Genomic DNA, 115,343 nt, shown 5'->3' with positions numbered 1-115,343 from the left:
ACTCATTTTTCATATTTAGGGCTTTATATGCCAAAAAATGCGCAATTCTACCTGCTTTCCGATGCCTCTCCCGCACAGACGAATTTGTCTGCGGTGGAAAGCCTTGCCTGCAATTTGGCGGCGTCCGCCTGGCGTTTGGGAAAACGGGTTCTGTTGGCGTGTGAAAATGAAGCGCAGGCGCTCAATATTGATGAAGCCCTTTGGCAACGGGAACCGGACGAATTCGTCCCGCACAACCTTTCCGGCGAAGCCACCACGTATGCCACGCCCATCGAAATCAGCTGGACGGGCAAACGCAACGCACAAAGCCGCGATTTGCTGATTAATTTACAACCGCAGCTGCCGGAATTCATCAACAGCTTTAACCAAATTATCGATTTCGTACCCGCCGAAGAACAACAAAAAGCTTTAGCGCGGGAACGTTATAAACAATTGAGGCAGTTGGGCTGGGAATTGAGTACGGAGCAGGCGGGGTAGAAGGTCGTAAAAACTCTGAAAAAAATGACCGCACTTTTATGAACGACATCACTTTTTATCAATGTTTCCAAGATGATATTCTCGCCGGACGAAAAACCATCACCATTCGGGATAAATCCGAAAGCCACTTTAAAGCCGGTGATATTTTACGTGTCGGGCGGTTTTAAGATGATGAATATTTCTGCACAATTGAAGTGTTAAGTGTTTCACCGATTACCCTTGATGAACTGACGGAACAACACGCGAAACAAGAAAATATGACGTTGGCGGAGTTGAAAGAGGTGATTAGTGAGATTTATCTGAGTAAAAAAAGTTTTTCATAATTACATTTAATCAAATATAAGGTTCAAAAATGAAAGTTGTTATTCTAATTTTGGCTATATTTCTTTCATTTATTTTTTAAAGTAAAAGAAACAAGAAGAAAAATAAAATTTTCACTACTTATCAACCGCAAGAATTTTCAGAGAAAGAGAAGGAAAATATACGACAAAAACTAATTCTATCTACAGATTTCAAAACAATACCAATAATGAATAAAAGTGAGTTTAATATATTCAAATCACTAACAGATCTATTGAATGATGAAAAGTATAAGGGAAAAAATTTTAGACTATTCTCTCAAGTTGGACTTGGTGGCATTATAAATACAAAGACACCTTATAAATCAGCTTCTCAAAATGAGAAAAATGCTTTTTTGGCAATAAATTCATTAAGAGCTGATTTTATTATTCTAGATTGTTTGGGTTATCCTGTAGTACTAATTGAATATAATGGTTACGGACATAATATAGAAAATCCTGCTTATCGAGATATTCGCAAACAATATGCTTGTCAACAGGTTAATTTACCTTTAGTTATCTTTTATTTTAAAGATGATAAGAACGCAGCGATTGAAGAGAATAATAGAAAATTAGAAGAAGTTTCAAGAATTTTGCTTTCTCATACTGTTAGAAAATAATTCCATAAAGTGCAACTTGCTGCACTGTTCTCATTTTAATCAAAAGGTGCACCAAATTGCACCCTACCAAAGAGAAAATATAAATGACACAAAAATTCGAAATGGCAGACCGTTTTAATCCGTCTGCGGTAGAGCAAGCCCTTTATCAACACTGGGAAGAAAGCGGTTATTTTAAACCGTCGGAAGAGGCGAATGCGCCGAGTTATTCTATTGCCATTCCGCCGCCGAATGTGACGGGGAGTCTGCACATGGGGCACGCGTTCCAGCAAACCTTGATGGATACCTTAATTCGTTTTAACCGCATGGAAGGACATAATACCCTCTGGCAAGCGGGAACCGACCATGCGGGCATTGCAACCCAGATGGTGGTGGAGCGCAAAATTGCCGCGGAAGAAAATAAAACCCGTCATGATTATGGTCGTGAGGCCTTTATCGACAAAATTTGGGAATGGAAAGCGCAATCCGGCGGCACCATTAGTCAACAGATTCGCCGCTTGGGTAACTCCGTGGACTGGACGCGTGAGCGCTTCACGATGGATGACGGTCTTTCCGACGCGGTGAAGGAAGTGTTTGTGCGTTTACACGAAGAAGGCTTGATTTATCGCGGCAAGCGTTTAGTGAACTGGGATCCGAAACTGCACACCGCCATTTCTGATCTGGAAGTGGAAAACAAAGAATCCAAAGGCAGCCTGTGGCATTTCCGTTATCCGCTGGCGAACGGTGCGAAAACCGCAGACGGAAAAGATTATTTAGTGGTGGCGACCACCCGTCCGGAAACCATGTTGGGCGATACTGCCGTTGCCGTTCACCCGGAAGATGAACGTTATCAGTCTTTAATCGGCAAAACCGTTGTACTGCCGCTGGCAAATCGTGAAGTTCCTATTATTGCCGATGATTATGTGGATCGTGAGTTCGGTACGGGCGTGGTGAAAATTACCCCGGCGCACGATTTCAATGACTACGAGGTGGGTAAGCGCCATCAGTTGCCGATGGTCAATGTATTGACGCTGAACGCGGATATTCGTGATGAAGCGGAAATTATCGGCACCGATGGTAAGCCTATGGCGGGCTATGAAGCGCTTATTCCGGCAGATTATCGTGGCTTGGAACGTTTCGCCGCGCGGAAGAAAATCGTGGCGGATTTTGAAGCCCTTGGTCTTCTTGATGAAATCAAACCGCACGATTTGAAGGTGCCTTACGGCGATCGCGGCGGCGTGCCGATTGAGCCGATGCTGACCGACCAATGGTATGTGAGCGTGAAACCGCTCGCCGAAGTAGCGATTAAAGCGGTGGAAGACGGCGAAATTCAATTTGTGCCGAAACAATACGAAAACCTGTATTTCTCTTGGATGCGTGACATTCAGGATTGGTGTATTTCCCGCCAACTTTGGTGGGGACACCGCATTCCGGCGTGGTATGACGCGGAAGGCAACATTTATGTGGCGCGCAGTGAAGCGGAAGTGCGGTCAAAATATCAGTTAAATCCTGATGTGGCACTTAAACAAGATGAAGACGTGCTGGACACTTGGTTCTCCTCCGGTTTATGGACGTTCTCCACGCTCGGCTGGCCGCAACAAACCAAAGAATTGAAAATGTTTCATTCAACGGATGTGCTGATTACCGGTTTTGACATTATTTTCTTCTGGGTGGCGCGCATGATTATGTTCACCATGCACTTCATCAAAGACGAAAACGGCAAGCCGCAAGTGCCGTTCAAAACCGTGTATGTGACGGGCTTGATTCGTGACGAAAACGGGAAAAAAATGTCGAAATCCAAAGGCAACGTGATTGACCCGTTAGACATGATTGACGGCATCAGCCTTGAAGATTTGGTGGCAAAACGCACCGGCAACATGATGCAACCGCAATTAGCGGAGAAAATCGCCAAATCCACCCGCAAAGAATTCCCGGAAGGCATTGTGGCGCACGGCACCGACGCCTTACGTTTCACCCTCGCCGCCCTTGCAACGAACGGTCGCGACATTAACTGGGATATGAAACGTTTGGAAGGCTACCGCAACTTCTGCAACAAATTGTGGAACGCCAGCCGCTTCGTGCTTACCAATGAAAAGCTGGATTTAAGCCAAGGCGAAATTGAATTTTCCGTTGCCGATCGTTGGATCCAATCGGAATTCAACCGCACTGTGGAAACCTTCCGCAACGCATTAAGCCAATTCCGTTTTGACTTATGTGCCACCGCGCTTTATGAATTCACTTGGAACCAATTCTGTGACTGGTATTTGGAACTCACCAAGCCGGTATTCGCAAACGGCAACCAAGCGCAAATTCGCGCGACAAGCCAGACCTTGGTGCATGTGTTAGAGAAATTACTGCGTTTAGCGCACCCGGTTATTCCATTCATTACCGAAGAAATCTGGCAGAAAGTGAAAGGTTTCGTCGGCATTGACGCCGACAGCATTATGTTGCAGCCGTTCCCGCAAGTGGACATGACGGCGTTTGATGTGGACGCGGAAGCCGAAATCGCATGGTTGAAAGAGGTCATCGTCGCCGTACGTAATATTCGCGCCGAATGCAACATTGCGCCGAGCAAAGGTTTGGATTTGTTATTCCGTAATATTCCGGCGGACGAGCAAAAAATACTGGAAAAACAGACCGCACTTTTAACAGCCATGGCGAAGTTGGATAACGTTAGTGTGCTTAAGGAAGGCGAACAAGCCCCGTTAGCGGTGGCAAAACTAGTCGGCAACACCGAGCTTCTCGTGCCGCTGGTGGGCTTCATCAACAAAGATGCCGAGCTTGCCCGTTTGACCAAAGAGATTGAAAAATACCAAAACGAAGTCAAACGCATCGAAAGCAAACTCAGCAACGACGCCTTCGTCGCCAAAGCCCCGGAAGCCGTCATCGCCAAAGAACGCGAAAAAATGGCCGAATACCAATCCGGATTGGAAAAAATCCGTGAGCAGTATAAGGTGATTGAGGCGTTGTAGTTGAAGAATTATGTCCCTTCTGTTTATTTTCAGAAGGGATATTTTTTATTGTGAAGGATGAGAATAATGAAAGATATTTATTTTGGAAAAATATACCCTTTAGAAAAACATATATCTTTAACAAATAAACCTTCGTTATGTAAACAACAAATTAAATTTTTGAATCCTCTTTTATTACAAACTACGTTTACGGAAGACAATTTTGAACAATATGATCTTAAAGTAACTTTTTTCCAAGGAAATCGATTTGCTCAAACCTTGCATTTCTGTTCTTACTCTCCGAATAAACTATTTGATACTAAAGCAGAATTAAATGCAGTACTTTTTGATAAATTAGATAGAAAAGAAAGTTTAGGAAGTGTTGTTATTGCATCAGGTGTAATTCCTTCGGAAGAAAGCTTAGTCATAAAAAATTCTTCTTGGTTTATCCGTAGTTCTGATACGTTAGATAAAAATGAATTTTTCCATTTGAGCAATGAGTGGCGTGCGATAGATGGCCGAGGTATGGCTATTTTTGAATCTTTTGGTACGGTGACAAATGCTTATAGGCAAGTGTTTTTAATTATGTTGGCTTTAGCATATTACAGCGCGTTACATAAAATTAGCGAAGAGTTAGCAAATGTTTTGGCTAAGCCGAATAATATTCAAGAGTTGGATAAGTTGTATACTGAAGCAGCAATTTTTAATGCGCGTTATTATTTTGATAATCCAATTGAGTTTTCTCGTTATCCGACATTTCGTGCTTGGGAACATATACGAGAGGCATATCATCTTAGAGATAAAAACAATGAGGTTACTTCTCAGTTGGCACAGGTCCACCAAATATTGAGTTATACTCAACAAAAAGCAGAACAGTGTATTAATGAAAAACGTAATTGGAGGTTAGGATTAATCGGGGTTATTTTAGCCGGTGCAGGACTGATTGAGGTTATAGATATACTTATTCAATGGTTGTCTTAGCCGAACTTCAGGCAAAGCCATTCGTTCTCGCAATTATGGGAAAGATTAAGTTGCTCCTGTCCGACGATACCGATAGGTAATTTAAAAATATGGCTGGTAGCGGGGAATGTAGGGGACATTACCATTGATTTTGATAGTAGAGTAGAGCCGTTTTTTCCTGTGTGCCGACAAGCGAAATGAGAAAATCATCGGTTTCTTCCATGCCTAACGGAAAAGTGCGGTAGTTTTTCAACACGTTTTACACTTCTTATCATTTAACGGCTCCGCATAAATTTGCCGAACAGAGCGACTTTCACCGTGATAAAGTTGAATCGCCCCAACGCAATCCTGCTCAATAGCCGAAAGCAAATCAAAGGGGGATTTGGTCGAGGTCTGGAAACGTTGCTGAATGCGTGAACGAATTTGTTCATTGTCGGGCAAAAGATTATCGAAGAAATTGTAAACCGAATCCTCTCGGTAAACTTTATGGGATAAAGGCAATGATAATGAAATTGGACGGGAGCGCGCAGAATCAAGCCATTTTGGGGGATATTGAAATTCCGTCGGCCATTTGTGAGCTTTCGCCATTCGCCGACCAGCAAGCCGTTCATTGCGACTTTCAAGATAGCGTTATTCATTACCACGCCTCATCGTCATCGGAAAATGCAGGTGTTGGTTCGCTGATTAAATTTTCCGTAACCGCGGATTTTTTGCGCGGTTGTACGATAAGTTCTAACTCTAATCCTGCCAAAATTTTAAATAACGTTTCTAATTTCGTGCGTTCCGGCTCATTTTCAAAAACCGATATTCTGGCTTGGGTGGTGCTAGCAAGCTTGGCGACATCTGTTTGTGAGAGGTTGCCTTGATAACGAAATTCCCGAATAACATGAGAAAGCATTTTTGCGGTGGTAATAACCATTTTTGCTCCTTATACGCCATAGCATATAGATTTTATTTTATACGCTATGAAGTATAGAATTGTGTTTATATCTTGTAAAGTATAAATTATGGTTTATATCTTATGCGATATAAAATAAAATGATTAAAATTCCTACCGCACTTTTAATGGCGACCGCTAAAAGGGGGTTTAGCAAACCAGACTAAGATGAACAAAATAAGGAACATAATCGCAGATAGCCAAAAGATTTCGTTGGCACCGATAATAAAGCCTTGTGAAGTAATATTGCGGGCAAGTATAGAAGAGGTTTGTTCTTCACTCATGCCGAAACGCTCCATCATGTAATAATACTGTTGTGCGATAAGGTTGTACGGTGTAATGGCTTCGGTGAGTTGAGTATGATGCACGACTTCACGATTATACCATAAAAACGTAGTGAACGAGGTTCCCACGGAACCGGCAAGCGTGCGCAAAAAGTTGAACAGACTTGAAGCCGATGCCATTTTATGTGCCGGCAAGTCCGATAACGTAATGGTTGTCAACGGCATAAAGAAACAGGCAACCGCCAAGCCCTGCACCGTTTGCGGTAATATCACATTAATGAACGTCATATTCGGCTCAAAGGTAACGGCACGCCAATAAAAGGTGACGGCGTACACCACGAAACTGATAGTGACCAAAATACGCATATCGATTTTGTAACCGAATTTGCCGATAAGTGGCGATAGCAAAATCGGAAATAAACCCACAGGTGCGGAAGCCAAGCCTGCCCAAGTGGCAGTATAGCCGAACACTTGTTGAAGCAATAATGGGATCAGCACGACGGATCCAAGGTAGATCAAAAATGCCAGGCTGGTGGATAAGCAACCGACGGTAAAATTGCGTTGCTTAAACAAAGAAATATCCACCACAGGGTTGTCATCAGTTAGTTCCCAAATCACCAACGCGGTTAAGGTAACGGCAGAAACCACGGCAAGAATAATGATTTCGTTGGAACTGAACCAGTCCTGTTCGCGCCCTTGATCCAACATTAATTGCAAACAGCCGACACCTAATACCAATAAGATCAAGCCGACGGTATCAATGGGTTGGTGCTGAATTTCACTTTCCCGTGGTGCCAAAATTTTCCAGCTGAAACCGATGACGATTAAGCCGATGGGGACGTTAATAAAGAAAATCCAGCCCCAGTGCAGGTTGTCGCTAATCCAGCCACCGAGAATCGGGCCGAAAATCGGCGCCACAACCACCGTCATCGCCCAAAATGCCAGCGCCATTCCGCGTTTTTCCGGCGGGTAATTATTGAGTAGTAAACTTTGGGATAAAGGAATAATCGGACCTGCCGCCAACCCTTGGAATATTCGGCATAAAATCAACATTTCCAAACTGTGGGAAATGCCGCATAGCCAAGAGGCGAAGACAAAAAGTGCGGTCGAAATTAAGAATAATTTTACCTCGCCGAAGCGTTTGGCGAGCCAGCCGGTGATAGGAATGGAAATGGCGTTCGCCACCCCGAAAGATGTGATGACCCAAGTGCCTTGGCTGAATGACGCGCCGAGATCGCCTGCAATGGTGGGAATCGCCACATTGGCAATGGTAGAATCCAACACTTGCATGAATGTGGCGAGGGATAACGCCAGCGTAATTATGCCAAGGGCGACGCCTTCAATCGGTTTTTGCATCATTCCAAAACTCTAGTTGGTATTGTCGCTGATAATTTTTTCAATCAAATTTTCCAGCGCACTTTGGTCGTAATCTAGGGTGTTGGTGGAGTAGAGCGGTGTCGTGCGTTTCTTCTGCGATAAGATTTCACCGCTCGTGTCGGCAATATTCACTTCAACCAAGGTAGATAAGCCGATTCGCAAGGGGTAACGGGCAAGTTGTTGCGCGTCTAAGCTAACGCGCACCGGCACCCGTTGTATCACTTTGATCCAGTTGCCGGTGGCATTTTGTGCAGGCAATAAAGAAAATGCACTGCCGGTGCCCATTTCAATGCCTTCTACTTTGCCATCGAATTTCACATCATGACCATATAAATCAAAAGACAGTTTTACCGGTTGTCCGATTCGCATATCTTTCAGTTGGGTTTCTTTGAAATTGGCATCCACCCACATTTTGTCGTTGGAAATAACAGCCATTAATGTACTGCCAACAGCGACTTTTTGCCCGATTTGTGTGCTGCGACGTGCCACATAACCGTCCACCGGGCTGACAATTTTGGTGCGTTGTAAATTTAACCAAGCCTGTTTTAGCGAACTAATGGCTTTTTGAATTTCCGGTTGTTCCTTAAGCGGCACATTCAGAAGTAAGGATTGATTGGCGGCAAGCTGATTTTTAACCGCTTTCAGATTCGCCTCTGCGATCACTACGGCTTCTCTGGCATGTTGCAGCGATTCTTTATCAATTGCGCCGCTTTTCCCCAGCATTTCACGACGCGCTAAGTCACCCTGTACTTTATTCAGTGCAATTTGATTGGCTTGAACGGTAGCTTCAAGCTGTTTGACTGTATAACCCAGTTGTGAAATTTGACGTACGGCGCTTGCCAAAGTATTTTGTGCTTGGCTGAAACTCAGTTGATAATCGGCATCATCAAGCTCCAGTAATACATCGCCGGCGTGAACTAAATCCATATTTTCCGCGTTAATTTGGCGCACATTACCGGCAATTTGTGCGGAAATCATCACTTGATTGCCACTTACATAGGCATCTTCGGTAGTTTGATAGGTTTTTACAAAAAAGAACCAGTACAGTCCGCTCAAGAAGCTAATAAGAATCAAAATAAAAAAGAAAATACCTAATGCTTTTCGGCGTGTGTTTTTTGATTTTTCAACTTGTGGTTGGCTTACTTCGCTCATTTATTATCCTTAACTTTAATACTTTGAAAATTATTATTTGTTATTTGATTTTTAAAGTCTATCAATTCTATTTAATGTAACAACTTGCTCTATTATGAACTTTTTTCTATACTCAAGCGAATAAAATGCTCGGTCTTGTAGTTTAGATCGTTTATCTTTTTTATTAAATTAGTAAGATGCACAAACCATAAAGTAGAGGAGAAATATTATGTCAAAAACATTTATTGGTTTAGATACTGCTCAATCAGAAATGTTGGCTTCAAAGTTAAATGAATTATTAGCGACTTACCAAGTTTTTTACACCAACGTGCGTGGCTATCACTGGAATATTAAAGATGTCAATTTCTTTGAATTACATGCAAAATTTGAGGAAGTTTATACTGACCTTGTGGAAAAAGTAGATGGGGTTGCAGAACGCATTTTAACTTTGGGTTATACACCAAATAACGCATTCAGTCAGTATTTAACTCTCGCACGTATTAAAGAAGATATTGCTGTAAGCAACGCAATTACTTGTTTAAAAGGCACGCTAGAAGGCTTTAAAGTGTTGCTTGCCCAACAGCGGGAGATTTTAGCCCTTGCCGGCGAAGCCGGTGATGAAGGCACTGTTTCACAAATGAGTGATTACATAAAAGAGCAAGAAAAACTGGTTTGGATGTTCCAGGCAGCTTGTCAAGCTTGTGCAAGCTAATTAATTAGCTAAAAAAATAATCCTGCTTAAATAAATCGTTAAGCAGGATTTTTTTGGTCAAAAGTGCGGTGATTTTTTCGAGCGTTTTGAAAACATCTTTAAGATTCACCGCACTTTTTTACTTGATGACCATCCCCATAATACTATGTGTTGCTTCCTTCACTTCCGTGAGTTGCACGCGTAAAATATCTCCGATCTTGTAAAGACGCTGATCTTTGACATAGAAGGCGATTTCGTCGGTATTGATAACAATTTCCTCTTTGTTGTCGTGCAAGGTTGAGGCAGGAATAAATATGGACGCGCCGTTTGCCAACAATAAAACACGTAAACCTCCACGGGTAATATCTTGTACTTCTGCTTCAAATTCCACTTTTTCGGCAACTTTATCGGCAAGATAGCGACAATATAGCCAATCGGCAATGTCACGTTCCACCAGGCGATTTTGGCGGCGGGCTTCTTGCAAGCGCACCAGCACGCTTTCTTCCGGTTTTTCATAAGGGCGATGGGCTAAATAAGCTTTAATCAGGCGATGATTCACCATGTCGGAATATTTCCGAATCGGTGACGTCCAAGTAGCGTAACCGTTCAATCCCAGCCCAAAGTGCGGTGCCAATTCCGCTTTAAATTCTGCAAAAGTTAAGAATCGACGCAGGCGGAATTCCAAATAATCCCCTTCAATCGGTTCAATATCGTGACGCATTTGGCAGTAGCCGTTTAGCGTCGCTAAATGCTCTACGGTATAGCGGGCTTGTAGTTCCGCTTTGTTTTCTTCGTTTGCTAAACTGGCTAACAGAAAATGATGGGCGTTTTCCAGGAATTTTTTGTCGAATCCGCTGTGCGTATTGAAAATACCGCATTGCAGGTTTTTCTGTAAAAATTGAGCGGCGCAGATATTGGCGATAATCATGGATTCTTCCACGATTTGGTTGGCAATACGGCGATATTCCGCCTTAATTTCCTGCACCTTGCCGTTTTCTCCCAACACGAAAGAATAATCCGGTTTTTCTTTAAACAATAGGGCATGGGTTTTGCGCCATTGTGTTCTGGCAAGGCTAAATTGATGCAGCCAATGAATTTGCTGTGCCATGTCTTGGTTTTCCGGCTGCCAGGCATTTTCTTTGCCTTCTAAATAATCGGACACCCGACTATAAGTCAATTTAGCTTTCGATTGTACATTCGCTAACACAAATTTTGCCGGCGCGATGATATTGCCCTGTAAATCCGTTTGAATATAACAAACCAGTGCGGGACGGGTTTCGTTAGGTTTTAAGGAACAAAGCTCGTCGGAGAGTTCGCGTGGTAACATTGGGATGTTGAAGCCCGGCAGATAATTGGTGAAACAGCGTTGCTTAGCATCTTTCTCGATTTGCGAATCCAAGCTGATATAAGCCGTCGGATCGGCAATCGCCACAAGCAATTGCCAGCCGGTTTGCTCATTATTTGAGGTTAACGGCTCAATATATAAGGCGTCATCCATGTCCTGCGTGGTTTCCGAGTCGATGGTGACGAAGTGAAGTGCGGTCAGATTTTCGCGCGTTTCTTTATCCTGCATTTCATATTGATCTTGCCCCTGAACAGGCTCACGTGGTTGCTCGTGACGGGCAAGGGTGACCCACCAAGGCGCCAATTCATCATCGGCGTGGCAAATGAATTGGGTAATTTGCGCATAGAAAAAACGATCATCACGCAGCGGATGAGTTTTAAGTGATGCCACCACCCAATCGCCTTCCTGTAACTCTTTTTTTACGGATTTGTTTTGCGCGGCGCCAATGGGTTGATTGATATTCGGGTGATCGACCAATACCTGTAATTTCTTGTCTTTATTGAACCGCACTTTGGCGATAAAACGGGTGAGTATTGGTTCGATCAGGGCTTCCGGTTCCGCTTGTTCTTTGTCGCCCTGTTTTTCAATAGTGGCGCTGATTTTGTCGCCGTGCATCACTTTTTTCATTGCCGGCGGTGCAATAAAATAGCTTTTTTTGTCACATTCTAAAAAACCGTAAGCTTTATCAGTGCTTTTTACCGTGCCTTCCACACGTTCTTTGCTGTCGTGAATTTGTTGTTTTAATTGGGCGAGTAGGGGATTATCTTGAAACATAACGTCTAATAATTGGTATAAAAACTAAAAAGGCAGGTTAAAAAACCTGCCGATAAGTGAAGGAAGAAAAAATTATTCTTCGCCTAATTCTCCCATGGCGGTGATGCTGAAACCGGCATCCACGTGCACGATTTCACCGGTGATGCCGGAAGCTAAACCAGAACATAGGAATGCGGCGGAGTTGCCCACATCTTCAATGGTTACGGTGCGGCGTAATGCCGCAGTTTTCTCAAAAGCAGAAAGCATTTTCTTGAAGTTTTTGATGCCGGATGCCGCCAAGGTACGAATCGGGCCGGCAGAAATGGCGTTCACACGAATGCCGTCTTTGCCTAAATCCGCTGCCATTACGCGGGTTGCCGCTTCAAGAGAAGCTTTGGCTAAACACATGACGTTGTAGTTAGGAATAGCACGTTCTGCGCCCAAGTAAGAAAGGGTAAGTAAGGCGGCGTTTGGATTCAAATACGGGCGTGCCGCTTGCGCCATTGCCACGAAGCTGTAAGCACTGATGTCGTGGGCGATGCGATAGCCTTCACGGGTCGCCGCGTTCACGTAATCGCCATCGAGTTGATCGCCCGGTGCGAATGCAATGGCGTGCACGAAACCGTCAAATTTATCCCAGTGTTTGCTTAATTCCGCAAAACAGTTTTGAATGCTTTCATCAGTGGCAACGTCCAACGGAAGCACGATGTTCACACCGAATTCTTTGGCAAATTCTTCTACGCGCGGTTGTAATTTTTCATTTAAATAAGTGAAAGCCAGTTCCGCACCTTGTTCTTTCATCGCTTTCGCAATGCCGTAGGCGATGGAACGATTGCTGGCGAGACCTGTGACTAAAATACGTTTACCTGTTAAGAAACCCATAGTTATTCCTATTTGTTTTAGTGAAAAAATTGGCGAGATTATACTTGTTTTGCCGACCTTGAGCAATGTAACGATTTTTGGTTTAACCAGTTACGCCGGATTATCCATATCCTTAAATTCCACCTCAAAACCATATTCGTTTGCCAGCCATTCGCCTAATGCTTTCACCCCGTAACGTTCGGTGGCGTGATGACCGGAGGAAAAGAAATGAACCCCTTGTTCTCTGGCGGAATGAATGGTTTGTTCCGAAACTTCACCGGTGATAAAGGCGTCACAACCTTGTGCGGCGGCAAGATCTATATAACCCTGTCCGCCGCCGGTACAAATACCGACTTTGCGAATAAAGTGCGGTCCGTTTTCCGTGCAAATTAACGGTTTGCGGGCGAGTGTTTGCTCAATGCGTTGGGCAAATTGTTCGGCGCTAAGCGGTTCTTTTAAAGTGCCCCAAACCGGGATGCTGAAGCTGCCTTGTTCCAATGGTTGAAGGTTTTCAATGCCTAATAATTGGGCTAATTGGGCGTTGTTGCCCAGTTCGGGGTGGACGTCCAGTGGCAGATGATAGCCGTATAAATTGATGTCATTTACCAGCAACGCCTTGATACGTCTGCCTTTCATGCCGCGAATACAAGGGTTCTCACTTTTCCAAAAATAACCGTGATGAACGAGTAGCGCGTCGGCTTTTTGTGCAACGGCATAGTCAATTAAGGCTTGGCTGGCGGTCACGCCGGTGATGATTTTTTTAACTTCAGGTTTGCCTTCTACCTGTAATCCGTTCGGCGCGTAATCATTGATAAGATGGCTGCTGAGCTTTTGATTAAGTAGATTTTCCAGGGCTAAATTTTGCATAACTATTCTCTGAATAAAGAAAGGAATGGCGTAATGATAATGGCTTTGGGGAGGAATAAGAAGAAAAAAATGACCGGTGCGAAGATCTTTTGGTAAAGACATGGGGGAGTTGTTTGCACCGGCCACTGTGTTTAAGAATGACGACCACCTTAAATAAAAACAGCTTCATTATACAATTTAATATATAGCGATCAAGTAAAATCTGCTTATTTCGTTAAAAAAATTTATTCAATGCCAATTAATTTATGTGTTTGTACACTTAATAACCATTTTGGTCTGTTTACACGTTGATTTAATTGCCCAAGTTGGGTGATGGTTTCCAGCAAATTCATTTTGCCGTTAATTTCACAAGGAGAAAGGTAATAGCGCTCGGCGCGGATTTTGTCTTCAATAAGTTCACAAAATGCCATAACGTTTTCATCTGCAACGATACGAACTTCATGGGCAAAATCAATACAACGTCGTTCATATTTGTGTGGATACAAGCGTTTCGGACTGGTCGCGATGTAATCAATTTGTGGTGGGATCGGTTTCAGCCCATTGGTTTCAATGGCGAGGAAATAACCTTCCGATTTCATTTGTTCAAGCAGGATTTCAATATTTGGAACAATCGTCGGTTCGCCGCCGGTGATGATAATATTCTTTGAAGAAAATGACCGCACTTCTTCCATCACTTGCGCCAGCGTCATGCGTTCGAATTGATTATAATTAGTATCACACCAAGGACAGGCGAGATTGCATTTGCCGAAGCGCACGAAAATGCACGGCATACCGGTGTTAAAACCTTCGCCTTGCAGGCTTTCAAAAATCTCAACGATGTTGTAAGAAGGCATAAAAACACTGCTATTTTGCACCGCACTTATTCCCCATATTCGCAAAATGATGTGGGCGTTTCCCATAGACGAATGGCGGAAACGGGAAGGTTTTTCTGATATTTCAACTGATTAAAAATAAATTGAGCCAATTGTTCCGCCGTAGTGCGAAAAGGGACACCGAAGGTTTTAGAATCAAGCTGTTGCAATAGAGATGCGATTTTGCTCTCACGTTCACTGGTTTGATCGTAAATAAATGCGTGATCCATCGGTTCCAATATGGCGTGATTGACGATTTTCTTCAAATCGCTGAAATCAATAACCATGCCTTGTTTCGCACCTTCCTGATACAAATCTCCACGCACTTCCACCTGCAATTTATAGGTGTGCCCGTGTAAATTCTGACACTTCCCATCATGCCCATCCAACAGATGCGCCATATCAAAGCTAAATTCTTTAGAAACTTTAAACATACTAAGCCTATTAATTCGGTTAATCGTTATTTAGGCATTGCCGCCCGAATAAAATTCAATCGGTGATCACAAATGTGTTTTGAAAGGAGAAGTTGAAATGTCATGTGATACCTAGTTTTTTTATGTAGGAGGTTTGCGAACTACAGAAAAAGCGATGACCTTTTCAGATCATCACTTTTTTCAAGGTTATTACCTCTGCCGCATTGCCGGGAATAAAATCACATCACGGATAGATGGCGCGTTGGCGTAGAGCATTGCCAGGCGGTCGATGCCTAAGCCCTCGCCAGCTGTTGGTGGTAAGCCGTGTTCGAGTGCGATCACGAAGTCTTCATCTTTAAACATCGCTTCGTCATCACCGGCTTCTTTGGCGGCGACTTGTGCGTCGAAACGGTCGTTTTGGTCTTCGGCGTCGTTTAATTCTGAGAAGCCGTTACCGATTTCACGTCCGCCGATGAAGAGTTCAAAACGGTCTGTGACTTCCGGATTTTCATCGTTACGACGGGCGAGCGGTGAAATTTCAGCAGGGTGAGCCATTAAAAAAGTCGGCTGAATTAAGTGATGTTCTGCCACTTCTTCAAAGGTGGCGTTCACAATGCTGCCTAAGCCCCAGGATTTTTGTACTTCAATGCCTAAGCGTTCTGCGGTAGCTTTGGCACGGTCGAAGTCGTATAAATCTTCTTTTACGATGCCTTTTTCGGCGCCGTATTTAATGGTGGCGTCGTGTAAGGTGATACGCTCGAACGGTTTGCCGAAATCAAATTCTAAGTCGCCATATTTCACGATGGTGGTGCCTAAAATATCAATCGCCAATTTGCGCAATAATTCTTCGGTGTTGTCCATTAAATCATGGTAATCGGCGTAGGCTTGGTAGTATTCCAGCATGGTGAATTCGGGATTGTGACGCACGGAAACACCTTCGTTGCGGAAATTGCGGTTCAATTCGAATACGCGTTCAAAGCCGCCCACCACTAAACGTTTTAAGTAAAGTTCCGGTGCGATACGCAAATACATATCCACGTCTAAGGCATTGTGATGTGTGACAAACGGACGAGCCGCTGCACCACCCGGAATCACTTGCAACATTGGGGTTTCCACTTCCATGAAGCCTTTGGAAAGGAAATATTCACGAATGCCGGCGACGACTTTAGAACGAATGATGAAAGTGCGGCGGGATTCTTCGTTAGAAATTAAATCCAAATAACGTTGACGATAACGCACTTCTTGGTCGGTTAAACCGTGGAATTTGTCCGGCAGCGGGCGAAGGGCTTTGGTTAATAACTGAACTTTGGTGGCTTTCACGGTGAGTTCGTCGGTTTTGGTTTTGAATAGCGAACCTTTAATACCGACAATGTCACCCAAATCCCAGTGACCTACATCATCTTTATAAACGCCTTCAGGCAAGTTATCGCGCGCCACATAAAGCTGAATTTTGCCGCTCATATCTTGAATGGTGATAAAGGTGGCTTTACCCATGGCGCGACGAGTCATGATACGTCCGGCAACGGTAACTTCAATGTGTTTTTCTTTTAATGCTTCGCCCTCTTCGGCATCATATTTATCGTGCAAATCCTGTGCAAGCGCATCGCGACGGAATTGGTTCGGGAAGGCATTGCCTTTGGCGCGCAAGGCGGCTAATTTTTCACGACGCACCAACATTTCGCCGTTCAGGTCTAATTCTTTGACTTCTTGTTCTGACATTTTTGTTTACCTTTCATTTTTAACTTTAAAAAACGTTCTTAAAAACGACCGCACTTTTACAAGCCGGCCTTTAAACTCGCTTCAATAAAACGATCCAAATCGCCGTCTAACACCGCTTGCGTATTGCGGTTTTCAATGCCGGTGCGTAAATCTTTAATGCGGGAATCGTCCAACACATAAGAACGAATTTGACTGCCCCAGCCGATGTCGGATTTATTGTCTTCCATGGCTTGTTTGTCGGCGTTTTTCTTTTGCAATTCCAGCTCGTACAACTTCGCTTTTAACTGCTTCATTGCCTGGTCTTTATTCTTGTGCTGGGAACGGTCATTTTGACATTGCACTACAATGCCGCTTGGTATGTGGGTAATTCGCACCGCACTTTCGGTTTTGTTTACGTGCTGACCGCCTGCGCCGGACGCGCGATAGACATCGATACGCAAGTCTGCCGGATTGATTTCGATGTCAATGTCGTCGTCAATTTCAGGATACACAAATGCGGCACTGAAAGAGGTATGGCGACGGTTATTGGAATCGAACGGGCTTTTGCGCACCAAACGGTGAATGCCGGTTTCGGTGCGTAACCAACCGAAGGCGTATTCGCCGCTCACTTTGATGGTGGCGGATTTCAACCCTGCCACATCGCCGTCGGAAACTTCCATTAATTCGGTTTTGAAGCCTTTGCTTTCCGCCCAACGCAAATACATCCGTAATAACATTTCCGTCCAGTCCTGCGCTTCCGTACCGCCTGAACCCGCTTGTAAATCCACATAGCAATCGCAGGCATCGTGTTCACCGCTGAACATACGGCGGAATTCTAATTTTTCGAGTTGTTGTTCAAGCGCATTTAATTCGGTGATGGCTTCGTTGAAGGTGTCTTCATCACCCGCTTCCACGGCAAGTTCCAACAGTCCGTCCACATCTTCCAAGCCTTGTTCCAGATTTTTAATGGTGTTGACCACCAGTTCTAAAGAAACGCGTTCTTTGCCGAGCGCCTGCGCTTTCTCTGCATCGTTCCATACGTCAGGCTGTTCCAGTTCGGCGTTGACTTCTTCTAAACGCTCCAGTTTGGCGTCGAAGTCAAAGATACCCCCGAAGCACGGAAGTGCGGTCGGTTAAATCGGCGATTTTATTTTTGATAGGATTAATTTCAAACATGATAATGAATTTCGTAAAAAGGTAAATTAAGTGCGGGATTATAAGGGATTTTGCGGGAATTGGGTAGAGCGAACGAAACTCCAACTGTGAAATTCTGTGAATTTTGCATAACGCGTCAATTACTTTTATAATTCACGCTCAATTTCACTTATTTAGGAACAACAGAAATGAAAAAAATTATTACTACGCTTTCTCTTTTGGCTATATCTATGAGTGTAACGGCAAATGATGTTGCACTGAAAAGTAAATTGGAAAAGCTTGGTGTGAAAGATATTGATATTCAAACTTCACCGATTAAAGGCTTGAAAACTGTCGTAAGCGACCAAGGCATTTTTTACGCAAGTGAAGACGGCGAATATTTATTACAAGGTAAAATCTACAAATTAACCGATAAAGGCATTAGCAACGTCACTAATAAAGTGTTGCTGGATAAATTAAATGCGCTGAAAAATGAAATGATTGTGTATCCGGCAAAAAATGAAAAACACGTCATTACTGTATTTATGGATATTACCTGCCATTACTGCCATTTGTTACATCAACAAGTGAAAGAATATAACGACTTAGGCATTACCGTACGTTATTTGGCGTTCCCGCGTGCAGGTATGGAGAGTCAAACTGCAGGGCAAATGGAAGCGATTTTTACCGCAAAAGACCCAACATTCGCTTTAAACGAAGCGGAAAAAGGCAATCTTCCAAAAGAATTGAAGACCCCGAATGTGGTGAGAAAACATTATTTGCTTGGCGCTCAATTTGGTGTAAACGGAACGCCGACTATCATTACCAGTGAAGGCGAAGTTATTGGTGGTTATCTAAAACCTGCTGATTTACTTGCGGCGTTAGAAGGATAATACAGGTCAGCTGTGCAAAAACAAATCTTACGCCGTGAAGTGCCGGCAGGTAATAAACTCTGTGACGATCCGCTCTTGGATCGTCTCTATCGCTCGCGGCACATTAAAAACGCTTGCCAGTTAGACCGCACTTTAGCCGCCATTCACAACCCGAATCTGATGTCCGGTTTGGATGATGCTGTAGCGCTTTTGCTGGAAGCCTACGAAAAACAGCAAAAAATCGTTATCGTCGGCGATTTCGATGCGGACGGTGCGACAAGCACGGCATTGGCGGTGTTGGCGTTGCGCCAGCTTGGTTTTGTCAACGTCGCTTATTTGGTACCGAATCGCTTCGAGCAAGGTTACGGTTTAAGTGTTGCAGTGGCGCAAGAGGCATTGGCGCTGGATGTTGAACTGCTTATCACGGTGGATAATGGTGTGTCTTCTCATGAGGGCGTAGCGTTTCTAAAAGAACGGGGCGTGAATGTTATCGTCACCGACCATCATTTGCCGCCGGAAAGCTTGCCGAGTGCCGATGCCATCATCAATCCGAATCTTGCCCATTGCGGTTTTCCGTCGAAAAATCTTGCCGGTGTGGGCGTGGCGTTTTATCTTATGCTTGCTTTGCGGGCGAAATTTCGTGAATTGGGCATGTTTGACGCCAAAAATCAGCCGAATTTCACCGAACTGCTGGATTTGGTGGCGTTAGGTACGGTGTCTGATGTAGTGCCGTTGGATCAAAACAATCGCATTCTGGTGTATCAGGGCTTGGCGCGTATTAAAGCGCAGCGTTGCCGTTTTGGTATTCGAGCTTTGGCAGAAGTGGCAAAACGGGATTTAGCGGGATTTTCCGCATCGGATTTGGGTTTTTCTATTGCACCGCGATTAAATGCGGCGGGACGTTTGGATAATATGTCCGTAGGCGTTGAATTATTGCTAGCAGAAGACATGGAAAGCGCCCGTGCCTTGGCGTTAGAATTAGACGGCTTAAATCAAGTGCGCAAAGAAATCGAGCAGGGCATGAAGCTGGAAGCTTTAAAAATATGCCAAAATCTCACCGCACTTGAAAACCAATTGCCACATTCCATCGTGCTGTATCAGGCGGATTGGCATCAAGGTGTACTGGGCATTGTGGCATCGCGTATTAAAGACCAATTTCACCGCCCGGTGATTGCCTTTGCACAGGAGCAAGATGGCATTTTAAAAGGTTCCGCACGCTCCATTCCGGGTTTACATATTCGTGATGCGCTGGAACGGGTTTATTCGCAGCACCCGGATTTAATTTTAAAATTCGGCGGTCATGCAATGGCGGCGGGCTTAAGCATTAATGAAAACTATTTTGCCGATTTTCAACGCATTTTTAACGAGACGGTCAGTGAGTTGTTGGCTCAGGAACAATTACAAGGCAGCATTTGGACGGATGGCGAACTGAGCGTGAATGAGCTGAATCTGAATACGGCGGAACGTTTAAAATCTGCCGGCCCTTGGGGGCAAGCCTTCCCCGAACCTTTATTTGACGGCGAGTTTAAAATCCTACAACAGCGCTTGGTAGGGGAAAAACATTTAAAAATGATGGTGGAATCCAAACTGGGCGGACCATTGATGGATGCTATCGCATTTAATGTGGATACGCGCTATTATCCTGATTTATCAATAAAAACAGCAAAACTGGTATATAAGTTAGACATTAATGAATTTCGCGGCAATCGGGATATTCAGTTATTAATTGATTATATTGAACCTTTAGAGAATTAGAGTCAGTCATGTTGCGGGTCGGATTGTTTATCATGCTATTATGCGTAGGCGGATTCGCTGCGGCACAAGCCGGTGATGAATCCGTTGCGCCTGATCCTGCTGTTTTGCTTGATGAAGAAAGTCCGGAATTTGAAGATGGCAAAGATTATTTCTCTTACGAATATCCTATCGCCATGCCTGCCCGTAATGATCACCGCGTTATTATTCAGTTCTTTTTTGATTATGACTGCCGTGTTTGTTCCTCCGCACAGGATATTTTAGAACTTTACACGCAAATCAACCGTGATCGTGTAGTATTGGAAGAATTCCCCGTCGCTACCAACAAAGCGCGCTTCACTGCCGGTGTTTTCTTCAGTTTACAAGCTTTAAATGTGGAGCATCTGTCTTCCGCATTACTGTTTGAAACCTCGGAACGGCAGCGTTATATCAAATTATCCCGCATTGAAAATCTGGTACATTGGCTGCAAAAACAAGGCATTGAGCGCGATAGTTTCTTGGAAATGTATCATTCCGATCAGATTCACCAAAAAGTGAATAACGCCGTGCTGATGACGGAAGAGTATGGTGTGTTCACCTTTCCTTATGTGATCATCAACGGCAAATACGTTTTGACCGCCAGCACGCTGTATAACGATGATTATGCGCTCGCCGTGTTGGATTTTTTAGTAAATAGAAAATAATAACGCAAGGATAAATATGAAAATTGGTATTGTCGGCGCCATGGCGCAGGAAGTGGAAATTTTGGTTGGGTTAATGACGGATAAAAACGTCACAAAATTGGTTTCCGGTACGATTTATGAAGGTAAAATTCATGGCAAAAATATTGCCTTGTTGCAATCGGGTATTGGCAAAGTCGCTGCTGCCATGGGCACCACCGCTTTATTGCAACTTGCTAAGCCGAACCTGGTGATTAACACAGGTTCCGCCGGTGGGGTGGCAGAGGGATTGCACGTCGGTGATGTGATTGTATCCACCGAAACCCAATACCACGACGCCGATGTGACCGCCTTCGGTTATGCCAAAGGACAGCTACCCGCATGCCCTGTCACTTTTGTTTCTGATGCCCGTTTGGTCGAATTGGCGGAACGTACTGCAAAACAACTTGGGCAACGGGTAAAACGCGGTTTAATTTGTTCCGGCGATAGCTTTATTCAAGGCGGAGAACGTTTGGCGCAGATTAAGCAGGATTTCCCAAATGTCATCGCGGTGGAAATGGAAGCCACAGCTATTGCGCAAGTTTGCCATGCGTTTAACGTGCCTTTCGTGGTGGTGCGCGCCATTTCCGATGCGGGCGATGGCAAAGCTAATATGTCTTTTGAAGAATTTCTACCGCTCGCTGCCAAACAATCGTCCGACATGGTTGTCGCCATGTTGGCGGAGTTGAATTAACGGTTTATTTTCCCTCTGCATTCCCGCCGCGTACGCGTTTGCCGTACGCGGAAACCTAATTATCCACACACTTATCTCTCTCATTTTTCCCGTATTTTTCTCAAAAAAACACTTGATTCTAAAGTTACTTCATATTTTATTATGGTATCAAATTTTAATTGATAAAAGGAGAGATCACATGAAATTCGAAAAAACAACCGCTATTTTGACCGCACTTTTCGCGGCATCCGTTGCTAACGCTCACAACGTATGGCTGGAACCCGTCAAGGAGGCGAATTCTACCGGGCAATATGTAGTGAAATTCGGGCATGAACAAACGGAAATTTATCCGGAACACAAGCTAAAAACCGTTAAATTGCTGGATAACAACGGCAACCTCACTAACGCAACCCATCAATTTAAACAAGGCGAAGCCTATCTCAATGCTGAAAATGCGTCACAAGTTTTTATCCGTTTTGATAACGGCGTCTGGTCAAAGCTGCCAAGCGGCAAATATGTAGAAAAAAGCAAACAACAAGAGCCCACTGCGGAATTTGCCGTGAACCCGGTGAAGTTCGGCAAAGCGTTGTTGCGTTGGGACGCGCAGGCGTTGAAAGCCCATGGCATGGAATATGAACTGGTGCCGCAAGAGAAAGCGCAAGCGGGTAAACCGCTACCGATTTTGGTGTTACACAACGGCAAGCCGGTGAAAGATATTAAAGTGGGATTGGGTGAAGACGCGCCGTTCAATCTGACTAATGAAAAAGGCATAGCCGAATTTACACCGCAAAAAGGCAACAACAAAGTTTGGGCAGAATTTTCGGAAAACGTGAAAGGCAACCCCGATTACGATCGCCGTTCGGTGGAATATATGCTGACCTTTGAGGCGGAGTAGGGCGCAATGAAAAAAACGCCGTATTTTTTGACCGCACTTTTGGGCTTATGTGTTGCACCTCACGCTTGGACGCACGCCCTTTATGTATTTGCCCAGTATGACGGGCAAACCGTGACGGGAAAATCCTATTATTCCGACATGACCCCCGCCGTCGAAACCTATGTAGAGGTGTTACGCCAAGGGGAAAATCAGCCGTTGCTGACGGGCAAAACCGACAATGGCGGTTATTTTCACCTGCCGTTAAAAGCGGATCCGAATATGGCGTTGAAAGTGGTGGTGGAAGGTGAGGAAGGGCATCGGGCGACGGTCGTGGCGGACAGAATTACGGCGAATGCCGGCGCAACAACTCGGGCGGGCGATGAAAGTCTGCTGTTGTTACGCGGTGATATTGCGCAGTTGCGCGATAAAATTTATCTGCACGATATTTTAGGCGGAATCGGTTACATTGTGGGAATTGCGGGCATTGCCGCTTGGCTGAAGGCCCGTAAGTTAAGAAAGGGACATCAATAATGCATTTATCGGAAGGCGTGTTGCATACACCGGTGTTGTTAGCCGGAGTGGCTTTGGCAGTGGTCGGTGTAGCGGTAGGGTTGCGTCGCCTGGATAACGAACGTTTGCCGTTAACGGCACTGTTTGCCGCCGCTTTTTTTGTTGCCGGCACCATCCATGTGCCGGTTGGCATCGGTAGCGTACACTTGATTTTAAACGGCATAGCGGGATTATTTCTTGGTTGGGCGGTGTTTCCCGCCTTTTTTATCGCCTTGTTGTTACAGGTGTTGTTTTTTTCCTTCGGTGGGTTTGCCGTGTTAGGCGTGAATTTGTGCGTGATGGCGTTGCCGGCGGTGGCGGCGCATTATTTATTACGCGGTTATTTGCATCCTGACATGGGAAAAATGGCGAAATTGTTCGCCGGTGTGGGTGTCGGCGTGATTGGTGTAGGTGGCGCGGGCGCGTTGGCGTCTTTGGTTTTAGCCTTGGACGGCGGTAAACATTATCAGGATTTAATCGCCCTGTTGTTGCTGTCCCATTTGCCGGTATTTGTGCTGGACGGCATTATCAGCTACGGCGTGATTTCTTTGCTCGGCAAAATGTATCCCGTCGCACTGCAACCTGTCGCCACCTCACAAAAAGCCGTCGGTTACAGCAAACGGTGTGCGCAATGAGTTCTGTTTTTCGTCTTTTTTTTGCACCGCACTTTTTCGCGCCTCATCTACGCCTGATCTATTTGTTTCTTTGGGGCTTAGTCATCAGTGCGTTGCACCAATCGTCTTTGCTATTCTGCTTGAACGGTGCGGCGTTGGTGTTGTTGGCGGCATTCATTTACGGCAATGCAGAACCTTATTCCCCCTATATAAAACGTTGGCTGTGGTTAAATGGATTCACGTTTTTGCTTTGGCTAACATTGAGCTGGCGGATCGGTGCCGAGGGCATGGAGCTTAATCCCGAAGGCATGGAAACGGCGCTGCTCATCACGTTACGTATGAATCTGTTGTTGTTTTCCTTGTGGTTGTTCTTGTGGAAAATGAACGACGCGGTGCTGGTGCAGGCAATAGGTAAATTGCCGTTACCGCCTAAGCTCATTTGGCTTTTTGTGTTGACTGTGCGTTACATTGCATTATTGGGCGAGTTGCGGCAGAAAATGGATCTGGCAATGCGCGCGCGCGGGTATCGCGCGGGACTGAATCGCCGCACGTTATATATCACTGCGCAACGGGTGGCGTTATTGCTTGTTCATGCCTTGTTAAAAGCGGAAACGGCGCAGATTGCGTTGAAATGTCGCAGCTTTCGATTCGGCAATCAACAAACGCTAGGCGGGGAAAATGACGGTTTTACAAGTCAAAGGATTGCAAATTAAGCGGGGAGAACGGCGGATTATTGATAATCTGTCCTTTCAACTTGACGCGGGGCAACGTTTTTTTATCCGGGGCGAAATCGGCACAGGAAAAACCACCTTACTTACTGGCGTTGCTCGGTTTTGTTCCTATTGCGGGGGGAGAAATTCGCCTGTTCGGGCAGCTTTGTCGGGAAGAACGGGATTTTGCTCCTTTTCGTGGCAGTGTGGGTTTTTGTTTTCAGCACGCCGACGATCAACTGTTCGGTCCGACGGTGTTGGACGATGTGGCGTTCGGTCCGTTAAATCAAGGCTTGCCGCGTCAACAGGCGTATGCCATCGCTTTGCAACAGTTGGAACGGCTGGGAATTGCCCATTTGCAAGACCGCACGGTGCATACCCTGTCCGGCGGCGAAAAAAATTTTACCGCACTGGCGGGCGTGTTGGCGATGCAGCCGAAAATGTTACTGTTAGATGAGCCGACTAACGGCTTGGATAGCAAAAATACCGAAAAACTGACCGCACTTTTGCGCGAATTGTCGTTGCCCATGTTGGTGGCGTCCCATCACCACGGCTTTACTGCACAATTGGCGGACGAAGTTTTGACTTTATGATCTCAATCAAAACCCTGCGCAGGCGTTGTGCTATCCTTAATACATACTTATTTTATCGCGATAAATCAGGGGGATAATATGTGTACGACTTGTGGTTGCGGGTATCCCGAACAAGTAAGAATCGGCGAAGTGGCACATTCTCATCATGACAGCCACGACGGCACGCAAAGTGCAGTCAAAAATCCGGACTTTTCTCATTTCAAATTTCACTCGGCGCAGCAGCCGTCCGACACATCCGAGACGCAAAAACGCTTGTTGAAAGTGGAGCAGGACGTATTAGGTAAAAATAATCAAATTGCGGCGCACAACCGTTTTCTTTTCCAACAACAGCACATTCTTGCATTGAATTTGGTGTCTAGCCCGGGTTCCGGCAAAACCACCTTGCTTACTACCACGCTAAACGCGCTGAAAAATGACCGCACTTGTTATGTGATTGAAGGCGATCAACAAACGGAAAACGACGCCGATCGCATTCGCGCCACCGGTGTATCTGCGATTCAGGTGAACACCGGTAAAGGTTGCCATTTGGATGCGCAGATGATCAACGACGCCTTGTTCAAACTGGAACCGAAACAACACAGCCTCTTATTCATTGAAAATGTCGGCAATTTGGTTTGCCCGTCGGAATTTGATTTGGGCGAAAAAGCCAAAGTGGTGATTTTGTCCGTCACCGAGGGCGAAGACAAACCGCTGAAATACCCACATATGTTTGCTGCCTCCAAACTCATGATTTTAAACAAAATCGACTTGCTGCCTTACCTTAATTTCGACGTGGAAAAATGTATCGCCTACGCCAAACAGGTGAACCCGCAAATTGAGGTGATTCAACTTTCCGCTACCACGGGCGAAGGCTTAAAAGACTGGTTAAATTGGTTACAAAACGCCTAGCATTTTTGCGGAGTAAGGGGACTGTTATGCAATTCATTGATGAATTTCGTGATCCCAAACTGGCGAAAAGTTTGGTGGAGCGTTTGCAAAAACTCATGGAAAAACTACCGCACTTTACGCCGGAAAATCCGTTGTATCTTATGGAAGTCTGCGGCGGTCATACCCATACGATTTTTAAATTCGGCTTGGATCGCCTGTTGCCGAAAAGCATTGAGTTTATTCACGGTCCGGGCTGTCCGGTGTGTGTGTTGCCCATGGGGCGCATTGATGTGTGTATTGAAATCGCGCAAAAGCCCAATGTGATTTTCTGCACCTTCGGTGACGCCATGCGGGTGAAAGGACGGTGCGGTTCCTTGCTGGAGGCAAAAGCCAAAGGCGCCGATGTGCGAATCGTTTATTCGCCGTTGGACGCGCTGAATATCGCCGTGAACAATCCCGAAAAAAACGTGGTTTTCTTTTCCCTCGGTTTTGAAACTACTATGCCGAGCGCGGCGGTGACCCTTCAACAGGCGAACAAGCTGAATCTGCAAAATTTCTGGGTGGTATGTCAAAACATCACCATTATCCCCACTTTACACAGCCTGCTTTCGCAAGATTATGTGAAAATTGACGGCTTCATTGCGCCCGGCCATGTGAGCATGGTGATTGGCGCCTCGCCTTATCAATCCATTGTGGATAAATACCATAAGCCTTTTGTGGTTACGGGCTTTGAGCCGTTGGATATTCTGCAAGCCATCGTGATGTTGGTGCAACAATTCGTGGACGGGCGTTGTGAAATCGAAAACCAATATAAACGCATCGTGCATTCCCAAGGCAACCTGCTGGCGCAACAAGCCATGCGTGAAGTGTTCCAATTGAAGAAATCCAGCGAATGGCGCGGTTTGGGCGAAATCGAAGAGTCAGGCGTGGAACTCACCGACGCGTACAAACGTTTTGACGCGGAAATCTATTTCCACAGCCACCCGCAACAAGTGGCGGACGACCCCAATTCCCGCTGCGGCGATGTGCTCACCGGCAAATGTAAACCTTGCGATTGCCCGTTATTCGGCAGCCAATGCAACCCGGATGATGCCTACGGCGCCTTAATGGTGTCTTCAGAAGGGGCGTGCGCCGCCTATTATCAATACCGGAGAGAATAATGACAGATTTTATTACCATGGCGCACGGCAACGGCGGCGCGGCAATGCAAAAATTAATTCAGTATTATTTCGTCGAAGCCTTTGACAACCCGATTCTCGCCCAAGGAGAAGATCAAGCCCGTTTGCCGTTGGCGGAATTGATGGCGCAGGGCGAACAGCTTTCTTTCAGCACCGACAGTTTCGTCATTGACCCGATTTTCTTCCCTGGTGGCAACATCGGCAAGCTCGCCGTATGCGGCACGTTAAATGATGTGGCGGTATGCGGCGCTATTCCCAAATACCTTTCCTGCGGCTTTATTTTGGAAGAAGGTTTACCATTAACCGAATTAAAAGAAATCATTCAAGCTATGGCGCAAGCCTGCAAAGCTGCCGGCGTGCAGGTGGTGACGGGCGATACCAAAGTAGTGCAAAAAGGCGCGGTAGATAAAATCTTCATCAACACCAGCGGCATCGGCGTGATCCCGCGTGGTATCGATTGGGGAATGCACCGTATTACAGCGGGCGATAACATCATTGTCAGCGGCACCATCGGCGAACACGGTGCTACTATTTTGAACCTGCGCGAAAACCTTGGCATTCAGACTGATCTGAAAAGCGACTGCGCCGTTCTTGCCCCGCTCATTGATTTATTGCGCCCCATTGACGGCGTGAAAGCCGTCCGCGACGCTACCCGTGGCGGGGTAAACGCGGTGCTGCACGAATTTGCCGCCACCCAACAACTGGGTATGCAAATCAACGAAGAAGACCTGCCGCTTCGTCCTGAAGTGCGCGGCATTTGCGAACTGCTCGGCTTAGAAGCGCTGAATTTTGCTAACGAAGGCAAACTGGTCATCATCGCCGCCCCTGAAAAAACACCTGAAATTCTGACCGCACTTCACTCGCACGAACTGGGAAAAAATGCCGCAGTCATCGGCGAAGTGACGACGGATAAAAAAGTGAGATTGTTGGGCAGCTTCGGGCAGTCACGGCTGTTGGATTTGCCGGTGAATGAGCCGTTACCAAGGATTTGTTGATTTTTTATCGGGTTTCGCCCGATGGGCGCCTTACTTTCTTTTACTTGCATAAAAGAAAGTAAGCAAAGAAAAGTGCACCCCAGCTTCACCGCTTATCCTCGCTCACTTGCAATTTTCTTAACGAAAATTTTCGAACTCGCCATTTCATGGCTCAAACAGGCGAAAATTTCCTAAAAATTGCAAATCGCTCAGGCGGCTCAGATGGGGGCCCCCTGTTTTGTCGGAGCATCAAAAAAGTGCGGTACATTTTGAAATCGTTTTCTATCGTTGAAAACGCTTAAAAATACTGTTTTTTATGACTGCACTTCTGTTCCCTAAATTCCCCAAAGGGGAATGACTATGCCTAATCTAGGGTAACTTGTTACCCTAGGCAAAAAACACCAAGTCTATCTAGGAGATAATAACAAATGACTATAGTGAACCATATTATTCAAGTGATCGGGAAAGGGCGTTTTATGATGGTGAGTCTTTGCTGTATCCTAGTCACCGCCTGCGCCACCCCGCGCGAGCCCTTACCCGAGCCTTATGTTGCCGTTAAAGGGCAGCCCTATTATTGGGAGATCGGGAGAGAGCATGTTTTTAACTGCTTCATCATCGGTGCCACCAAGGGGCACGGATACCAAACAAGAAATGACCCGTGCAGGTTTACGCACGACGGCAATTTCAATGAAACCGATTTGAAAGGCGTCGCATTTCATTTGGATGGCTCGATCATTGTAGAATCCGCAGTCCCGATGTTAGGTCCTTTCGGTCCGATTTCTTCATACGATAAACGGATAGCTTCCCCGTCGTCATTCAGGTGATGGAACAAGACGACCCTGTATTGAAAACATGTAGCCGTGTGGATTATCGGCAAATAGACATAAGTGGCGATTATCCGAAAAACGCCGTGGCTTACGATTGTAGTAAAAATCATCCATCTGCTGCTCGGTTCATGTAATTTGTGTGCCGTACAGTATCTCGCCGCACCATGATAGCGCACGCTTCCCATCGTGCGCTGTAACTTTCAAATATTTCGGGCACAGGTTATGAAATATGCGTCGGCAAGAGGGCTTGGATACTGGTGCTATCAGAGTGAAGTGCGGTGAGTTTTAGGATTGTTTTTTTAGCGTTGAAAACGTTTGAAATTTTGACCGCACATTTTTTGTTTTTGTGATAGTTCAAGCGTCCACGCTTGGACAAAAGGATAGCACCAGCGTGGACGCTGGTGCTATCAAAATGATGGGTGTTTACCATTTATTTATATGCAAAGAATTACCTTTTGTGTCATTACACATTGTAGAAGAACCAAGTGACATACAACTTATAACATTTGTTTTCGGTTGAAACATTCCCCATGCTTTTGAGAAATTATTATTTTCACTAGATGGTTCATTCACCCAATTATTTTGTTCACGCGCTCTATTGTACTCCTGTACATACTGTTTTGTATTGCAATCAATACCCAAAGTTTTTTGTACTGACAGCATATCTTGCAAGGTAATATAATGCCCAAAACTAGTCATTTTTGCACTGTCACCTGATACATATCCGCGATTGAAATCAGAACAAAAAGAATCTACTCCACCAGCTTTGGAAACTGCATAACTGGAGCATTGCTCTGGTGTAATATTTCTTTTAGTTATCTCATTAATTATATTTTGTTGAATTTTAGATTTTGGTAGTTTTACTTCAGAAGTGAATGCAGAAAGGCATAAAATTTCGTCAGATACAGATGTATCACTAACAGATAGATCTCCACTAAGAATATTATCAGAAGTAAAAGACGAGCATGATGTAATAGTTAATATACTACTAATCAAAAAAATTTTTTTCATAAATAAAAACTCCTATAACTAGACTTTTCTAATTATAGGAGTTTCTTAATTTTTTGTCTGTGATCTAACTCAACTATTTGAAATAGTTAATCCCTTCGCTAGCAATAATTATTAATGTTGTAAAAACACTTCCAAAATCCACCGCACTTTACGCATTCTTTCTTGCATATTCCGCGGCTTCGGCGATGAGTTCCTCGCTTGGTCGTTTGCCGGTGTAGAGTTCAAATTGTTCGACGGCTTGTAAGACGATGACTTCGGCACCGGAGATGGTTTGTTTGCCGAGGGCTTGGGCGGCTTTGATTAACGGGGTGTCGGCGGGGTGGGCGACGACGTCAAAAGCGGTTTTGGCGTGGCGGATCATGGTTTCGGGGAAGGCGAGATCGAATGCTTCTTTGCCTCCTTTCATGCCGATGGGGGTGACATTAATGAGAATGTCGGCGTTTTGGTTGTTGAGGGAATTGATGTAGCCGTAGCCATAAAGTGCGGCTAAATAATTGCCTGTTTTTTCGTTACGGGCAAAGATTTTGACATTCTCAAAACCGGAATTTTTAAAGGCGGCAACCACCGCTTTTGCCATGCCGCCACTGCCGTGCACGATCACGGAATCGTTTTTATCCAGTTGATATCTTTCGATAAGTTTCACGATGGCGATGTAATCGGTGTTATAGGCACGTAAAAATCCGTTGTCGTTGACGATGGTATTTACCGATTTGATGGCTTGTGCGGAAGGGGAGATTTCATCTAAAAACGGCATACAGCTTTCTTTAAACGGCATGGACACCGCACAACCGCGAATCCCTAACGCCCGCACGCCTTTCACTGCGTGTTCGATGTCGTTGGTGGTAAAGGCTTTATAAATGAAATTCAAACCAAGTTTTTGATAAAGGTAATTGTGAAATTGTGTACCGAAATTGCCGGGACGACCGGACAGGGACATACAGAGTTGGGTGTCTTTGTTGAGCATAGTCAGCCTTTTCGTTGGTGTGGATGGAAAATAATACGGTGAGTATAGCAGTTCCTGATGGCGCGCGCCTTGCGAGGCGTGTGAGCAAGTTGATAAAAAATATTCGGGATATAGATCAAAGTGCGGTCATTTCTTTTTATGTTTTTAACTTACAAACTCGGACGAATGCCTAACGTGTGGCAAATAGCATAGGTGAGTTCACTGCGATTCAGGGTGTAGAAATGAAAGTCTTTTACCCCTTCGCGGGACAGTACACGCACCATGTCCATGGCGATGCTTGCCGCCACCAGATTGCGGGTGGTTTGGTCATCATCCAAGCCTTCATACATTTTGCTCATCCAAGCTGGAATTTTCACATTAGTGATTGCTGCCATTTTTTGTAATTGTTTGAAGTTGGTCACCGGCAGAATCCCCGGCACGATTTCTGCATCAATACCGATAGACGCGCAGCGATCGCGGAACCGCAGATAGCTGTCAATATCGAAAAAGAATTGTGTGATCACATGATTGGCACCGGCATCAATTTTACGTTTTAAATTAATTAAATCCGCTTGCGCCGATTTGGCTTCCGGATGAACCTCAGGGTATGCCGCCACGGAAATATCAAAATCTGATACGTCACGTAATAATGCTACTAAATCGGCGGCATAAAATGGTTTTTTCTCGTAGCCTTTCGGCTCGTCACCGCGCAGTGCCACAATGCGACGAATGCCGCTATCCCAATAACCTTTGGCAATGCGACGCAATTCGTCCGAGGTAGCGTCAATACCGGTTAAATGCGGCGCAGCTTCCAGACCGGTTTCCTGCTTAATGCGTTTCACCACCCCGTGAGTGCGTTCACGCTCGCCGGAATTGGCGCCGTAAGTCACGGATACAAATTTCGGTTTTAGCACTTTTAAGCGATGGATGGATTCCCACAGAAGATTTTCCATTTTTTCACTTTTCGGCGGGAAAAATTCAAAAGAGACATTAATTTTGCCGTTTAAATCAGCTAAATGTTGATTTAGATTATCAATTTCTTTTGCGTAACTCATAAAGTTGCCTCGTGTTTTCATCAGTCGGATACGTTGGTTCAAATTAAAGCGAAAAGGAATATGTGTCAATTTCAAATATTTCATTTATTTTATGAATTGAATTAATGTGCGAAACAAAAGCCCGCGATGTATCACGGGCTTTAAAAACAGCATTTTTTATGACCGCACTTTTGCCTAATTACGTCGTCGTGCCAACAACCACCAAGTGATGATTAGGAACAGCACACTCGGCATCAGCGCGCCGATAAGCGGCGTGGTGTTATAAACTAAACTGAATTTACCAAATAATTCATTCACCATATAGAACAGGAAGCCGAAGCAAATCCCGATAAGGATACGGGCGCCTGCAGTCACGCTGCGCAACGGTCCGAAAATAAAGGACAGCGCCAACATCATCATGACTCCAACCGAAATCGGCTGGAATAATTTACGCCAATAGGTTAGCTCGAAATTTTTGGAATCCTGTCCCGTCTCCCTTAAGAAAGTAATGTAATTGGATAAACCGGAAATAGATAAAGAAGTTGGTCGTAACGACGCCACACCAAGTTTATCGGGTGTTAAATTGGTTTGCCATTCTTCGTTTAAACGATTGGTGGTTTGAATGTTCTCCGGCTGAATACGTGATTCGTTGACTTGCTGCAACGTCCATTTGCCGCTGTTAAAGGTTGCCCGGTTGGCGTGTTTGAGTTTCTCTAACTGACGCTGTTCATTAAAGGTGTAAATATAAATATCATTTAATTCCACGTCATCGGTAATGCGACGCACATACACGAAATTATTGCCGTCTTTCGCCCAAATACCGTTTTTCACCGATAGCATTGAACCGCCGGAAATAGCTTTGGAACGCATATCACGGGCGAATTGTTCCGTTTGCGGAATGCCCCACTCACCGATCACCATGGTCAGCAACACTAAAGGGAGCGTGGTTTTCATCACCGCAAAACCAATACGCATACGGGAAAAGCCGGAAGATTGCATCACCACCAGTTCACTGCGGCTGGCAAGATTACCTAAAGCAATCAGTGCGCCGAGTAGTGCCGCCATCGGGAAAAAGGTTTCCACGTCTTTCGGCATGGTCAGCACGGTATAAGCGATGGCTTGTAAAATATCATAAGTGCCTTTGCCCACACTGCGGAACTGTTCCACGAATTTAATGATAGCGGACAACCCCACCAACATTAACAAGGTGGCGAAGATCGTACCTAAAATACTTTTACCGATATATCGTTCTAATGTATTCATCGAGTTATCCCTGTGTTACCGCTTTTTTATTGAACGAATAACGAATGCGATACATAAATGCGCTATCCCAGCTATTCAGGAGAATTGCCAGTAAGAAAAAGACAATATTGACTAACGGCATGAATAACCCGGCATCCAATTTGCCTGCCCCGCCGGCGGATTTTAACGAGCTTTGCAATAAGAAATAAATTAAATACAACAACAATGCCGGCAACACTTTAGCAAAACGCCCCTGGCGCGGATTCACACGGCTTAGCGGCACGGCAAGTAACGCCATAATCGGCACGGCGAGAATTAAGGTTAGGCGCCAGTGAAACTCGGTTTTCGCCGCCGGTGTTTTGGTGTTTAACAACTGACTTAAACTTAATTCTTCCGTCTCGGCAGAATCATCATTCACTGCTTTATGCCCTAAATACGCCTGATATTCATCAAAATGGGTGATGCGAAAATCCGGCAGTGCCGCCGTGCCTTCAAAGCGTTCGCTGTTTTGTAGATTCAGCACCTGATCGCCGTTCGGTAACGCTTTTAATTCGCCTTTTTCCGCTACGATCACCGACGGCTTGCTTTGTCCGCGTGGTTGCGTTTGGAACACATAAACATTATTGATTTGATTATTTTGAATGTCATCGATGAACAGCACGAAATCGCTGTTGTTGGCGCTAACGAATTGCCCGGCGGACAATGCACCTACATTCGGATTGGCTTTGGCATCTTCCACAATTTCTGTCTGTTTGTGAATCGCCCAAGGTGTCAACCAAAGTGCGTTGTAAGCCGCCACACCTGACGTTAATAAGGAAAGTAGCAGTACAACTTTGACTAAAATCGGCTGTCCCACACCGCAGGCACGCATCACGGTAATTTCACTTTCTGCATACAAACGCCCCAGCGTCAGTAAAATGGCGATGAACAAACAGAGCGGCAACATGAGCTGCGCCATGGTTGGCATACCTAAGCCGAGTAAAGAAAAGACTAAATCCGCCGGTACTTTACCGTTTGCGGCAGAGCCCAGTACGCGTACTAATTGCTGACAGAAAAAGATCAGCAGCAAAATAAACAAAATCGCAATCTGGCTTTTAAAAATTTCTTTGGTTAAATATCGGGTTAAAATCACTTTATCGTCCATTTTTCTCTTGCAATTTGAGCAAAAGAGATTAAATTCGTTGTAATTAAAATAGGTGAATCACTTGATTTGCCTAAATAATAAGTAAGGTATGATACCCTAATTTAGCATTTAAAACAGCAAAATAAGCGAGGAAAAAATGAAGTATAGTGCTCAACAATGTGCCATTAATCAGCCTGCGGACTGCCTGATTGTGGGCATTTTTGAAGAGAAAATCCTATCCAAAAGTGCGGTGGAAATTGACAATCTTTCCGGCAATTATCTAAGCGATTTGGTGGAAAACGGCGAAATCAGCGGCAAATTAGGGCAAACCGCCTTGTTACGCCATTTGTCAAATATCGCTGCCAAGCGCGTATTGGTGGTGGGTTGCGGCAAAGCCGGAGAGCTTAGCGAACGTCAATATAAACAACTTATTCAAAAATCCGTACAGGCATTAAAAGAAACCCAAGCCAAAAGTGCGGTCAGTTTTTTAACTGAAATTCAGCTCAACCAACGCGATCTTTATTGGAATATTCGCTTCGCGGTGGAAACCGTCGAACAGGATTTATACCAATTCACCCAATTCAAAAGCCAAAAAACAGCGGAAAAATCCACCGCACTTTGTGAAGTGATTTTTAATGTGGATGCCAAGGATCAAACCACCGCTGAGCAGGCAATTCAGCACGCTTCCGCCATTGCATTGGGCGTGCGCTTTACTAAAGATGTCGCAAATTGCCCGCCAAATGTGTGTACCCCAAACTACCTGGCGGATAAAGCCTTAGACTTGGCAAAACACTCACCTCTCATCAAAACCACAATTATCAACGAAGCCGACATGGAAAAATTAGGCATGGGCGCTTATTTGGCGGTGTCTCGCGGTTCCCGTAATGAAGCAAAACTTTCCATTATGGAATACCGTAATGCGCCGAATCCGAACGCGAAACCTATCGTACTGGTGGGCAAAGGCTTAACCTTTGACGCAGGCGGGATTTCTCTCAAACCCGCCGCCGACATGGATGAAATGAAATATGATATGTGCGGTGCGGCATCTGTTTACGGCGTAATGAGCGCATTGGCGCAATTACAGCTGCCGCTAAACGTTATCGGCGTGATGGCGGGCTGCGAAAATCTGCCTGATGGCAATGCTTATCGCCCGGGCGATATTCTCACCACCATGAACGGCTTAACGGTGGAAGTGTTGAACACCGATGCAGAAGGACGTTTAGTGTTGTGCGATACGTTAACTTATGTGGAACGCTTTGATCCGCAAGTCGTTATTGATATTGCTACCTTAACCGGCGCGTGTGTGGTGGCATTAGGTCAACACAACAGCGGCTTGGTTTCCACTCATGATGACATTGCTGCGGCCATTGAAAAAGCGGCGCAACAAAGTGCCGACAAGGCGTGGCGTTTGCCGTTAAGTGAAGAATATCAAGAACAGCTTAAATCTAACTTTGCCGATTTAGCTAACCTTGGCGGACGCTGGGGCGGTACGATCACCGCTGCTGCATTTCTTGCCAATTTCACCAAGAAATACCCATGGGCACACCTAGACATCGCCGGTACCGCGTGGTTACAAGGCGCCAATAAAGGTGCCACCGGCAGACCGGTTTCCTTGCTGGTGCAATTCCTGTTGAATCAAGTGAAATAAAATACCGAAGAAAATGACCGCACTTTGCTCTGTACCTTAAAACTTAGGTTTGTTATCTGTCTAAGTTTTGGGGGAGAGGGTAGAGTGCTTTTCTTTTCAGAAAAAATGCACCTCTATCTAACCTACTAAATAGGGGCGCTCAAACTATGCAGACAGCACGGAAATGGCTTTAATCTGCGCATAAACCAGTTGTCCCGGTTGCAATGCCAAATCATGAAACGACCATTTGCTGATACTCGCCCAAATATGCTTTCCGCCAATATCCAGTTTGAGATCGACATGGTTTTCCTGTTCCTGAATTTTCACAATGCGCCCGTGTAAAATGTTTCGAATGCTGGATTTTTCCGCTTTATGCAGACTGATGGACACATCGGAGCTATGAACGCAAATACGGACATTTTCATTCATTTCCGACGCCACTTGGTTAATCCAAATGTTCTGATCGCCGATAGAAAGTGCGGTCATTTTATAAGACGGATTATGCATAAAAACAGGCAGAGAAAGCACCGCACTTTGTTCGTTTTCCTGTTTCCAAGGTAAGAACAGTGGGCTTTCCCAAATGTTCTCCAACATATCATAGGCTTCCACCTTTCCGTCGGTTAATAAGACAACCCGTTCCGGCAGGCGCAAAAGTTCATCAATGCTGTGCGTCACGTACAAAATCGGAATATTAATTTCTTTGGATAATCGTTCCAGATAATTCAATAATTCCCGCTTGCGTGGTAGATCTAGGGCGGAAAGCGGTTCGTCCATTAATAAAATTTCCGGGTCTGTTAATAGTGCCCGCCCGATTGCCACACGTTGTTTTTCACCGCCGGATAAAGTGATCGGATAACGTTTTAATAAATGCCCGATCCCCAGCAATTCCACAATGTAGTCAAATTCATCCTTGCTGGTATTTTTCATGCCGTAGCGCAAATTGCCTTTCACCGTGTAATGCGGAAATAAGCGTGCGTCCTGAAAAACATAACCAATATTGCGCCGATTGGCGGGAACACAAATTCCCTCTTCCGCTTCAAATAACACACGATCATTTAACGCAATTACGCCCTCATCCGGATTAATTAACCCGCTTATCAAATTGATCAGAGAAGATTTCCCCGAACCGGATAAGCCGAAAAGTGCGGTCACGCCTTGCGATGGAATTTCAAGCTTCGCCTGTAGGGATAAATTGCCTAATTGTTTTTTTACATCAATGTACAGCATCGCTTTGTCCTAATCTTTTCTGCATCCGTTTTGCCAGCCACTCCGATAACAACAGGGAAACCAGGGATAAAATTATAGCAAAAACACATAAACGGGCGGCTTGTTCTTCCGCGCCGGGCGTTTGAATGAAAGAATACATTGCTAAAGGAATAGTTTGTGTTTCACCGGCGATATTGGAAACGAAAGTAATGGTTGCGCCGAATTCACCCAAGGAGCGGGCAAATCCCAATACGATGCCCGCTAAAATTCCCGGCAAAGATAGGGGCAAGGTGATGGTAAAAAATACCCGCCAAGGGGAAGCTCCCAAGGTTCTGGCGGCTTGTTCCAATTTTAAGTCGATACTTTCCAGCGAAAGACGAATTGCCCGAACCACTAATGGAAATGCCACCACGGCAGCGGCTAATACCGCCCCGCGCCAGCTGAAGCCGAAAGTCAGCCCGAACCATTGGTATAAATATTTGCCGATGAAACCGTTGCGTCCCATTGCCACCAACAACAGGTAACCAATCACCACAGGGGGCAATACCAAAGGCAAATGGATGATGCCGCTGACGATGGATTTTCCATAAAATTCTTTACGCGCTAACAGCCACGCCACAAAAATCGCAAAAGGCAGGCTCCAAATCATCGCACTGACAGACACTTCCAGGCTCAACCGAATGGCGTCGATTTCTAATTGGCTTAAACCTAATAACGTCAGAAATTGTGTAAGCAAAATCCCGATTCCCTTTATAAATAGCCCATAAACAAAGCGTAGCACAATGGCTACGCTTCAGACGTCAATTGAGTGCGGTTATTTTACCGAGAAACCGTAATCCGCAAAGACTTTTTTCGCTTCAGGCGATTCTAAATATTTTAAGAAGGCTTGCGTTTCCGCATTATTGTGATCTTTTAAAATGGCAACCGGATAATTTGCCGGTTTATAAGAATCTTGTGGGAAGACACCGACCGTTTTGACTTCTTTACTCACTTTCGCATCGGTTGCATATACGATACCCAACGGAGACTCACCACGTTCAACCAAAGCTAATGCGGCACGCACATCTTTGCCACGGGCTAATTTATCTTTCACTTTGTCCCATAAGTTTAATTTGGTTAAGGCTTCTTCGGCATATTGACCGGCAGGCACGTGCGCCGGGTCGCCAACGGATAAATAAGCATTATTTAATTGGTTAATCCATTCGCCTTTAGCAATATCGACATTTTCTAATTTGCTGTTTTTTTGTGAAATAAGTACCAGTTCGTTACCTACTAATAATTTTTCACTTTCTTTCACGGTTAATTCTTTATCGGAAAGGTATTTCATCCATTTGCCGCTGGCGGAAATAAATAAATCGGCAGGCGCACCTTCTTCAATTTGTTTGGCTAATGTGGAAGAGGAGGCGAAAGAAAATACAACTTCTTCCTTCGGGTTCATTTTGTAATAATCGGCGGCGACCTGCTTCAAGGAATCGGTCATGGACGCAGCGGCAAAAACAGTGACTTTAGCTTGAGCGGAAAGTGAAAAGGCAAAATAAGCGGCGGCTAAACCTGCGGCAATTTTTGAATATTTAGACATAATACAAACTCCGTTTTTGGTTAGTAAATAAATTATATATCGCGCAGATTATACAACGATGAGCGCAATATAAAAATATTTTTGAACAAGAAAAGATCACAAGATTGCGTATGTGCCAAACGATTTATCGGCGTTCTTATTTAGAACAAAATATAGTATGATGTGCAACCGATAAACCATGTCATAAAACGATATATTCCACAGCGAATTTTGAGGGGAAAACCACATGCGAAGTACCGAAATTTTACTCACCATCAAATTGAAACAACAACTCTTCGCAGATCCGAAGCGGATCCGTTTATTAAAAGAAATTGAAAAATGCGGCTCCATTAACCAAGCGGCAAAAAATGCCAAAGTCAGTTACAAAAGCGCCTGGGATCACCTTGAAGCCATGAATAAAATCAGCCCGAAACCGTTACTGGAACGCAATATCGGCGGCAAAAACGGCGGCGGCACGGCGCTTACCGTTTATGCGCAACGGTTGCTGCAACTTTATGATTTACTTGAACAAACACAAGAAAAGGCCTTTAGCATTTTGAAAGACGAAAAGGTTCCGCTCAACAGTTTGCTTTCCGCTACCGCGCGGTTTTCGCTGCAAAGTAGCGCACGCAATCAGTTTTTCGGCATCGTTCAGGCATTACGTTTTGAAGATGTACATTGTTTTGTGGATATCGAGCTGGAAGGCTTTTCCGAGCCATTAACCGTGTCGATTACAGAAAAAAGTGCGGTGCGTTTAAAACTTGAATTAAATAAGGAAGTTATGTTGATGTTTAAAGCACCTTGGGTAAAAATCCGCGCCAAACAGGCAAGAAATATGCCGAATCAATTCCGTGCAACGGTAAAATCCATTATTGACAAAGGGGAGGCAGGAGAAGCAATTTTAGTCTTAGAAGATTTAAAAATTGAGTTCTGTGCTACACTCACCAAAACTCAACATATTGAGCTTGAGCAACAGGTTTGGATTTCCGTCGATCCGGAGCAAATCATTCTTGCTACCCTTTATTAGTCTTTTTTTCCATGAAGAGCAGCTACGATGAATTATCATTTGGAGCACTTTTGCCATACATGGCATAAAAGTCGCATTTTGTTGACGTAGCGCATAGTCTCTCAGGTATATTCCTGTTGTGACATATTATTTTATGATTTTTGTCTTTCTATTTTTAGGGTGATTTATGATTACACCACTTTTTACTCCATCACAGAAAAGCAAAATAAACAAGAAAAGTATGATTTTCGTTATTGATGTCATTCTTTTTGTCATTCTTCTTAATGTGCTTCCCTTTGATGAACAAGCCAATCGCGGTTTGGCATTATTGGCGTTTGTCGGCATTTTATGGTTAACCGAGGCCATAAATGTTAGCGTAACCGCCCTTTTTGTACCGATTTTATCCGTAGGACTTGGCTTGGTAAACAGCCGAGAGGCGCTGGTAGCATTTGCCGATCCGACGATTTTTCTGTTCTTTGGCGGTTTTGCATTGGCAACAGCGTTAAATGTACAGAAAATCGATAAAATGATTGCCAATAAAATCATGCATTTGGCAAGAGGCCGTTTATTTATCGCTGTTATGTATATTTTCTTCGCCACCGCCTTTTTATCCATGTGGATGAGTAATACAGCTACCGCCGCCATGATGATCCCGCTTTCCATGAGTATTCTGAGTCAAATGGATCGCCAAAAAGAGCATAATACTTATGTCTTCGTATTGCTCGGTATTGCTTACAGCGCCAGTATCGGCGGCATGGGTACCTTGGTAGGTAGTCCACCAAACGCTATAGCCGCCTCCCAATTACACCTCAGTTTTGCCGATTGGTTAAAATATGGCTTACCTATGATGTTATTACTGTTTCCAATCATTATCGGCTGGCTTTACATTATTTTCCGCCCACGTTTGAATTTACGTTTTGATGTTCAATTTGAACAAATGAAAATGGATAACAAACGCTGGTTAACCTTAGTGATTTTTGCCCTTGTCGCTTCACTATGGATTTTCAGTAAACAATTGAATTCTGCGCTGACTGTATTACTCGGATTACCGAAAGCTATCGAAAGTATAGACAGCATGATTGCTCTGTGTGCCGCCGTGGTTATTTGTGTTAGCGGTATTGCTACTTGGAAAGAAATTCAATCGAACACCGAATGGGGCGTGCTGTTTTTATTCGGCGGCGGTTTAACCCTGAGTTCTGTCTTGGAAAACTCCGGTGCAAGTAAAATTATGGCAGATGGCATTGTCTATTTAATCAACGGCGGACACACTTATGTTATGGCACTGATTATCGCTGCCTTTATCGTTTGCTTAACCGAATTTACTTCTAACACTGCCAGCGCGGCGCTGCTAGTGCCGATTTTCATCTCTATTGCACACGCACTAAATATGTCACCGCTCGGGTTTGCCATGATTATCGGTTTGGGTGCATCCTGTGCTTTTATGTTGCCGGTAGGTACACCACCGAATGCCATTGTATACGGTACGGGTAACGTAAAACAAAGTGATATGATTCGGGTCGGCAAATATATTGACATCACTTGTATACTTGTCATTGCCACCATCGCGTGTATTTTCTGGATGTAGCATCATTTCTCGATGATAAAAAATTTCCTGCCGTTTTCACCGCAGGAGATTTTTTATAAATTTAACTTACAAGGTAATTTCATCAATAGACTTACCAAAACTCGGCACAAACACCTGTAAAAAATAATCCATTTCCGGGCTTCGCCACTGATCCATCAGATTTTCTAACCGCACTTTTGCCGATCTAAATTCCTGATTACCATTTCCCAGTTCAAATTTCACCTTGATATAAGCACAGATTAAATCTGCCTGTTTCACAATATGTTTTTCATCATCCGAAAAATAGTGACTATCCAGATAGGGTAAAAAATCTGCCTGCAATTCTTCCGGCAACAAACTGATCAAATGCAACTCGGCAGCGGTCTCAATTTGTTTGTAAGCATGGGTAATCTCTTCATTGAAATATTTGATTGGTGTCGGCAGATCGCCGGTAAAAATTTCCGATGTGTCGTGATACATCGCCATCACCGCAATGCGCTCTGCATTCAGTTGTGCACCGTAAAAACGATTTTTAATTAAGGCTAAGGCGTGCCCGACAAATGCCACCTGTAAGCTATGTTCCGCCAGATTTTCCCGTTCAATATTACGCATAAGCGACCAGCGCTGAATCAATCTCAAGCGATCCAAACAGGCAAAAAAATGGCTGGTTTTTATTCGATCCATTTAACAACCTATTGATTAAATGTATATTCTTCAATAATTACCGGAAGTTTATAAGTTTTACCTAAGCGGGATATTTCCACTTCAACTTTCGTATTCGGGCGCACATCGGCAATCAGTTTCATCATTTCTGTCGGTGAATGGGCCTCTACCTTATTGATTTTCAAAATAATATCGCCGGCTTGTAATCCGGCTTTCGCCGCCGGGCTGTTTTCAATGACGCCGGTAATTAAAATCCCGCGTTCGGAAGAACCTTGTCCGTTGCTAAACAAAATATCCGTTTGCACGCCGAAATAGCCGCGAATCACTCGTCCGTCACGAATAATTTTTTTCATCACATCATTTGCCAAGTCAATAGGAATGGCAAAATTAAGACCTTCGGCAATTTCATTGGAGGTTTTACCGATACTCAACGTGCTGATGCCCACCAGTTCGCCGGCGGAATTAATCAACGCGCCACCGGAATTCCCACGGTTAATAGAGGCGTCTGTTTGAATGAAGTTTTGTCGCCCGAGCGCCTCACCCACCGCGCTACGTCCCACCGCACTGATAATCCCCTGTGACACGCTTTGCCCCAGGTTATACGGATTGCCGATTGCCAGCCCCACATCTCCCACATGCACCGGACGGCTGAGATTTTGCGGAATCGTGGATAAATTATCCGCTTTAATTTTTAATACTGCCAAATCCGTTAAAGAATCGGAACCAATGAGCGCCGCATCAAAAATATGCCCGTTTTGCAACGCTACTACAATTTGATCGGCATTTTGAATAACGTGTTTGTTCGTCAGAATATAACCGTCTTTTGACATGATCACGCCCGAACCGAGGTTATTCACCTGCAATTGCGCGGACGAAGAAGTAAACGCCTGATTATAAACGTTCACAACCGCCGGCGAAGCAATACGCACTGCATCTTTATAAGAGGCGATTTCTTGCTCCGGTAACACGGATTTCCCGGTGATTTTCGGTAGCACAAACAAAATCACACCTGCCGTAACCAAACCGATGAGTGCGGAATGTAAGATTTTTTTTAACATTGTGTTCCTTATTTTCTTATATAAATTAATTTAAGATCGTCGCCGGTAGGTTCACAAGATTGCAATTGCCATAAAGGCGCGTCGGCGAGTCGGGTTAAATGGGGCAAATGACATAAATCTTTGGCGTGATCGCCTAACAGTTTTGGCGCCATATAGATGATTAATTCATCTACCAGGTTTTCGGCAATTAGCGCGCCGGCTAAGGTGGCACCCGCTTCGACCCAAAGCGTATTGATCTGACGTTTGCCCAATTCTGTCATCAGTGCCTGTAAACGGCTTTCGCCATGGCTTCGGTCTAATTTTAAATATTCCGTTGACGCCGGAAAACCCGTTAGTTGAAAGTCATCCTCACCTGCCAGCCAAACAGGAGCATCCGTTAAAAACACCTTAAAATCCGACCGCACTTTATGAGTGGAATCCAAAATAACGCGTACCGGCTGGCGTAAATTTTCCTGTATGTAGCGGGCTTGTGTTTCATTTGGCAATTCAGCCCAACGCACATTTAAACTCGGATCGTCCGCCAGTACCGTTTGTGAGGTAGATAACATCGCCGAAGCTTTGGCACGATATTGTTGCACATCCATTCTTGCCTGTGCGCCGGTGATCCATTTGCTTTCGCCGCTCGCCATGGCGGTTTTGCCATCAATGCTCATAGCCAATTTTAACTGCACGAAAGGCTTGCCCGTACGCATCCGTTTTAAGAAACCTTTGTTAAGCTGTTCCGCTTTTTCTTCTAATAAACCTACCGCACTTTGAATGCCGGCATCCGCTAAAATCTGTAATCCTTTGCCCGCTACCTGCGGATTCGGATCGCACATGGCGGCAATCACCTTACTTACGCCGGCTTCCACCAGCCCTTTGGCGCAAGGCGGTGTACGTCCGAAATGGGAACAGGGCTCAAGGGTCACATACGCCGTGGCGCCACGGGCATTTTCACCGGCTTCACGCAATGCCATCACTTCGGCATGGGGTTCGCCCGCTTTAAAATGGAAACCTTTGCCCACAATTTTGCCGTTTTTTACCAACACGCATCCCACCGAAGGATTCGGTGTGGTGGTAAATTCGCCCTGTTTGGCTAAATCCAGGGCGAGTTGCATAAAAGCGACATCTTGCGGGCTAAATTGTGCGTCCATTATTGATCCTTGAGGTTTTCGATTTCTTGGCTAAATTCATTAATGTTATCAAAGCTCAAATACACGGACGCAAAACGGATATACGCCACTTTATCCAGATTTTTTAACTCGTCCATCACAAGCGTACCCACCAATTTACTTGGCACTTCACGCTCGCCGGTGGCGCGTAATTGGTGAATAATACGGCTAATTGCCTTTTCCACGTCGTCGGAGCTAACCGGGCGTTTTTCCAGCGCGTGCTGAATGCCGCGACGTAATTTGTCTTCGTTAAACGGCTCGCGATTACCGTTATTTTTAATAATTTTCGGCACGATTAATTCCGCCGTTTCAAAGGTGGTAAAACGCTCGTGACACTGACCGCACTCTCTGCGCCGACGCACCTGAAAACCATCGGAAACCAAACGACTGTCAATGACTTTGGTTTCTTCCGTTGAACAAAAAGGACAACGCATATTGCCTCCAATAAAAACACTGAAAAAAACAACCGCACTTTAGGTCATCTGTGGGCGGTTATTTTACAAGTAATTTGTGTAAAGTGCGGTATAAAAAATAAAAATTTTACCGCCTCTTACAACAATCGAAGATAAACGGTAATTTCTTCACGATCATGATACAAATGTTTTGCCTGTAACCGATATTTTAAGCCTTGTTGCGACAATTTATCCGCAATCAGTTGCAGGCATTGTTGTACTTGGGCATAGCGTTTTTTCATCGGCAGTTTTAGGTTGAAAATCATGCTGTGGCACCAGCCGTTGAGCAGCCATTTGGTCATCAGTTCCGCAATTCGGCTCGGTTGCTCCACCATATCGCACACCAGCCAATCGATTTTACGTCGCTTCGGCGGCTGAAATTTAAACCCGTCTTCCGCACAATGTTCAATGCGCCCCGTCTCGTGCAGACTTGCCGCCATTTTGCCGTGATCCACCGCATACACAAATAAACCGCGCTTCACCAATTGATAGGTCCAGCCACCCGGGCAAGCGCCGAGATCCACGGCATACATCGTCTCATTAAGCAATTCCGGTTCTTGGTGGCGCGAAATGAAGGTTAAAATCGCCTCTTCCAGTTTCAGCGTAGAACGACTTGGCACCTCGGCGGGAAATTTTAAGCGCTGAATGCCCATCAAATGCGCGGAATGGTTGTGATTATAGGAATAGCCCACATAGCAGGCGTTATTGCGTAAGAAAAAAAGATGTAATGTCAGACCGCACTTTTGATTAGGTTTGGCATTCAGCCAGCCTTGCTTTTTCAACGCTTGACGCAACGGCACGGTAAATTTGCGACAAAATCCGAGTAATTCCTTTGCTTCGTTGGTATCGGCGGTTTCCACCCATAATTCACTGCTGTTTTTCAACGCAATGGTATCGGCAATTTGTTGATATTGGTGAACAATCGGCGTGATGCGATCCTGTTGCGGTAAATCCGTTAATAAATCGGACACCACCAACATTTGACGGGCGAAAATCAGCTGTTGAAAAGGCAACTCACGCGCCAATAAATCGGCATCGCCGGGCTGATAGCATTCAAATATCACATAGCCGCTGTTTTCCGCCATGCGGGCAAATCCAAACACGCCCTTTTCCGCCGCTTTATCGGTGATTTCTGCCGCCAGCTCGCGCTCAAAGCCCATTCGACAATATAATGCCAACTTATTCATTTTCTTGTTTATTTTCTTCTTGATTGATAGTTTGAATAATCCAGGAACGGAACGCGACGATTCGTTCATCTTTGTTGTTATCCAAATGATTGACGACATAAAAGGATTTCGGATCGCGTAAATTCGTGTCAAAAACCGGCTGTAAATTGCCGTTATCCAGCTCTTGCTGCGCTAAAATTCGATTGGCAAGCACAATGCCCTGCTCGTGAATCGCCGCCTGTAACGCCATAAACGTGTGGCTGAAAATCGGACCTTGCTGAATATTTAAATCTTCCAGTTCCAGATAATTCGCCATGTGTTGCCAATTGTCACGGGCGTGAATATGCAGCAGCGTATGATGTTTTAAATCGTCTCGATGATGAATCGGTTTTTGCGCCAATAATTTCGGCGAAGCAAGAATCAATAAATCCTCCTCCACCAGACGATCCAGCTGTAAGTTATCCCAATTGCCCTTGCCGTAATAAATGGCAATATCAATATCCTGGCTAAGTAAACCCTCATCCTGATCCACGCCTTTTAAACGCACTTCAATATCGGGATGTAGCCTATTAAAATCACTCAAACGCGGCACTAACCATTGAATCCCAAAGGTTTGCGGCACACTGATGGTTAAGTGTTTATCGGTTTTTAAAGCAAGCAGTTTATCGGTGGCTTCCACTAAACGGAAAAGGATTTTCGTAATATCGGCATAATAGGCTTTGCCGAAATCCGTGAGTTCCAGGGCGCGGTTTTTTCGTTTAAAGAGTTCCACGCCTAAAAAATCTTCCAGCAGTTTAATTTGGTGGCTAATCGCCGCTTGGGTAACAAAAAGCTCATCCGCCGCTTTGGTGAAACTTAAAAATCTGGCAGCGGCCTCAAAGGCTTTAAGCGAGTTTAACGGTGGCAAACGCTTATACATGATAATTCCTAAATGGTTTATTTACAAATGCGGTTAATCAGATTATTTTTTTTTATAAATCCAATAAAAAAATCTCTTTTGCCCAATATTTCCATTTTGCATACAATACAACAATACTTAGTGTTTGGTACTTTCTTACTGGTTAAAGAGTTTCCAATTAAGTATGATGTTGTGTTTGCATATTGTTTGGTTGTTCCAAACGAAGTAACAAAAGTTACTATTTTATTTCCTGTATATTAGGCTTATTCGCCGGACACCGCTCCCTAAAAAGAGCGGTGTTTTTTATGGCTGAATTCTAACATAGTTATCTGCCGATTTCCTGCTCCCGCTCACAAATCCGAGTGCGCTTCGCTTCTTCGCCCAAAATTTCATTTGTTTTTGTGATTAAAATATTTTAAATCCTTATGGAATAAGGTAGATTAAAAATAACCTAAATAACAATATACACATAAGGAAAAACTATGTCAGACTTACTTGATTGGAAAAATCTCGGCTTCAGTTATATCAAAACGGATTATCGTTTCATCGCCCGCTGGAAAGAGGGCAAATGGAACAACGGTGAATTAAGCACCGACAGCACACTCCATATTCACGAAGGATCTACCGCACTTCACTACGGTCAACAATGTTTTGAAGGCTTAAAAGCTTACCGCTGTAAAGACGGTTCAATTAACCTTTTTCGCCCCGACCAAAATGCCAAACGTATGCAAAATACCTGCGATCGTTTATTAATGTCGCAAGTGCCTACCGAATTATTTATCCGCGCCTGTAAAGAAGTGGTGAAAGCTAATGAACGCTGGGTGGCACCTTACGGTACCGGAGCGACCTTATATTTGCGTCCGTTCGTGATCGGCGTGGGTGAAAACATCGGCGTGCGCCCGGCACCGGAATATATTTTCTGCGTATTCTGCTGCCCGGTCGGTGCTTATTTCAAAGGCGGCATGAAACCGTCCAATTTCCTGGTGACCGATTATGACCGCGCTGCACCGCACGGTACCGGTGGCGTGAAAGTGGGTGGAAACTACGCGGCAAGTTTGTTACCGCATGAACTTGCCGCCGAACGCAAATTCGCCGATGCCATCTATCTTGATCCGAAAACCCATACCAAAATTGAAGAAGTGGGCGCGGCAAACTTTTTCGGTATTACCCGCGATAACAAATTCATCACTCCGCTTTCTCCGTCTATTTTGCCAAGTATCACCAAATACTCGCTACTTTATTTAGCCAAAGAACGCTTAGGTATGGAAACTATTGAAGGCGATGTGTATATCAACGAACTCGGTCAATTTACCGAAGCCGGTGCTTGCGGAACTGCCGCCGTTATCTCCCCAATCGGCGGAATCCAATACGGCGATGATTTCCACGTTTTCTATTCCGAAACCGAAGTGGGTCCAGTCACCAAACGCCTTTACGACGAACTCACCGGCATCCAATTCGGTGACGTGGAAGCGCCGGAAGGTTGGATTGTAAAAGTGAATTAATTCCCGGCTACTACAGAACACAAAAGTGCGGCGGAAAAACACGGTATTTTTCTACCGCACTTTTGTGTCAGTTTAAATTGATCATACTAGATAACATACGAATTAAAAATCAATTTAAAATCCTCCTTATGCTTTTGCATTCACAAACCCAACAACTTACTTTATAGAAAATAGTTACCCTAAAATTTTATTTATCCTTATCTATTATTCTGGGAGTTTTATAGGCTTCCTGATAAAAAATCCCAATGAGTAAATAGGTAACATGTGAATAAATTCTGTTCAAACAGACCCGTAAAACTTGAACTAAGATAATTTTTTCATAAAATGATTTTCACTCTTATTTTACCAACAATAAATTAAAGTCTTTATGTTAAAAACCTTAAGTAAACTTATCTCATCTTCGATTTCTATGGCTTTTTTAGTCGTTTTGGGTTGGTCAGTAGCTTACGGCTATGGCTGGGGACAATCTTATTTTTATGGCTTCCCATGGTGGTATGTAGATGTGGGCACCGGTAATGTAGCACGTAGTTTCGGGTATGTAATTTGGGTAAGTATTATCCTCTTGGCAACTTATTTAGTTGGCTTGTTTGGGTTAAAAAAAGCCAGACCATTCATGACCGATTACTGCATGAATCTGTTGCGGACTTATATTCTGTGTAATGTCTTCTTTATTCCGGTTATTCTTGGTTACATCCTGACAGTTGGAAAAGTTAATTATCTTTTCGCAATCTTCTATATTGGCATTACTTTTATCTTTACTCTTTTGTTTAAAAATTATATTCACAAGCACATCGATACGATTTCTATCAACACGACTCTCGCGTTTTTATATAAAAATAAAATTTATGTGATGTTGGCTACCTATTGTTATTTTGTAATATGTGCGTTTATCGTCGGATATTCCCGCCCACATTTCAAAACAGTATTTGACTCATTAGAAATTGAAGGCAAAGCCTATTACGTATTAGCAAAATACAGTGACACTTTTATCTTAGCGAAAAGTACTCGTGCTACTAATGACAGTTTTTATCTTTATAAAATGAATATTAATTTTTTATGTCGTGTCAGAGTGGTTAATACACATAATGCTTTAATACAACCTGACTAAAATAGTAGCTTGTGCATTTTAGCCATTTCTCATATTCTACGTATTCCCAGATAGAGAAAATCCCCGTTCAAGCGGGGATTTTCTCGATAGGGAACGAAAGCAATAAAAACGCAGAAAATATTCACCGCACTTTTTATGCTATGCCCGAGGTCAGCCTATGGATTAATAAACTTCTCACCTAATTCAATATCTGCACGCAATGTCGGTAACATGGTTTCTAAAGCCTGTTGTTCCAAGGCGCTGAGTTTACCGATTGGTAGAATTTCTTCCACACCTTCCTTGCCGAAGCGAACCGGTTGTGCGAAGAAGCGGGCGTATTTGCCGTCGCCTTCCACATAGCTGCATTCTACGACGGTTTCACCTTGTAAACCGCGGACTACAGCATTAGCAAAACGGGCTGCCGCCTGCGCCATGGATAAGGTTGCGGAACCGCCGCCGGCTTTCGCGTTTACTACTTCGGTGCCGGCATTTTGAATGCGTTTGGTTAACGGTTCAATTTCGTCCTCTTTCCATTCAACGTATTGCACTTGAGATAATAACGGAAGAATAGTCACACCGGAGTGTCCGCCGATGACAGGCACGGTGGTGCGATAAGCATTTAAGCCTTTTAATTCGGAAACGAAAGTTTCGGAACGAAGCACATCCAAGGTGGTCACGCCGAATAATTTACGCTTGTCATAAACACCGGCTTTTTTCAACACTTCCGCCGCGATAGCAACTGTGGTATTGACCGGGTTGGTGATGATACCGATACAGGCTTTCGGACAAGTTATTGCCACTTTTTCGATTAAATTACGCACGATACCTGCATTAATGTTGAATAAATCGGAGCGATCCATACCCGGTTTACGCGCCACACCGGCAGAAATTAACACCACATCCGCGCCTTTAAGCGCAGGTGTCGGATCTTCACCGCCAAAGCCTTCAATTTTCACCGCCGTAGGAATGTGGCTCACATCCACCGCAACACCCGGAGTAACCGGCGCAATATCATAAAGTGACAATTCGGAACCTGCCGGCAGTTGTAACTTCAGTAATAATGCCAATGCTTGACCGATACCGCCTGCGGCACCTAAAACAGCAACTTTCATTTCATTCTCCTCATGTAGTAAAAAATAGGTGGTTAAAAAATCTGAAAAAATTGTACGCTGATCAATTTTTAAATTCAAACAGGCAGGTGCAAATGTGCGATCTAACTCAAATTTTTTATTTTCTATTGAACATAAAAATCACAAAAAACATAATTTTTTATGACCGCACTTTTCCGTTTTAATTAAATATTTATTTGCTAAAGTCACTGCTTTTATGCAAAATTCAGCCACTTATGTTCCACAAGAGACAAACCTATGTTGAATAAAAATCCGGACAATCTGGTCAAAGCATTTAAAACTTTATTACGCGAAGAAAAATACGGTTCACAAACGGAAATTGCCGCCGAGCTTCAAAAACTTGGTTTTCGTAGCGTAAACCAATCGAAAGTATCCCGTATGCTCAGCAAATTCGGCGCCGTGCGCACCCGTAACACGCGTATGGAAATGGTGTATTGCCTACCGAGCGAACTCAGCGTGCCGAATACTCAAACGTCATTAAGAGATTTAGTGCTGGACATTGACCATAACGGCATATTAATCGTCATTCGAACTTCCCCCGGTGCGGCACAGCTGATCGCCCGCCTGCTTGATTCAATCAGTAAAGTGGAAGGCATTTTAGGCAATATTGCGGGCGACGATACGATTTTTGTCACACCAACCAAAAACACCGACATCAATAACTTAATGTTACGCATTCAGGATTTATTCGAAAACGCCTTTTAATTCATCAACCACGGAGGAAGCGCATGAAAATTCTTATGACAGGTGGCACCGGTTTTATCGGAAGTGCACTAATTCCTTCGTTACTGGCACAACATCATCAAATCACCGCCTTGGCACGCCACCCCGCCAAGGCGCAAAAACAACTTCCCAAAAATATTGAATTGATTAATACATTGGATTATTTTCAGCATTTCAATCAATTTGACGCCATTATTAATTTGGCGGGCGAGCCGATTTTTGCCCGCCGTTGGACGGAAATCCAAAAAGTGCGGTTGGAATCCAGCCGCGTTTCTTTAACGGAAAAACTGGCGCAACTCATTAACCGCAGCGATGATCCGCCGCAATGTTTTATTTCCGGTTCGGCGACGGGGTATTACGGCGATTGCGGCGAACAGATCATTGACGAACATAGCCCACCCGTAGGCAACTTCGCCGCCCGTTTGTGTCGGCGTTGGGAAGCGGCAGCGCTGAAAGCCAATACACGGGTTTGTTTGGTGCGCACGGGCATTGTGCTCGGCACACAAGGTGGCGCGCTGGCGCAAATGCTGCCGTTATATCGTTGCGGATTGGGTGTAAAATTAAGCACAGGCAAGCAATATTGGGGCTGGATCTCGCTGGCGGACATGGTGCGTGGGATTTTATTTTTACTGGAAAATCCCGATTGTCGCGGCGCCTTTAATTTTGTTGCACCGCACGCCGTACGTAATGCCGAATTTAATGCCCTATTAGGCAAAACCCTGCGCCGACCGCACTTTGCAACAGTGCCGGCATTTATCCTGAAACTCATGCTCGGCGAACGCGCCGGTTTGTTGCTGGACAGCCAAAATCTCGTGCCGCAACATTTGTTGGCACAAGGCTTTCAATTTGAGTATCCGGATCTCGGCGAATTTCTTGCGCAAGAAATCCCATAATTTATTCCTTCCTGCCCAAAGGCTTTCGGCGTGTAAAATTCACCAAAATTTTTGACCGCACTTTTCTAAAACACGCTTTTCAGTGTATAAAAAAGTGCGATCGTTTTTGCTAGAATTTATCCCAATTTTTTATTGTTCTTAAGCCCGTAAATAGCGATAATACACCGCTTACACGAACGAATCGAACTCTATGACACATTATATTTTACTGATCATCGGCACGGCATTAATTAATAACTTCGTGCTGGTGAAATTCCTTGGGCTTTGCCCTTTTATGGGCGTTTCAAAAAAAATCGAGACCGCCATCGGCATGGGCTTGGCAACAACCTTCGTGCTGACGGTGGCGGCGTTGTGTTCTTATTTGATCGATAATTATATTCTCGCGCCTTTAAACGCCACGTTCTTACGTACCCTAGTGTTTATTTTAGTGATCGCCGTGGTGGTGCAATTTACCGAAATGGTCATCAATAAAACCAGCCCGACTCTATATCGTTTATTGGGCATTTTCCTGCCACTGATTACCACCAACTGTGCGGTGCTTGGCGTGGCGTTATTGAACGTCAATCTTGCTCATAATTTAACGGAATCCGTGGCTTATGGCTTCGGCGCATCCGCTGGTTTCGCTTTGGTTTTAGTCTTATTCGCCGCCTTGCGTGAACGTCTGGTTGCCGCCGATGTGCCCATGCCGTTTCGTGGCGCGTCCATCGCCCTGATTACGGCAGGCTTAATGTCGCTTGCCTTTATGGGCTTCACCGGATTAGTGAAACTATAATGACTACCTTCCACTACGTACTCATTGCCATAGCTGTGTTGGCGCTGATTTTTGGCGCCATTTTGGGCTTTGCGTCGGTTAAACTGAAGGTGGAAGCCGATCCCATCGTGGAAAAAATTGATGCTATTTTGCCGCAGAGCCAATGCGGGCAATGCGGTTATCCCGGTTGTAAACCTTACGCAGAAGCCATTGCTAACGGTGATGTGATTACCAAATGTATTCCGGGTGGCCGCCCGACAGTGATTAAAATTGCCGAGTTGCTGGGGGTTGATGCGCCGGAAACGGATTTAGCAGAAGATCCCGAACCGAAAGTGGCATTTATTGATGAAAATATGTGTATCGGCTGCACCAAATGTATCCAAGCCTGCCCGGTGGATGCCATTATCGGCACCAACAAATCCATGCACACCATTATTCCCGATTTGTGTACAGGCTGCGAACTTTGCGTTGCTCCCTGCCCGACTAGTTGTATTTCGATGATTAAAGTGGAAAAAAATATTGATAGCTGGGATTGGAAATTCGATCCTAATTTAGTCATTCCGATTATTGACACCACATCGGCCGAAAAGAAAATCATTGTGGGGAAATAAATGGCTGATGTATTAACCCGTTTCAACAGTGGCAAGCTTTGGGAATTCGATGGCGGCATTCATCCGCCCGACATGAAATCCCAATCCAACCGCGCGCCTATTCGTACCTTGCCGTTGCCCGATAATTTCTACGTTCCTCTGAAACAACACGCCGGCACAGCGGGCAATTTATTGGTAAAATGCGGCGATCATGTTTTGAAAGGTCAACCGCTCACCCAGGGGGACGGTTTGCGTTCGCTGCCGGTTCATGCGCCTACTTCAGGCACGGTCATTGATGTGATGCCTTATGTCACCGCCCATCCTTCCGGTCTACCGGAAACCTGTGTGCATATTAAAGCGGATGGATTAGATCAATGGCGCGAGCAAACCCCGTTGGAGGATTTCCTTAGCCAAACGCCGGAACAGTTAATCGAAAAAATTTATCAGGCGGGCATTGCCGGTCTGGGTGGCGCGGTATTCCCGACCGCGGCAAAAATTCATTCCGCCGAGAAACAGGTGAAATTACTGATTATTAACGGCGCGGAATGTGAACCTTACATTACCTGCGACGATCGCTTAATGCGTGATTATGCTGATGAAATTATCGAAGGCGTGCGTATTTTGCGCTACATTTTACGCCCTGAGAAAGTGGTGATCGCCGTTGAAGATAATAAACCAAAAGCGGTGAAATCCTTGGAACGCGCCTTACACGGCGCCAACGATATTGAAATCCGAGTGATTCCGACCAAATACCCTTCCGGCGCGGCAAAACAGTTAATTCAAGTGCTGACCGGCATGGAGGTACCTAGCGGTCAACGCTCCTCCGGTATCGGCGTGCTGATGCAAAACATCGGCACCGCTTTTGCTATTAAACGCGCAGTGATGGATGATGAACCGCTGATTGAGCGCGTCGTCACCCTCACCGGTGATAAAATCGCCGATAAAGGCAACTATTGGGCGCGTTTTGGAACGCCGATTTATCACTTGTTGCGCGAAACGGGCTATCAATACGACGATCGTTTCCCGGTCTTCATGGGCGGTCCGATGATGGGCTTTATTCTGCCCGATTTAAATGCGCCGATGACCAAAGTGACCAACTGCCTGTTGGCGCCGGATCATTTTGAATACGCCCCGCCGGAAGAAGAAAAAAATTGTATTCGCTGTTCTGCCTGTTCCGATGCCTGCCCGGTGAAACTCATGCCGCAGCAATTGTATTGGTTTGCACGCAGCGAAGATCACGAAAAATCGGAAGAATATTCCCTCAAAGATTGTATTGAATGCGGCGTGTGCGCTTATGTTTGCCCAAGTCACATTCCGTTAATTCAATATTTCCGCCGGGAAAAAGCTAAAATCTGGGAAATCAAACACAAAGCCAAATTGGCGGAAGAAGCTAAAATACGTTTTGAACAACGCCAAGCCCGTTTGGAACGGGAAGAACAGGAACGCAAAGATCGCTCACAACGTGCTGCAGCCGCCCGTCGTGAAGAATTGGCGCAACAAAAAGGCGTGGATCCAGTGGCTGCCGCCTTAGCGCGCTTAAAAGCGAAAAAAGCCGAAACGACGGAAGCTACGCAGGCAGAACAGAAAACCATTGTTGACGAAAAAGGTCATATCCTGCCTGACAACAGCGACATCATGGCACAACGCAAAGCCCGTCGTTTAGCCCGTCAGGCGGAAGCGGCACACTCGCCGTCGCAGAAAACAGAAAAAACGCTAGAAAAAACGCTAGAAAAAACCACCGCACTTGAGGATAAAAAATCTACCGTTGCCGCCGCTATTGCCCGTGCGAAAGCCAAGAAAGCGGCGCAGCAAACGGAAGCCGTCGAAGCAAACGAACCTGAAACGGCAAAAAGTGCGGTCAATATTTCCGGTGAAAATGGCGCAGAGAACGATCCGCGCAAAGCCGCTGTTGCCGCCGCTATTGCCCGTGCGAAAGCGAAGAAAGCCCAACGTGAAAACACGCAACAAGATTAAGGAACGATAAATGTTTAAGATGATAAGTTCACCCCATACCCATTCCGGCAAGCTCACGGCGCGCGTGATGTTTTGGGTGATTTTTGCCATGATTCCGGCAATCGTTTTGCAAGTTCATTATTTCGGCTTTGGTGTGTTGATTCAATCGGCGTTGGCAATTATGTTTGCATTATTGCTGGAATTGGCGGTAACGCGGTTACGCAAAAAAAGGATGTTAAGTTACATTTCCGATTTTAGCGTGATTTTGACCGCACTTATTCTCGCCGTTGCCATCCCACCTTACGCACCTTACTGGGTTATTCTGATTGGTACGTTTTGTGCAGTGATTCTCGGCAAGCACGTTTATGGCGGCTTGGGGCAAAATCCGTTTAATCCTGCCATGGTGGGTTATGTGGTGCTGCTCGTGTCGTTCCCGTTACAAATGACTACTTGGATGCCACCTATCGCATTATTAGCGGAACCGCCGACCTTTCATGATGCGGCATTGTTGATTTTTTCAGGGCTGACCTCCGACGGTTTTAGTCTGCACCAATTAACGGCATCCATTGACGGCATTACACAGGCAACTCCGCTCGACAGCGCACGAACTTTCTATTCAGCCCTTTGTTCCGATTGCAGCGCCGATGTGGCATTTTACGATTTGGTGAAATTACCAATTTTTACGCAAAATGGCTGGGACCTTGCGCAAGGGTGGTGGCAAATTAACGTGGCGTTTCTTATCGGTGGTGTATTCTTAATTCTAAAAAAAATCATTCACTGGCAAATCCCTACAGCCATGTTAGGCAGTTTTGCGTTGTTAGATTTACTGACCGAATTATTCGGCAACGGCGCGCAATTAAGCTTACCGGCGCAGTTAATGAGCGGCGCCATGATGTTCGGCGCATTCTTTATCGCCACCGATCCGGTCACAGCTTCCATCACGCCGCGCGGCAAATTGGTGTTCGGTGCGTTGGTAGGAAGCTTGTTGTATTTAATCCGTTTTTATGGCAACTATCCTGACGGTGTCGCCTTCGCGATTTTACTCAGCAACATTTGCGTGCCGTTAATTGATCACTATACCCGCCCGCGGGTTGCCGGTCATCGGAGGTAAGAGAGTATGCAAACCATTAAAGTCACTTCTAAATCCGCTATATTGTTGGCGTTTGTTGCGTTTTGCTGCACAATAATTTCCGGTGGCATTTACTTTTTAACCAAAGATAAAATCAAGCAGGCAATACAGGCACAGCAACAGGAACTGTTACTACAAGTGATCCCGCAGGATTACTTCAATAATGATCTGACGCAGGCTTGTTATGCACCGCAAGCGGGGACATTACAAGTCGTGGAGATAAGCAAAATATGCACGGCAAAGAAAGACGGCGTGACTACTGCCTATGCCTTTGAAAGCACGGCGCATGATGGCTATTCCGGCGATATTCATATTTTGGTGGGCATGAAACCTGATGGCGAAGTGCTTGGCGTGCGCATTACGGAACACCACGAAACCCCGGGATTAGGCGATAAAATTGAAACCCGCATTTCCAACTGGGTTTTAAGTTTTGATCATCAGGTTATCAGCAACGAAAATGCCGCAGAATGGGCGGTGAAAAAAGACGGCGGTAAATTCGATCAATTCGCCGGTGCCACCATCACGCCCCGCGCTGTGGTTAACCAAGTGAAACGGGCGGCATTGGCTATGCTGGATAATCTGCCGAAAGAGAGAGAAAGTGATGGATAAATTAGACGAAACACAAGAACTGCAACAAACCGAAGCCAAAAGTGCGGTTGACAAAAAACAACATTTTTTGAACGTTGGTTCTGCCAACGGCCCCGAAGGGGTGAATAAGCGAACAAGTGAGCTTATGAATAATATTTCAAATGAAAAAAGCATTTGGAAAACGATTTTCATTCAGGGCATCTGGACCAACAACTCCACCGTGGTGCAACTGCTTGGGTTGTGTCCGCTGCTGGCGGTGTCCAACTCCGTGACCAACGCCCTCGGGCTGGGTTTAGCCACCATGCTTGTGCTGACGTGTACGAACACGGTAGTTTCTCTTTTCCGTAAGCACATCCCCAATGAAATCCGCATTCCGATTTATGTGATGATCATCGCAACCACGGTAACCGCTGTGCAATTATTGATGAATGCCTATACCTACGCGCTTTATCAATCTCTCGGGATTTTTATTCCGCTCATCGTCACCAACTGTATTGTGATCGGTCGCGCCGAAGCCTTTGCTTCCAAGAACAGCATTTCCCATTCCTCCTTTGACGGTTTTTCCATGGGATTAGGGATGTTATTCAGTTTAGTAGCGCTCGGCGGCATCCGCGAAATCATCGGCAACGGTACTTTATTTGACGGCATCGAAAATTTGCTGGGCGATTGGGCTAAATTCATGCGGATTGAATTTTTCCACAATGACAGTAATCTGTTACTTGCGATTTTGCCTCCCGGCGCATTTATTGGTTTAGCTTTGTTGTTAGCCTTAAAAAATGTAATAGATACAAAAAAGTAGTTTAAAAGAAATAATGCTCAGATAATTTATCCTCATATAATTTGTCTGAGCGACTTTGAATTCTTAGGAAAATTCTAACCAAGCTCAGATAAGCAAATTAGCTTGGTGTGTATTTTTTGCACAAGCAAAAAAGTAAAAGGAAGTTTATGAATAAAGAAAAAAGAATTGAAATCCTAAAACGCCTACGCGCTGCTAATCCGCACCCAACGACGGAACTGAATTTCAGTTCCCCTTTTGAATTGTTAATTGCGGTGATTCTATCGGCACAAGCCACCGACAAAGGCGTGAACAAGGCGACGGACAAACTGTTTCCCGTCGCCAATACCCCACAAACGATTTTGGCGTTAGGTGTGGATGGTTTGAAGGAGTACATTAAAACCATCGGTTTGTTTAACAGCAAAGCGGAAAATATCATCAAAACCTGCCGTGATTTAATTGAAAAACACAACGGCGACGTGCCGGAAGATCGCGCCGCCTTAGAAGCCCTTGCCGGTGTCGGCAGAAAAACCGCTAATGTGGTGCTAAACACCGCCTTCGGACATCCCACTATCGCTGTGGACACCCACATTTTCCGCGTGTGTAATCGTACCGGCTTTGCACCCGGCAAAGATGTGGTGAAAGTGGAAGAAAAATTGATTAAAGTGGTGCCCGCCGAATTTAAAGTGGATGTGCACCATTGGCTGATTCTGCACGGGCGTTATACCTGCGTGGCGCGCAAACCCCGTTGCGGGGCGTGCATTATTGAAGATTTATGTGAATATAAAGATAAAACGGAATATTAAAATTTAAGAGATACAGGAAAACTTATGACAACAACGAAACCGGAACGACAAACCTGGTCCAGTCGCTTAACTTATGTGCTTACTGTCGCCGGTGCAACCGTAGGCTTTGGTGCAACATGGCGCTTTCCTTATTTGGTAGGCGAACACGGCGGCGGTGCCTATGTGTTGTTATTCTGTTTAGCCATGATTTTAATCGGGATCCCGATGATCTTAGTGGAAAACGTCATCGGTCGCCGTTTGCGGGTGAACTCTATTGATGCCTTCGGCGACAAAATTCTCGATAAAGGCATTTCCAAATATTGGAAAATCATCGGTTATATGGGCTTGCTCGGCGCCTTCGGTATCATGGCGTATTACATGGTGCTTGGCGGCTGGGTAATCACCTACATCATCAACTTAATCACCGGCACGCTGGATATTTCCACTACTATCACAAAAGAAGTCGCCCAAGATTTCTACGAAGTACACATCAGCAACAGTCCCTTAGAAATCATTATTTACACCGCACTTTTTGCGTTAGTGAATTACATCATTTTGGCAAAAGGCATTATCGGCGGCATTGAACGCGCTGTGAGGTACCTTATGCCGTTGCTCTTTATTTTCTTAATCGGCATGGTGATTCGCAATATCACTTTACCGGGCGCCATGGAAGGGATCACCTTTTACCTAAAACCCGATTTCTCCAAAATCACAGCCGAATTATTTATTTTCGTATTAGGACAGGTTTTCTTCGCGTTAAGTCTTGGTTTTGGTGTATTAATCACCCTTTCCAGTTACCTAAATAAAGAAGAAAATCTTATTCAAACCGCCGTCATCACCGGTTTCACCAACACCATTATTGCAGTGCTGGCGGGATTCATGATTTTCCCTTCGCTATTCACCTTCGGCATTGAACCGAACGCCGGACCAACCTTGGTATTCCAAAGCCTACCGATTGTGTTCTCCCATTTATGGGCGGGTAAATTCTTCGCCATTGTTTTCTTCAGTTTACTGTTGATCGCCGCGCTGACTACTTCCATCACCATTTACGAGGTCATCATCACCGCTTTACAGGAAAAACTCAGAATGCGTCGAAGCAAAGCCATTATTTTGACCCTCGGCGGGATTTTCTTATTAGGCAACGTGCCGGCGATTCTCGGCGATAATGTATGGAAAAACGTCACTTTCTTCGGCAAAAGTATTTTTGATGCCTTTGATTTCGTCAGCGGCAACATTCTGTTTATGCTCACCGCACTGGGTTGCGCTATTTTCGTCGGTTTCGTATTAAAAGAGGAAGCGAAAAAAGAACTCTCCCCGGCCCTGAATTCCACCTTTATCAAGGTTTGGTTTAATTATGTGAAATTTGTCGTTCCGTTTATTATTTTGGTGATTTTTATCAGTAACCTGATTTAACCAAAAAATGCGCTGTATCTTAAAAGTAGGACATCTACAACCCATGATTGTTGGTTGTAGATGTGGCTGACTTTCGGCTGAGTCTCGTTAATGCCGAAAAATATACCGGTCCAATTAAACAAAACGGATTTATCGGTTATTCATACTGATCTAGTCTGCCTTCATGGGTTTACCTGTTGGCGTGAGATGATAGTTCACAATGACAGTTTGCCTTATGCTATACAGAGCATGAACTAATACAGAAATTGAATGCGGTAATAGAGCGTTTTTTCAGCATGTTAACATCAGATGTTTTATTCCCGACAATTTAAAGGTATTGATGAATCAGAATAGGCAATACATGAATATTTTCGTTATTAGGGAGATAAAGTGCGGTTATTTTTTTCGGCAAATTTTAACCCTGCTGTTTTTTTAATAAAGAACAAAGAAACAGGAATGTAGAGCAGATAACCACGGAAGGACCGGCGGCGGTGTCGTAGTATGCGGATAAGGTCAAACCGAGGGAGACAGCGATCATACTGATGAAGACGGCGATAATGGCCATAGTTTCCGGCGTGCGGGCGAAGCGTCGGGCGGTGGCGGCAGGAATAATCAGTAGTGAAGTGATGATCAATGCACCGACGAATTTCATGCTTAAGGCGATGGTTAAAGCGGTTAAGATCATCAGAATAAAACGCATTTTTTTCACGTTAATGCCTTCCACTTGCGCCAGTTCCGGGCTGATGGTCGCGGAAATTAACGGCTTCCAGAAATAGCATAGTGCCGCTAACACAATAATTGCGCCAATGCCGATATACCATAAATCCTGATAGTTAATTGCCAGTAAATCGCCGAACAAATAAGACATTAAATCCACCCGCACATTTTTCAGCAAGCCGACCGTAACCACGCCGATGGAAAGGCAACTGTGGGCGATAATGCCGAGCAGGGTATCGATGGAAAACTGAGTGTTATTTTCCAGCCATACCAGCGCGATGGAAAGCAACAAGGTGAGTGCTAAAATAGCAATGTAAGGATTGATTTGCAGAAAAATTCCTAATGCTACACCGAGGAGTGCCGAGTGAGAAAGGGTGTCGCCGAAATACGCCATTTTGCGCCACACGACAAAAGCCCCTAATGGTGCGGTAATCAGTGAAAGAATGATGCCTGTCAGCCAGGCGGGAAAGAGAATATCAAACATAATGTCAGTCGTTATTGAGATTGTTTTGGTTCCACACGGTGAATGTTACCGTGCATATCGTGCCGGTGATTGTGATGGTGTGTATAAACAGCAATATTTTTGGAAAATTGATCTCCGAAAAAGTGAATAAAGGTCGGATCGTTGGAGACGGTTTCCGGCGTGCCGGCGCAGCAAATATGCTGATTAATGCACAACACTTCGTTGGTGTCTGCCATTACAATATGTAAATCATGCGACACCATGAGAATCGCGCAATTCAGGTTTTCGCGGGTTTGGTGAATGAGCTGATACAGCTCAGCCTGTCCGGCGATGTCCACACCCTGAGTGGGCTCATCTAATACCAATAAACTTGGTTTATTTAAAATAGCACGTGCTAACAATACGCGCTGCATTTCGCCGCCGGACAGCTTTTGCATACTGTTATGGATGAGGTGGCTAATAGATAGTAGTGCCATTGCTTGCCGGATATCCTGTGGGCGGATGCCTTTTTTCAGGGATAAAAATTTCTCCACGGTGATCGGCAGATTGGGATCCAGATAGATTTTTTGCGGCACATAACCAATACGAATATTTTTATTGTAAATCACGTTGCCGGAAGTAGGCTGTTGCAGTTTTAGCAGCACTTTCAATAAGGTGGATTTGCCGCCACCGTTTGGCCCGACAATAGTGATGATCGAATTGGGGTAAACAGTCAGGTTAATGTTTTGCAAAGCGGCTTGTTGTCCGAATTTCACATTGATGTTTTTTAACTCGACTAAAGGCAGTCTGATTGCACTAATTTGCATTTTTAGGTTCTTTTGAAGAAAAATTGCGCTAAAAATAACTTATTTTTTATCATTTAACAAGTTACCAGCCGATTTATGTGTATAATTACGCTGTTTATTTGGCATTTAATATTTTTTGCTGAATTTTTTAATATTTGCTTGGTCATAAATACACTTAAACCACAATATGCAGTCAAGGAATCAACGTCGTGCAACATATAAAACTGGCAAGAGATCGCCGCAAAAGAAAATCGCGTATTAAAGCGATTGTTTTTTTTATTGCGCTTTTTTCTATTTTTGCCGGTTTTTTTTTGCATTTAAATGATTCTGCCTCCAAAAAAATCGACACTGTCAATAATCCGACTTACTCCTATTTCTCCTCAAAAGGTAACGGTTTTGCCAATGGCAGTGATCAATTTCAAGATATTTTATCCGACGATCTTTACCCGGCTTCTGCTTACACTATGTCGTTCGCCAACGAAGTTTCCCATGAATTACGGATTCTGGCAGATACTCTGGGTATCAGCACAATTGATAATAACGCCACCTCTTATGACGATGATGTCGGCAAAGATGATGAAGTGGAAGAAGTCAAAACTCACGACGAATTTGATGATTTGGATAAATTGCCGGACGATGCGAAAAATGCGATCACCAATATTTTAGATGTTGCCGATCAGGCGATTCGGATTAAAGATCAGTTCAGTCACACCGTTGTCAAAGGAGATGCCTTAAAAGACGTATTGGAGTTGTCCGGTTTGGAAGATGACACCAGTAAACAGCTTATCGCTTCTTATCCGGAATTGAAACATTTACAGGCAGGGCAACAATTTTACTGGATTTTAAATAATGACGGAGAGCTGGAATATTTGAACTGGCTGGTTTCCCAGAAAAAAGAACACATTTATGAACTTCAGACAGATGGCAAATTTAAACGCCAAATTGTGGAGAAAAAAAGTGTTTGGAAACGTGAAGTGTTGCGTGGCGAAATGGAAGGATCTTTCGTCAGCAGCCTGAAGAAACTCGGTTTGGATAATCGTCAGATTTATCAATTATTCTCTGCGTTACAATGGCAGGTCAGCCTGAAACAACTGAAAAAAGGCACGAAGATTTCTATTTTGGTTTCCCGTGAATATCTGGAAGACAAACGGACCGGGCAGGGTAATGTGGAAGCCATTCATATTGTGAGCAGCGGCAAAAGTTATTATGCGATCCAAGCCAGCAACGGTCGTTATTACAACCGCCAGGGGGAAACCTTAGGTAAAGGCTTTGCCCGTTACCCGTTGCAACGTCAGGCGCGCGTTTCATCTCCGTTTAATCCGCGTCGCCGCCATCCGATTACGGGACGCATTGCACCACATAAAGGGGTGGATTTTGCGATGCCGACAGGGACACCGGTTATTGCGCCGGCAGACGGCACGGTAGAGAAAATCGCCTATCAGGCTTACGGTGCCGGTCGTTATGTGGTGCTACGCCACTCCCGTGAATACCAAACCGTGTATATGCACCTCAGCAGACCGCTAGTAAAAGTAGGGCAAACAGTGAAAAAAGGGGAGCGTATCGCGTTGTCCGGCAACACCGGCGGTTCTACCGGCCCGCATTTGCACTACGAATTCCATATTAACGGGCGTCCGGTCAATCCGCTTACCGTTAAACTTCCGGGGGGAAGCAGCGGCATAGGTACGGCGGAACGTAAACAATTCCTTGTTAAAGCCAACGAAGTAGAACGCTTGTTGCGCTGATTTCAAACCCGTTTCTAAAAAGTGCGGTGGATTTTTTAAGTGTTTTTAAAAACACCTGAGAAAACCACCGCACTTTTCTTTGTAATAAATAAAGAAAGTAGCAAATACTACATATGATGCACCACTAAACGCTTTTCTTGATGTTCCAGCACTTCCGCGTCCAGATTAAATATCGTTTTTAAATTCGCTTTGGTGATGATGTCTTCCGGGGTGCCTATCATGGCAATTTCGCCGTTTTTCATGGCAACGATGATGTCCGCATAGGCAGCGGCCATGTTGATGTCGTGGACTACCATCACGGTGGTGAGTGCCAGTTCGTTGGTGAGTTGGCGTAACAGGCGCATGAGTTCGCGGGCGTGGAATATATCCAGATTATTGAGCGGTTCATCCAACAGAACGTGATCGGTCTTTTGGCAGAACGTCATGGCAATCAGCGCCCGTTGCCGTTGCCCGCCGGAAAGTTCGCTTAAAAAACGGTAGGCGAGTGCATCCAAATCGAAACGTTTTAATGCCGCCTGAATAATGTTTTTATCTTCTTCCGTCGGTCTGCCTTGGTGATGCGGGTAGCGCCCGAAAAAGAGCAGATCCTGCACGGTAATACGGCTATGAATCACGTTATCTTGGGTTAAAATCGCCAGATTCTGCGCGATGATGCGCGATGGCGTGGTGGCAATATCCATTTCATTTAACCAAATCTTTCCCTGCTGAATGGGATTGAGACGGGCGATTAAAGACAACAAGGTCGATTTCCCCGCGCCGTTAGCGCCGATGAGGGCGGTAATCCCGCCATTGGGAATGGTGAGATTGATGTTATTTAAAATGGTGGCATGACCGATCTTATAGGTGATATTTTCGATTTTAATCACAATGCATTCCTTTATTTTGCCCGTCTTAACATTAAATAGATGAACACCAAACCGCCGACGAATTCAATGACCACACTGAGCACGCCCTGCATTTTCATCACTTGCTCAAATAAGGCTTGCCCGCTTACAAGGGTGATAGCGGATACCATAAATGTCATAGGGATACGTTGACTGTGGTGCATGGTTGGGCTGATGGCGTTGACGATAGCGCATACCAATAAGCCTAAAAACAGAATCGGGCCGACAAGTGCGGTGGAAACGGAGACCAAAAATGCGCAGCAAATCAAAAGTTTTCGGCTAAATTGGTGGTATTCCAAACCGAGCCCGATGGCGCGATCACGTCCGAGTAATAACACGTCTAATTTAAACCGTTGCTGCCAAATCCAGACGGCGCTGATAAGTGTGATCGCCGTGCCGATCCAAAGTAAGATTGGATTCACCGTATTAAAACTGGCGAAGGAAGAGCCTTGCGCCACGGCAAATTCGTTCGGGTCGATCATGCGTTGCAGTAAATTATTCAGACTGCGGAACAGTACGCCGAAAATAATCCCTACCAAAATCATGCGCGCCAAATCGCTGTTATTTTTGGTTAAGGTGCGAAATAATAATAAAGCCCCGAACAGTATTAACAGGGTTTCAAAGGCAAATTTGCCGGCGATATTTAATTGCGTGAAGCCGATGCCGCCAAAGGAGAAAACTAAAATGCTTTGCACCAATAAATATAAGGAATCGAAGCCCAAAATGCTCGGGGTGAGAATTGGGTTGTTGGTCAGGGTTTGGAACAATAGCGTGGAAATCCCGATGGTGTAAGCCATGATAAGCAATAATAAAAGTTTTTTTCCACGGAACGGTAACACGAAATCCCAGTTGCCGTTGGCGTTGTAACTCATGAAAAATACACAGGCGAACGTGAGCAACAGGCAAAGGAAGGGCATTCTGCGATTATTTCCCATGGGCGTTCCCCTTAAATAATAAATAGAGGAAAATCAAGGTGCCGACAATGCCGAACACCGTTGAAATCGGCACTTCATAAGGCGCATTGATAACCCGCCCCGCAATGTCGCACATTAACACCAAATTTGCGCCGAGCAACACCACGGAAGGCAAATTTTGTCGCAGGCGATCGCCGGAAAGGCGGGAAATAATGTTCGGTACAACCAGCCCGATAAAAGGAATTTGCCCGACGGTTACCACCACAACCGCCGTAATCATCGCCACCACGATTAAGGCAAACCACGTCATTTGACGATAATTAATGCCTAACGCGGTGCTGATATTGCGCCCCAAGCCGGTGATGCTTAGTTGATCCGCCATAATATAAACCACGACAGCAAGAATGGCGGTAAGCCACAGAAGTTCGTAACGCCCCGCCAGAACAGCGGAGAAATCCCCGGCAAACCAGATAGAAAGCAGTTGTATGCTGTCCGTTTCGTAAGCAATAAAGGTGGTGATCGCTTCAATGATGTTACCGAATACAATCCCCACCAACGGCACCATCAGGCTTTGATGCGGAGGCAGACGTTGGAGCAATAACATAAAGATTCCCATGCCGATGAGTGCGCTCAGCGTGGCTATCGACATTTTGAGAAGGAGCGCCGTACTTGGAAAGAGCAGACTCACCAATAACACACCCACTGCCGCACTTTGACTGGCACCGATCATGCTGGGTTCAATAAAGCGGTTTTTCAGTACGATTTGCAACACCATGCCCGCCACGCCAAGTGTGGCGCCTACTAAAATCACGGCGGCGGTTCTCGGCAAGCGGCTGATAAGCAATACCTGCATTTGCTCCGGTTGGGTAAAAAATTGTGCCCAATGAAAATCCGCAACACCGACGGTAATGCTGCCCACGGTGAGTAAAAGGAGAAGGACAAAATTAATTCGGTTCAGGGTGAAAATGTTCGGCATGGTATTAACATAAAAAAGGTTCTCTCCCGCAGGAGAAAACCGTTAAAAGATTCGGTGGATTATTTTTTCTCAAAGGCGGCTTTGATGTTATTCAAATCCATTTTTAATTGTTCCGCACCACCCGGCGCAAGGTAAGAGGCGCTGCTTAAATACACGATATTGCCGTTTTTCCAGGCTTTGGTGTGACGAATTAATTCGTTATCCAATACTTCTTTGGCGCCTTTCCCTTCCTGCCCGATAGCGGAAATGCGATCTAACACAAACAACCAATCCGGATTGGTTTTCTCAATAAATTCAAAACTGATCGGTTGACCATGACCGCTGACGTTTATGCTTGGATCTGCCATCGGCACGCCGAGATCCTCGTGAATAAAACTTAAACGATAGCCTTTACCGAAGGCGGAAATCTTGCCGCCGTTGACTAAAATAATTAAACCGTTACCCTTGCCTTTTACTGCGTCTTTGGTTTGTTTAAACAAGGTTTCGAGCTCCGCTTTTAATTTATCCGCTTCCGCTTGTTTATTAAATAATTTGCCGAAGCTATCAATGCGTTGAATACCGCTTTTAATCAATTTGTCGCCGTTATCCGTCAAATCCACGGTTTTGGCAATGGCACTCACATCATCAAATTTTTTCGCCGTACGGGTACCGACAATAATTAAATCCGGTTTTAATTCATTTAAGGCTTCCAGATTCGGTTCAAAAATCGTCCCGACATTTTTGGCTTGTTCCAAGGTCGGTTTTAAATAAGGGAGAACCTTGCTCACATCTGCCGCGCCATCCACTTTTATGCCCAAGGCTTGCAGGGTGTCCAAACTGCCGGTATCAAACACCGCAATTTTTGCCGGTGGCGCATCCAACGTCACTTCACCGCGCGCAGTGGGAATCGTGACTTCTTTTGCCAAAGCGGATGTCGCCAACGCGAGACAGCTTAATGCCAATAATGTCTTTTTCAACATCTTAAATCTCCTCATTTCTGTGATTGAAAATTATTCTCATGTATTCTAGCGGAATTTGGCGGAAGGTAAATGTTAATTTTGCGGGAAATTGATTTGTTTTCTGTCGTTATAAAGAATTAAAGTGCGGTCAAAAAATCCGATGAATTTTATGACCGCACTTTTCCTTTCAAAGCCCCGCCCATTTGCCTTACAATAACGCCGTCTTTCCCTAAAACTAAGGATCTTATTATGATGAATCGAAGACGTTTTATTCAAATTGGTGCGAGCAGTGTTTTGGCGCTGAGTTGCCATCCGATGGCGTTTGCCAAAAACGGGAATCAGGTGGATTTGCGCATTATCGGCACCACCGATATTCACAGCTTTTTGACGGATTTTGATTATTACAAAGACGCGCCGACGGAGAAATTCGGCTTTACCCGCGCGGCAAGTTTGATCCGCCAAGCCCGTGCGGAAGTGAAAAACAGCGTGCTGGTGGATAACGGCGATTTGATTCAGGGCAACCCGATTGCCGATTATCAGGCGGCAGTAGGCTATAAAGAAGGTGAGCCGAACCCGGCAATCGCCTGTTTGAACGCCTTGCATTATGAGGTAGGCACCTTGGGCAATCATGAATTTAATTATGGTTTGGATTATTTAGCTGACGCCATCAAACAGGCGAATTTCCCCATTGTGAACGCCAATGTGGTGAAAGCGGGAACCGATGATCCTTATTACACGCCCTATGTGATTCAGGAAAAAACGGTGGTGGACAACAACGGCAAATCCCATCCGTTAAAAATCGGTTACATCGGTTTTGTGCCGCAGCAAATTATGGTGTGGGATAAAGCCAATTTAACCGACAGAGTGGAAACCCGCGATATTGTCAAAACCGCACAAAAATATGTGCCGGAAATGAAGCAAAAAGGTGCGGATATTATCGTTGCCTTGGCGCATACCGGGCCATCCGATGAGCCGTATCACGAAGGGGCGGAAAATTCCGCTTTCTATCTCGCCGATGTGCCGCATATTGATGCGGTGATTTTTGGCCATTCCCACCGTTTGTTCCCGAATAAAGAATTTGCCAAATCGCCGAATGCGGACATTGCCAAGGGCACGGTGAAAGGTGTGCCGGAAAGCATGGCGGGCTACTGGGCGAACAATATCAGCGTAGTAGATTTGGTATTGAGCGAACATAATGGCAAATGGATTGTGACCGACGGGAAAGCCGTATTGCGCCCGATTTATGATGTGGAAAACAAAAAGCCGTTAGCGGAAAATGACGCAGAAATGACCGCACTTTTGAAAGAAACGCATGACGCCACCCGTAAATTCGTGGCGCAGCCAATCGGTAAAGCCACCGATAATATGTACAGCTATTTGGCGCTGGTGCAGGATGACCCGACCATTCAAATCGTTAACCAAGCGCAAAAAGCCTATGTGGAAAACGTGGCGCCAAGCGTGCCGGCAATGGCGGGCTTGCCGATTTTAAGTGCGGGCGCGCCGTTTAAAGCGGGCGGTCGGAAAAACGATCCGACGGGGTACACTGAAGTGAACAAAGGCGAATTAACTTTCCGTAATGCGGCGGATTTGTATTTGTATCCGAACACCTTGGTTGTCGTGAAAGTCAATGGCGAGCAATTGAAAGAATGGTTGGAATGCAGTGCGGGAATGTTTAAACAAATTGATCCGGGCAGTGACAAACCGCAACCTTTATTGGATTGGGAAGGCTTTCGCACCTATAATTTCGATGTCATCGATGGCGTCAATTACGAATATGATTTAACCCAACCGCCGCGTTATGACGGCGAATGTAAGCTTATCAATCCGAACGCCCACCGCGTGGTGAATTTGACCTATCAAGGCAAAGCGGTGGATCCGAAAGCGGAATTTTTAATCGCCACCAACAATTATCGTGCTTATGGCGAAAAATTCCCCGGCACCGGCGATAAACACATTGTTTATGCGTCGCCGGATGAAAATCGTCAGGTGTTGGCGGATTACATCAAAGCCACCAGCGAGAAAGAAGGCAGCGTAAACCCAAGTGCCGATAAAAACTGGCGTTTTGTGCCGATCAAAGGCAACGCGAAATTAGATGTACGCGTTGAAACTTCACCAAGTGCGCAGGCAACGCAATTCATCAAGGAAAACGCGCAGTATCCGATGAAACAGGTGGGCACCGATGAAGTAGGATTTGCCGTACATCAAATTGATTTATCGGGCAAATAATCCAAAAGCAAAAGGCATCCGTTGGATGCCTTTTTTGTCGCGAAAGTGCGGTCATTTTTATGAATGTTTTTTATTATTCCGGCGGGAACACAAACGGGTTCAAGCCGCTTTTCATAAAGCCTTTTTTCTCCATTTCCATATCCAGAAAGATGGACGCCAAATCGTCGGCGATGACTTCCATTTTCGGATCTTTCTCTTGATATAGAGCTTTCAAATAGCTATGGCAGTTCCCACAGCTCTCACTTCGGATCGCCGCCAGGTATTCGTCAAAAGACCAATAATCCAAGTCGCTGCTTTGTCCGCAGTTGGTGCATTGGTTGCGCACCATGTTCCATTCGCTTTCGCACAAGGAGCAGTGCAGGTAACGCAAGCCTTGCTTCGCGCCGAAATGAATCATGCTGGCGGTCGGCGCAGAGCTGCAAACAGGGCAGATGTGCAGGTTTTCGGTGCTTTCCTGTTTGGCGTTGTAGGGAATCTGTTGGACTAATTGCAACCAATATAAAGAAAGCGCCGCCCACACGAACACCGCTTTGTCGCTGGAAATCACCGCAAATTCCTGTGCTAAAACCTTATCGGCAAGATTTTCCAATTCGCTGTCTGCCGCTTTTTCCAGCCATTCGATGGTGGCGAGCATTTGATCGTTGGCGGAAGGTTTTAATTTCGCCAAAAGTGCGGTCAATAATTCGCGCCAAATGGGATCCCGTTGCCGGCTTTTAACGTCTAAAGGCTTATTTCCCAATTGTTCGGCAGAGAGTGCCTGTAAACGCGGATCCTGCGGAATCGGCATGGTTTCCAAGAGTTCCAGCTGCGCATCTGCGATAGCGGCGGCGAACAGCAAATAATTGGCGAGCGGGTGATCTTGCGCCAATTCTCTTAGACGCGCGGCGCGGCGCTGATATAAATTTTTCGGATTGGAGAAAAGCAGCGGCGGGGTGACATAAGAGGCTGCCGCCTGTTTAATTTCATTTTCGGGAAGAATTCGGATGCTCATAGTTGTGTTGTTAATAGAAAGTGAAAATTCGTGCTTATTATAGGCGCATAAATTTGCCGTTCAATGACCCTAACGGGTATTTTATTTGTTCGCCAGCCATTGCTTAATGCGATTTACGCCTTCCTACAAATGCTCGATATTGCGGGTGTAGGTCGTAGTTTGGCGAATTTATAGCTGCCGTCGGTACATTTCGCCGCTTCCCGTACAATATCCATCACAATGAAGGCAGACATTTGGTCATAACGCATAATTTTTCCTTTTTTATAAAAAAGTGTTGGACTTAATACTTTCTTAACTTTTGTTTCGTTTAATAGCTCGCAACAAAGCAAGGCTTTGTTACTTATAAGATGAATTTAATTGAGGAGATTTCACATGAAGAAACGCAGTTTAGCAACAATTTTAGTATTATCAACCATCGCTGCTACCGGCGTGTTTGCACAAGGCGGTTTTCAAGACCCGAATGCGCCGAAAATGGAACACCACAAAAAAGGTGATTTCAAACGTGGCGGTTTTGTGAATACCGATCAAACGGTGAGCAAAGCTTCTGAAGCCGGTTCCTGGCAAGATGATCAATACATCATTTTACAGGGTAACATCGTGAAACAAGTGGGCAAAGATGACTTTATCTTTAAAGATGCCAGCGGCGAAATCCAAGTGGAAATCGAACGCAAAGCCTGGCGCGGACAGGATGTTTCCCCAAGCGATGAAGTGAAACTTTACGGCGAAGTGGATAAATCCTGGAATAAGACCGAAGTGGATATTGAACGCGTAGAAAAAATTGTAAAATAATCCAAACCGAAAAAACAGAAAGTGGCGCTATGCCGCTTTTTGTTTGTTTTTGTATTTTTATTCTTAAAAGCAAGACGTTCCTTCCCCATATACGCTTTACGATACCGATTGCAAAGTCAAGCCCGGCAACTTTGTGGTGGCGGGGCTTACAATCAGCGCGATGGACGGGGCGTCCATCACCGTAAATCTGCCGGCAAACCTGCCGCAAGGCTGGTTTAATGCGGGTTTTATCGAGTGGCAGGATGACGGCGTGCGCGAGGTGCGCGCGGTCACCGTGCATCAAAATAACAAGCTGACATTAATGGGTGGCACGCAAAAGCTTTCAATCGGCACGGTCATTAAAGTCTATCCCGGTTGTGACGGACGGGCACAAACCTGTCTTAAAAAATTTAACAATATGCTTAATTTCGGCGGTATTCCACATATGCCGACCAAATCGCCGTATGACGGTTCACGCGTGTTTTAGAGGGATTTGATTATGTTTGCATCAATTGCCTGGGCAATCGTTAAAATCGTCGCCTATGCCGTTGCCAGTTATTACATCAATCGGGCGTTCGGTAAGCGCGGCAGTAACGGACCGGAGGCAGCCAGCGCCAAGGATTTTAATTTTCCGCAAATCGACGAGGGTACGCCGCAGTGTGTGTTTTTCGGCGATTGCTGGACCGAGGATTGGCAGGTGCTGGCTTACGGCAACTACCGCACGAGCGAGATTAAAAAGGGTTAATTTATGGATAGCATTATTATCACAATGCAAGACATGCGCCGGGTGGATTTTTGCCCTTACGGCGTCGAGGCGTTTTTTATGCGCGAAGGGTTAGATTATGCCGATTTTTTACAACATGGCATTGATTCGCGCGTGCTTTTAAACACCGGCAGTGTATTTGCGCGCAAATGTGTTGCTGCGGCCTTAGAGGCCAACGAAGGAGATAAATAATGGGCGGTAAAAAAGGCAAGTCGGTGACCGTTGGTTATCGTTACTATTGGGATATTCAAAGCGGGCTGGGACGCGGTCCGGTAGATGAGATTGTAGAGCTTCGGGTCGATGATAAAACAGCATATGTGGGCAAGCCGGGCGAGCTTACCCACTCACAAGCGATTTATGTTGATAAACCCAACTTATTCGGCGGTGATAACACCGGAGGTGAGGGAGGCATCCAGGGGCGAATGGAAATCCTGATGGGTGAGCCGGACCAAAAGCCGACCCAAATGCTGATTAATCTGCTTAAAGGTGTGTATAACCCGTCGGCGGCAAATAATCAAACCGGGCGCGGGCGCAAGCGCTTTAAAAAAGACGGGCAGCACAATAAGTTTTTCCGACCCGGCAATGTCAGCCCCGGTAATGTGGCAACAGATGAGACTATCCCGGGCTTTCGCGGCATTGTCACTACCGTGTTTTCGGGCCTTATCAGCTGCTATAACGCATACCCTAAAAAGCACAGCTACCGGGTGCGCCGTGCCCACAAAGGCTGGCACAATGGCGTGGTATGGTACGCCGAAAAAGCCAAAATCCTGCTGCGCAATGACAATCTTAAAATTAAAGGTTTGACAGCCGAACAAGAACAAAATGTACGCCAAATCCACGCCATGAACCCGGCACATATCCTGGTTGAATGCGCCACTAATAAAAGCTGGGGCGGCAAAAAAGACTTATCAGAGCTGGATTTAGACAGCTATAAAAAAGCGGCAGATACGCTTTTCGATGAGGGATTTGGCCTCTGTATCCGCTACAACCGGCAAACCTCCATTAAAGATTTTATTAAGCAAATTGTTGATCATATCGGGGCGGCGCAATACGACAATGTGGAGACCGGTAAACAGGCGATTAAATTGATTCGGCAAGACTACAATGTAGCGGATTTACCGCTGTTTAGCTATGACAAAGGGATTGTTGCGGTGCTTGATGATGACAGCGCCGCAACCGACAAGCAGGCAAATCAGGTTATCGTTAAATACCGTGAGCCGGTGACAAATCGCGAAGACCAGGCGATTGCCAACAATATTGCTGCGGTGCAAATGCACGGCGTCATTAGCAAAACCGTTGAATACAAAGGCGTGCCGACGTTTGACTTAGCAGCGCGGTTAGCGCAGCGCGATTTGGAGATGATTGCAAGCGGGCTTACACGGCTCAAAATCACGTTTGATATGCGAGACTCGGAGTTGCGCCCGGGTGATGTTATCCAGGTTAATCTGCCCGACCGCGATATTGTTGACGTGGTGTTCCGAGTTGGGGAGCTTAAAAACGGCAACGAGGGCGAGATTGTGGCGACGTGCTTGCAGGATGTTTACGGCATGCCCGCCGCTAACTACTCAACACAAAAAGGCGAGTCGCTTTACGTGCCGCCCGATTACACCGCCAAACCGATTGATTCCGCGCGCTTGTTTGAGGTGCCATATCACGTACTCCCGCTTGTGCTATCGGACGCGGAGCGCGCATTTATCAAGCCGACCGACTGTTTTGTCTGGAGCTTGGGCGCGCAACCGACTGCACTTTCTGTCGGCTATGACTTGATAGTTGATGCGGGCGCGGGATTTGAGCATGCTACCGAAGGTTCGTTCACACCGTCTGTCGTGTTAGATGAAGATATTGCACCTTATCAAACCCAAGTAAGATTTGTTACCGACGGGGATTACTCAGGTCTTAGTGGTGCCGAAGCATTAATGATAGACGATGAAATCGTGAAAATTGACTCTGTGAATTTTACAAAATCAATACTGACTATTGGGCGAGGTTGTGCGGACACCATACCGCAATCACACAAACGTGGTGCGAGAGCGTGGTGTTATTTAATCGCGGCAGGTACAAACGAAACTAAATATACCGTCAATGAAAAAATCAAAGCCAAATTACTGACCCGCACACAACAAGAAACATTATCGGAAGATAAAGCACAAGAACTTGTTATCGTAACCCGGAAACGCCAAGCCCGCCCGTACCCGCCGGGTAAAGTACAGGCTGATGGCATATATAGTGATACGATTGCCGATGGGAGCAAATTTAAATTAACTTGGGCACATCGTGATAGAGACATTCAAGCCGATAAACTTATCGCACATACCGAAGATAGCACGATTCTCGGTGACGGCGTCAGTTATCAGATTGCTTTGCTTGACGGTTCCAACATTGTTCGCACTATAACAACCACCGATACCGAGTTTTTATATCCGGATGAAGCTAAAAAGGAAGGAGAGCAGTTTAATCGGATTACATTAAGCGCAGTTAAAAACGGCTTATCCAGCTTATTTAATTATCAGTTTAACGTTGCCGGTGCAATGCAGCTACTTTATGACTGGGATTATAAAGCTAAATTCACACAGGGTGATAACTATCTTAACCGCTACGATGATGGTTATTTCGGTGGTCTGCCGTATTTTATGTTATCAAGTAGCTTATCACCGACTAGTGAACTTTACCGGGATTTTGCCGTTACACCTGGCGAGTTTGGGCGCTTTGCGCTTAACTATAAGATTTTGAGTTACAGTCAACGGCGCGGTAAATGTAAGGTTATTGTGCAGTTGCTAAATAGCGATAATCTAGTTAAATCTATTGATTCGGGGCTGCTCGGTGATTACCCGACCGATGACTGGCATCCGCAACAAGTCACGGACATATTACCGCCACAAGTCACAAGCATCCGATTTAAGATTGTCGTGCAAGATAGTATCGCTAATAATGCATTGGCATTTAGGGATATAACAATTCGTGTAGGCAAATAGGAGGTAAATAAAAAATAACACAAACACGGGTAGTCGGTGAGCTTTGCGCAGCCTGCCGACCTTATCACCCACAGTTCTGACCTGTGAGCAATAACTATTGCTAGACCCGCGGTCTTAGCCAAGACGAGGTAAGTCTAGCGTATTTTTTCAGTATATGAAAGAGGCTTACAGAATATGAAAAACAATTTATCAAGCTATAAACAAGCACCACTCCCATTTATTGGGCAAAAACAGCAATTCTTAACACATTATACCACAATACTTAATCAGCATATTCAGGATGAAGGTAAAGGCTGGACAATTATTGATGCCTTAGGTGGTTCGGGATTACTTAGCCACACGGCAAAACAACTCAAACCTGCTGCACGCGTTATTTACAATGACTTCGACGATTATGTCATGCGGCTCAAACATATTGACGATATTAACCGGTTGCGTGGCAAGATATATACTTTATTAGATGGTGTTCCACGCCAAAAGCGTATTACTGATCATCTTCTCAAAACTAAAATAATCAAAGTAATCGAAACATTTGACGGTTATAAGGATTTAAACTGCTTAGCCAGTTGGCTATTATTTAGCGGTCAGCAAGTCGCAACACTTAGTGATCTTTATCATAAAGATTTTTGGAATTGTATTAGAAAATCAGATTATCCAAATGCCCATGGTTATTTGGATGGTATAGAGATTACCAATGAATCATTCCACACGTTACTTCTGCGTTTTATCAATGACGAAAGGGCGGTATTTGTGTTAGACCCGCCATATTTGTGTACGAAACAAGAGAGCTATAAGCAAGCGCATTATTTCGATCTTATCGACTTCCTACGCTTAATTAACATTACACGACCACCGTATATCTTCTTCTCATCGACAAAAAGCGAGTTCGTGCGGTTTATTGAGTATATGTGTGAGGATAAAGTCAATAATTGGCAGGCATTTGATGGTGCACAAAGAATTACGATTAAGACAAACCTCAACTACCAAGGGCAATATGAAGATAATTTGGTTTATAAATTTTAGAGACTAAAAAGGATCAACGACTGATCCTTTAATTTCTGTATTAACTATCTAATTCGGAAAGTCAGCAGTAAAACGCCGAGGGTTGTGGGACCGTGGTTGATTTGAATTTAACGACGCTATCAGTTCGATTATCTTCTATAAAGCGTATATCGAGATATTCCGTATCATATAAAAATACCTGCCCGTGTCCATTGGGCATGCTATATTGAGACCCGTCATTAACAAAGTCGGCTTGTAGTTTTACGACCACTAATGCTAATTCAGCCATGATTTCTTGTTCAGTTCTCATTTTTAATGTAGTCATTTTTATTTCCTGTGCTTTAAACTGATTACGGGATTACTCTGCTCAATTTTGTAAGAGCGTTTCACTATGTGCAATAATCTTAATTTTAATTTATCGCGCTGAGCCTAGTTAATTTATCGCGCGCGGCATCAGCTGACCCGCGATTTTATTGAAGACAAACTTTATAACTGGGATAACGAAGTGAGCAGTAACGCGCTGGAAGTGCATATTTACAACCTGCGCCAAAAGCTCGGCAAACAATTTATTCGCACCGTTCACGGCGTGGGCTATGCACTGGGAAAAAATGATGAAACTGAGTAAGTGGAATAATTACAGCCTGCGTTTTCGTTTGATTGTCACCTTGTCGCTGGTGTCGGTGTGCGTGTGGCTGATTTCCACGGCGGTGGCTTGGTTTCAGGTGCGTAAAGAAGTGAACCAAGTGTTTGACGCACAACAAATTTTATTTGCCCAACGTCTGGCGTCTTCCGATTTACGCACCATTTTAATCGGTCATCAACGTGGCAAACCGTCGCATAAACGCCACGGTTTTAAAAGACCGGATTATGAAGATGACGCCTTAGCTTTTGCGATTTTTGCGCCGGACGGGGATATTTTATTGAGCGACGGCGAAAATGGGGAAAACTTTATTTTTGCGCCGGCGCGTGGCTTCAGTAAATCCCGTCTGCGGGAAGATGATGACGAATGGCGTATTTTCTGGCTTCCGGTGGGAGACGGACCGCTCATGATCGCCGTAGGGCAGGAACAGGAATATCGCGATGACTTAGTAAATGAAATGGTGTTTGGGCAAATGTGGATTTGGTTTGCCGGCTTGCCGTTTTTACTGCTCGCTCTCGGATTGGTGATTCGCAAAGAGTTAAAAAGCCTGAAACAAATCGGTGAACAAGTGGCAAAACGTACGCCTGATGATGCGTCTTTGTTGAAAACGGAAAATATCCCGACGGAAATCCTGCCGCTCATTCAAAGTTTGAATCAGTTTTTTGACCGCACTTCTTCCATGTTATTGCGTGAACGGCGTTTTACCTCCGACGCCGCCCACGAATTACGCAGCCCGCTTGCGGCGTTGCGTATTCAAACGGAAGTGGCGCAAATTGCCGGTGATGACGCCAATATGCGCGAACAGGCGTTGGATAATTTAACCCAAGGTATCGACCGTGCGACGCAATTAATTGAACAATTATTAACCCTTTCCCGTTTGGACAGTTTGCAGGAATTGGATAATTTACAGGAAATTCATTGGGAGCAAATTGTTCCGTCCCTTATCGGCGACCTGTATTTTCATGCGGAAAAACGTGATATTACTCTTGAGTTTGAAGAAATTGCCGTGCCGGCAGTGAAGCTGGGGCAGCCGTTGTTGCTTTCTTTAATGTTGCGCAACCTTATCGACAACGCCATTCGTTATTGCCCGCAAGGTAGCCGCATTAAAGTGCGGTTAGAAAAATCCAAGATTGCGGTGGAAGGCAACGGCGGTGGCGTAGACGACGCCGATCTCGCCAAACTCGGACAACGCTTTTATCGCCCGGCGGGACAGAACGAAAAAGGCAGCGGCTTGGGCTTATCCATCGTTCACCGTATCGCCGAATTGCATCACTACAAAGTGCGGTTAAAAAATACCACGGATCTGAATGGCAACCGAATGGGTTTGTTGGCAGAGATTCAGTTGTAATCCGTTTGATAGAAAGGTCGCATGACGTGCGATCTTTTTTCCGGGCGTTCAAAAACACTTGAAAAAATAACCGCATTTTAATGATCAATACCCGACCGTTTTCCCTTCCGGATTGCGTGGGTCGGAGTAGCCGTAGAAGCCGTCTTCGCGGGCTTGGATAATTTGCACACGTCCCATCGGGGCTTTTTCTTTGATGGTGTAGCCTTGGGCTTTTAGGATCGCCAAGGTGTCGGGGCTTAAACCTTCTTCTACACGCAATTCGTCAGGCAACCACTGATGGTGGACGCGCGGGGTGACGATGGCTTCCGCCGGGTTCATTTTATGATCCACAGTGTTGACGATACTTTGCAGCACGGTGGTGATAATGCGTGCGCCGCCCGGGCTGCCGGTGACTAACCAAGGTTTGTTGTCTTTCATGACTAAAGTTGGTGTCATGGAAGAAAGCGGACGTTTTTGTGGGGCGATGGCGTTGGCTTCGCCGCCGATTAAGCCGAAGCCGTTCGGTACGCCCGGTTTGGCGGAGAAGTCATCCATTTCGTCGTTTAACAAAATGCCGGTGCCTGCTGCCACAATGCCGCTGCCAAAATTGAAGTTTAGCGTATAAGTCACCGCCACCGCGTTGCCGTTTTTATCCATTACGGAGAAGTGGGTAGTTTGGTCGCTCTCATAAGGCTGCGGTTGTCCCGGTTTGATTTCCGCCGCCGGTTTTACTGCCGCTTCGCTAATGCCTTGCGCCAATTGGTCAGCATATTTTTTAGAGGTTAAACCTTTCATCGGAATTTTTACGAAATCCGGATCACCCAAATATTCGGAGCGGTCGGCATAGGCAAGTTTCATGGCTTCCGCTAGATAATGAATGGATTTTGCGCTGTTTACACCATAATCAGCGAGAGGGTAGCGTTCCAGAATATTCAGAATTTGTACCAAATGAATCCCGCCGGAGCTTGGTGGCGGCATGGTGACCACTTTGAAACCGCGATATTCGCCTTCAACAGGTTTGCGTTCAATGGCTTTATAGCCTTTCAGATCCTCCATGGTGATCAAACCCTGGTGCTTTTCCATTTCAGCGACGATTTTTTTCGCAATGTCGCCTTCATAAAAAGCTTTGGCGCCTTGTTTAGCGATGAGTTTTAAAGAATTCGCCAGATCTTTTTGCACCAACAAATCCCCTTCTTTTAACGGTTCTCCATCTTTAAAGAAAATAGCTTTGGATGATGTCCATTTGCCCAAATTGTCCTTTTCTTCTTTTAACGTTTTGGCGAGCATCGGACCGACGGTAAAACCTTTTTCCGCCAATTGAATGGCGGGTTCAACGACTTGGGCGAGGGACATGGTGCCCCATTTTTTCAGGACGTATTCCATGCCGGCGACAGTGCCCGGCACACCGACGGCGAAGTGGGTGTAAAGGGAGCGTCCGTCAATGACATTGCCGTCTTTGTCCAGATACATATCACGATGGGCTTTCAGCGGCGCAGTTTCGCGGAAATCCACGGAGTAGTTTTCGCCACTCTTGGCATCATGTAGCACCATAAAACCGCCGCCACCGATGTTACCGGCGTTCGGTAATACTACGGCGAGAGCAAATCCCACGGCAACTGCGGCGTCCACGGCATTGCCGCCTTGGCGTAAAATTGCCGCGCCCACTTCACTGGCTAACCCTTGCTCACTGGCGACCATGCCATGTTTGGCGTAAACAGGATGAAATATGTCGTTAGCGCTGTCGTAACGGGCTGCTGCCAGTTCCGTTGCGGTCATGGCAGGGGCTTGCGGATTCGCTATAGCCGAGCTGCCTACGGCAATCGCAATAGAAAGCGCTAGGCTACTGAGTAAGCATTTTGTTGTGAATTTCTTCATATTTTCTCCTGTTGTGTGTGAAATAACCGCTTTGAGATTAACCTAATTTTGCTGATTAAAACAACAAGAGATCACAAAATGAAGGGTAAATTTGTGACCTAGATCACATATTTTGATACTTTTTCTAATGTTTGAGATAAATAAATTTTATTAGTGATAAGTTAGAGAAAAGCATGCGGTCGTCCGTGATATAAAAACACATAAAAAACCGACCGCACTTTTGCGAAGAGATTTATTCGATGCGGGTGATTTTGCCGGTGGTTTTCAAACGCCATAGCTGGTAAATATGTACGACGACTAAAAACGCGTTCAGTAACGCCACCGGGTAGGTTTGGGTAATCAGGGCATAAACGACGAATAACGCCGCGCCGATACCGTTTACAATGCGAAGCGGCACGATAGACTTAAACAAAAAGGAGGCGGCGACAATTAAGGTTGCCACATAGCCCAGAATTTCAACGGAATCAATTTCAAGCATAAGTTACTCCAAATCAGGTAATAAGAAAGGGCGCTATGATATTGCAAATGGCAGGCGATTGCAAAATATATGCAGAGGAGGGGGCTTGGTTAATTTTCCTCAAGTTCCGAAAGATAAAACAGCCCCAATGAGGCTGAATTATGTTCAATAACTTAAGGCAATTTGTTGTTACCTTGGCGAAAAAACAACTTACGCCTTTTTATACAACTGCGGCAACGCAGATTCTTTGTTCACCGCCAATAAACCGGTGCCGGAATAAATGCCCAATTTATCGCGGGTATCAATAATATCCAGATTGCGCATGGTTAATTGACCGATGCGATCGAGCGGATCGAATGGCGCATTTTCCACTTTTTCCATACTTAACCGTTCAGGATGATAGGTTAAGTTCGGCGATTCGGTATTGAGTAAGGAGTAGTCGTTACCACGACGTAATTCTAGCGTCACTTCACCGGTAACCGCACGCGCCACCCAACGTTGGGAGGTTTCGCGTAACATTAACGCTTGCGGATCGAACCAGCGACCTTGGTATAACAAACGCCCTAAACGGATACCGTTAATGCGGTATTGTTCGATGGTGTCTTCGTTGTGGATACCGGTCACCAAACGTTCGTAGGCGATATGCAATAACGCCATGCCCGGGGCTTCGTAAATGCCGCGTGATTTGGCTTCAATGATACGGTTTTCGATTTGGTCGGACATACCCAAACCGTGGCGAGCGCCGATGCGGTTGGCTTCAAGGAATAATTCCACGATGTTATCAAAGGTTTGGCCGTTTAATGCCACCGGCACGCCTTCTTCAAAGCGCACGGTGACTTCTTCCGCTTTGATTTGTACGTCTTCACGCCAGAACGGCACGCCCATGATCGGGTTGACGATACGAATGCCGGAATTTAAGAATTCCAGGTCTTTGGCTTCATGGGTGGCGCCGAGCATATTGGAATCGGTGGAGTAGGCTTTTTCCACGGACATTTTGTAGTCGAAGCCGTTTTCGATTAAGAAGTTGGACATTTCAAAACGGCCCCCCAATTCGTCGATAAATTGTTGATCCAACCAAGGTTTATAGATTTTTAATTGTGGGTTGGTTAATAAACCGTAGCGGTAAAAACGTTCAATATCGTTGCCCTTGTAGGTGCTGCCGTCGCCCCAAATATGTACGTCGTCTTCTTTCATGGCGGATACCAACATGGTGCCGGTGACCGCACGACCTAACGGAGTGGTGTTGAAATAGGTGGCGCCGCCGGTGGAAACGTGGAAGGCGCCGCATTGAATGGCAGCAATACCTTCTTGTGCCAATTGGGTGCGGCAGTCGATTAAACGCGCCATTTCTGCGCCATATTCTTTCGCTTTACGCGGGATTGCGTTGTAGTCGTCTTCGTCCGGTTGACCTAAATTGGCGGTGTAAGCGCAAGGAATGGCGCCTTTTTGACGCATCCAAAGCAATGCCGCGCTGGTATCTAAGCCACCGGAAAAGGCGATGCCGACTTTTTCACCTTTCGGTAAGTGTTGCAAAATGGTATTTGACATATTTTCTTTCCTTATTTGTTTTGTGTTTATTTTGGGTTAAACGAGTTTTAATAAAAAGTGCAACTAAAAAATAACTTAAAAACCGACCGCACTTTTATTCTTCCGAAAACATCAGATTTGGATCGGGGTATTGATAAACGAAATCCAGTTCACGACAAATTTTGTTCGCCACAATAATGCGCTGTGGATCTTCCGGTGCGCTGATAAAGTGCGGTGGATTTACATGGTGTTTTTCCGCTGCCAAGCGGTAATAGGCTTCGCGGGGCGGATGCACGGGCGCTGCCAAATGATACAGGCGATAGCCACCGGGTGTTTCCAGCAATAGTTGAATGGCGCGGGCGCAGTCATCCAAATGCACTAAATTCACCGGCGAACGACCGCACTTGAGATCCTGTTTGTCGGCGAGGGAAAAAATCGGATGGCGATCTTGCCCCACAAGACCGGCAAAACGAATAACATCGCAATCAATATTCTGTAGTTGCGCCAAGTTATTTTCAATTTCCACTAAGGCGCGCCCCACATCCGTTTCGGGCTGCGGTTGGATGGATTCGTCAAAATGCGCGGAAATCTCAGGGAAAACGGAGGTGGAACTAATAAAAATAATATGATGAACTCCGTGCAATAAGGCTTCATTCACCAGATTCTGCACGCCGACCACATAATGTTTGAGATCGAAAAAATATTGGCTCGGAGGAATATTGATAATCAGCGCATCAACGGATAACAGTGCGCTTAAATCGTCGGGATCGGCATTAATATCGGGGGTGAGTTCCAAGTGGTAAGTTTCTAATCGCAACAAACGCATTTGCTCCACACTGTCGTGGGTGCGTTTCGTGCCTTTCACTTCCCAACCCAGATTCTTTAAATAGCGCGCCAACGGCAACCCTAACCAACCCAAGCCGACAATCGCAACCGACCTCATATAACTCCTATTCATGATAAAAAATCCCCGCTATTCTAATCCATAGAAGGGATTGCTTTAAAGTTATTTCGTTAATAAATCCAACGCTTCTTGATATTTCTGCAATTACTTTGGCGACACTTTGTCGGAATAGATTTTTTTAAGACTGAGTTGTGTCATTTTATTACCTTTTATCCGGGCAAAAATCATGGCGCGTATTGTACCGCACTTTTTACGTAAACGTTTGCATTTTTTGCGGTAATTGTTAGCATTATTTTCCAGTCTTGAAAAGACAGGCTAAAAAGCATATAGTTGCGCGACCAAATTCTCAGCCGTCTCAGGACGGTTTTCTTCATTATTTATAAGACAAACAGCAGATGACACATCCTCAAGAACAAGTGAGCAAACGTCGCACGTTTGCGATTATTTCTCACCCCGATGCGGGTAAAACCACCATTACCGAAAAAGTGTTGCTTTACGGCAACGCCATTCAAAAAGCCGGTTCGGTGAAAGGCAAGGGTTCGGCGCAACACGCCAAATCCGACTGGATGGAAATGGAGAAACAACGCGGGATTTCCATTACCACCTCCGTCATGCAATTCCCATATAACGACTGTTTAGTCAACCTGCTGGATACCCCGGGGCATGAGGATTTCTCTGAAGATACCTACCGCACGTTAACCGCCGTGGACAGCTGTTTGATGGTGATCGACTCGGCAAAAGGGGTGGAGGAGCGCACCATTAAATTAATGGAAGTGACCCGTTTGCGTGATACACCGATTATTACCTTTATGAACAAACTCGACCGCGATATTCGTGACCCGATGGAATTGCTGGACGAAGTAGAAAACGTGCTGAAAATCCATTGCGCGCCTATTACTTGGCCTATCGGCTTTGGCAAATTGTTCAAAGGCGTGTATCACTTATATAAAGACGAAACCTATCTTTACCAAACAGGGCAGGGACATACCATTCAAGAGGTGCGTATTATTAAAGGATTGGATAATCCCGAATTGGATAACGCCGTGGGCGATGATTTGGCGCAACAATTGCGTGATGAACTGGAATTAGTGAAAGGCGCCAGTAACGAATTCGATTTAGACTTATTCCTGAGTGGCGAACTCACGCCGGTGTTTTTCGGGACGGCATTGGGGAATTTCGGCGTAGATCATTTCCTCGACGGTTTAACGGAATGGGCGCCGGCGCCGCAAGCTCGTCAGGCAGACTCGCGTAAAGTCTTCGCCGACGAAGAAAAATTCAGCGGTTTCGTGTTCAAAATTCAAGCCAATATGGATCCGAAACATCGCGACCGCGTGGCGTTCCTGCGCGTGGTGTCCGGTAAATACGAAAAAGGCATGAAACTCAAACATGTACGTATCGGCAAAGATGTGGTGATTTCCGATGCCTTAACCTTTATGGCAGGCGATCGCGCCCACGCGGAAGAAGCCTACGCCGGCGACATTATCGGCTTGCACAACCACGGCACCATTCAAATCGGCGATACTTTCACCCAGGGGGAAGATTTGAAATTCACCGGTATTCCGAATTTCGCACCGGAATTGTTCCGTCGTATTCGTTTGAAAGATCCGCTCAAGCAAAAACAATTGTTAAAAGGCTTGGTGCAACTTTCCGAAGAAGGCGCGGTGCAGGTTTTCCGCCCGTTGCTGAACAACGATTTAATCGTTGGTGCAGTGGGTGTGTTGCAGTTTGATGTGGTGGTGTCCCGTTTGAAATCCGAATACAACGTGGAAGCGATTTACGAAAATGTCAATGTGGCAACCGCCCGTTGGGTTGAATGTCGTGATGCGAAACAATTTGAAGAATTTAAACGCAAAAACGAGCAAAACCTCGCATTAGATGGTGGCGATAATCTCACTTATATCGCCCCGACCATGGTGAATCTGAATCTTGCAAAGGAGCGTTACCCCGACGTCACCTTCTTCAAAACCCGCGAACATTAATGCCGCAAAACGCTAAAAAATAAGACCGCACTTTGGTTTTCTTGATCAAAGTGCGATTGTTTTTTTGGAGTTTTTGCGATCGCCATCGCAAAATGAGTTCACATTTCTTTACGATTTTTATCTCGTTTTCATACTTGTTTTATTTAGGATTGAAAGTATAAGCTATAACTTATAAAATGAGGTGGTTATGTGGGCGGTGATTTTAACGGAACGATTTGAAACTTGGTTAAATCAACAGCCGATAAAAACGCAGGAATGTGTTTTGGCAAACTTGGTACGGTTGGAACATTTTGGTCCGAATTTAGCCCGTCCTTATGTAGATAGCGTAGCAGGGTCAATTCATAGCAACATGAAAGAACTACGCGTTCAGCATTCGGGAAGAGCAATTCGACTCTTTTTTGCTTTTGATCCAAAGCGTAGAGCCATTGTTTTATGTGGTGGAGATAAAGGCAATGACAAGCGGTTTTACCGTACGATGATTAGAATTGCAGATCAAGAATTGAATCATTATTTGGCAACCATGGAGCAAACAAAATGAAAACATTACAACAAGTTATTGATGAACGTTCGGTAGAAAGCCGCCAACGTATTCAAACCATGGCGGAAGATTTAATTCTTGAAACCGGTTTGCAACTGTTGCGAGAAGAATTAAATATATCGCAACAACAATTAGCTACGATTTTAGGTGTAACTCAACCTGCAATTAATCAACTGGAACAGCGTGGCAATGAAATTAAGCTTGCAACCCTCAAACGTTACATCGAAGCAATGGGCGGCAAATTACGCCTTAGTGTAGAAATGCCTGATGGACATCAGCGGGTTTTTCAAATTTAAATTGTGATTTAACAAAATAAATGACCGCACTTTATCTAATAAAACAACCGCGCCCAAATCTCCCGCACAAACGCTCGTTCGGCGTGAAATTCCGAGGCGTTGACCACGGAAGGCAAGCCCAGTAAATTCAGGTGGTGAGTGCGGTTTCGCAGATCTACATAGCATTGTTTCAGGCGTTCGCCGTCTGTTTCGGAAATTACGCCGTATTTCACCATGATGTCGAAAATACGCACATTGTCAGACCAGCGGGTGAGCGCCGGTTGTTGTGGTGAATGCGCCAGCACCAGATATTGCGCGATGAATTCAATGTCCGTAATACCGCCCGAGTCGGTTTTGATGTTGAATTGATTTTCCGTCTGTTGCGTCAAATGCTGATACATTTTTTTGCGCATTTCACATACGTCCTGTTTGAGTTTTGCCAGATCCCGTGGCGCGGCTAGCACTTTGCGACGAATGGCATCAAATTCTTCACGTAGTTTCGGTTCGCCGAAGACCGCCCGGCTACGCACCAAGGCCTGTTTTTCCCACGTCCAGGCTTCGTTCAGTTGGTAGTTTTCAAAGGCGGCGAAGGAACAACCCAGTAAGCCCGCATCGCCCGACGGACGCAATCGCATATCGACGTCGTATAAAATCCCCGCGCTGGTGTTCATGCTGAAAATGCTGACGATTTTTTGTGCCAAGCGCAAATAAAACTGGTTGCTGTCGATGACTTTTTTACCGCCGACGGTTTGGCTATTAGTAGCGGGATCGTATAAAAACACCAAATCCAAATCGGATTTATAGCCCAATTCAATGCCGCCTAATTTGCCGTAACCCACCACCAGGAAATTTTTCTGTCCTTCCGCCAAATGTTCGGGTACGCCGAAGCGAACGGCAATTTGTTGCCATGCCAGATTGACCACCGCGCCGATAATTGCTTCCGCCAAATAGGTGAGATGGTCGCTGACTTTCATCACCGGCAGTACGCCGAGAATATCCGCGGCGGCAATACGAAGCAGGGCGGCGTGCTTAAATTGCCGCAAGCCGTCGATAAATTGTTCTTCGTCGCCTTGCGGCAAACGCAATAAATATTGCTGCAATTCGGAGGCATACTCGGTAAAGTGCGGTGGATTTCGCAAGGATTTTTGATCGAGCAGTTCATCCAGCAAAATCGGGTGGCGCGCCACTTGTTCTGCAATAAATTTCGATTGGGCGCAAAGCTCAATAAGTTGCGTTAGGGCTTGCGGATTTTCCGCCAGCAATTCCAAATAGGTGGTGCGGGTCAGGATTTTTTCGATGATGGTTAGAATGCGCGGCAGCAAAATAGGACAATGAGGCGTATACAAAACCTGTTGCAACACATTGGGCATTAAGCGATTGAGCACCGCCCGCCCACGTACGCCGATGGCATAACGGGGCAGTTCATTACGAAATTGTAACAGGCGATCCAACACCACATCCTGTTCCGTCTCCGGCACGCCGTTTTGTTGCAAAATGCCGAGCAATTCCTGTTCGTCAAAATCCGTTTCGAGAAAATCTTCCCATTCGTTTTCTGAGGTATTTTCTTCCTGTTCGTCACCAATTAATGATTGGAAAACCGACCGCACTTTACGTTGATGGTCATGCAACACGTCAAGAAAACCGCTCCAATCGTGAATCGGATAACGGATATTGACACTTTTCCGCTGCGCATTCCATTGGGTGAATTCCGCACAGGCGAAGATTAAACGTTGGCGATCCGATTCATTATCGGGCAGTTGTTGTGTTTGCTGATCTTTGATGGCTTGCAGCACGTTTTCCGCACGTCGCAAAAATAAATAGGCATGGCGCAACTGCGTTTCCTGTTCGTCGGAAATTAAGTGAAGCTTGGTGAGTTCAGGCAATAAACTCAGCAGTTCGGGTTGTTGCAGCGCGGCTTCACGCCCACCGCGGATCAGCTGAAAAACCTGCACGATAAATTCTACTTCACGAATCCCGCCGGCACCCAGTTTAATGTTATCGGTGAGGTTGCGGCGACGCACTTCCCGCTCGATTTTCTGCTTCATGTCGCGCAATGCTTGAATCACACTGAAATCAATGTAGCGACGATACACAAACGGGCGCAGTAAATTTTGCAACACGGTGACATTCGGATCCGTTGTCTGCGCGCCTAAAATCCGCCCTTTGATCATGGCGTAACGTTCCCAATCGCGCCCCTGATCCTGATAATATTGTTCCATGGCATTAAAACTGAGCGCCAGCGCACCGCTGTCACCAAACGGGCGCAGACGCATATCAGTGCGATACACAAAGCCGTCTGCGGTGTATTGATCCAAGGCGTTAATCAGGCGTTGTCCCAAGCGGGTGAAGAATTTTGCATTGTCTATGTTACGGCGTGCGCCCACGGTTTCCCCTTGGCTCGGGTACGTAAAAATCAAATCAATGTCGGAGGAAAAATTCAGCTCAAAGCCGCCCAGCTTGCCCATACCGAGAATGTAGAGCTGCTGTGCGTTGCCCTGCGCATCCATCGGCGTGCCCATTTCCTCACAAGCGCGCACATAAAGCCAATCGCGTGCCCCGATAATCAGGCTTTCCGCCAGTTGCGACAAGCGAATAAAAATCTGTTCCACCGTGGCAAGATTCAGGCTTTGGCAAAAACTCAGTTTCACCATTTCACGGGCGCGAAACTGACGTAATGACCGATAAAATTCTTCTTCCGTTTGCACCTTTTGCAACACCGCATCCAGCCGTTCGGCATAATGATCGCAGTCATCAAAGTGCGGTGGATTTTGCCAGCATTTCGCCAAAAAGTGCGGTTGTTTTTGCCACACTTCCACCACAAAATCCGACATCGCCACTGCCACGGCAATCTGCCCGATATGGCTTGCAGGATCGTCTTTCTGCTGCCGGATTTGTGCAAATAACGCCGAATCGAATTGCTCAGGAAAAGATTGGATTAACATCTCGGCAAGTGAATTAAGTTTATCGCTGAATGATGCAACAAAAGACATGATGAACCCTTATGAAAAAATGTGCGCTAACTTTAGCATGAAATGGGGAATTTTCAGAGTGGGGGGGAAAGTGTGAGGGAGGTCGCAAATTTGAATTTATCTGTTTGGTGGCGCTGAATGTTTTTTGCTATCCTCCTCCCATAATTAAAAATGCTATTGCTAAAAAAGTTAGGCCGATTTTTTGACCTAAAGGAAACCGCGATGAGTAGAAATGCGATTGCACACGTGCGCCAGTCCAATGGATTACGGCAGTTACTTATTGATCATTTATTCGAAACCTCTTCCATTGCCGGACAGCTTGCCTCAAAACTAAATTTAAGTTTAGCCGCCGAACTCCTCGGCCTCCTGCACGACTTCGGCAGATATTCCCAATGCAGTACTGGAAAAACAAACCGATTGCTTTTCTATTACGGAGATGCAAATGTCTGAAGTCATCGCCCATGCCCGCCAAGATTCAAAATGGCATTTTCACCCTCTGCAAAACCACTTGAAAAAAGTAGCAAAACTCGCCAGACGCTTTGCCGGACGTTACGGGGCTTTGTTTGCCGAATATGCAGGGCTTTTGCATGATTTGGGAAAATTTCAAGAGGCTTTTCAGGAATATATCCGTAGGGTTACAGGATTTGAACGGGAAAACGCGCATCTTGAGGATATTGAATCTTCCAAACCCCATAAAATTCCCCATTCGACCGCAGGCGCAAAATATGCAACGCAAAATCTTGATCCTTTCTTAGGGCATTTATTGGCATATTTAATAGCAGGGCATCATGCCGGTTTGGCGGATTGGTATGACAAAGGTAGTTTGAAATACCGTTTGGCACAGGCGGACGATGAATTGGCAGAGTCTTTAGCCGGTTTGGAAAAAAGTGGGCTAGTTGAAGACTTTTTATCCTTATCTGGTGATGCGCTTGAAGAAGACCTTTTAAACGTTTGGGAAAGCGGGATAAATCTTGAAGAACTGCATATTTGGATGCGTTTTCTCTTTTCTTGTTTGGTGGATGCTGATTTTTTAGATACCGAAGCCTTTATGAACGGTTTTGTCGATGCGGATGCGGCGCAACAGGCAGGTTTTCGCCCGAATTTCCCCGATTTAGAAGATATGCACAGCCGTTACGAGAAGCATATGCTTGATCTTGCAGAAAAATCGGATAAGCATTCAGTGTTAAATCAAGAGCGGAGTGCCATTTTAGCGCAATGTTTTTCTGCCGCAGAATCCGACCGCACTTTATTTTCTTTAACTGTGCCGACAGGTGGTGGCAAAACCTTGGCGAGCTTGGGGTTTGCTTTAAAACACGCTTTGAAGTTCGGTAAAAAACGGATTATCTACGCCATTCCCTTTACCAGCATTATTGAACAAAACGCCGATTTTTTCCGTAAAGCATTGGGCGATGATGCTGTGCTGGAGCATCACAGCAATTTGGAAGTCAAGGAAGACAAGGAAACTGCCAAAACGCGCCTTGCTGCGGAAAACTGGGATGCGCCGTTGATTGTTACTACCAATGTGCAGTTGTTTGAAAGCCTGTTTGCGGCAAGAACCAGCCGCTGCCGCAAGATTCACAATATCGCAGACAGCGTGATTATTTTGGATGAAGTCCAACAGCTTCCGCGCGATTTTCAAAAACCGATTACCGATATGATGCGGATATTGGCGTGTGATTACGGCGTTACCTTTGTTCTTTGCACGGCAACTCAGCCTGAACTTGGCAAAAATATTGACGCATTCGGACGTACCGTTTTGGAAGGTTTGCCGGATGTGCGCGAGATTGTGGCGGACAAAATTGCCTTATCGGAACGTCTGCGCCGCGTCCGCATCAAAATGCCGCCTCCAAATGATGAAACACAGAGCTGGCAAGAGATTGCCGACGAAATTGCAGAGCGTCCATGTGTTTTGGCGGTGGTCAATACCCGCAAACATGCCCGTAGGCTTTTTGCCGCGCTGCCTTCAAACGGCATCAAACTTCATCTCTCTGCCAATATGTGTGCTACGCACCGTAGCGAAGTGATTGCACTGGTTCGCCGTTATTTGGAACTGTATCGCGAAGGTCGTCTGAAAAAGCCTTTATGGGTGGTCAGTACCCAACTGATTGAAGCAGGAGTCGATTTGGATTTTCCCTGCGTTTAAAGAAGTTGATAACCCAAATCCTGATGACAGTGAAGAAGAAAAAGCTAAGAAAGAACGCGGCCGCATGGGACGCAAATTCACCGTACCTTATGGTTTATACCGCTGCCACGGCTTTATTTCCGCACACTTTGCCAAACAAACAGGATTTTCCGAAGAAGATTTAGCGTTATTCTGGAAAGCGCTGATCAATATGTTCGACCACGACCATTCTGCTGCACGCGGACAAATGAACGCACGCGGACTTTATGTGTTCGAACACAGCAGCAGCCTAGGCGATGCCCCTGCCGACAGCCTGTTTAAACGTATCCGTGTTGCCAAAAAAGACGGTGTGGAAGTCGCCAGAAACTTTGATGACTACACCGTCAGCGTTGATGAAACTAATCTTGGCGAAACCAAGCTGGATCGCAAATTAGGCTGATTGGCACACGATTTGTAAAACAAAAAGGAAAACGACCGCACTTTCAACCTAGGTTGGGTGGGCATTCCTGCTCATCACTCACCCGACGTCGTCTGAAAAACGGTGGGCAAGAATGCCCACCCAACCGATGTTTTTCAGACGACCTATAAAAACGCAGAAAAAATATTCATAAATGACTGAAGTTATTTATTCACCCCTTCGGGGCCGTTGGCATAAGCCAACGTTCAAAAAACGGAGTTTTTTGTGACCGCACTTTCAACTGAAACTCAACAGGGCAATCAGGATACCCGCCTGATTCCCCTTTCAGCCCTGCAACACTACGCCTTTTGTCCGCGCCAGTGTGCCCTAATCCACAACGAACAGGCGTGGGCGGAGAATTATCTGACCGCGCAAGGCAGCGCGCTACACGAACGGGTGGATTCGGGCGAACCGGAGACGCGCAAGGGCGTGCGCTTTGAGCGTACCGTTCACGTTTCGGCGGAGAAACTGGGCATCAGCGGCGTGCTGGATTTGGTGGAGGTCGAGGCGAAAACAGGTCGTCTGAAACCCGTGGAATATAAACGCGGCAAGCCCAAACTTGAGCCTATGGACGAAATCCAGCTTTGCGCCCAAGGGCTGTGTTTGGAGGAAATGACGGGGCAAACCGTCCTTGAGGGCGCGCTGTGGTATATGCAAACCCGCCACCGTGTCCCTGTCGTCTTTTCAGACGACCTCCGCACCCGCACGCTAGCCACCATCGCCGCCGTCCGTGGATTACTGGAAAGCGGACAAACCCCGCCACCCGACTACGGCAAACGCTGCAAGGCCTGCTCGCTGGTGGAGATTTGCCAGCCGGCATTGTTGGGGAAACGGGATAGGTCGGCGGGGTATGTAGATGAATTATTTGAGTATCTTGAAATAAGGAAAAAATATGAAAATTAAAACAATTGAAATTAAAAACTGGCGTTCTATCAAAGAGCTAAGAATTTCAGCACAAGACTTGATGATTATTATTGGACAAAATAATCATGGCAAATCTAATTTATTATCAGCGATTCTATTCTTTTTTGGTGAAATTAAACATCAAGATTTAGATTTCTCACAAGGTGCTCAAGAGCTTTTTGTTGATATTGAATTTGCTGATTTAGATATTCAAGATCAAACAACATTTGAAAAATATCTAACTAAGCAAGGGACTATTAGGGTTAGGAAAAGTGTTTATTTGGGTGGTAGTTTTGAATATAAAGGTTGGATACAAAGTTGTTCAGAAGACTTCCTAAAAGAAGAAAACGCTGGGAATTATACTAAGCGAGAGATCGCTAATAGTTTGCCTTTTTATCAATATTTACCTAGTACTGGAAAGCTATCTAAGGCACAAGTTATTGAGGCTCAACAAAAATATATACAATCAAATATTTTGGATCTAACATTCAGTTATGAATTAGAAAAAACAAATTTCATGGGGCTGAAATCTGTTGCTAAAGGCATTTTTGGTGAAGTTTATTTTCTGCCTGCCGTTAAAAACGCAACAGATGATTTTACATCAAAAGATAGTAGCGTTTTCGGTAAATTACTTGGCGAAGTTGTAGAGTCAATGTCTCAATATAATGAACATTGGCAAGTAACAAAACAGCAATTAGTAAATTTATTTTCTAAGTTTAGTAAATACATTGATGGCAAAGAAAATACAGACAGACCAAAACAGTTATTAGATTTAGAGAATGCGTTATCGCAAGAATTATCATCTTGGAATGCCTATTTTGATATTGAATTAAATACTCCTGATATTGACTCCATTTTAAAATCTAATGCTTCAGTATGGATTAATGATGGCACTCGTACAGATATTGCACGCAAGGGACATGGTTTACAACGTGCAGTAACTATTGCGCTTATACAGTTAATTGCAAAACGTCAGTTGCAGATTACTCAAAATCCTGAAATAACAAATCGGGCGGTCTCAAAATCTCGCTATTTTATTTTTGAAGAACCAGAACTATATCTACACCCGCAAGCTCAACGAGTTTTATTTGATAGCTTCATAAATCTTTCAGAAACAGGTAGTCAAGTAATTTTATGCACACATTCAAGTAATCTTATTAATATGGATAGATATAAGTCTATCTATATTATTAAAAAAGAGAATGAAGAATTTGGTAGTAAAGTAACACAATGTGAAGATGATTTATTTGATGGTAATGAGCAAGAAAATTGGAATTTATCTTATTGGATTAACCCGGATAGAAGTGAGTTGTTCTTTGCGGAAAAGGTAATTTTGGTTGAAGGGGCTACTGATAAAATAATTATTCCTGCATTAGCCAAACAGCTTGGTATTTTCAGGCATGGTTACACGGTTATTGATTGTGGCTCAAAAGGAAATATACCTTTGTACTTGAAATTATTAAATAAATTTAAGATAAAATATATCACTATATATGATCAAGATCATCAAGATAGAAAATCTGAAAATGATAAAGCTGTTGCCACTAAACTGACTAATAAAATTTTATCTTCTATTGAAGAAGAGTTAGGTCATTCTATTATGCTTATAAATGACATTGAAGAAGAGCTTGGTTATGAATGTGGTAAATCAGGGAAGCCTTTTCAGGCCTTGCAATATATAAAATCTGATAGTTTTAAACTATCCCCAAGTTTTGAAGAAAAAATCAGAAAAATATATCAATAATCAAAATTATAATTGCTAGTTAATTGAAGTAAGAAAAATTTTAGGAGCCACCCATGCGGAAACTGCAAAACACGCTCTATATCACCACTCAGGGCAGTTATCTGCATAAGGAGCGGGAGACGTTGGTAGTGGAGCAGGAAAAGAAGAAAGTGGCGCAACTGCCGGTGCATTCCATCGGACATATTTTCTGTTTCGGTAATGTGCTGGTGTCGCCGTTTCTCTTGGGATTTTGCGGGGAGAACAATGTCAATCTGGCGTTTTTTACCGAAAACGGGCGTTTCTTGGGGCGGCTTCAGGGGCGGCAAAGCGGTAATGTGCTGCTGCGGCGGGCGCAGTATCGGGTGTCGGAGCAAAACCCTGTGCCGATTGCGCGCAATATCATCGCGGCGAAGATTCAGGCGAGTAAGCGGGTGCTGCAGCGGCAAATTCGCAATTATGGGGAAAATGCTCAGCTACAAAGTGCGGTCGATTCTTTGAATGTTTCTTTACGGCAATTGGCTCAAGCCGAAAATCTTGATGAGGTTCGCGGTATCGAAGGCGATGCGGCGGCACGTTATTTCGGCGTATTTAATCTGCTTATTCGTGAGAATACCGGGTTTCATTTTGGCGGTCGAAATCGTCGCCCGCCCAGAGACGGTGTGAATGCTTTGCTTTCTTTCTTATATAGTGTTTTGGGGAAAGATATTAGCGGCGCGCTGCAAGGCGTAGGTCTGGATCCTCAGGTCGGTTTTCTGCACGCCGACCGACCAGGCAGGGACAGCCTAGCGCAGGATATTTTGGAAGAATTTCGCGCTTGGTGGGTTGATCGTATGGTGTTAAGTATGATTAATCGCTTGCAGATTAAACCGGCGGATTTTATTAATGAGGCGGGTGGTGCGGTAACCTTAAAATCTGAAGCCAGAAAATTGTTGTTTCAGGCGTTGCAGGCGAAAAAACAGGAGAAAATCGTTCATCCGTTTTTGGGCGAAGAGGTGGAAATCGGTTTATTGCCCTATATTCAGGCTATGTTGTTATCACGCCATTTACGTAGGGATTTAGCCGAATATCCGCCGTTTTTGATGAGGTGAAAAATGTTAATGTTGATTACCTATGATATTTCTTTAGAAGACCCGGAGGGAAAAACCAGGTTGCGCCGTATTGCGAAGCATTGTCTGGATTATGGCGTACGGGCGCAATATTCGGTGTTTGAATGCAATGTAACGCCGGATCAATGGGTAAAATTGAAGGCTAAGCTACTGGCGACTTATGATCCGGATTGTGGTAGTTTGCGATTTTATCACCTAGGCAGCAAATGGAGACGCAAAGTGGAACACCACGGGGCGAAACCGGCGGTGGATGTGTTTAAAGATGTGCTTGTTGTCTAGCTCGCTAACTCCTAGTTCTCATCAAATTCCCGTCAGGCTAGCGATCCTGATTTTCTTTAACAATTTGGAACAGTTAATTCATTTGTATAACGACGACATGCCCGTTATACTTATCCCACTCTCTATTTTGAAATAAGTTAGCGAAATACAGGAAGTAATCTACTGATTTTTCTTGTTTTTTCATATAGGGAGCAGCCACCTTCAGGTGGCTGTGTGTTGAAACGCCTGCGTCCTTGTATGCACACCCACACTTTTTCCCGCAGCCACCTTCAGGTGGCTGTGTGTTGAAACACTACCGGCACCTGGAATTGGTTAGCCAATACCCGCAGCCATCTTCGGGTGGATCTGTTTTGAAATAGGCGCTTTGTTACATCTGAACTCTGACACCAACTAAACTAAGCACCTTATAAAAATAAGGTGCTTTTCTTTTCCCGCAAACCAACACAAAACTCCTTGCCCTTCCTCCGCAAAATATATAGACTGAACCCCGTTATTAGTCGGGGTGCTTTGTGCTGAGATGATACCCGTGAACCTGATACAGTTAATACTGACGTAGGAAACTAACAGAGAATCACATTCCCTTTCTTTTTTCTCTTCTTTTATCGTCATTATTGCTGATTATCTTTTTTTCGTTAAAAAAAGGAAAAATTATGCAATATGGTTTTTGTTGTCCGTTATTTGTAAATAACGGAGGGCGTGATGAGTAAGGTTGCGCAAGCGTTGACCATCTTCGGTTCGGACAGCGGCGGCGGTGCCTGGGTTCAGGCGGATTTGAAGATGTTCCAAATGCACAGGATGTCGTTTGGTTCATCGGTGGCCGCGCAAAATACCTTGAACGTGGTTGATATTTACGCCGTGTCACTCAAAACCATCCAATGTCAGCTGAAAGCCATTGTGACAGATTTTGATATTTCGCACCTTTAAAATCGGTATGCCGGTCGGGCTGGTGGAGACTTCGGTGATGATTGCCAAAAGCGTTAGCGTTAAACAAGCGATCAAAACTGCGAAAAGATTACATCACGGTAGCCATCAGCTATCCGTTAAATACTGGGCACGGACACGGACCGACTAATCACTGGGCTTATCACGACAAGGATTAATTCAAACAGAGGAACAGACAAATGAAAAAAACACTTTTATTTTTGACCGCACTTTCTTTAACGGCAGGCACGGTGTTTGCCGATAATCAGAAGGAAAACGTGAACATTTACACTTACGATTCCTTCACTTCCGATTGGGGCGCCGGTCCGAAACTTAAGCAGGCGTTTGAACAAAATTTTCCCCGTTGCGTGGTGAATTATATGCCTTTTGAAAGTGGCGGCACGTTGTTTAATCGCGTACGTTTGGAAGGGCATAAAACCAAAGCGGATATTGTGTTGGGGCTGGATAATTTCGTGTTGGATGAAGCGAAAAAAAGCAAATTGTTTGATGTGAATAAGGTGGATTTGAGCAAACTTTCGCTGCCGAGCCAGTGGGCGGACAACAGCTTCTTGCCTTACGACTTCGGCACTTATGCTTTTGTGTATGATAAAAATAAACTGAAAAATCCGCCGAAAAGCTTGAAAGAATTGGTGGAACGTGAAGATTTACGCGTGATTTATCAAGACCCGCGCACCAGTAGCGTCGGACGCGGTTTATTGGTGTGGATGAATGCCGTTTACCCGGCGGAACAAGTGGCGCAGGCGTGGCAGCAACTTGCGAAACACACGGTGACGGTAGGGAAAGGCTGGTCGGACACTTACGGCGCATTCCTGAAAGGCGAGGCGGATTTAGTGTTAAGTTACAGCACTTCGCCCTTGTATCATCAATTATCTGAAAATAAAGATAATTACGCCGCCACCGAATTTGCCGAAGGCAATTTAACGCAGGTGGAACTGGCGGCACGCATTGCCGATCACAAAAATCAATGCGCCGATCAATTTATGGATTTTCTCATTACGCCGGAAGCGCAGAAGCATATTGTGACGGCTAACGTGATGTTGCCGGTGATTCACGCGCCTGTTGAACCGCACTTTAATGCGTTAAAAGAAAAATTGTTACGGCAATCTTTCCTGAATACCTCCAATGTCACTCCGGAAGCATTACGCAGCTGGATCAGCCAATGGCAAACCACCTTAACGCAATAACCTGAACGATGTTTTTGTCGTCTCCATCCTTATTCGTCAATCCGCAATTCCGCCCTCGTCATTATGTGAGCGGTGTTGCGGTGATGTTGTTGATTTCCTTGCTTTATGGTTTCGCCCTGCGCGCGGTGTTGGCGCAGGGTAGTGAGTTTCAGTGGCAAAGCATCTTTTCCGATGTCTATTTACATCACGTTATCGTCTTTAGTTTCGGGCAAGCATTACTTTCTGCACTGTTATCGCTGTTTTTCGGCATGCTGTTAGCCCGTGCCTTTTATTATGTGGATTTTCCCGGCAAATCATTTTTGCTCAGAATTATGTCGCTGACCTTTGTGCTGCCGGTGTTGGTGGCGATTTTCGGCTTGATCGGTATTTACGGCGCTTCCGGCTGGATTGCGCAAAGTCTCGGCTTGTTCGGCGAAACCTGGCAGGGCAGCATTTACGGCTTATCAGGTATTCTAACCGCCCATCTTTTCTTTAATATTCCGCTTGCTGCTAAGTTATTTTTGCAAAGTCTGAAAGCTATTCCTTACGAACAACGCCAACTGGCTGCGCAGCTGAATATTCGCGGCTGGCGTTTTGTGCGCTTGGTGGAATGGTATTATTTGCGCCGCCAAATTCTGCCGACCTTTAGCCTGATTTTCATGCTTTGTTTCACCAGTTTCACCGTGGTGCTGACCCTCGGCGGCGGGCCGCAATATACCACGCTGGAAACGGCGGTTTATCAGGCGATCCTGTTTGAATTCGATTTGCCGAAAGCGGCGCTGTTTGCTTTATTGCAATTCGTATTTTGCCTGCTGTTATTCAGTCTTGGCAGTCTGTTTAGTTCCACCGCACAAACTGCGTTAAGCAGCCCTTATCGCTGGCTTGATAGCCCCAAAAGTGCGGTCAAAATTTTCCACGTTTTTTTGCTGGTGATGTTTCTGTTGTTTATGTTATCGCCGTTGCTAAATATTATGGTGAGCGCGCTGGCGTCGGAAAAATTATTCACGGCGTGGCACAACCCGCAACTGTGGAAAGCCTTGGGCTATTCGTTAACCATTGCGCCGACATCTGCGCTGCTGGCGTTGCTGATGGCGGTGGCGTTATTGCTGTTATCCCGTCGTTTGCAATGGCTGTATTATGTGAAAACCGCGCAATTTATCATCAATGCGGGCATGGTGATTTTGGCAATTCCCATTTTGGTATTGGCGATGGGCTTGTTTTTATTGCTGCGAGAAATTGATTTTAACAACGCTTATTTATTCGCCATTGTGGTCGTCTGTAATGCCTTAAGCGCCATGCCGTTCGTGTTACGTATTCTCACCGAACCCTTTAATAACAATATGTTGTATTACGAACGCCTGTGCAATTCCCTTGGTATTCTCGGCTGGCGGCGTTTTCGGCTGATTGAATGGCATGATCTTCGTGCGCCGCTAAAATATGCTTTCGCCCTAGCATTTGCGCTATCTTTGGGGGATTTCACCGCCATTGCGCTGTTCGGCAATCAGGATTTCACCTCGTTGCCCCATTTGTTATATCAACAATTAGGTAGCTATCGCCACCAAGACGCCGCAGTGACGGCAGGCATTTTACTGTTATTATGCGGGGGGATTTTCGCCTTAATTGAAAATCAAAAGGAACAATATGATTCGCTTAGATAACGTATTTTTAGCCGACGACGCTTTGCCTATGGAATTTGACTTACAGGTAGCGGCGGGGGAACTTGTTGCCATGGTCGGTCCTAGCGGCGCAGGCAAAAGCACATTACTCAATTTCATCGCGGGCTTTGTGTTGCCAACGCGTGGCGAGATTTGGCTGAACGGCGAAAACCATACCCGCAGCGCCCCTTATGAACGACCGGTGTCCATGTTGTTTCAGGAGAATAACCTGTTTCCTCATTTAACGGTGCAACAAAATCTGGCGTTGGGCTTAAAAACGTCCTTAAAACTGACCGCACTTGAGCAACAACAATTGGCGCAGGTCGCCGATGCCGTGGGATTAGGCGCGTTTTTGTCCCGCCTGCCGAACAGCCTTTCCGGCGGGCAAAAACAACGGGTGGCGCTGGCGCGCTGTTTGTTGCGCGATAAGCCGATTTTGTTACTGGACGAACCTTTCTCCGCCCTCGACCCCGAATTGCGCATGGAAATGTTAAACCTGATCGATGAACTCTGCCGTAGCAAACACTTAACCTTGTTGCTTGTTACCCATCAACCTTCGGAGCTGGCAGGAAAAGTGGATCGCATTCTGCAGGTGGAAAATGGTCGGATAACTCACTCAGAAAAATGCGCCTAAAATGTACCGCACTTTCTATTAAAAAGATTCATTCAAGGAGACCTATGTTAACCAGTACCCTGCAAATTTACTCCATCACCCCGCACCCGAGCGTGGAATATTGGTCGGTGTGCAAAGTAGAAGCGTTGTTTGAAACCCCGTTTTTAGATTTGGTTTACCGCGCGGCGCAAGTGCATCGTCAGAATTTCAATCCACGCGCCATTCAGCTTTCAACCTTAATGTCCATTAAAACCGGCGGCTGTCCTGAGGATTGCGGTTATTGCCCGCAATCGGCGCGTTATCAAACGGGCGTGCAAAATCAGCAATTATTGGACGTGGAAGAAATCGTCGCCAAAGCGAAAATTGCCAAAGCCCGTGGGGCGGGGCGTTTTTGTATGGGCGCGGCGTGGCGCGGACCGAAACCGAAAGACATCGCCAAAGTGACGGAAATTATCAAGGCGGTGAAAGCCCTCGGCATGGAAACCTGTGGCACCTTCGGCTTATTGCAAGACGGCATGGCGGAAGAATTAAAAGACGCAGGCTTGGATTATTACAACCACAATTTAGATACCGCGCCGGAGCATTACAGCGAAGTTATCGGCACACGCCGTTTCGATGATCGTATCAGCACCTTGGGCAAAGTACGCAAAGCGGGCTTGAAAGTATGCTGTGGCGGCATTGTCGGCATGAACGAAACCCGCAAAGAACGGGCGGGGCTTATCGCCAGCCTTGCCAATTTGGATCCGCAACCGGAATCCGTTCCGATTAACCAATTAGTGAAAATTGAAGGCACGCCGCTTGCCGATGCAGAAGAACTGGATTGGACGGAATTTGTCCGCACCATCGCCGTGGCGCGTATCACCATGCCGAACAGCTATGTGCGCTTATCCGCCGGTCGCCAGGGCATGAGCGAAGAAATGCAGGCAATGTGCTTCATGGCAGGCGCTAATTCCATTTTCTACGGCGACAAACTCCTCGTCACCGGCAACCCGGAAGAAGACGGCGACCGTCTGCTGATGGAAAAACTCGATTTAGAACCGGAGACGGAAGAGAATAAGTATTTGCGTTAATGGTGGATTCCTTTGAAGGGCATGTGAAGTACTAAGCCCTTATAGGGTAGCCTAAAAACCGCACGTTTTACGTGCGGATTGGTATTTTTATTGCAGATTATTGCACCAGTAAATAGAAGTTACTATCGCCACGAATAATGTTCAAGGCAACGGCAGACGGTTTTTTATCTAACTCTTTGCGCAGTTGTCCGAGATTTTCTATTTTCTGGCGATTGATTCCGATAATCACATCACCGGTTTTTAAACCACGTTGTTCTGCCAAAGAACCGGTTTTTATTTTGCCCACAGATACGCCTTTAAGGCCTTTTTCGTCGTAATTATTTAATTCCGCGCCGTCTAGTGCAGGGAGCAAATTGCCGGCACTGGTTTGGATTTTGTCATCGGATTGTAAGACTACTTTTGTGGTGTTGGACTTGCTATCACGTAAATACGTTAACTCAATTTCTTTGCCTGCACCGGACGTGGCGATTTTAGCGCGCATTTCGGCGAAACTGGAAATAGATTGTCCGTTTATGGCTGTAATCACATCGCCTGCTTTCAAGCCGGCTTTATCTGCGGCAGAACCCGGAATGACTTCACTTACGAAAGCGCCTTTTTTTGCTTCAATGTCGAAAGCCTGTGCTAAATCAGCGTTTAATTCGCCGCCTTTAATGCCTAACATGCCGCGACGCACCTCACCGAATTCAAGAATTTGTTGAACCAGGTTATTCGCCATGTTGCTCGGAATCGCGAAGGCGATACCCGCATTACCGCCGCTCGGGGAGATGATGGCGGTATTAATGCCGATTAATTCGCCGTTCAAATTGATTAATGGACCACCTGAGTTACCACGATTGACTGCCGCATCAGTTTGGATATAGTTTTCGTACATTCCACTGTCGGATCCTGTGGAGCGCCCTAACGCCGAAACAATCCCGGAGGTCACGGTTTGACCTAAACCAAATGGATTACCAATTGCCACGGTGAAATCGCCCACGCGTAATTTGTCGGAATCGGCGATTTTAAGTGCGGTCAGATTTTTCGGTTTTTCTATTTGAATTAATGCCACATCGGACAGTTCGTCTGCGCCGATGACTTTGGCTTTAAATTCGCGACCATCTTGTAACTGAACGGTGATTTTATCTGCATCTTTAATCACATGGTTGTTTGTTAAAACGTAACCTTTTTCTGCATTGATGATTGCACCGGAACCGATTCCCCTAAAGTTACGCGGCGCACGATCGCGGTCAAACATATCAGGGCCAAAGAAAAATCTGAATTCCTCGGGAATGTCGTCAAATTGTTGTGCGGAGCGAGTTTTTTGTTTGCCTTCTACTGAAATGGAAACAACGGAAGGTAACACTTTTTCCAACATTGGTGCCAGACTTGGCATTTGTTGTTCTTCAACAATAGCGGGAATTTCTGCTTGGCTTAACATAGGTGTGCTTAACAGGCTCAATCCGAGCGCGATACTTGTTAATACAAAATTGTGTTTTTTCATTAAATGTGTTCTCCAATAAACATTAACATACTCGAAATTTCCATGCGATTTCGGTAACTGCTATGACAAAAAAAATCCTTGAATGTTCGGTGGGTTGTACGGCTTTTCAGATAAAAAATAAAAAAGTGCGGTCACTCTGGAAATCAAATTTTATGACCGCACTTATATTGGTTTTTAGCTTAATAAATAACTATTTTTCCGCTTTGAATAAGCCGGATGATCCTTCCGAATAATCTTTTGGTTGGTCGTCGGTATTTTGTGAGTTCATAGGGTTGTCTTTGTCGTCTAATAAATCATGTTGAAACAGTGAGTTATCGTTCAGTTCAGGTAATAATCGGGTAGAGGATTGCGCGAAGTGTTGATACAGTTTTTGATAATCCTGCGCGAGAGATTTCAACAAGTCGGCACTTTCGGCAAAATGTTTTTCCAGCTGCTGTTTTTGGCTTTCCAGTTGTTCTTTTGCTACGCGTAATTCCGCTTCGGTTTTCACTTGTTTTTTGGCGGATTCTTTGGTGATGCGTAATAAGAAATAGCCGATAATGAAACCGATCACTAAACCGATTAACGCCGCTTGCCACATTTCTGCTGTCCAGGTTTGCATAAATAAACTCCTCTAATTTATGGGGAACAGTTTGCTAATCATAGCTTGAACGTGTTGATATTTCCATGTGTTAGATCACAGAACGAAGATTTACTTAAAAATATTCACAGAAAATAAAAGGGTGAATCAATTTCTTCGCCCTTAAAAACATTTAAAAAAAACACCGCACTTTATTGCCAATTTTCCCGTTTGGCTTTTTGCAATTTGGCGTATGCCGCCAGCAGCTTTTGATGTTCGCTAAACGTGGCGAGGGTTTCGTCGCCGGCTGGTAGGTTGTAGAACGGATTGCCGCCCTGAATGGCGTTCCAGGCAAATTCAACGGCGTCTTTGCCGTACATTTTGTCGAACACCATGCGGTATTGTTGCGGATCGCGATTGCCATCCATGAACAACTCAAGGCTACTGATTAAACAACGGTAATAGTTGGCACGTTCGGCGGTGAATACGGAGCCGTTCATGTTGTATGCCCAGTTTGCCCAATCCAGCGCCATTTCCAGATCGCCCAAGGCGAGGTAAAGCATGGATTTTAATTCGCCGATGCGCAATGTTGTCCAGCCGCTGCCTTTGGGCGCCACGATGCCGATAAATTCGCGTACGCGGATGGCGTCGTCAATGCCTTGCTCATCCAGTTCTTCCAACAATTCCTGATAGGTTTCTTTTTCATGGTGGAAATGCGGTAAATCCAACAGAATTTCGCGCCAGTCCATGCCCATGTTGCTGTTGGCGTAAATTAAATCGTCGGCAGGATAAATATCGGACATGCCCGGCACAATGATACGGCAGGCATAAACGCTCAAATGGTTGTAATCCATAATGTAAACTTCTTTGTTTTCCGCACGGAAAATCGCCATCAGATTGTCGTATTCTTCGTGGGTGTCTTTACCGGAGAAATTCCAGTCGGCGAAGTCGTAATCCGGCGTGTTTTTGAATAAATCCCAAGAGATTAAACCGCTGGAATCGATAAAGTGGGTTTCCAGATTGGCGTGTTCAGCGACATCGTCATTATTGAAAGACGGCGGCGCGAATACATCCAAATCTTTTAAGCTGCGACCTTGCAATAATTCGGTAACGGTGCGCTCCAATGCCATTTGGAATTTCGGGTGCGCACCGAAGGAAGCGAAGCAGGTGCCATTGGTCGGGTTGAGTAAAATCACACAAATCACCGGATATTTTCCGCCGAGAGACGCGTCATACGCCAAAATCGGGAAGCCTTCCTGTTCCAGCTTTTCAATGGATGCCTGAATAGACGGATAACGTGCCATCACGTCTTGCGGAATAAGCGGCAAACTGATGGATTCGGCGATGATTTTGTTTTTTACATAGCGTTCAAACACTTCCGATAAACCTTGCACGCGTGCTTCAAATTGGCTGTTACCGGCGGACATGCCGTTAGAGACGTACAGATTGGAAATGATATTTTGCGGAATATACACCGCCTGTTGATCCGATTGGCGTACATAGGGCACGGCGACAATGCCGCGTTCGTAATTGCCTGATTGCAAATCCACCAAAAGTTCAGGCGTAAGTTCCTGATTCGGATCGAAATGTTCAAATAAATGATCGTCTAAAATGCCGCGTGGTAACAGGGCTTCATCTTCAATGGGGAACCATTTTTCGTTCGGATAATGCACAAAATCGCTGTTGGCAATGCTTTGCCCTAAATAGAAATCCGTCCAGAAATAATTGGTGGAAAGTCGCTCGAAATATTCGCCCAATGCCGATGCTAACGCCGCTTTTTTGCTGGCGCCTTTACCGTTGGAAAAACATTGCGGGCAGTCTTTGTCGCGAATATGCACCGACCACACGTTCGGCACCGGATTTAACCACGAAGCTTCTTCAATATGAAAGCCAAGTGCGGTCAGTTTTTGCTGAAATTTTTCAATACTTTCCTCAAGGGCGGCATCTTTGCCGGGAATAAAAGTTTGTTGTGTCATAGTCGTTCCTATATTGTGTGTGACATCATAAATGTTTGTAAAAACACGTTTCTTCCCTCGTGAACGAAGGAGTGAAGAAAAGTAAAAAAACTAAGTGGGTACGCCCGCTAGCACGGCATAGCCTGCTTGAGTGCCCTGTACGTGGTATTCTGTATCCGCTTCAATAAACGCCGCCTGTCCTTGCTTTAAGGTGAGTTTTTGCCCGTCGCCTTCCAGTGTCATTTCACCTTCCATCACAAACAGAATTGTGCCGTTTAAAGTGCGGTCAGAAAATTCAGTGTTTTTCGCATAGCGTAAATTGCTCAATGCAAAATCTTCAGCAGGCGTTGAATAGGTGTAATAAACGGCGTCTTTCGGTGCGGGTGCGATCACTTGCGGAATCACTTCGCGGTAGTCAATAACGTTCAATAATTGCTCAATATCGACGTGCTTCGGTGTCAAACCGCCGCGAATCACATTGTCGGAGCACGCCATTAATTCAATATTTTGACCGCGTAAATAGGCGTGGGGAATCCCTGCCGCCTGAAAAATGCCTTCGCCGACATGTAAATTGACAATGTTGAATAGGTAGAAACACATCAAGCCTGCATCCAGTTTATCTCTGGAAATATTCATGGCGTGCAGCGTGTAAAGCACCCAATAATCGGGATCCTGCGGAGAGAGCTGATTTTGCTCAAAGGCGTTTTGTTGCGCGTCAATAATCGGTAAAAGCCATTGTGCCAGTTGATCCTGTTTCGCCAGCATCAGATCGGCGTAAAAATCCGATACATTTTGTGATTCAAGTTTTGTTGCCAAATTCGCTAATGATGGACGTTGGCGAAGGGTATCGAGAATCTTATCTTTGGTTTTAAAACCGTGCAAAAGCCAGAAATCGGATAGTGCGATCATCATTTCCGGTTTGTGATTATCATCTTTATAAGTTCGTTTCGGATCGTTTAACGCAATGCCCGCCGCATTTTCCTGTGCAAAGCCGATTTCTGCTTGTTTTTTGGTCGGATGCAACTGAATGGAAAGGGGATTGGCAACATCTAAAATTTTGAGTAAATAAGGCAGATTTTCACCAAATAAACTACGACTTTGCGCACCAAGTGCGGTCGGATTTTTTTGTAAAAAATTGCTCAGCGGCATTTCACCTTGCGCGGTGACAACCTGTGACGGCGCGGAAGTATGCGCACCGAGCCAGTATTCGGCATAATGTGCCTGTGTTTTATTGATATGCAATAAATTCGGAATGTAATTTTCTCCGCCCCATACATAATGTTGAAGGCTGCCGTTAAGCGGATAAATTCCGGCCATGATGTTCTCCCGATGTTTTGTTTGAATGGGCCGCATTCTAGCATATTTTGCCGAGGGCGGTTGTGCAGGCGATTTTTTATAGGAACTTTTAATTGAGGGAAAGAGTCAAAAATATGCCTTTTCGGCAAGGAACAAAATAACTGTTAAGTAACGATTAAACCCGGGAGAAATTAAAATGGCACAAGGATATTACGAATTAAAATTAGCAAAAGATGGACAATTTATGTTCAATTTAATGGCAACTAACGGACAAATTATTTTAACCAGCGAGCTTTACAAATCGAAAGCCTCCGCGCAAAACGGCATTGCCTCCGTGCAAAAAAACGGAGTGGATGCAAAAAACTTTGAATTTCGTACTACAAAAAATGATCAGCCTTATTTCGTATTAAAAGCGGCAAATCATCAGGAAATCGGTCGCAGCCAATATTATTCTTCGCAAGCTGCTGCACAAAAAGGTGTAGAGTCCGTAATGAACAACGCTTCCAGCGAAGATATTCGGGATCTTACCGTATAATATACATAAAATAGATTGGGATTGTCGGCACTTCGGTGCCGATTTTTTTGCTTAAAATGCGATCTCAGTCATGTTTTTTCGTCAAGTATTTAAGTAATATTCCAAAAAATAGTTAATATTTAGAAATGTAACTCCATAAAATATTTCAAGATAAATCATAAATTGCGTCGTGAAGAGGAGAGAATTTATGTTTAAACAACTTCAACAAGTCGGAAAGGCATTTATGTTGCCTATTGCCATTTTGCCCGCTGCCGGTTTGCTGTTAGGGATTGGCGGTGCGTTGTCCAATAAAGCCACTGTGCAGGCGTATCCTTTATTGGATAACCCGGCATTGCAGGGCGTTTTTCAGATTATGTCCGCCGCAGGCTCGGTCGTGTTCGGCAATTTGGCACTTTTGTTGTGTATCGGTTTGGGCATCGGCTTGGCGAAACGGGATAAAGGCGTAGCAGCATTGGCGGCGGTGGTCGGTTATTTGATCATGACAGGCACCATTTCGGCGTTAATTCCGTTGTTTTCGCCGGAAACCAAAAGCATTGATACGGGCGTCATTGGCGCGTTGGTGATGGGCTTGATTACGGTAAAACTGCATAACAAATATCACAACATTCAGTTGCCGCAAATTTTAGGCTTCTTCGGCGGTTCGCGTTTTGTGCCAATTGTGACGGCATTTGCCGCGATTTTTGTGGGAGCGATTTTCTTCTTAATTTGGCCGACCTTCCAAAATTGGTTATTGTCTGCGGGTGAACATATCGCTTCTATGGGCGCAATCGGCACTTTCTTCTACGGTTTCTTAATGCGTTTATGCGGCGCGGTAGGGTTGCACCACATGATTTACCCGCTGTTCTGGTACACCGAATTAGGCGGCACGGAAATCGTCAACGGCGAAACCATTATCGGCGCGCAAAAGATTTTCTTCGTCCAATTGGCGGATCCGAACCATCAAGGGCTATTTACCGAAGGTACGCGTTTCTTTGCCGGACGTTTCGACACCATGATGTTCGGCTTGACGGCAGCCTGTTTGGCAATGTATCACTGTGTGCCGAAAGCGCGCCGTAACGCCATCGGTGGTTTATTTTTAGGCGCGGCGCTCACCTCTTTCATTACCGGCATTACCGAGCCTATCGAATTCATGTTCTTGTTCGTCGCTCCTTGGTTGTATGTGTTCCACGCCTTTTTAGACGGCGTTTCCTTCTACATCGCCGACATTTTGAACATTTCCATTGGCAACACCTTCTCCGGCGGTTTTATCGACTTCTTGCTGTTCGGTATCTTACAAGGCAACGACAATACCAACTGGCTTAAAGTCATTTGGGTGGGCATCGGCTGGGCGGCGTTGTATTATTTCAGCTTCCGTTTCCTGATTACCAAATTTAACGTCATGACCCCGGGACGTGCAGAAGAGCAGGATGACGCGGTTGAACAACAAACGTCTTCGTTAACGGAAAATGCGCACGAGATCATTAAAGCCCTCGGCAATAGTGAGAATATTGAAAATGTGGACGCGTGCATTACCCGTCTGCGCGTGGCGGTGAAGGACGTTAAATTGGTGGATAAACCGCGTTTGAAAGCCTTGGGTGCCATTGATGTGCTGGAAGTGGGCGGCGGCGTGCAAGCCATTTATGGTGCAAAAGCCGTGTTATATAAGAGCGAAATCAATCAGATTTTAGGCAAAGAAGATTAGCTGGTGCATTATAAAACTAAACGGTCGGAACTTGTTTTCTGGCCGTTTTTTTCATTTCTACGGATTTTCCCCCGCCGCTTTCAAGGCTTCTGCAGGTTGTAAAAACGCCGGGATTTTTGACCGCACTTTTTTTGGATTGAGGATTAAAGGATAAGTACGTTTTTGCGCTACCATCACGATAAGCGGCGAAAACCAGCCGCTTTGTCGTTCATTCAGCGCCAAATTTTGTTGTTCCAGAATCTCAAAATTCAATAATTCCAACCAATCCGCAACGCGCCAGGCACAGTAATGGCGTAACGGAAATTCCCCCAGTCTGGTCTTAAACATAAAAGTGCTCAACGGGTTAAACAGACTGAGAAACAAATAACCGTCGTCTGCCAGCACCCGATGGGTTTCGCGCAGAACCTGGTGCGGATCCTGCACAAAATTAAGGGTATTGGTTAAAATACAGGCATCGATGTGTTGTTCGATAAAAGGCAATTCGGTCAGTTTGCTTTGCACGACGGAGTGATAGTCGCCCAAAAGTGCGGTCAGATTCGGAGGCGTTTTTTCATTGACACTGATTTGATGGCGCAGCGGCAAATCGCAGGTAATTTCCGCGCTGAGTCCGCCGATTTTCAGAATTTGGTAGCCACAAATTTTTGTAAGCCAAGGCGCAAAATAGTCGCTTAATGCGTTACAATACGCACTTCCGTTGGGAAGCTGCTGCCAGCCGCTTGGCATGGTGAGCGATTTTTCATATTTAGCACGCCACATCGTTGTAACTCCGAGGTCCTATGTTAATTCCGATTCCTGCCTTAAATGACAACTATATTTGGCTTTATGCCCGAGAAAATTTACCGCCGTTAATCGTCGATGTACCGGAATGTGAAGCGTTGTTCCGGTTCCTGGATACCCACCAGTTAACGCCGGAAGCGGTGTTGCTGACGCATTTGCACGATGACCATGTCGGTGGCGTGGGCGAATTTAAAACGCGTTATCCCGACGTGCCGATTTACGGCCCCGCCGAATGTGCCGCCAAAGGGGCAACGCACATCATTAATGAGGGCGACATTAACACCGAACATTACCGAATTCAAGTGTTGCCTGCCGCAGGGCATACGGCGCAACATGTGGCGTATTTAACGGACGGGCATTTGTTTTGCGGTGACGCGCTATTTTCCGCCGGTTGCGGACGGGTATTTACCGGCGATTACGCCACCATGTTTGCCGCCATGCAACGTTTTGCCAGCTTGCCTGACGAAACCATCGTCTGTCCGGGTCATGAATATACTTTAAGTAACCTGAAATTCGTGGAAAGCGTTTGGGCAAACAAAAGTGCGGTGGAAAATCAGCGCGTTTTGGTGGAACGGCAACGTGCCACCAATCAGCCAAGCCTGCCGAGCACCATCGGCTTGGAAAAACAAATTAATCCGTTTTTAACGGCAACGAGTCTGGCGCAATTTACGCAATTACGCCAGGCAAAAGATCATTTTTAGAAATTTGACAATCTGCAAATCGCAGATTGATAGCCTGTTTTTATTGCTTCAATTTGCTTAAAAGCGGGCAATTCAGCTAGAATATGCCCGTTTTTAATTTTTATTTTTAACTTCTGTGGGACGAATTTTAGCCGCTTTGACGTTTCTTAACTGTAAAGTGCGGTGACTTTTTCATGTATTTTTTATGACGATTTTAGTTCTGGGTATCAATCACAAAACTGCTTCCGTGGCATTGCGGGAAAAGGTGGCGTTTTCCGACGAAAAGCGCACTTTTGCTTTGCGTCACATTCAACAAACGCAGTTGGCGGAAAGTGCGGTGATTTTATCCACCTGTAATCGCACGGAAGTTTATCTGCACAATAAAAGCGTTCCGCCGCAAGAGACGCAAACCTGGATCACACTGGCGGTGCAGTGGTTTGCCGACATTCATCAACTAGCGTTGGCGGAGCTGCAGCACTGTGTTTATACTCACGAAAATCTTCAGGCGGCGAATCATTTAATGGAAGTGGCGTGCGGTTTGGATTCGCTGATTTTAGGCGAACCGCAGATTTTGGGGCAGGTGAAGCAAGCCTACCACATGAGCGAGCAGCATTATCAACAGGAAGGGCAAACCATTTCCGGCGAACTATCCCGTTTATTCCAAAAAACCTTTGCTACCGCTAAACGGGTGCGCACCGAAACCAACATCGGCGAGAGTGCGGTGTCCGTTGCCTATGCCGCCTGTAGCCTAGCACGTCAGATTTTTGAATCCCTGCGTGACTTGACGATTTTATTAGTGGGCGCAGGTGAAACCATTGAACTGGTGAACCGCCATTTGTTACGTCACGGCGTGAAAAACTTATTTATCGCCAACCGTACATTGGCGCGCGCCGAGGCGTTGGTGGAAAAATTGGATTCGGCGGCGAATATTCAAGTCCTTTCCCTGGAACAGTTACAGCAGGGTTTAAATCAGACGGATATTGTGATCAGTTCCACCGGCAGCCCGAACATTCTGATTAGCCGCGACATGGTTCAGTGGGCGCAAACGGCGCGTGGTTATCGCCCGATGTTGTTGGTGGATATTGCCGTGCCCCGCGATATTGATGAAAGTGCGGTGGATTTGGACAGCGTTTATCATTACACGGTGGATGATTTGCAAAACATCATTCAGCATAATTTGAATCAGCGGGAACAGGCGTCCGAACAGGCAAAAGCAATTATTCGGGCGGAATGTGCCGATTTCTTTGAATGGCTGAAAGTACATCAATTTTCCAATTTGATTCGACGTTATCGCGAAAATGCCGAACACGCCCGGCAGGATTTATTGGAAAAAGCGTTGAGTTCGTTACAACAAGGGGAAAATGCCGAACAGGTGTTGCAGGAATTGAGTTATAAATTAATGAATAAATTAATCCATTCGCCGACCCAGGCTATGCAAACGATGGTAAAAAGCGGCAATGCCGGCGGCTTGCAAACCTTTTCAAAAGCCTTGGGAATGGAAGAAGAATAGCTATTTCCAATTGTTCAAATTCTTTTTAAAATAAGCCAACTTATCTTTGCGGGAGAAAAAAATGCGAGAAAATCCTCAAATCGCGAATGTTGATCTAGTGAAACAAATGAATAGTGCGGTTGTGTATAAATTAATCGATCAGCAGGGTCCCATTTCCCGTATTCAAATTTCTGAAATTAGCCAGCTTGCCCCGGCGAGCGTCACCAAAATTACCCGCCATCTTCTTGCCCGCGGTTTAATTAAAGAAGTGGAACAACAGGAATCCACCGGCGGTCGTAGAGCCACTTCTATTGTGGCGGAATATAAAAATTTTCGTTCTATTTCAATTGGTCTCGGGCGTGAACATTTAACGCTAGCGATCATGGATTTGTCGGCGAAGTTGTTAAAAAAAGAGGTGTTCACGCTGCCGAATCACCAAGTCCCGCAAGAATTCGAGCTGTTTTTATTTCGGCATTTAGCTGAATTTATGCTGACCAATCAAACACGGGGTAGTGAATTTATTGCCATCGGCATTACCGTGCCGGGCTTTGTAGATATGAAAAGCGGTATGATTGAACAGGTGCCGCATTTTGATTTAAGCGAGCCTTGGGACTTGGCAAATCATATTGCCGAACGTTTTCACTTAGCTACCTATATCGGGCATGATGTGCGCAGTCTTGCGCTTGCCGAGCATTATTTCGGCGTGACCAAAGATTGTTACGATTCCTTGCTGTTACGTATTCATCGCGGTGTTGGCGCGGGCATTGTGATTAATCATGAAGTCTTTTTAGGTTACAAAAATAATGTAGGCGAAATCGGGCATATTCAGGTGGATCCGCTGGGTAAGCGTTGTATGTGCGGTAATGTCGGTTGTTTGGAAACTGTTGTGAGCAATTCAGCTATTGAAAACAAAATGTCGGAATTGCTGGAAGACGGTTATCAAAGCAAATGGCTTTCGTTAGAAGCCCATGATATTGAAGCTATTTGCAAAGCCAGTAATAAGCAGGACGCGGTGGCGACAGAACTCATTGAACATGTCGGCGTACAAATCGGGCGGGTATTGGCGATGAGCGTAAATATGTTTAATCCGGAAAAAATCGTGATTTCCGGCGAAATTACGCAAGCGAAGAATGTATTATTCGCGGCAATTCGTCGTACATTGGAAAGCCATGCATTGCCTGCATTTGTACAAAATACGCCATTGGTTACATCGGAATTAAGCAATGAAGATGTAATAGGCGCCTTTGCGTTAATTAAAAGGGCGTTATTTGACGGCAGTTTATTGCGTCGTTTAATTGAAGAATAAGCGTTTACAGCCTTAAAGTGCGGTGATAAAAAATAGTGTTTTTTAAATTTTGGTTTGCCAATGGCGCCAAGGGAATGAGCAAGTTTGTAGGGACTTGTGAATAAAATTAAGGCGATTTGTTTAATCTATATCCGAATATCTTAATTTTATTTGTTTTCCGAAAAAAATGGTTGACGAGTAAAGGCAATATCCGCATAATACGCCCCGCAAAGTCAATGAGATGGTTGCAAAGAAATGGCTATGTAGCTCAGTTGGTTAGAGCACAACACTCATAATGTTGGGGTCACAGGTTCGAATCCCGTCATAGCCACCATATTTGCGGGACTGGCGAAATTGGTAGACGCACCGGATTTAGGTTCCGGCGCCGCGAGGTGTGTGGGTTCAAGTCCCTCGTCCCGCACCATTCATTTTGTTGATAGTCAATATAGTTGTTGGGGTATCGCCAAGCGGTAAGGCACCGGGTTTTGATCTCGGCACTCCTAGGTTCGAATCCTAGTACCCCAGCCATACTATTCCAATTTTCTGCTTCCACTATACAATTTATTGGGGTATCGCCAAGCGGTAAGGCACCGGGTTTTGATCTCGGCATTCCTAGGTTCGAATCCTAGTACCCCAGCCACTTTTCTCTTATTTCTACGTAAAATTATTATCTTGTACTTCTCCTTTGAGTTGTATTCGGATAAATAAAGAAGCCATTCCTAGCTTCAGAATAGCTTTTTCTTCTTGTTAAGGGATATTAAGCCAAGATTTTATCTAATTCCTTGCTCACAGCTTCCACTTTTTGTGTACCGTCTAAGCGGAAATATTGCACATTGCCTGCTTTGGCTTCAGCTTGGTAGTAGTCAACCAACGGTTTGGTGGTGGTGTGATACACTTTTAAACGATCTAACACGGTTTCCGGTTTGTCATCGGCACGAATAATTAAATCTTCACCTGTAACATCATCTTTGCCTTCTGTTTTCGGCGGATTGTAAACGATGTGGTAAGAACGACCGGACGGTTGGTGTACGCGGCGACCGCTCATGCGTTCTACAATCACTTCATCCGGCACATCGAATTCCAACACATAATCAATGGCGATACCGGCAGATTTTAGTGCGTCCGCTTGTGGAATGGTGCGCGGGAAGCCGTCCAGTAAGAAACCTTTTGTGCAGTCAGGTTGGGCAACACGTTCTTTAACTAACGAAATGATTAAATCATCGGGCACTAATTGACCGGCATCCATTAGGGTTTTAGCTTGTTTGCCTAACTCGGTGCCAGCTTTGATCGCGGAACGTAACATATCGCCGGTGGAGATTTGCGGAATAGCAAATTTATTCATAATAAATTGGGCTTGTGTACCTTTTCCTGCGCCCGGTGCACCTAATAGAATAATTTTCATGTTGTCCTCTTTATGTCAATAAAAACGCTTGAAAAAACCACCGCACTTTTTGGTTTATTGATGAGAAGTGCGGTGGATTTTGAAGATGTTTTAGTAAATCGTCGCGTATGGTTGCCTAATTCCCTGAAAATGTCAATTGTCGGATTTTGCCGCTACCGTTTTTTCATTCCATGGGGCGACCCAAAACAGGCAAAGCATACCCGGTACGGCGAGCAATAAACAAATCCAGAAAAAGTCATAATAACCGACGGCTTTGACCAAATAGCCCGAGAGTATTCCGAACCCTTTGCTTGGCAATGCAGACAGGCTGGTAAATAAGGCGAGTTGGGTGGCGGTGTAAAGCGGGTTAGTTTCCCGTGCCATAAACGCCACAAAAGCGGCGGTGCCTAGGCCGACGCCGATATATTCGGCAGCAATCACAATGCCGAGTTTCCAGAGTTCGGTGGAGGTAATTTGTGCAAAATGCCCAAAAGCGGCAAGCCAAACGAATCCGCCGATGGTGATTAATTGTACGAAACCGAAGACCCATAAGGCGCGATTAATGCCGAGTCGAATCATAATCACGCCACCCGCGAGACCAGCGGAAATACTTGCCCAGAGGGAAGTGCTTTTGACAACTAGGGCAATATCCTCTTTGCTGAATCCTATGTCATAAATAAATTTGGTTTGTAGCGTGGTGGCGAAGGAATCCCCGAATTTATATAAAAACAGAAAGAGCAAAAAGCCCAATGCCTGTATAACGCCTTTACGTTGGAAAAATTCTTGGAGCGGAACCCAAAAGGCAAGATAAGCCGGTTGATCGCGGTTTACGATGGTAATTTGTGGTTCTTTGGCGAGAAACAAGGTCATAAACAAGCCGAACAGCATACAAAGTGCGGTCCATAAAAAAACCGTTTCCCAGGGGTAAAGGGTGGCGAGATAAAGGGAAAGCCCGCCGGGAATCAAGCCCGCCACACGATAAGCATTTATGTGAATGGTGTTGCCTAACCCCAGTTCGCTGTCGCTTAAAATTTCACGACGGTAAGCATCAAGCACAATGTCCTGCGTCGCCGAAAAAAAAGCAATAAGGAAGGCGATATTTGCCACAATGCTCAGCTGCGTACGCGGATCAAATTGGCTAATGGCATAAAGCAAAATAAGCAAAATAACTTGTGTGATCAGTAACCAACTGCGTCGTCGCCCGAGAAAACTGGGAAAGTAGCGATCCAGCAGGGGCGCCCATAAAAATTTTAAACCGTAGGGCAGAGTGACGCCGGTCACTGCACCGATAAGTTCAATAGAAAGCCCTTTGTCCGTCAGCCATATGGGCAACATTTGTAATAAAACGAATAAGGGCAGACCCGAACTAAATCCGGTAAATACGCAAATCAGCATATTGCGGCTGAAAATTTGTCGGACTAAGGAAGGGGGAGTTTGAGGCATAATAAATCATTCAACGGAAATTTCTTTAATTCGTAATTCATCACCACTTTGGCGTTGCAAATGCACGCTGCCGCAATTCGGGCAAGTGCTGTTATTGGCTTGAATTTCAACGAATGTTTTGCAATCCCAACACCAGGCTTTGGCGGGAATCGGGATTAAGTGGAGCTTGCAATTTTCGGCAGGCGTGCCTTTGGATGCCATTTCAAAGCCAAATTCCAAGGCGCCAGGTTCAATACAGGAAAGGGCACCGACCTCAAGCCAGAGGTCAGTGA

The 115,343-nt window shown here is 45.3% G+C and carries 107 protein-coding genes, 4 tRNA genes, 5 pseudogenes and 2 riboswitches (1 of these 118 cut by a window edge); of the genes and pseudogenes, 67 read left to right on the top strand and 49 right to left on the bottom strand.

Translation table 11 applies throughout. The annotated features are described in order from the left end of the window. The first annotated feature begins 27 nt into the window (after positions 1-27). The 5 genes and pseudogenes from LIN98_RS07795 to LIN98_RS07775 all read left to right on the top strand — a co-directional run bounded on the left by LIN98_RS07795 (position 28) and on the right by LIN98_RS07775 (position 5,343). Positions 28-477 (top strand): DNA polymerase III subunit chi, encoded by a 450-nt coding sequence (locus LIN98_RS07795; protein WP_005545265.1) that lies wholly within the window; start codon positions 28-30, stop codon positions 475-477. A 38-nt stretch (positions 478-515) separates the two neighbouring features. Next, a pseudogene (yqfB, locus tag LIN98_RS07790) lies at positions 516-800 on the top strand (N(4)-acetylcytidine aminohydrolase). 206 nt (positions 801-1,006) lie between these two features. Next, on the top strand, positions 1,007-1,435 hold the full coding sequence (locus LIN98_RS07785; protein ID WP_080996242.1) for a DUF2726 domain-containing protein: 429 nt from the start codon (positions 1,007-1,009) through the stop codon (positions 1,433-1,435). An 83-nt stretch (positions 1,436-1,518) separates the two neighbouring features. After that, a complete protein-coding gene (locus LIN98_RS07780) occupies positions 1,519-4,383 on the top strand; it encodes a valine--tRNA ligase (protein ID WP_053330372.1) in 2,865 nt (954 codons plus the stop codon). Between the two features lie 66 nt (positions 4,384-4,449). Further along, positions 4,450-5,343: a hypothetical protein gene (locus tag LIN98_RS07775; RefSeq protein WP_005545804.1), complete on the top strand. Its 894-nt coding sequence runs from the start codon at positions 4,450-4,452 to the stop codon at positions 5,341-5,343. Here the strand turns inward: LIN98_RS07775 and LIN98_RS07770 are convergent. The 6 genes from LIN98_RS07770 to LIN98_RS07745 form a co-directional block, all read right to left on the bottom strand. Beyond that, positions 5,340-5,462, bottom strand: coding sequence for a hypothetical protein (locus tag LIN98_RS07770; protein WP_005573281.1), 123 nt, complete (start codon positions 5,460-5,462; stop codon positions 5,340-5,342). The genes LIN98_RS07775 and LIN98_RS07770 overlap by 4 nt on opposite strands. Continuing rightward, positions 5,462-5,578, bottom strand: a complete 117-nt coding sequence (locus tag LIN98_RS07765; RefSeq protein ID WP_005545808.1) for a hypothetical protein — start codon at positions 5,576-5,578, stop codon at positions 5,462-5,464. Before LIN98_RS07765 ends, LIN98_RS07770 begins: the two co-directional genes overlap by 1 nt. Beyond that, the gene (locus LIN98_RS07760) at positions 5,572-5,910 is read right to left on the bottom strand and encodes a HipA N-terminal domain-containing protein (RefSeq protein WP_005573679.1); all 339 of its coding nucleotides are present in this window, start codon (positions 5,908-5,910) and stop codon (positions 5,572-5,574) included. The genes LIN98_RS07765 and LIN98_RS07760 overlap by 7 nt, the downstream gene beginning before the upstream one ends. A gap of 49 nt (positions 5,911-5,959) precedes the next feature. Further along, the gene (locus tag LIN98_RS07755) at positions 5,960-6,241 is read right to left on the bottom strand and encodes a helix-turn-helix domain-containing protein (protein ID WP_014167717.1); all 282 of its coding nucleotides are present in this window, start codon (positions 6,239-6,241) and stop codon (positions 5,960-5,962) included. Positions 6,242-6,384: 143 nt separating this feature from the next. Next, a complete protein-coding gene (locus tag LIN98_RS07750) occupies positions 6,385-7,902 on the bottom strand; it encodes a DHA2 family efflux MFS transporter permease subunit (protein WP_005545812.1) in 1,518 nt (505 codons plus the stop codon). Between the two features lie 9 nt (positions 7,903-7,911). Then, on the bottom strand, positions 7,912-9,072 hold the full coding sequence (locus LIN98_RS07745) for an EmrA/EmrK family multidrug efflux transporter periplasmic adaptor subunit (RefSeq protein WP_249856103.1): 1,161 nt from the start codon (positions 9,070-9,072) through the stop codon (positions 7,912-7,914). A gap of 208 nt (positions 9,073-9,280) precedes the next feature. Between LIN98_RS07745 and LIN98_RS07740 the strand changes: the two genes are divergently transcribed. Then, positions 9,281-9,763: a Dps family protein gene (locus tag LIN98_RS07740; RefSeq protein WP_005544145.1), complete on the top strand. Its 483-nt coding sequence runs from the start codon at positions 9,281-9,283 to the stop codon at positions 9,761-9,763. Positions 9,764-9,881: 118 nt separating this feature from the next. Here the strand turns inward: LIN98_RS07740 and rnb are convergent, their stop codons facing one another. The 7 genes from rnb to prfB form a co-directional block, all read right to left on the bottom strand. Further along, positions 9,882-11,861 (bottom strand): exoribonuclease II, encoded by a 1,980-nt coding sequence (gene rnb / locus LIN98_RS07735; protein ID WP_148326188.1) that lies wholly within the window; start codon positions 11,859-11,861, stop codon positions 9,882-9,884. Between the two features lie 72 nt (positions 11,862-11,933). Then, positions 11,934-12,722 (bottom strand): enoyl-ACP reductase FabI, encoded by a 789-nt coding sequence (locus LIN98_RS07730; RefSeq protein WP_005545817.1) that lies wholly within the window; start codon positions 12,720-12,722, stop codon positions 11,934-11,936. A gap of 90 nt (positions 12,723-12,812) precedes the next feature. Next, a complete protein-coding gene (locus LIN98_RS07725; RefSeq protein ID WP_005566757.1) occupies positions 12,813-13,568 on the bottom strand; it encodes a Nif3-like dinuclear metal center hexameric protein in 756 nt (251 codons plus the stop codon). Between the two features lie 224 nt (positions 13,569-13,792). Then, positions 13,793-14,401, bottom strand: a complete 609-nt coding sequence (locus LIN98_RS07720) for a 7-carboxy-7-deazaguanine synthase QueE (RefSeq protein ID WP_014167720.1) — start codon at positions 14,399-14,401, stop codon at positions 13,793-13,795. Positions 14,402-14,427: 26 nt separating this feature from the next. Next, the gene (queD, locus tag LIN98_RS07715) at positions 14,428-14,853 is read right to left on the bottom strand and encodes a 6-carboxytetrahydropterin synthase QueD (protein ID WP_005545823.1); all 426 of its coding nucleotides are present in this window, start codon (positions 14,851-14,853) and stop codon (positions 14,428-14,430) included. A 105-nt stretch (positions 14,854-14,958) separates the two neighbouring features. After that, positions 14,959-15,003: riboswitch (PreQ1 riboswitch) on the bottom strand. A gap of 39 nt (positions 15,004-15,042) precedes the next feature. Beyond that, positions 15,043-16,551, bottom strand: a complete 1,509-nt coding sequence (gene lysS, locus LIN98_RS07710) for a lysine--tRNA ligase (RefSeq protein WP_005566753.1) — start codon at positions 16,549-16,551, stop codon at positions 15,043-15,045. Positions 16,552-16,607: 56 nt separating this feature from the next. Further along, positions 16,608-17,706 (bottom strand): peptide chain release factor 2 gene (prfB, locus tag LIN98_RS07705; RefSeq protein WP_181893445.1). Its coding sequence is split into 2 segments (ribosomal slippage): positions 16,608-17,630 and positions 17,632-17,706, totalling 1,098 coding nucleotides; the frame shifts between segments, so codons are not numbered across the junction. Between the two features lie 167 nt (positions 17,707-17,873). Between prfB and dsbC the strand changes: the two genes are divergently transcribed. From dsbC to hypE, 12 genes and pseudogenes are all read left to right on the top strand, one after another. Continuing rightward, complete coding sequence (gene dsbC / locus LIN98_RS07700) at positions 17,874-18,557, top strand: bifunctional protein-disulfide isomerase/oxidoreductase DsbC (RefSeq protein ID WP_005545830.1); 684 nt, start codon at positions 17,874-17,876, stop codon at positions 18,555-18,557. Between the two features lie 12 nt (positions 18,558-18,569). Then, on the top strand, positions 18,570-20,291 hold the full coding sequence (recJ, locus tag LIN98_RS07695; protein ID WP_148321884.1) for a single-stranded-DNA-specific exonuclease RecJ: 1,722 nt from the start codon (positions 18,570-18,572) through the stop codon (positions 20,289-20,291). An 8-nt stretch (positions 20,292-20,299) separates the two neighbouring features. Beyond that, entirely contained in the window at positions 20,300-20,971 is a 672-nt protein-coding gene (locus tag LIN98_RS07690) for a thiol:disulfide interchange protein DsbA/DsbL (RefSeq protein ID WP_005570091.1), read from the top strand. 16 nt (positions 20,972-20,987) lie between these two features. Beyond that, a complete protein-coding gene (locus LIN98_RS07685; protein ID WP_005545834.1) occupies positions 20,988-21,680 on the top strand; it encodes a 5'-methylthioadenosine/adenosylhomocysteine nucleosidase in 693 nt (230 codons plus the stop codon). A gap of 178 nt (positions 21,681-21,858) precedes the next feature. Continuing rightward, positions 21,859-22,554 carry a DUF4198 domain-containing protein gene (locus tag LIN98_RS07680; RefSeq protein WP_005538320.1) on the top strand — a complete coding sequence of 232 codons (696 nt, stop codon included), beginning with the start codon at positions 21,859-21,861 and terminating at the stop codon, positions 22,552-22,554. 6 nt (positions 22,555-22,560) lie between these two features. After that, positions 22,561-23,064: a hypothetical protein gene (locus tag LIN98_RS07675; RefSeq protein ID WP_005566749.1), complete on the top strand. Its 504-nt coding sequence runs from the start codon at positions 22,561-22,563 to the stop codon at positions 23,062-23,064. Beyond that, positions 23,064-23,717 carry a cobalt transporter CbiM gene (gene cbiM / locus LIN98_RS07670; RefSeq protein ID WP_005545836.1) on the top strand — a complete coding sequence of 218 codons (654 nt, stop codon included), beginning with the start codon at positions 23,064-23,066 and terminating at the stop codon, positions 23,715-23,717. Before LIN98_RS07675 ends, cbiM begins: the two co-directional genes overlap by 1 nt. Next, positions 23,714-24,409 (top strand): energy-coupling factor transporter transmembrane component T family protein, encoded by a 696-nt coding sequence (locus LIN98_RS07665; RefSeq protein WP_005589304.1) that lies wholly within the window; start codon positions 23,714-23,716, stop codon positions 24,407-24,409. The genes cbiM and LIN98_RS07665 overlap by 4 nt, the downstream gene beginning before the upstream one ends. After that, positions 24,375-24,999, top strand: a pseudogene (locus LIN98_RS07660) (energy-coupling factor ABC transporter ATP-binding protein). The gene LIN98_RS07665 and the pseudogene LIN98_RS07660 overlap by 35 nt, the downstream one beginning before the upstream one ends. 78 nt (positions 25,000-25,077) lie before the next feature. Beyond that, positions 25,078-25,887: a hydrogenase nickel incorporation protein HypB gene (hypB, locus tag LIN98_RS07655; RefSeq protein ID WP_005545839.1), complete on the top strand. Its 810-nt coding sequence runs from the start codon at positions 25,078-25,080 to the stop codon at positions 25,885-25,887. 26 nt (positions 25,888-25,913) lie between these two features. Next, on the top strand, positions 25,914-27,026 hold the full coding sequence (gene hypD, locus LIN98_RS07650; RefSeq protein ID WP_025298320.1) for a hydrogenase formation protein HypD: 1,113 nt from the start codon (positions 25,914-25,916) through the stop codon (positions 27,024-27,026). Then, positions 27,026-28,039: a hydrogenase expression/formation protein HypE gene (gene hypE, locus LIN98_RS07645; protein WP_005573702.1), complete on the top strand. Its 1,014-nt coding sequence runs from the start codon at positions 27,026-27,028 to the stop codon at positions 28,037-28,039. Before hypD ends, hypE begins: the two co-directional genes overlap by 1 nt. A gap of 1,229 nt (positions 28,040-29,268) precedes the next feature. Here hypE and LIN98_RS07640 read toward each other — a convergent pair. From LIN98_RS07640 to lptF, 5 genes are all read right to left on the bottom strand, one after another. Next, on the bottom strand, positions 29,269-29,856 hold the full coding sequence (locus tag LIN98_RS07640) for a hypothetical protein (protein WP_005570874.1): 588 nt from the start codon (positions 29,854-29,856) through the stop codon (positions 29,269-29,271). 148 nt (positions 29,857-30,004) lie between these two features. Next, on the bottom strand, positions 30,005-30,820 hold the full coding sequence (locus tag LIN98_RS07635; protein WP_005570878.1) for a shikimate 5-dehydrogenase: 816 nt from the start codon (positions 30,818-30,820) through the stop codon (positions 30,005-30,007). A 149-nt stretch (positions 30,821-30,969) separates the two neighbouring features. Further along, a complete protein-coding gene (metF, locus tag LIN98_RS07630; RefSeq protein WP_005566736.1) occupies positions 30,970-31,854 on the bottom strand; it encodes a methylenetetrahydrofolate reductase in 885 nt (294 codons plus the stop codon). 174 nt (positions 31,855-32,028) lie between these two features. After that, entirely contained in the window at positions 32,029-33,096 is a 1,068-nt protein-coding gene (lptG, locus tag LIN98_RS07625) for an LPS export ABC transporter permease LptG (RefSeq protein ID WP_005570886.1), read from the bottom strand. A 4-nt stretch (positions 33,097-33,100) separates the two neighbouring features. Then, positions 33,101-34,207, bottom strand: coding sequence for an LPS export ABC transporter permease LptF (gene lptF / locus LIN98_RS07620; RefSeq protein WP_206380225.1), 1,107 nt, complete (start codon positions 34,205-34,207; stop codon positions 33,101-33,103). A 148-nt stretch (positions 34,208-34,355) separates the two neighbouring features. Here lptF and LIN98_RS07615 point away from each other — a divergent pair, with 148 nt between their 5' ends. After that, positions 34,356-35,846, top strand: a complete 1,491-nt coding sequence (locus tag LIN98_RS07615) for a leucyl aminopeptidase (RefSeq protein WP_014167722.1) — start codon at positions 34,356-34,358, stop codon at positions 35,844-35,846. A gap of 144 nt (positions 35,847-35,990) precedes the next feature. Here the strand turns inward: LIN98_RS07615 and modC are convergent, their stop codons facing one another. From modC to modA, 3 genes are all read right to left on the bottom strand, one after another. Beyond that, entirely contained in the window at positions 35,991-37,052 is a 1,062-nt protein-coding gene (gene modC / locus LIN98_RS07610) for a molybdenum ABC transporter ATP-binding protein ModC (protein ID WP_005592624.1), read from the bottom strand. Then, the gene (gene modB, locus LIN98_RS07605; protein ID WP_005545848.1) at positions 37,039-37,767 is read right to left on the bottom strand and encodes a molybdate ABC transporter permease subunit; all 729 of its coding nucleotides are present in this window, start codon (positions 37,765-37,767) and stop codon (positions 37,039-37,041) included. Before modB ends, modC begins: the two co-directional genes overlap by 14 nt. A 78-nt stretch (positions 37,768-37,845) precedes the next feature. Continuing rightward, positions 37,846-38,610, bottom strand: a complete 765-nt coding sequence (gene modA, locus LIN98_RS07600) for a molybdate ABC transporter substrate-binding protein (protein WP_005566733.1) — start codon at positions 38,608-38,610, stop codon at positions 37,846-37,848. 226 nt (positions 38,611-38,836) lie between these two features. On the opposite strand from modA, the gene LIN98_RS07595 reads away from it, so the two are divergent. Together LIN98_RS07595 and LIN98_RS07590 are read left to right on the top strand one after the other, a co-directional pair. Continuing rightward, a complete protein-coding gene (locus LIN98_RS07595) occupies positions 38,837-39,616 on the top strand; it encodes a TOBE domain-containing protein (RefSeq protein WP_148326190.1) in 780 nt (259 codons plus the stop codon). 220 nt (positions 39,617-39,836) lie between these two features. Continuing rightward, positions 39,837-41,180, top strand: a complete 1,344-nt coding sequence (locus LIN98_RS07590) for a DASS family sodium-coupled anion symporter (protein WP_005545850.1) — start codon at positions 39,837-39,839, stop codon at positions 41,178-41,180. Positions 41,181-41,246: 66 nt separating this feature from the next. Here the strand turns inward: LIN98_RS07590 and yfbR are convergent, their stop codons facing one another. The 6 genes from yfbR to LIN98_RS07560 form a co-directional block, all read right to left on the bottom strand. Next, the gene (gene yfbR, locus LIN98_RS07585) at positions 41,247-41,843 is read right to left on the bottom strand and encodes a 5'-deoxynucleotidase (protein ID WP_005545851.1); all 597 of its coding nucleotides are present in this window, start codon (positions 41,841-41,843) and stop codon (positions 41,247-41,249) included. 8 nt (positions 41,844-41,851) lie between these two features. Further along, complete coding sequence (gene degS / locus LIN98_RS07580) at positions 41,852-42,880, bottom strand: outer membrane-stress sensor serine endopeptidase DegS (protein WP_014167723.1); 1,029 nt, start codon at positions 42,878-42,880, stop codon at positions 41,852-41,854. A gap of 8 nt (positions 42,881-42,888) precedes the next feature. Beyond that, a complete protein-coding gene (gene ribD / locus LIN98_RS07575; protein ID WP_005571596.1) occupies positions 42,889-44,013 on the bottom strand; it encodes a bifunctional diaminohydroxyphosphoribosylaminopyrimidine deaminase/5-amino-6-(5-phosphoribosylamino)uracil reductase RibD in 1,125 nt (374 codons plus the stop codon). Beyond that, the gene (gene nrdR / locus LIN98_RS07570; RefSeq protein WP_005538258.1) at positions 44,013-44,465 is read right to left on the bottom strand and encodes a transcriptional regulator NrdR; all 453 of its coding nucleotides are present in this window, start codon (positions 44,463-44,465) and stop codon (positions 44,013-44,015) included. Before nrdR ends, ribD begins: the two co-directional genes overlap by 1 nt. Positions 44,466-44,581: 116 nt before the next feature. Continuing rightward, positions 44,582-45,670, bottom strand: a complete 1,089-nt coding sequence (gene rlmM, locus LIN98_RS07565; protein ID WP_041915482.1) for a 23S rRNA (cytidine(2498)-2'-O)-methyltransferase RlmM — start codon at positions 45,668-45,670, stop codon at positions 44,582-44,584. Then, positions 45,663-46,568 (bottom strand): transcriptional regulator GcvA, encoded by a 906-nt coding sequence (locus tag LIN98_RS07560; RefSeq protein WP_005538253.1) that lies wholly within the window; start codon positions 46,566-46,568, stop codon positions 45,663-45,665. The genes rlmM and LIN98_RS07560 overlap by 8 nt, the downstream gene beginning before the upstream one ends. A 461-nt stretch (positions 46,569-47,029) precedes the next feature. Here LIN98_RS07560 and LIN98_RS07555 point away from each other — a divergent pair, with 461 nt between their 5' ends. Both LIN98_RS07555 and LIN98_RS07550 read left to right on the top strand, forming a co-directional pair. Beyond that, positions 47,030-48,049, top strand: coding sequence for a branched-chain amino acid aminotransferase (locus tag LIN98_RS07555; protein ID WP_005570313.1), 1,020 nt, complete (start codon positions 47,030-47,032; stop codon positions 48,047-48,049). 367 nt (positions 48,050-48,416) lie between these two features. Beyond that, complete coding sequence (locus tag LIN98_RS07550) at positions 48,417-49,157, top strand: hypothetical protein (RefSeq protein ID WP_014167725.1); 741 nt, start codon at positions 48,417-48,419, stop codon at positions 49,155-49,157. Between the two features lie 155 nt (positions 49,158-49,312). On the opposite strand, the gene mdh is transcribed toward LIN98_RS07550, so the two are convergent. Beyond that, entirely contained in the window at positions 49,313-50,248 is a 936-nt protein-coding gene (gene mdh / locus LIN98_RS07545; RefSeq protein ID WP_005566727.1) for a malate dehydrogenase, read from the bottom strand. A 255-nt stretch (positions 50,249-50,503) separates the two neighbouring features. On the opposite strand from mdh, the gene argR reads away from it, so the two are divergent. From argR to LIN98_RS07495, 10 genes are all read left to right on the top strand, one after another. Further along, positions 50,504-50,971, top strand: a complete 468-nt coding sequence (argR, locus tag LIN98_RS07540) for a transcriptional regulator ArgR (protein ID WP_005545859.1) — start codon at positions 50,504-50,506, stop codon at positions 50,969-50,971. A gap of 23 nt (positions 50,972-50,994) precedes the next feature. Next, positions 50,995-51,882, top strand: a complete 888-nt coding sequence (locus LIN98_RS07535; protein WP_005566725.1) for a TIGR01777 family oxidoreductase — start codon at positions 50,995-50,997, stop codon at positions 51,880-51,882. 190 nt (positions 51,883-52,072) lie between these two features. Continuing rightward, positions 52,073-52,654: an electron transport complex subunit RsxA gene (rsxA, locus tag LIN98_RS07530; RefSeq protein ID WP_005538237.1), complete on the top strand. Its 582-nt coding sequence runs from the start codon at positions 52,073-52,075 to the stop codon at positions 52,652-52,654. Then, positions 52,654-53,244 (top strand): electron transport complex subunit RsxB, encoded by a 591-nt coding sequence (gene rsxB / locus LIN98_RS07525; protein ID WP_005585539.1) that lies wholly within the window; start codon positions 52,654-52,656, stop codon positions 53,242-53,244. The genes rsxA and rsxB overlap by 1 nt, the downstream gene beginning before the upstream one ends. Continuing rightward, positions 53,245-55,197, top strand: coding sequence for an electron transport complex subunit RsxC (gene rsxC / locus LIN98_RS07520; protein ID WP_005590165.1), 1,953 nt, complete (start codon positions 53,245-53,247; stop codon positions 55,195-55,197). 10 nt (positions 55,198-55,207) lie between these two features. Continuing rightward, positions 55,208-56,287, top strand: coding sequence for an electron transport complex subunit RsxD (gene rsxD, locus LIN98_RS07515; protein ID WP_005545871.1), 1,080 nt, complete (start codon positions 55,208-55,210; stop codon positions 56,285-56,287). Positions 56,288-56,293: 6 nt separating this feature from the next. After that, entirely contained in the window at positions 56,294-56,914 is a 621-nt protein-coding gene (gene rsxG, locus LIN98_RS07510) for an electron transport complex subunit RsxG (protein ID WP_005544008.1), read from the top strand. Further along, the gene (locus LIN98_RS07505) at positions 56,907-57,692 is read left to right on the top strand and encodes an electron transport complex subunit E (RefSeq protein WP_005590166.1); all 786 of its coding nucleotides are present in this window, start codon (positions 56,907-56,909) and stop codon (positions 57,690-57,692) included. The genes rsxG and LIN98_RS07505 overlap by 8 nt, the downstream gene beginning before the upstream one ends. Positions 57,693-57,838: 146 nt before the next feature. Beyond that, the gene (nth, locus tag LIN98_RS07500; protein WP_005544001.1) at positions 57,839-58,474 is read left to right on the top strand and encodes an endonuclease III; all 636 of its coding nucleotides are present in this window, start codon (positions 57,839-57,841) and stop codon (positions 58,472-58,474) included. Between the two features lie 24 nt (positions 58,475-58,498). Next, positions 58,499-59,866 carry a sodium-dependent transporter gene (locus LIN98_RS07495; protein ID WP_005545874.1) on the top strand — a complete coding sequence of 456 codons (1,368 nt, stop codon included), beginning with the start codon at positions 58,499-58,501 and terminating at the stop codon, positions 59,864-59,866. Between the two features lie 394 nt (positions 59,867-60,260). Here LIN98_RS07495 and znuB read toward each other — a convergent pair whose 3' ends face one another. Together znuB and znuC are read right to left on the bottom strand one after the other, a co-directional pair. Then, positions 60,261-61,046: a zinc ABC transporter permease subunit ZnuB gene (gene znuB, locus LIN98_RS07490; RefSeq protein ID WP_005545876.1), complete on the bottom strand. Its 786-nt coding sequence runs from the start codon at positions 61,044-61,046 to the stop codon at positions 60,261-60,263. An 11-nt stretch (positions 61,047-61,057) separates the two neighbouring features. Then, positions 61,058-61,831 carry a zinc ABC transporter ATP-binding protein ZnuC gene (znuC, locus tag LIN98_RS07485; protein ID WP_005545878.1) on the bottom strand — a complete coding sequence of 258 codons (774 nt, stop codon included), beginning with the start codon at positions 61,829-61,831 and terminating at the stop codon, positions 61,058-61,060. 188 nt (positions 61,832-62,019) lie between these two features. Between znuC and mepM the strand changes: the two genes are divergently transcribed. Further along, on the top strand, positions 62,020-63,552 hold the full coding sequence (gene mepM / locus LIN98_RS07480) for a murein DD-endopeptidase MepM (RefSeq protein ID WP_014167728.1): 1,533 nt from the start codon (positions 62,020-62,022) through the stop codon (positions 63,550-63,552). A 107-nt stretch (positions 63,553-63,659) separates the two neighbouring features. On the opposite strand, the gene LIN98_RS07475 is transcribed toward mepM, so the two are convergent. From LIN98_RS07475 to LIN98_RS07460, 4 genes are read right to left on the bottom strand one after another with little or no spacing between them, the layout of a single operon-like run. Continuing rightward, entirely contained in the window at positions 63,660-64,418 is a 759-nt protein-coding gene (locus tag LIN98_RS07475) for an iron ABC transporter ATP-binding protein (RefSeq protein WP_005567524.1), read from the bottom strand. A gap of 11 nt (positions 64,419-64,429) precedes the next feature. After that, positions 64,430-65,371 (bottom strand): iron chelate uptake ABC transporter family permease subunit, encoded by a 942-nt coding sequence (locus tag LIN98_RS07470; RefSeq protein WP_005545884.1) that lies wholly within the window; start codon positions 65,369-65,371, stop codon positions 64,430-64,432. Then, positions 65,361-66,326, bottom strand: coding sequence for an ABC transporter permease (locus LIN98_RS07465; RefSeq protein ID WP_005545887.1), 966 nt, complete (start codon positions 66,324-66,326; stop codon positions 65,361-65,363). Before LIN98_RS07465 ends, LIN98_RS07470 begins: the two co-directional genes overlap by 11 nt. A 59-nt stretch (positions 66,327-66,385) precedes the next feature. Beyond that, positions 66,386-67,285: a siderophore ABC transporter substrate-binding protein gene (locus tag LIN98_RS07460; RefSeq protein ID WP_005545889.1), complete on the bottom strand. Its 900-nt coding sequence runs from the start codon at positions 67,283-67,285 to the stop codon at positions 66,386-66,388. A 228-nt stretch (positions 67,286-67,513) separates the two neighbouring features. On the opposite strand from LIN98_RS07460, the gene cpdB reads away from it, so the two are divergent. Further along, the gene (gene cpdB / locus LIN98_RS07455) at positions 67,514-69,490 is read left to right on the top strand and encodes a 2',3'-cyclic-nucleotide 2'-phosphodiesterase (protein ID WP_005567518.1); all 1,977 of its coding nucleotides are present in this window, start codon (positions 67,514-67,516) and stop codon (positions 69,488-69,490) included. Positions 69,491-69,563: 73 nt separating this feature from the next. Here cpdB and fdhE read toward each other — a convergent pair whose 3' ends face one another. After that, complete coding sequence (gene fdhE / locus LIN98_RS07450; protein WP_005589316.1) at positions 69,564-70,481, bottom strand: formate dehydrogenase accessory protein FdhE; 918 nt, start codon at positions 70,479-70,481, stop codon at positions 69,564-69,566. A 372-nt stretch (positions 70,482-70,853) separates the two neighbouring features. On the opposite strand from fdhE, the gene LIN98_RS07445 reads away from it, so the two are divergent. The 6 genes and pseudogenes from LIN98_RS07445 (at position 70,854) to LIN98_RS07420 (ending at position 76,007) form a co-directional block, all read left to right on the top strand. Next, positions 70,854-71,270, top strand: a complete 417-nt coding sequence (locus LIN98_RS07445) for a YgiW/YdeI family stress tolerance OB fold protein (RefSeq protein ID WP_005545895.1) — start codon at positions 70,854-70,856, stop codon at positions 71,268-71,270. An 85-nt stretch (positions 71,271-71,355) separates the two neighbouring features. After that, a pseudogene (locus tag LIN98_RS07440) lies at positions 71,356-71,736 on the top strand (phage BR0599 family protein); the annotation flags it as partial. A gap of 12 nt (positions 71,737-71,748) precedes the next feature. Beyond that, positions 71,749-71,994 (top strand): hypothetical protein, encoded by a 246-nt coding sequence (locus LIN98_RS07435; protein ID WP_005570665.1) that lies wholly within the window; start codon positions 71,749-71,751, stop codon positions 71,992-71,994. A gap of 3 nt (positions 71,995-71,997) precedes the next feature. Next, positions 71,998-72,204, top strand: coding sequence for a hypothetical protein (locus LIN98_RS07430; protein ID WP_148326193.1), 207 nt, complete (start codon positions 71,998-72,000; stop codon positions 72,202-72,204). Further along, a complete protein-coding gene (locus LIN98_RS07425; protein WP_249856102.1) occupies positions 72,204-74,984 on the top strand; it encodes a phage tail protein in 2,781 nt (926 codons plus the stop codon). Before LIN98_RS07430 ends, LIN98_RS07425 begins: the two co-directional genes overlap by 1 nt. Positions 74,985-75,158: 174 nt before the next feature. Next, entirely contained in the window at positions 75,159-76,007 is an 849-nt protein-coding gene (locus LIN98_RS07420) for a DNA adenine methylase (protein WP_249856101.1), read from the top strand. A gap of 61 nt (positions 76,008-76,068) precedes the next feature. Here the strand turns inward: LIN98_RS07420 and LIN98_RS07415 are convergent, their stop codons facing one another. Beyond that, positions 76,069-76,311, bottom strand: coding sequence for a hypothetical protein (locus LIN98_RS07415; RefSeq protein WP_005586389.1), 243 nt, complete (start codon positions 76,309-76,311; stop codon positions 76,069-76,071). Positions 76,312-76,443: 132 nt separating this feature from the next. On the opposite strand from LIN98_RS07415, the pseudogene LIN98_RS07410 reads away from it, so the two are divergent. Together LIN98_RS07410 and qseC are read left to right on the top strand one after the other, a co-directional pair. Continuing rightward, a pseudogene (locus LIN98_RS07410) lies at positions 76,444-76,611 on the top strand (winged helix-turn-helix domain-containing protein); the annotation flags it as partial. Then, a complete protein-coding gene (gene qseC, locus LIN98_RS07405) occupies positions 76,580-77,974 on the top strand; it encodes a quorum sensing histidine kinase QseC (RefSeq protein WP_005589310.1) in 1,395 nt (464 codons plus the stop codon). The pseudogene LIN98_RS07410 and the gene qseC, both read left to right, overlap by 32 nt. Positions 77,975-78,058: 84 nt before the next feature. Here qseC and ggt read toward each other — a convergent pair whose 3' ends face one another. The 4 genes from ggt to LIN98_RS07385 all read right to left on the bottom strand — a co-directional run bounded on the left by ggt (position 78,059) and on the right by LIN98_RS07385 (position 82,755). Beyond that, entirely contained in the window at positions 78,059-79,828 is a 1,770-nt protein-coding gene (gene ggt / locus LIN98_RS07400; protein ID WP_005567413.1) for a gamma-glutamyltransferase, read from the bottom strand. 232 nt (positions 79,829-80,060) lie between these two features. Then, entirely contained in the window at positions 80,061-80,306 is a 246-nt protein-coding gene (locus LIN98_RS07395) for a YgjV family protein (protein ID WP_005540815.1), read from the bottom strand. A gap of 189 nt (positions 80,307-80,495) precedes the next feature. Further along, the gene (argG, locus tag LIN98_RS07390; RefSeq protein ID WP_005567415.1) at positions 80,496-81,833 is read right to left on the bottom strand and encodes an argininosuccinate synthase; all 1,338 of its coding nucleotides are present in this window, start codon (positions 81,831-81,833) and stop codon (positions 80,496-80,498) included. A 94-nt stretch (positions 81,834-81,927) separates the two neighbouring features. Next, complete coding sequence (locus LIN98_RS07385; protein WP_005540818.1) at positions 81,928-82,755, bottom strand: NAD-dependent epimerase/dehydratase family protein; 828 nt, start codon at positions 82,753-82,755, stop codon at positions 81,928-81,930. Positions 82,756-83,111: 356 nt separating this feature from the next. Between LIN98_RS07385 and prfC the strand changes: the two genes are divergently transcribed. From prfC to LIN98_RS07370, 3 genes are all read left to right on the top strand, one after another. Further along, a complete protein-coding gene (gene prfC / locus LIN98_RS07380; RefSeq protein ID WP_005567417.1) occupies positions 83,112-84,695 on the top strand; it encodes a peptide chain release factor 3 in 1,584 nt (527 codons plus the stop codon). A gap of 187 nt (positions 84,696-84,882) precedes the next feature. After that, the gene (locus LIN98_RS07375) at positions 84,883-85,233 is read left to right on the top strand and encodes a type II toxin-antitoxin system RelE/ParE family toxin (RefSeq protein ID WP_005555126.1); all 351 of its coding nucleotides are present in this window, start codon (positions 84,883-84,885) and stop codon (positions 85,231-85,233) included. After that, complete coding sequence (locus LIN98_RS07370) at positions 85,230-85,529, top strand: helix-turn-helix domain-containing protein (protein ID WP_005540827.1); 300 nt, start codon at positions 85,230-85,232, stop codon at positions 85,527-85,529. Before LIN98_RS07375 ends, LIN98_RS07370 begins: the two co-directional genes overlap by 4 nt. Positions 85,530-85,564: 35 nt before the next feature. Here LIN98_RS07370 and glnE read toward each other — a convergent pair whose 3' ends face one another. Further along, positions 85,565-88,498 carry a bifunctional [glutamate--ammonia ligase]-adenylyl-L-tyrosine phosphorylase/[glutamate--ammonia-ligase] adenylyltransferase gene (gene glnE / locus LIN98_RS07365; RefSeq protein WP_014167733.1) on the bottom strand — a complete coding sequence of 978 codons (2,934 nt, stop codon included), beginning with the start codon at positions 88,496-88,498 and terminating at the stop codon, positions 85,565-85,567. A gap of 201 nt (positions 88,499-88,699) precedes the next feature. Here glnE and LIN98_RS07360 point away from each other — a divergent pair, with 201 nt between their 5' ends. The 12 genes and pseudogenes from LIN98_RS07360 (at position 88,700) to bioB (ending at position 100,510) form a co-directional block, all read left to right on the top strand. Then, positions 88,700-88,927, top strand: a complete 228-nt coding sequence (locus LIN98_RS07360) for a hypothetical protein (protein ID WP_005567423.1) — start codon at positions 88,700-88,702, stop codon at positions 88,925-88,927. After that, positions 88,920-90,620, top strand: coding sequence for a CRISPR-associated helicase/endonuclease Cas3 (locus tag LIN98_RS07355; protein ID WP_014167734.1), 1,701 nt, complete (start codon positions 88,920-88,922; stop codon positions 90,618-90,620). The genes LIN98_RS07360 and LIN98_RS07355 overlap by 8 nt, the downstream gene beginning before the upstream one ends. Then, positions 90,583-91,038, top strand: coding sequence for a type I CRISPR-associated protein Cas7 (locus tag LIN98_RS07350; RefSeq protein WP_231098019.1), 456 nt, complete (start codon positions 90,583-90,585; stop codon positions 91,036-91,038). The genes LIN98_RS07355 and LIN98_RS07350 overlap by 38 nt, the downstream gene beginning before the upstream one ends. Positions 91,039-91,281: 243 nt before the next feature. Next, positions 91,282-91,959 carry a CRISPR-associated protein Cas4 gene (gene cas4 / locus LIN98_RS07345; RefSeq protein ID WP_142951978.1) on the top strand — a complete coding sequence of 226 codons (678 nt, stop codon included), beginning with the start codon at positions 91,282-91,284 and terminating at the stop codon, positions 91,957-91,959. Continuing rightward, positions 91,949-93,703 carry an ATP-dependent nuclease gene (locus LIN98_RS07340; RefSeq protein ID WP_249856100.1) on the top strand — a complete coding sequence of 585 codons (1,755 nt, stop codon included), beginning with the start codon at positions 91,949-91,951 and terminating at the stop codon, positions 93,701-93,703. Before cas4 ends, LIN98_RS07340 begins: the two co-directional genes overlap by 11 nt. A gap of 53 nt (positions 93,704-93,756) precedes the next feature. Further along, a complete protein-coding gene (gene cas1c / locus LIN98_RS07335; RefSeq protein WP_005571529.1) occupies positions 93,757-94,770 on the top strand; it encodes a type I-C CRISPR-associated endonuclease Cas1c in 1,014 nt (337 codons plus the stop codon). 3 nt (positions 94,771-94,773) lie between these two features. Further along, positions 94,774-95,067: a CRISPR-associated endonuclease Cas2 gene (cas2, locus tag LIN98_RS07330; RefSeq protein ID WP_249856099.1), complete on the top strand. Its 294-nt coding sequence runs from the start codon at positions 94,774-94,776 to the stop codon at positions 95,065-95,067. A gap of 488 nt (positions 95,068-95,555) precedes the next feature. Beyond that, positions 95,556-95,643: riboswitch (TPP riboswitch) on the top strand. A 123-nt stretch (positions 95,644-95,766) separates the two neighbouring features. Then, a pseudogene (locus LIN98_RS07325) lies at positions 95,767-96,167 on the top strand (bifunctional hydroxymethylpyrimidine kinase/phosphomethylpyrimidine kinase). Between the two features lie 21 nt (positions 96,168-96,188). Then, positions 96,189-97,193 carry a thiamine ABC transporter substrate binding subunit gene (gene thiB, locus LIN98_RS07320; RefSeq protein ID WP_005567441.1) on the top strand — a complete coding sequence of 335 codons (1,005 nt, stop codon included), beginning with the start codon at positions 96,189-96,191 and terminating at the stop codon, positions 97,191-97,193. A gap of 8 nt (positions 97,194-97,201) precedes the next feature. Further along, a complete protein-coding gene (thiP, locus tag LIN98_RS07315) occupies positions 97,202-98,830 on the top strand; it encodes a thiamine/thiamine pyrophosphate ABC transporter permease ThiP (protein WP_148326196.1) in 1,629 nt (542 codons plus the stop codon). Continuing rightward, on the top strand, positions 98,814-99,461 hold the full coding sequence (thiQ, locus tag LIN98_RS07310; RefSeq protein WP_005567444.1) for a thiamine ABC transporter ATP-binding protein: 648 nt from the start codon (positions 98,814-98,816) through the stop codon (positions 99,459-99,461). Before thiP ends, thiQ begins: the two co-directional genes overlap by 17 nt. Positions 99,462-99,505: 44 nt before the next feature. Beyond that, entirely contained in the window at positions 99,506-100,510 is a 1,005-nt protein-coding gene (gene bioB, locus LIN98_RS07305) for a biotin synthase BioB (protein WP_005540274.1), read from the top strand. 97 nt (positions 100,511-100,607) lie between these two features. Here the strand turns inward: bioB and LIN98_RS07300 are convergent, their stop codons facing one another. The 4 genes from LIN98_RS07300 to manA all read right to left on the bottom strand — a co-directional run bounded on the left by LIN98_RS07300 (position 100,608) and on the right by manA (position 105,821). Further along, a complete protein-coding gene (locus tag LIN98_RS07300) occupies positions 100,608-101,990 on the bottom strand; it encodes a Do family serine endopeptidase (protein WP_005545932.1) in 1,383 nt (460 codons plus the stop codon). Between the two features lie 190 nt (positions 101,991-102,180). Next, positions 102,181-102,591 carry a Z-ring associated ZapG family protein gene (locus LIN98_RS07295; protein ID WP_005540203.1) on the bottom strand — a complete coding sequence of 137 codons (411 nt, stop codon included), beginning with the start codon at positions 102,589-102,591 and terminating at the stop codon, positions 102,181-102,183. A gap of 170 nt (positions 102,592-102,761) precedes the next feature. After that, positions 102,762-104,525, bottom strand: coding sequence for a 30S ribosomal protein S12 methylthiotransferase accessory factor YcaO (gene ycaO / locus LIN98_RS07290; protein WP_053330386.1), 1,764 nt, complete (start codon positions 104,523-104,525; stop codon positions 102,762-102,764). 90 nt (positions 104,526-104,615) lie between these two features. Next, positions 104,616-105,821: a mannose-6-phosphate isomerase, class I gene (gene manA, locus LIN98_RS07285; protein WP_005545939.1), complete on the bottom strand. Its 1,206-nt coding sequence runs from the start codon at positions 105,819-105,821 to the stop codon at positions 104,616-104,618. 175 nt (positions 105,822-105,996) lie between these two features. Here manA and LIN98_RS07280 point away from each other — a divergent pair, with 175 nt between their 5' ends. Beyond that, positions 105,997-106,335, top strand: coding sequence for a YegP family protein (locus tag LIN98_RS07280; protein WP_005540212.1), 339 nt, complete (start codon positions 105,997-105,999; stop codon positions 106,333-106,335). A gap of 187 nt (positions 106,336-106,522) precedes the next feature. Next, the gene (locus LIN98_RS07275) at positions 106,523-108,016 is read left to right on the top strand and encodes a PTS transporter subunit EIIC (RefSeq protein WP_005590003.1); all 1,494 of its coding nucleotides are present in this window, start codon (positions 106,523-106,525) and stop codon (positions 108,014-108,016) included. Between the two features lie 57 nt (positions 108,017-108,073). Here the strand turns inward: LIN98_RS07275 and LIN98_RS07270 are convergent, their stop codons facing one another. Continuing rightward, entirely contained in the window at positions 108,074-108,772 is a 699-nt protein-coding gene (locus LIN98_RS07270; RefSeq protein ID WP_005545943.1) for a class I SAM-dependent methyltransferase, read from the bottom strand. A gap of 20 nt (positions 108,773-108,792) precedes the next feature. Here LIN98_RS07270 and gloB point away from each other — a divergent pair, with 20 nt between their 5' ends. The 7 genes from gloB to LIN98_RS07235 all read left to right on the top strand — a co-directional run bounded on the left by gloB (position 108,793) and on the right by LIN98_RS07235 (position 112,887). Continuing rightward, positions 108,793-109,494, top strand: coding sequence for a hydroxyacylglutathione hydrolase (gene gloB, locus LIN98_RS07265; protein WP_014167740.1), 702 nt, complete (start codon positions 108,793-108,795; stop codon positions 109,492-109,494). A gap of 184 nt (positions 109,495-109,678) precedes the next feature. Then, complete coding sequence (gene hemA / locus LIN98_RS07260; protein WP_005567451.1) at positions 109,679-110,983, top strand: glutamyl-tRNA reductase; 1,305 nt, start codon at positions 109,679-109,681, stop codon at positions 110,981-110,983. Between the two features lie 61 nt (positions 110,984-111,044). Then, on the top strand, positions 111,045-112,268 hold the full coding sequence (locus tag LIN98_RS07255; RefSeq protein WP_005545949.1) for an ROK family transcriptional regulator: 1,224 nt from the start codon (positions 111,045-111,047) through the stop codon (positions 112,266-112,268). A gap of 236 nt (positions 112,269-112,504) precedes the next feature. Next, positions 112,505-112,581: transfer RNA gene (locus LIN98_RS07250), tRNA-Met, on the top strand. 5 nt (positions 112,582-112,586) lie between these two features. Next, positions 112,587-112,671, top strand: a tRNA-Leu gene (locus tag LIN98_RS07245). 29 nt (positions 112,672-112,700) lie between these two features. Next, positions 112,701-112,775, top strand: a tRNA-Gln gene (locus LIN98_RS07240). Positions 112,776-112,812: 37 nt separating this feature from the next. Then, a tRNA-Gln gene (locus LIN98_RS07235) sits at positions 112,813-112,887 on the top strand. 117 nt (positions 112,888-113,004) lie between these two features. On the opposite strand, the gene adk is transcribed toward LIN98_RS07235, so the two are convergent. The 3 genes from adk to hypA form a co-directional block, all read right to left on the bottom strand. Next, positions 113,005-113,649, bottom strand: coding sequence for an adenylate kinase (adk, locus tag LIN98_RS07230; protein WP_005567452.1), 645 nt, complete (start codon positions 113,647-113,649; stop codon positions 113,005-113,007). A gap of 132 nt (positions 113,650-113,781) precedes the next feature. Beyond that, positions 113,782-115,071 carry an MFS transporter gene (locus LIN98_RS07225; protein ID WP_005590942.1) on the bottom strand — a complete coding sequence of 430 codons (1,290 nt, stop codon included), beginning with the start codon at positions 115,069-115,071 and terminating at the stop codon, positions 113,782-113,784. Between the two features lie 6 nt (positions 115,072-115,077). Then, positions 115,078-115,343: the 3' portion of a hydrogenase maturation nickel metallochaperone HypA gene (gene hypA / locus LIN98_RS07220; protein WP_005539253.1), read on the bottom strand. The gene runs 76 nt beyond the window's last position; only the last 266 of its 342 coding nucleotides appear in the window; its start codon lies beyond the right edge, outside the window; the stop codon is at positions 115,078-115,080.

Origin of the sequence: Aggregatibacter actinomycetemcomitans, from assembly GCF_023518055.1 — a bacterium.
GTDB lineage: Bacteria > Pseudomonadota > Gammaproteobacteria > Enterobacterales > Pasteurellaceae > Aggregatibacter > Aggregatibacter actinomycetemcomitans.
Note: the sequence above shows the minus strand (reverse complement) of the source record. Positions and strands in the feature narration are given on the sequence as shown.

Bases quoted from the DNA above. Each gene is read 5' to 3' on its own strand.
- LIN98_RS07430 (WP_148326193.1), top strand. From the start codon at position 71,998: ATGGATAGCATTATTATCACAATGCAAGACATGCGCCGGGTGGATTTT.
- rsxD (WP_005545871.1), top strand. From the start codon at position 55,208: ATGTTTAAGATGATAAGTTCACCCCATACCCATTCCGGCAAGCTCACG.
- LIN98_RS07270 (WP_005545943.1), bottom strand. From the start codon at position 108,772: ATGTGGCGTGCTAAATATGAAAAATCGCTCACCATGCCAAGCGGCTGG.
- mdh (WP_005566727.1), bottom strand. From the start codon at position 50,248: ATGAAAGTTGCTGTTTTAGGTGCCGCAGGCGGTATCGGTCAAGCATTG.
- LIN98_RS07795 (WP_005545265.1), top strand. From the start codon at position 28: ATGCCAAAAAATGCGCAATTCTACCTGCTTTCCGATGCCTCTCCCGCA.
- hemA (WP_005567451.1), top strand. From the start codon at position 109,679: ATGACGATTTTAGTTCTGGGTATCAATCACAAAACTGCTTCCGTGGCA.
- LIN98_RS07385 (WP_005540818.1), bottom strand. From the start codon at position 82,755: ATGAGGTCGGTTGCGATTGTCGGCTTGGGTTGGTTAGGGTTGCCGTTG.
- ribD (WP_005571596.1), bottom strand. From the start codon at position 44,013: ATGGACGCACAATTTAGCCCGCAAGATGTCGCTTTTATGCAACTCGCC.
- dsbC (WP_005545830.1), top strand. From the start codon at position 17,874: ATGAAAAAAATTATTACTACGCTTTCTCTTTTGGCTATATCTATGAGT.
- bioB (WP_005540274.1), top strand. From the start codon at position 99,506: ATGTTAACCAGTACCCTGCAAATTTACTCCATCACCCCGCACCCGAGC.
- LIN98_RS07370 (WP_005540827.1), top strand. From the start codon at position 85,230: ATGAAAACATTACAACAAGTTATTGATGAACGTTCGGTAGAAAGCCGC.
- thiP (WP_148326196.1), top strand. From the start codon at position 97,202: ATGTTTTTGTCGTCTCCATCCTTATTCGTCAATCCGCAATTCCGCCCT.
- LIN98_RS07760 (WP_005573679.1), bottom strand. From the start codon at position 5,910: ATGGCGAAAGCTCACAAATGGCCGACGGAATTTCAATATCCCCCAAAA.
- LIN98_RS07395 (WP_005540815.1), bottom strand. From the start codon at position 80,306: ATGCTTGAAATTGATTCCGTTGAAATTCTGGGCTATGTGGCAACCTTA.
- LIN98_RS07505 (WP_005590166.1), top strand. From the start codon at position 56,907: ATGGATAAATTAGACGAAACACAAGAACTGCAACAAACCGAAGCCAAA.
- cas1c (WP_005571529.1), top strand. From the start codon at position 93,757: ATGCGGAAACTGCAAAACACGCTCTATATCACCACTCAGGGCAGTTAT.
- LIN98_RS07665 (WP_005589304.1), top strand. From the start codon at position 23,714: ATGAGTTCTGTTTTTCGTCTTTTTTTTGCACCGCACTTTTTCGCGCCT.
- LIN98_RS07775 (WP_005545804.1), top strand. From the start codon at position 4,450: ATGAAAGATATTTATTTTGGAAAAATATACCCTTTAGAAAAACATATA.
- LIN98_RS07755 (WP_014167717.1), bottom strand. From the start codon at position 6,241: ATGGTTATTACCACCGCAAAAATGCTTTCTCATGTTATTCGGGAATTT.
- LIN98_RS07280 (WP_005540212.1), top strand. From the start codon at position 105,997: ATGGCACAAGGATATTACGAATTAAAATTAGCAAAAGATGGACAATTT.
- degS (WP_014167723.1), bottom strand. From the start codon at position 42,880: ATGTTAAAAAAAATCTTACATTCCGCACTCATCGGTTTGGTTACGGCA.
- LIN98_RS07590 (WP_005545850.1), top strand. From the start codon at position 39,837: ATGATTTTCGTTATTGATGTCATTCTTTTTGTCATTCTTCTTAATGTG.
- hypE (WP_005573702.1), top strand. From the start codon at position 27,026: ATGACAGATTTTATTACCATGGCGCACGGCAACGGCGGCGCGGCAATG.
- LIN98_RS07375 (WP_005555126.1), top strand. From the start codon at position 84,883: ATGTGGGCGGTGATTTTAACGGAACGATTTGAAACTTGGTTAAATCAA.
- prfC (WP_005567417.1), top strand. From the start codon at position 83,112: ATGACACATCCTCAAGAACAAGTGAGCAAACGTCGCACGTTTGCGATT.
- rnb (WP_148326188.1), bottom strand. From the start codon at position 11,861: ATGTTTCAAGATAATCCCCTACTCGCCCAATTAAAACAACAAATTCAC.
- LIN98_RS07275 (WP_005590003.1), top strand. From the start codon at position 106,523: ATGTTTAAACAACTTCAACAAGTCGGAAAGGCATTTATGTTGCCTATT.
- yfbR (WP_005545851.1), bottom strand. From the start codon at position 41,843: ATGGATCGAATAAAAACCAGCCATTTTTTTGCCTGTTTGGATCGCTTG.
- thiQ (WP_005567444.1), top strand. From the start codon at position 98,814: ATGATTCGCTTAGATAACGTATTTTTAGCCGACGACGCTTTGCCTATG.
- LIN98_RS07415 (WP_005586389.1), bottom strand. From the start codon at position 76,311: ATGACTACATTAAAAATGAGAACTGAACAAGAAATCATGGCTGAATTA.
- rlmM (WP_041915482.1), bottom strand. From the start codon at position 45,670: ATGAATAAGTTGGCATTATATTGTCGAATGGGCTTTGAGCGCGAGCTG.
- adk (WP_005567452.1), bottom strand. From the start codon at position 113,649: ATGAAAATTATTCTATTAGGTGCACCGGGCGCAGGAAAAGGTACACAA.
- LIN98_RS07685 (WP_005545834.1), top strand. From the start codon at position 20,988: ATGAAAATTGGTATTGTCGGCGCCATGGCGCAGGAAGTGGAAATTTTG.
- LIN98_RS07640 (WP_005570874.1), bottom strand. From the start codon at position 29,856: ATGAAAAAAATTTTTTTGATTAGTAGTATATTAACTATTACATCATGC.
- nrdR (WP_005538258.1), bottom strand. From the start codon at position 44,465: ATGCGTTGTCCTTTTTGTTCAACGGAAGAAACCAAAGTCATTGACAGT.
- LIN98_RS07300 (WP_005545932.1), bottom strand. From the start codon at position 101,990: ATGAAAAAACACAATTTTGTATTAACAAGTATCGCGCTCGGATTGAGC.
- LIN98_RS07560 (WP_005538253.1), bottom strand. From the start codon at position 46,568: ATGTATAAGCGTTTGCCACCGTTAAACTCGCTTAAAGCCTTTGAGGCC.
- LIN98_RS07420 (WP_249856101.1), top strand. From the start codon at position 75,159: ATGAAAAACAATTTATCAAGCTATAAACAAGCACCACTCCCATTTATT.
- LIN98_RS07745 (WP_249856103.1), bottom strand. From the start codon at position 9,072: ATGAGCGAAGTAAGCCAACCACAAGTTGAAAAATCAAAAAACACACGC.
- LIN98_RS07680 (WP_005538320.1), top strand. From the start codon at position 21,859: ATGAAATTCGAAAAAACAACCGCTATTTTGACCGCACTTTTCGCGGCA.
- LIN98_RS07360 (WP_005567423.1), top strand. From the start codon at position 88,700: ATGAGTAGAAATGCGATTGCACACGTGCGCCAGTCCAATGGATTACGG.
- LIN98_RS07255 (WP_005545949.1), top strand. From the start codon at position 111,045: ATGCGAGAAAATCCTCAAATCGCGAATGTTGATCTAGTGAAACAAATG.
- LIN98_RS07720 (WP_014167720.1), bottom strand. From the start codon at position 14,401: ATGCCTTCTTACAACATCGTTGAGATTTTTGAAAGCCTGCAAGGCGAA.
- modC (WP_005592624.1), bottom strand. From the start codon at position 37,052: ATGCTGTACATTGATGTAAAAAAACAATTAGGCAATTTATCCCTACAG.
- LIN98_RS07635 (WP_005570878.1), bottom strand. From the start codon at position 30,820: ATGCTCAACAAAGACACCCAACTCTGTATGTCCCTGTCCGGTCGTCCC.
- cas2 (WP_249856099.1), top strand. From the start codon at position 94,774: ATGTTAATGTTGATTACCTATGATATTTCTTTAGAAGACCCGGAGGGA.
- LIN98_RS07495 (WP_005545874.1), top strand. From the start codon at position 58,499: ATGACAACAACGAAACCGGAACGACAAACCTGGTCCAGTCGCTTAACT.
- argG (WP_005567415.1), bottom strand. From the start codon at position 81,833: ATGTCAAATACCATTTTGCAACACTTACCGAAAGGTGAAAAAGTCGGC.
- LIN98_RS07555 (WP_005570313.1), top strand. From the start codon at position 47,030: ATGTCAGACTTACTTGATTGGAAAAATCTCGGCTTCAGTTATATCAAA.
- LIN98_RS07690 (WP_005570091.1), top strand. From the start codon at position 20,300: ATGTTGCGGGTCGGATTGTTTATCATGCTATTATGCGTAGGCGGATTC.
- LIN98_RS07770 (WP_005573281.1), bottom strand. From the start codon at position 5,462: ATGTCCCCTACATTCCCCGCTACCAGCCATATTTTTAAATTACCTATC.
- hypD (WP_025298320.1), top strand. From the start codon at position 25,914: ATGCAATTCATTGATGAATTTCGTGATCCCAAACTGGCGAAAAGTTTG.
- ycaO (WP_053330386.1), bottom strand. From the start codon at position 104,525: ATGACACAACAAACTTTTATTCCCGGCAAAGATGCCGCCCTTGAGGAA.
- lptG (WP_005570886.1), bottom strand. From the start codon at position 33,096: ATGAATACATTAGAACGATATATCGGTAAAAGTATTTTAGGTACGATC.
- nth (WP_005544001.1), top strand. From the start codon at position 57,839: ATGAATAAAGAAAAAAGAATTGAAATCCTAAAACGCCTACGCGCTGCT.
- rsxB (WP_005585539.1), top strand. From the start codon at position 52,654: ATGACTACCTTCCACTACGTACTCATTGCCATAGCTGTGTTGGCGCTG.
- LIN98_RS07730 (WP_005545817.1), bottom strand. From the start codon at position 12,722: ATGGGTTTCTTAACAGGTAAACGTATTTTAGTCACAGGTCTCGCCAGC.
- fdhE (WP_005589316.1), bottom strand. From the start codon at position 70,481: ATGAGCATCCGAATTCTTCCCGAAAATGAAATTAAACAGGCGGCAGCC.
- LIN98_RS07425 (WP_249856102.1), top strand. From the start codon at position 72,204: ATGGGCGGTAAAAAAGGCAAGTCGGTGACCGTTGGTTATCGTTACTAT.
- metF (WP_005566736.1), bottom strand. From the start codon at position 31,854: ATGAGTTACGCAAAAGAAATTGATAATCTAAATCAACATTTAGCTGAT.
- queD (WP_005545823.1), bottom strand. From the start codon at position 14,853: ATGTTTAAAGTTTCTAAAGAATTTAGCTTTGATATGGCGCATCTGTTG.
- LIN98_RS07355 (WP_014167734.1), top strand. From the start codon at position 88,920: ATGTCTGAAGTCATCGCCCATGCCCGCCAAGATTCAAAATGGCATTTT.
- LIN98_RS07750 (WP_005545812.1), bottom strand. From the start codon at position 7,902: ATGATGCAAAAACCGATTGAAGGCGTCGCCCTTGGCATAATTACGCTG.
- znuB (WP_005545876.1), bottom strand. From the start codon at position 61,046: ATGTTTGATATTCTCTTTCCCGCCTGGCTGACAGGCATCATTCTTTCA.
- LIN98_RS07225 (WP_005590942.1), bottom strand. From the start codon at position 115,071: ATGCCTCAAACTCCCCCTTCCTTAGTCCGACAAATTTTCAGCCGCAAT.
- LIN98_RS07615 (WP_014167722.1), top strand. From the start codon at position 34,356: ATGAAGTATAGTGCTCAACAATGTGCCATTAATCAGCCTGCGGACTGC.
- argR (WP_005545859.1), top strand. From the start codon at position 50,504: ATGTTGAATAAAAATCCGGACAATCTGGTCAAAGCATTTAAAACTTTA.
- LIN98_RS07435 (WP_005570665.1), top strand. From the start codon at position 71,749: ATGTTTGCATCAATTGCCTGGGCAATCGTTAAAATCGTCGCCTATGCC.
- hypB (WP_005545839.1), top strand. From the start codon at position 25,078: ATGTGTACGACTTGTGGTTGCGGGTATCCCGAACAAGTAAGAATCGGC.
- lysS (WP_005566753.1), bottom strand. From the start codon at position 16,551: ATGTCAGAACAAGAAGTCAAAGAATTAGACCTGAACGGCGAAATGTTG.
- manA (WP_005545939.1), bottom strand. From the start codon at position 105,821: ATGGCCGGAATTTATCCGCTTAACGGCAGCCTTCAACATTATGTATGG.
- LIN98_RS07470 (WP_005545884.1), bottom strand. From the start codon at position 65,371: ATGGGAAATAATCGCAGAATGCCCTTCCTTTGCCTGTTGCTCACGTTC.
- znuC (WP_005545878.1), bottom strand. From the start codon at position 61,831: ATGCAAATTAGTGCAATCAGACTGCCTTTAGTCGAGTTAAAAAACATC.
- modA (WP_005566733.1), bottom strand. From the start codon at position 38,610: ATGTCTAAATATTCAAAAATTGCCGCAGGTTTAGCCGCCGCTTATTTT.
- cbiM (WP_005545836.1), top strand. From the start codon at position 23,064: ATGCATTTATCGGAAGGCGTGTTGCATACACCGGTGTTGTTAGCCGGA.
- LIN98_RS07785 (WP_080996242.1), top strand. From the start codon at position 1,007: ATGAATAAAAGTGAGTTTAATATATTCAAATCACTAACAGATCTATTG.
- rsxG (WP_005544008.1), top strand. From the start codon at position 56,294: ATGCAAACCATTAAAGTCACTTCTAAATCCGCTATATTGTTGGCGTTT.
- LIN98_RS07465 (WP_005545887.1), bottom strand. From the start codon at position 66,326: ATGCCGAACATTTTCACCCTGAACCGAATTAATTTTGTCCTTCTCCTT.
- rsxA (WP_005538237.1), top strand. From the start codon at position 52,073: ATGACACATTATATTTTACTGATCATCGGCACGGCATTAATTAATAAC.
- LIN98_RS07445 (WP_005545895.1), top strand. From the start codon at position 70,854: ATGAAGAAACGCAGTTTAGCAACAATTTTAGTATTATCAACCATCGCT.
- LIN98_RS07740 (WP_005544145.1), top strand. From the start codon at position 9,281: ATGTCAAAAACATTTATTGGTTTAGATACTGCTCAATCAGAAATGTTG.
- LIN98_RS07340 (WP_249856100.1), top strand. From the start codon at position 91,949: ATGAAAATTAAAACAATTGAAATTAAAAACTGGCGTTCTATCAAAGAG.
- LIN98_RS07535 (WP_005566725.1), top strand. From the start codon at position 50,995: ATGAAAATTCTTATGACAGGTGGCACCGGTTTTATCGGAAGTGCACTA.
- LIN98_RS07725 (WP_005566757.1), bottom strand. From the start codon at position 13,568: ATGCAAAATTTAGCCCTGGAAAATCTACTTAATCAAAAGCTCAGCAGC.
- LIN98_RS07595 (WP_148326190.1), top strand. From the start codon at position 38,837: ATGCGAAGTACCGAAATTTTACTCACCATCAAATTGAAACAACAACTC.
- rsxC (WP_005590165.1), top strand. From the start codon at position 53,245: ATGGCTGATGTATTAACCCGTTTCAACAGTGGCAAGCTTTGGGAATTC.
- ggt (WP_005567413.1), bottom strand. From the start codon at position 79,828: ATGAAGAAATTCACAACAAAATGCTTACTCAGTAGCCTAGCGCTTTCT.
- gloB (WP_014167740.1), top strand. From the start codon at position 108,793: ATGTTAATTCCGATTCCTGCCTTAAATGACAACTATATTTGGCTTTAT.
- LIN98_RS07460 (WP_005545889.1), bottom strand. From the start codon at position 67,285: ATGTTGAAAAAGACATTATTGGCATTAAGCTGTCTCGCGTTGGCGACA.
- qseC (WP_005589310.1), top strand. From the start codon at position 76,580: ATGCACTGGGAAAAAATGATGAAACTGAGTAAGTGGAATAATTACAGC.
- LIN98_RS07780 (WP_053330372.1), top strand. From the start codon at position 1,519: ATGACACAAAAATTCGAAATGGCAGACCGTTTTAATCCGTCTGCGGTA.
- cpdB (WP_005567518.1), top strand. From the start codon at position 67,514: ATGATGAATCGAAGACGTTTTATTCAAATTGGTGCGAGCAGTGTTTTG.
- thiB (WP_005567441.1), top strand. From the start codon at position 96,189: ATGAAAAAAACACTTTTATTTTTGACCGCACTTTCTTTAACGGCAGGC.
- LIN98_RS07295 (WP_005540203.1), bottom strand. From the start codon at position 102,591: ATGCAAACCTGGACAGCAGAAATGTGGCAAGCGGCGTTAATCGGTTTA.
- LIN98_RS07675 (WP_005566749.1), top strand. From the start codon at position 22,561: ATGAAAAAAACGCCGTATTTTTTGACCGCACTTTTGGGCTTATGTGTT.
- glnE (WP_014167733.1), bottom strand. From the start codon at position 88,498: ATGTCTTTTGTTGCATCATTCAGCGATAAACTTAATTCACTTGCCGAG.
- LIN98_RS07550 (WP_014167725.1), top strand. From the start codon at position 48,417: ATGTTAAAAACCTTAAGTAAACTTATCTCATCTTCGATTTCTATGGCT.